Annotated in this window: 72 protein-coding genes (2 of these 72 cut by a window edge); 34 read left to right on the plus strand and 38 right to left on the minus strand. The window is 72.3% G+C overall.

Features of this window, described 5'->3' with window-relative positions:
- The 3 genes from CF165_RS35585 to CF165_RS35595 all read right to left on the minus strand — a co-directional run.
- A protein-coding gene (locus CF165_RS35585) for a hypothetical protein (RefSeq protein ID WP_093951976.1) crosses the window boundary here: on the minus strand, positions 1–42 show its 5' end (the start). The gene continues 573 nt to the left of window position 1, outside the view; 42 of the gene's 615 nt are visible here — the first part of the coding sequence; it begins with the start codon at positions 40–42; its stop codon lies beyond the left edge, outside the window.
- A 6-nt stretch (positions 43–48) separates the two neighbouring features.
- Positions 49–1,014 (minus strand): hypothetical protein, encoded by a 966-nt coding sequence (locus tag CF165_RS35590; protein WP_205661055.1) that lies wholly within the window; start codon positions 1,012–1,014, stop codon positions 49–51.
- Positions 1,015–1,492: 478 nt separating this feature from the next.
- The gene (locus CF165_RS35595; protein WP_093951977.1) at positions 1,493–2,200 is read right to left on the minus strand and encodes a Crp/Fnr family transcriptional regulator; all 708 of its coding nucleotides are present in this window, start codon (positions 2,198–2,200) and stop codon (positions 1,493–1,495) included.
- 75 nt (positions 2,201–2,275) lie between these two features.
- Here CF165_RS35595 and rnhA point away from each other — a divergent pair, with 75 nt between their 5' ends.
- From rnhA to CF165_RS35620, 5 genes are all read left to right on the plus strand, one after another.
- A complete protein-coding gene (gene rnhA / locus CF165_RS35600) occupies positions 2,276–2,737 on the plus strand; it encodes a ribonuclease HI (RefSeq protein WP_093951978.1) in 462 nt (153 codons plus the stop codon).
- A gap of 63 nt (positions 2,738–2,800) precedes the next feature.
- Positions 2,801–3,181, plus strand: a complete 381-nt coding sequence (locus CF165_RS35605; protein ID WP_093951979.1) for a YchJ family protein — start codon at positions 2,801–2,803, stop codon at positions 3,179–3,181.
- Positions 3,181–3,603, plus strand: coding sequence for a hypothetical protein (locus CF165_RS35610; RefSeq protein ID WP_093951980.1), 423 nt, complete (start codon positions 3,181–3,183; stop codon positions 3,601–3,603). Before CF165_RS35605 ends, CF165_RS35610 begins: the two co-directional genes overlap by 1 nt.
- A 45-nt stretch (positions 3,604–3,648) precedes the next feature.
- Positions 3,649–4,881, plus strand: coding sequence for a hypothetical protein (locus CF165_RS35615; protein ID WP_093951981.1), 1,233 nt, complete (start codon positions 3,649–3,651; stop codon positions 4,879–4,881).
- A gap of 118 nt (positions 4,882–4,999) precedes the next feature.
- Positions 5,000–8,071 (plus strand): glycosyl hydrolase 2 galactose-binding domain-containing protein, encoded by a 3,072-nt coding sequence (locus tag CF165_RS35620; protein WP_205661056.1) that lies wholly within the window; start codon positions 5,000–5,002, stop codon positions 8,069–8,071.
- Between the two features lie 33 nt (positions 8,072–8,104).
- Here CF165_RS35620 and CF165_RS35625 read toward each other — a convergent pair whose 3' ends face one another.
- The gene (locus CF165_RS35625) at positions 8,105–9,490 is read right to left on the minus strand and encodes a carboxylesterase/lipase family protein (RefSeq protein ID WP_093951983.1); all 1,386 of its coding nucleotides are present in this window, start codon (positions 9,488–9,490) and stop codon (positions 8,105–8,107) included.
- A gap of 125 nt (positions 9,491–9,615) precedes the next feature.
- Between CF165_RS35625 and CF165_RS35630 the strand changes: the two genes are divergently transcribed.
- Together CF165_RS35630 and CF165_RS35635 are read left to right on the plus strand one after the other, a co-directional pair.
- Positions 9,616–11,478, plus strand: a complete 1,863-nt coding sequence (locus CF165_RS35630; RefSeq protein WP_093951984.1) for a Na+/H+ antiporter — start codon at positions 9,616–9,618, stop codon at positions 11,476–11,478.
- Between the two features lie 10 nt (positions 11,479–11,488).
- Complete coding sequence (locus CF165_RS35635) at positions 11,489–12,175, plus strand: histidine phosphatase family protein (RefSeq protein ID WP_093951985.1); 687 nt, start codon at positions 11,489–11,491, stop codon at positions 12,173–12,175.
- Here the strand turns inward: CF165_RS35635 and CF165_RS35640 are convergent.
- Positions 12,159–12,905 carry an ABC transporter permease gene (locus tag CF165_RS35640; protein WP_093951986.1) on the minus strand — a complete coding sequence of 249 codons (747 nt, stop codon included), beginning with the start codon at positions 12,903–12,905 and terminating at the stop codon, positions 12,159–12,161. The genes CF165_RS35635 and CF165_RS35640 overlap by 17 nt on opposite strands.
- Before the next feature lie 35 nt (positions 12,906–12,940).
- Entirely contained in the window at positions 12,941–13,414 is a 474-nt protein-coding gene (locus tag CF165_RS35645) for an MmpS family transport accessory protein (RefSeq protein WP_240521940.1), read from the minus strand.
- Between the two features lie 174 nt (positions 13,415–13,588).
- Between CF165_RS35645 and CF165_RS35650 the strand changes: the two genes are divergently transcribed.
- The 4 genes from CF165_RS35650 to CF165_RS35665 all read left to right on the plus strand — a co-directional run bounded on the left by CF165_RS35650 (position 13,589) and on the right by CF165_RS35665 (position 17,225).
- The gene (locus CF165_RS35650; protein ID WP_240521941.1) at positions 13,589–14,458 is read left to right on the plus strand and encodes a helix-turn-helix domain-containing protein; all 870 of its coding nucleotides are present in this window, start codon (positions 13,589–13,591) and stop codon (positions 14,456–14,458) included.
- Between the two features lie 116 nt (positions 14,459–14,574).
- Positions 14,575–15,552 (plus strand): LacI family DNA-binding transcriptional regulator, encoded by a 978-nt coding sequence (locus CF165_RS35655; protein ID WP_093951988.1) that lies wholly within the window; start codon positions 14,575–14,577, stop codon positions 15,550–15,552.
- A 383-nt stretch (positions 15,553–15,935) separates the two neighbouring features.
- On the plus strand, positions 15,936–16,517 hold the full coding sequence (locus CF165_RS35660; protein WP_093951989.1) for a MerR family transcriptional regulator: 582 nt from the start codon (positions 15,936–15,938) through the stop codon (positions 16,515–16,517).
- A 51-nt stretch (positions 16,518–16,568) separates the two neighbouring features.
- Positions 16,569–17,225 carry an RES family NAD+ phosphorylase gene (locus tag CF165_RS35665; RefSeq protein ID WP_093951990.1) on the plus strand — a complete coding sequence of 219 codons (657 nt, stop codon included), beginning with the start codon at positions 16,569–16,571 and terminating at the stop codon, positions 17,223–17,225.
- Here CF165_RS35665 and CF165_RS35670 read toward each other — a convergent pair.
- From CF165_RS35670 to CF165_RS35680, 3 genes are read right to left on the minus strand one after another with little or no spacing between them, the layout of a single operon-like run.
- Positions 17,207–17,854, minus strand: a complete 648-nt coding sequence (locus CF165_RS35670; protein ID WP_205661057.1) for an HAD family hydrolase — start codon at positions 17,852–17,854, stop codon at positions 17,207–17,209. The genes CF165_RS35665 and CF165_RS35670 overlap by 19 nt on opposite strands.
- Positions 17,851–19,794 carry a S9 family peptidase gene (locus tag CF165_RS35675; RefSeq protein WP_093951991.1) on the minus strand — a complete coding sequence of 648 codons (1,944 nt, stop codon included), beginning with the start codon at positions 19,792–19,794 and terminating at the stop codon, positions 17,851–17,853. The genes CF165_RS35670 and CF165_RS35675 overlap by 4 nt, the downstream gene beginning before the upstream one ends.
- 40 nt (positions 19,795–19,834) lie before the next feature.
- Positions 19,835–20,797, minus strand: a complete 963-nt coding sequence (locus CF165_RS35680; protein ID WP_093951992.1) for a TerC family protein — start codon at positions 20,795–20,797, stop codon at positions 19,835–19,837.
- Between the two features lie 325 nt (positions 20,798–21,122).
- Here CF165_RS35680 and CF165_RS35685 point away from each other — a divergent pair, with 325 nt between their 5' ends.
- The 5 genes from CF165_RS35685 to CF165_RS35705 all read left to right on the plus strand — a co-directional run bounded on the left by CF165_RS35685 (position 21,123) and on the right by CF165_RS35705 (position 27,940).
- Positions 21,123–23,993, plus strand: coding sequence for an alpha/beta fold hydrolase (locus tag CF165_RS35685; RefSeq protein ID WP_093951993.1), 2,871 nt, complete (start codon positions 21,123–21,125; stop codon positions 23,991–23,993).
- The gene (locus CF165_RS35690) at positions 23,990–24,916 is read left to right on the plus strand and encodes an ABC transporter permease (RefSeq protein WP_093951994.1); all 927 of its coding nucleotides are present in this window, start codon (positions 23,990–23,992) and stop codon (positions 24,914–24,916) included. Before CF165_RS35685 ends, CF165_RS35690 begins: the two co-directional genes overlap by 4 nt.
- Before the next feature lie 233 nt (positions 24,917–25,149).
- Positions 25,150–25,890: an enoyl-CoA hydratase/isomerase family protein gene (locus tag CF165_RS35695; protein ID WP_093952101.1), complete on the plus strand. Its 741-nt coding sequence runs from the start codon at positions 25,150–25,152 to the stop codon at positions 25,888–25,890.
- 167 nt (positions 25,891–26,057) lie between these two features.
- Positions 26,058–27,449, plus strand: a complete 1,392-nt coding sequence (locus CF165_RS35700; protein WP_093951995.1) for a S28 family serine protease — start codon at positions 26,058–26,060, stop codon at positions 27,447–27,449.
- Between the two features lie 101 nt (positions 27,450–27,550).
- On the plus strand, positions 27,551–27,940 hold the full coding sequence (locus tag CF165_RS35705) for a VOC family protein (RefSeq protein WP_093951996.1): 390 nt from the start codon (positions 27,551–27,553) through the stop codon (positions 27,938–27,940).
- A gap of 1 nt (position 27,941) precedes the next feature.
- On the opposite strand, the gene uvrB is transcribed toward CF165_RS35705, so the two are convergent.
- Genes uvrB through CF165_RS35720 form a run of 3 tightly spaced genes read right to left on the minus strand, consistent with a single transcriptional unit; the run spans position 27,942 to position 32,187 of the window.
- The gene (gene uvrB / locus CF165_RS35710; RefSeq protein ID WP_167441658.1) at positions 27,942–30,098 is read right to left on the minus strand and encodes an excinuclease ABC subunit UvrB; all 2,157 of its coding nucleotides are present in this window, start codon (positions 30,096–30,098) and stop codon (positions 27,942–27,944) included.
- Between the two features lie 46 nt (positions 30,099–30,144).
- Entirely contained in the window at positions 30,145–30,756 is a 612-nt protein-coding gene (locus tag CF165_RS35715) for a carboxymuconolactone decarboxylase family protein (RefSeq protein WP_093951998.1), read from the minus strand.
- A 12-nt stretch (positions 30,757–30,768) separates the two neighbouring features.
- Positions 30,769–32,187 (minus strand): DUF5685 family protein, encoded by a 1,419-nt coding sequence (locus tag CF165_RS35720; protein WP_093951999.1) that lies wholly within the window; start codon positions 32,185–32,187, stop codon positions 30,769–30,771.
- Positions 32,188–32,305: 118 nt separating this feature from the next.
- Between CF165_RS35720 and CF165_RS35725 the strand changes: the two genes are divergently transcribed.
- On the plus strand, positions 32,306–32,824 hold the full coding sequence (locus CF165_RS35725) for a DUF402 domain-containing protein (RefSeq protein ID WP_093952000.1): 519 nt from the start codon (positions 32,306–32,308) through the stop codon (positions 32,822–32,824).
- On the opposite strand, the gene CF165_RS35730 is transcribed toward CF165_RS35725, so the two are convergent.
- The 8 genes from CF165_RS35730 to CF165_RS35765 form a co-directional block, all read right to left on the minus strand.
- Positions 32,821–33,633 (minus strand): DUF222 domain-containing protein, encoded by an 813-nt coding sequence (locus CF165_RS35730; RefSeq protein ID WP_240521942.1) that lies wholly within the window; start codon positions 33,631–33,633, stop codon positions 32,821–32,823. The genes CF165_RS35725 and CF165_RS35730 overlap by 4 nt on opposite strands.
- 299 nt (positions 33,634–33,932) lie before the next feature.
- Positions 33,933–35,141 (minus strand): cytochrome P450, encoded by a 1,209-nt coding sequence (locus CF165_RS35735; RefSeq protein ID WP_093952001.1) that lies wholly within the window; start codon positions 35,139–35,141, stop codon positions 33,933–33,935.
- Positions 35,138–36,385 (minus strand): MFS transporter, encoded by a 1,248-nt coding sequence (locus CF165_RS35740; protein ID WP_093952002.1) that lies wholly within the window; start codon positions 36,383–36,385, stop codon positions 35,138–35,140. The genes CF165_RS35735 and CF165_RS35740 overlap by 4 nt, the downstream gene beginning before the upstream one ends.
- A complete protein-coding gene (locus tag CF165_RS35745; protein ID WP_093952003.1) occupies positions 36,382–56,109 on the minus strand; it encodes a non-ribosomal peptide synthetase in 19,728 nt (6,575 codons plus the stop codon). Before CF165_RS35745 ends, CF165_RS35740 begins: the two co-directional genes overlap by 4 nt.
- A gap of 117 nt (positions 56,110–56,226) precedes the next feature.
- Positions 56,227–57,576: a serine hydrolase domain-containing protein gene (locus CF165_RS35750; protein WP_093952004.1), complete on the minus strand. Its 1,350-nt coding sequence runs from the start codon at positions 57,574–57,576 to the stop codon at positions 56,227–56,229.
- Between the two features lie 50 nt (positions 57,577–57,626).
- The gene (locus CF165_RS35755; protein ID WP_093952005.1) at positions 57,627–57,827 is read right to left on the minus strand and encodes an MbtH family protein; all 201 of its coding nucleotides are present in this window, start codon (positions 57,825–57,827) and stop codon (positions 57,627–57,629) included.
- Positions 57,828–57,855: 28 nt separating this feature from the next.
- On the minus strand, positions 57,856–75,531 hold the full coding sequence (locus tag CF165_RS35760) for a non-ribosomal peptide synthase/polyketide synthase (RefSeq protein ID WP_093952006.1): 17,676 nt from the start codon (positions 75,529–75,531) through the stop codon (positions 57,856–57,858).
- Between the two features lie 773 nt (positions 75,532–76,304).
- Positions 76,305–76,886, minus strand: a complete 582-nt coding sequence (locus CF165_RS35765) for a TetR/AcrR family transcriptional regulator (RefSeq protein WP_093952007.1) — start codon at positions 76,884–76,886, stop codon at positions 76,305–76,307.
- Between the two features lie 83 nt (positions 76,887–76,969).
- Here CF165_RS35765 and CF165_RS35770 point away from each other — a divergent pair, with 83 nt between their 5' ends.
- From CF165_RS35770 to CF165_RS35785, 4 genes are all read left to right on the plus strand, one after another.
- Positions 76,970–77,854, plus strand: coding sequence for an aldo/keto reductase (locus CF165_RS35770; protein WP_093952008.1), 885 nt, complete (start codon positions 76,970–76,972; stop codon positions 77,852–77,854).
- Positions 77,855–77,936: 82 nt separating this feature from the next.
- Positions 77,937–78,929: an ArsR/SmtB family transcription factor gene (locus tag CF165_RS35775; protein WP_093952009.1), complete on the plus strand. Its 993-nt coding sequence runs from the start codon at positions 77,937–77,939 to the stop codon at positions 78,927–78,929.
- Positions 78,930–79,069: 140 nt separating this feature from the next.
- A complete protein-coding gene (locus tag CF165_RS35780; protein WP_093952010.1) occupies positions 79,070–79,537 on the plus strand; it encodes a MarR family winged helix-turn-helix transcriptional regulator in 468 nt (155 codons plus the stop codon).
- On the plus strand, positions 79,534–80,718 hold the full coding sequence (locus CF165_RS35785) for a cytochrome P450 (RefSeq protein WP_093952011.1): 1,185 nt from the start codon (positions 79,534–79,536) through the stop codon (positions 80,716–80,718). Before CF165_RS35780 ends, CF165_RS35785 begins: the two co-directional genes overlap by 4 nt.
- Positions 80,719–80,731: 13 nt before the next feature.
- Here the strand turns inward: CF165_RS35785 and CF165_RS35790 are convergent, their stop codons facing one another.
- From CF165_RS35790 to CF165_RS35800, 3 genes are all read right to left on the minus strand, one after another.
- A complete protein-coding gene (locus CF165_RS35790; protein ID WP_093952012.1) occupies positions 80,732–81,616 on the minus strand; it encodes a substrate-binding domain-containing protein in 885 nt (294 codons plus the stop codon).
- 232 nt (positions 81,617–81,848) lie between these two features.
- The gene (locus CF165_RS35795; protein ID WP_093952013.1) at positions 81,849–83,177 is read right to left on the minus strand and encodes a jacalin-like lectin; all 1,329 of its coding nucleotides are present in this window, start codon (positions 83,175–83,177) and stop codon (positions 81,849–81,851) included.
- Positions 83,174–85,012, minus strand: a complete 1,839-nt coding sequence (locus tag CF165_RS35800; RefSeq protein ID WP_240521943.1) for a phosphatase PAP2 family protein — start codon at positions 85,010–85,012, stop codon at positions 83,174–83,176. The genes CF165_RS35795 and CF165_RS35800 overlap by 4 nt, the downstream gene beginning before the upstream one ends.
- A 687-nt stretch (positions 85,013–85,699) precedes the next feature.
- Here CF165_RS35800 and CF165_RS35805 point away from each other — a divergent pair.
- Positions 85,700–86,110: a histone-like nucleoid-structuring protein Lsr2 gene (locus CF165_RS35805; protein WP_093952014.1), complete on the plus strand. Its 411-nt coding sequence runs from the start codon at positions 85,700–85,702 to the stop codon at positions 86,108–86,110.
- A gap of 629 nt (positions 86,111–86,739) precedes the next feature.
- The gene (locus CF165_RS35810; RefSeq protein WP_093952015.1) at positions 86,740–87,645 is read left to right on the plus strand and encodes an aminoglycoside phosphotransferase family protein; all 906 of its coding nucleotides are present in this window, start codon (positions 86,740–86,742) and stop codon (positions 87,643–87,645) included.
- A 3-nt stretch (positions 87,646–87,648) separates the two neighbouring features.
- Here CF165_RS35810 and CF165_RS35815 read toward each other — a convergent pair whose 3' ends face one another.
- The gene (locus tag CF165_RS35815) at positions 87,649–87,894 is read right to left on the minus strand and encodes a hypothetical protein (protein ID WP_093952016.1); all 246 of its coding nucleotides are present in this window, start codon (positions 87,892–87,894) and stop codon (positions 87,649–87,651) included.
- 105 nt (positions 87,895–87,999) lie between these two features.
- Here CF165_RS35815 and CF165_RS35820 point away from each other — a divergent pair, with 105 nt between their 5' ends.
- A complete protein-coding gene (locus tag CF165_RS35820) occupies positions 88,000–88,629 on the plus strand; it encodes a TetR/AcrR family transcriptional regulator (RefSeq protein ID WP_093952017.1) in 630 nt (209 codons plus the stop codon).
- A gap of 67 nt (positions 88,630–88,696) precedes the next feature.
- Positions 88,697–89,782 (plus strand): winged helix DNA-binding domain-containing protein, encoded by a 1,086-nt coding sequence (locus CF165_RS35825; RefSeq protein ID WP_093952103.1) that lies wholly within the window; start codon positions 88,697–88,699, stop codon positions 89,780–89,782.
- Here CF165_RS35825 and CF165_RS35830 read toward each other — a convergent pair.
- On the minus strand, positions 89,779–90,735 hold the full coding sequence (locus CF165_RS35830; RefSeq protein WP_167441659.1) for a helix-turn-helix transcriptional regulator: 957 nt from the start codon (positions 90,733–90,735) through the stop codon (positions 89,779–89,781). The two genes, CF165_RS35825 and CF165_RS35830, sit on opposite strands and share 4 nt — an antisense overlap.
- A 110-nt stretch (positions 90,736–90,845) precedes the next feature.
- Between CF165_RS35830 and CF165_RS35840 the strand changes: the two genes are divergently transcribed.
- Both CF165_RS35840 and CF165_RS35845 read left to right on the plus strand, forming a co-directional pair.
- The gene (locus tag CF165_RS35840; RefSeq protein ID WP_093952019.1) at positions 90,846–91,304 is read left to right on the plus strand and encodes a nucleoside deaminase; all 459 of its coding nucleotides are present in this window, start codon (positions 90,846–90,848) and stop codon (positions 91,302–91,304) included.
- A 26-nt stretch (positions 91,305–91,330) separates the two neighbouring features.
- The gene (locus tag CF165_RS35845; RefSeq protein ID WP_093952020.1) at positions 91,331–92,293 is read left to right on the plus strand and encodes an isopenicillin N synthase family dioxygenase; all 963 of its coding nucleotides are present in this window, start codon (positions 91,331–91,333) and stop codon (positions 92,291–92,293) included.
- A gap of 4 nt (positions 92,294–92,297) precedes the next feature.
- Here CF165_RS35845 and CF165_RS35850 read toward each other — a convergent pair whose 3' ends face one another.
- A complete protein-coding gene (locus CF165_RS35850; protein ID WP_093952021.1) occupies positions 92,298–93,572 on the minus strand; it encodes a GGDEF domain-containing protein in 1,275 nt (424 codons plus the stop codon).
- Between the two features lie 219 nt (positions 93,573–93,791).
- Between CF165_RS35850 and CF165_RS35855 the strand changes: the two genes are divergently transcribed.
- A complete protein-coding gene (locus tag CF165_RS35855; RefSeq protein WP_205661058.1) occupies positions 93,792–94,751 on the plus strand; it encodes a chitinase in 960 nt (319 codons plus the stop codon).
- A gap of 112 nt (positions 94,752–94,863) precedes the next feature.
- Here the strand turns inward: CF165_RS35855 and CF165_RS35860 are convergent, their stop codons facing one another.
- The 10 genes from CF165_RS35860 to CF165_RS35905 all read right to left on the minus strand — a co-directional run bounded on the left by CF165_RS35860 (position 94,864) and on the right by CF165_RS35905 (position 106,769).
- Positions 94,864–95,376, minus strand: coding sequence for a hypothetical protein (locus CF165_RS35860; protein ID WP_240521944.1), 513 nt, complete (start codon positions 95,374–95,376; stop codon positions 94,864–94,866).
- 130 nt (positions 95,377–95,506) lie between these two features.
- A complete protein-coding gene (murJ, locus tag CF165_RS35865; RefSeq protein ID WP_240521945.1) occupies positions 95,507–97,285 on the minus strand; it encodes a murein biosynthesis integral membrane protein MurJ in 1,779 nt (592 codons plus the stop codon).
- Positions 97,286–97,374: 89 nt separating this feature from the next.
- Entirely contained in the window at positions 97,375–97,632 is a 258-nt protein-coding gene (locus CF165_RS35870; RefSeq protein ID WP_093952024.1) for a hypothetical protein, read from the minus strand.
- A 190-nt stretch (positions 97,633–97,822) separates the two neighbouring features.
- Positions 97,823–98,422 (minus strand): TetR/AcrR family transcriptional regulator, encoded by a 600-nt coding sequence (locus CF165_RS35875; RefSeq protein WP_093952025.1) that lies wholly within the window; start codon positions 98,420–98,422, stop codon positions 97,823–97,825.
- Positions 98,423–98,432: 10 nt separating this feature from the next.
- Complete coding sequence (locus CF165_RS35880) at positions 98,433–99,599, minus strand: acyl-CoA dehydrogenase family protein (RefSeq protein WP_093952026.1); 1,167 nt, start codon at positions 99,597–99,599, stop codon at positions 98,433–98,435.
- Positions 99,596–101,545: an acetyl/propionyl/methylcrotonyl-CoA carboxylase subunit alpha gene (locus CF165_RS35885; RefSeq protein WP_093952027.1), complete on the minus strand. Its 1,950-nt coding sequence runs from the start codon at positions 101,543–101,545 to the stop codon at positions 99,596–99,598. Before CF165_RS35885 ends, CF165_RS35880 begins: the two co-directional genes overlap by 4 nt.
- 7 nt (positions 101,546–101,552) lie before the next feature.
- Complete coding sequence (locus tag CF165_RS35890; RefSeq protein ID WP_205661059.1) at positions 101,553–103,151, minus strand: acyl-CoA carboxylase subunit beta; 1,599 nt, start codon at positions 103,149–103,151, stop codon at positions 101,553–101,555.
- Positions 103,148–104,296 carry an acyl-CoA dehydrogenase family protein gene (locus tag CF165_RS35895; protein WP_093952029.1) on the minus strand — a complete coding sequence of 383 codons (1,149 nt, stop codon included), beginning with the start codon at positions 104,294–104,296 and terminating at the stop codon, positions 103,148–103,150. The genes CF165_RS35890 and CF165_RS35895 overlap by 4 nt, the downstream gene beginning before the upstream one ends.
- Positions 104,293–105,981, minus strand: coding sequence for an acyclic terpene utilization AtuA family protein (locus CF165_RS35900; RefSeq protein WP_093952030.1), 1,689 nt, complete (start codon positions 105,979–105,981; stop codon positions 104,293–104,295). The genes CF165_RS35895 and CF165_RS35900 overlap by 4 nt, the downstream gene beginning before the upstream one ends.
- On the minus strand, positions 105,978–106,769 hold the full coding sequence (locus tag CF165_RS35905; RefSeq protein WP_093952031.1) for a TIGR03084 family metal-binding protein: 792 nt from the start codon (positions 106,767–106,769) through the stop codon (positions 105,978–105,980). Before CF165_RS35905 ends, CF165_RS35900 begins: the two co-directional genes overlap by 4 nt.
- A gap of 140 nt (positions 106,770–106,909) precedes the next feature.
- Here CF165_RS35905 and CF165_RS35910 point away from each other — a divergent pair, with 140 nt between their 5' ends.
- The 4 genes from CF165_RS35910 (at position 106,910) to CF165_RS35925 (ending at position 112,549) form a co-directional block, all read left to right on the plus strand.
- Positions 106,910–107,749: an enoyl-CoA hydratase-related protein gene (locus CF165_RS35910; RefSeq protein ID WP_093952032.1), complete on the plus strand. Its 840-nt coding sequence runs from the start codon at positions 106,910–106,912 to the stop codon at positions 107,747–107,749.
- Positions 107,746–108,330: an acetoacetate decarboxylase family protein gene (locus CF165_RS35915; RefSeq protein WP_093952033.1), complete on the plus strand. Its 585-nt coding sequence runs from the start codon at positions 107,746–107,748 to the stop codon at positions 108,328–108,330. Before CF165_RS35910 ends, CF165_RS35915 begins: the two co-directional genes overlap by 4 nt.
- 225 nt (positions 108,331–108,555) lie before the next feature.
- Positions 108,556–111,459, plus strand: coding sequence for a ribonucleoside-diphosphate reductase subunit alpha (locus CF165_RS35920; RefSeq protein WP_093952034.1), 2,904 nt, complete (start codon positions 108,556–108,558; stop codon positions 111,457–111,459).
- Positions 111,356–112,549 carry a ribonucleotide-diphosphate reductase subunit beta gene (locus tag CF165_RS35925; RefSeq protein WP_276209751.1) on the plus strand — a complete coding sequence of 398 codons (1,194 nt, stop codon included), beginning with the start codon at positions 111,356–111,358 and terminating at the stop codon, positions 112,547–112,549. Before CF165_RS35920 ends, CF165_RS35925 begins: the two co-directional genes overlap by 104 nt.
- 48 nt (positions 112,550–112,597) lie before the next feature.
- Here the strand turns inward: CF165_RS35925 and CF165_RS35930 are convergent, their stop codons facing one another.
- Positions 112,598–113,053, minus strand: coding sequence for an NUDIX hydrolase (locus CF165_RS35930; RefSeq protein WP_093952036.1), 456 nt, complete (start codon positions 113,051–113,053; stop codon positions 112,598–112,600).
- 18 nt (positions 113,054–113,071) lie between these two features.
- Positions 113,072–113,476, minus strand: a complete 405-nt coding sequence (locus CF165_RS35935; protein WP_093952104.1) for a pyridoxamine 5'-phosphate oxidase family protein — start codon at positions 113,474–113,476, stop codon at positions 113,072–113,074.
- An 81-nt stretch (positions 113,477–113,557) separates the two neighbouring features.
- Here CF165_RS35935 and CF165_RS35940 point away from each other — a divergent pair, with 81 nt between their 5' ends.
- Together CF165_RS35940 and CF165_RS35945 are read left to right on the plus strand one after the other, a co-directional pair.
- Entirely contained in the window at positions 113,558–114,526 is a 969-nt protein-coding gene (locus CF165_RS35940; RefSeq protein ID WP_093952037.1) for an AraC family transcriptional regulator, read from the plus strand.
- A 17-nt stretch (positions 114,527–114,543) separates the two neighbouring features.
- A protein-coding gene (locus tag CF165_RS35945) for a cytochrome P450 (RefSeq protein WP_093952038.1) crosses the window boundary here: on the plus strand, positions 114,544–115,343 show its 5' portion. 661 nt of this gene lie beyond the right edge of the window; 800 of the gene's 1,461 nt are visible here — the first part of the coding sequence; its start codon is at positions 114,544–114,546; the stop codon falls past the right edge of the window.

Consider the following 115,343-nt stretch of genomic DNA (forward strand, 5'->3'; position numbering starts at 1 on the left):
CCCGATCCGGACGACGGTCGCGGCCACCGGGACGGTGCGCACGGCGCCTCACTCCTCCCGGGAGCCGAACGACCACTGGAGGCCGTAGCCGAGTCCCTGGTGCAGGTCGTGGAACTCGAGCCCCACCTCGCCGACCCGGTTGACGGTCAGCGCGTCGCCCGAGTCGACGCCGTCGTCGATCACCCGTCCGGGGACGCCGTTGAGCCGCCACACCCGCGACGGCGGGTCGGCGCGGTCGAACCGGACCCGTACCGAGAACTCCTCGCAGCGGCGCAGCGGCGTCATCACGTAGTAGGGCCGCAGTGCCGTGCGCCGCGGCGTGAACCGGATGCCGTACTCGTGGCGCTGGCCGAGCCGCAACGGGTTCGGCAGCCGCATGACGAACTGCGCGTGGCTCGCCGAGACCTGGCGCGCTTCGACGATTTCACCACCGAAGAGCACGTCCGCGGTGATGTCCGGCACCGGGTCGCTGCCCGGCTCGGCCGGCACGCTGAAGGACAGGACGAGCTCGTCGAGCTCGTCGACCTCCGCGACGATCCGGCGTTCCTCCTGCAGCTCCGGCGGCTCGCGGTCGAGCCGGAGCATGGCCTTCATCGACTCGACGTACCAGCCGGCCAGCGGGTGCTTGTCCCGGCTGGGCACCGGCGCCCCGAGCAGCTCGTCGAGCCGCCGGAACGCCAGGTCGATCCGGCGGCGCGCGGTGCGCGGGTCGCGGTCCAGGACGCTGGCCAGCCACGAGATCCGCCGGTCGAGGAACTCCCCCGCGGCCTCTTCGTGCAGGCCGAGCGCGGCCAGCGCGGCCAGCCGCAGGTCGGCGGGCAGCCGTCCGCACAGCTCGGTGAGCCGCAGCACGAGCTTCTGCCGGGCGGCGGTGGGCTGGTCGGTGTCTTCGATTCCGCACGCTTCCCGCAGGCAGGGACCGATCCGCTGGTGCAGGTCGGCCGCGTCGAGACCGCGGCCGCGGCGCAGTTCGTTCAGTTCGCGCACGAACGGGAACGACATCTCCCGCGTCATCCCACCCCTTCCCGATCGTGTCGGCGGAAAGAGCTGCTCACATTACCAGTGGCAGTTCCGCCGGAGGGTGACAGATGCGGGACACCCGCATTCGCGGAATGCCCGGCCGGCCGACCCCCCACGAGCCGGTCGGCCGGGTCTCACCACAGGTCAGTTGACCCCGAAGATCAGGGCCCAGATCGAGTGGCTCTCCATCCCACACACCTCCTCATCGCTGCACCCGGGAGCGGTGCGGGGCCGTGAACGCCGGCACGACAGGCTCCGCCCGCGTTTCCGGTGACCGCGAGGAATCCCGCCTGCGGCAACCGGTCACGAACGCGGCGAAGACCGAATTCACCGGGGTGGAAATGAGGCAATGACGTCCACGGCAAGCACTTCCCGTCCTCGCTGGAAAATGAAATCCGGCCGGAGGCATCTGGCGTGAATTCCGGCCGTGCTCCAGAATCGCCGCGTGGCGGCGTCCGTCAGATGCCCGTTGTCACGGCTCTTGTGTGCCGTTTGGCTCAGAACGGGCGAAGGCCCGCAGGACGCGCAGCCGGCGGATCAGGATCCGGCGACGGCCGGTCTCGACGATCCCCCGCTGCCGCAGCATGGCCAGCGCCCGCGCGACGGTACGCCGGGCGGCGCCGATCTGCGCGGCGATGTCGGCCTGCGACAGCGCGGCCTCGATGACCACGCCCTCCGGCGTGGTCCGGCCGTGTTCCTCCGCCAGCCGCAGCAGGTGCACCGCGACCCGGCGGCTGACGTCGAACGCGGCCGAGTCGACCCGAGCGGACTCGGCGGCGCGGAGCCGGACGGCGACGGTCTTGAGCGTCGCGATGGCGATTTCGGGCCGGGCCCGCAGGACGGCGAGGAACTGGGCGCCGGTCAGCTGGAAGACGACGCAGGGTTCGATCGCGCGGCACGACGCCGTCCGCGCCCAGCCGTTGATCGCCGCGAGGTCGCCCAGCACCTCGCCGGGGCCGCGCAGCCCGAAGAGCACCTCGCGGCCGTCTTCGACGACCGTGGAGACGCGCACCCAGCCGGAGACGAGCACGTGGACGTGATCGGACGGGTCGCCCTCCATGAGCACGAAGTCGTTCGCCCGGAACCGGCGGCGTACGCCTTGGGCGAGCAGGTACTCGCGATCGTCTTCGGAGAGGTAGGCCAGGAGCGCCCCCTCCGCCGCCTCGTCGTGCCCGTTCATGGCTCCCCCTCCGGATCACCACGGTAACCCGGTGTGGCGGCCAGGAGCGAGGATCGCGACCGGTAGGGTCGCCGCGTGGACGTGGAGATCTACACCGACGGCGCGTGCAGCGGGAACCCCGGACCGGGCGGCTGGGGCGCGGTGCTGCGCTACGGACGGCACGAGCGCGAGCTGTACGGCGGCGAAGCCACCCCGACGACGAACAACCGGATGGAGCTGACCGCGCCGATCCGGGCCCTGGAGAGCCTGACCCGGCCGTCACAGGTCCGCGTCTACACGGACAGCACGTACGTCCGCAACGGGATCACGCAGTGGCTGCCCCGCTGGAAGAACAACGGCTGGCAGACGGCGGCGCGCGAGCCGGTCAAGAACGCGGACCTGTGGCAGCGCCTCGACGCGGCGGTCGGCGAGCACCAGGTCGAATGGCTGTGGGTGAAGGGTCACGCGGGACTGCCGGACAACGAGCGCGCCGACCGGCTCGCGGTGCGCGGGGCGCAGGAGGCGCGGGAAACCGGGAAGCCGGTCAACGCCGGTTAGTCCGGAATGGACGGACAGCGCGCCTTTTCTGCCCCCGCCGGGGCTTCGTGGCACAATTCCCCGATGCCTCCCGCCCCGTGCCCGTGCGGCCTCGCCGAGTCCTACGCCGCCTGCTGCGGCCGGTTCCACGACGGCGGGCTCACCGCTCCCACCGCCGAGCTGCTGATGCGTTCGCGGTTCAGCGCCTTCGCCGTCGGGGACACCGGATACCTGCTGCGCACCTGGCACCCGGACACCCGGCCGCGGCGGCTGGCGCTCGACGCCGGCCAGGAGTGGACGCGGCTGGAGATCCTCGGCCGCACCGGGGGCGGCCTGCTGCACAGCGAGGGCACCGTCGAGTTCCGGGCGCACTACCGCCACCGCGGCCGGGACGGCTTCCTCGAGGAGAACAGCCGCTTCCGCCGTGAGGACGGCCACTGGGTCTACCTGGACGCGGAAGCCTGATGGGCACCGCGATCGTCGGCGTGGCGGGCGCGCTCCTCGGCGTCCTGGCCGGCGGTTTCCTCCAGCTGCTGCAGGCGGCGCGCAACCGCCGATGGCAGCGGGAGGACGCGCTCGGCAAGCTGAAGCAGGCCGTCTACGCCGAGTACCTGCGTGCGATCAGCGCGAGCTACGGGCAGGCGATGGCCGGCGACCGGAGCCGCAGCGAGGACGCGCGTCTCCACGCCGCCACGGCCGAGATCGACGTCCTGGCCGGCCGGGAGGTGGCCGGCCCGGCGCGGGAGCTGGCGGGCACCGTGATCGAGGTGCACACGAAGATCGCCGCGGCCGGCGGGGTCGAGCAGGCCGTCGTCGACACGGTCGACCGGCGGCGGCTCGCAGTGATCGAACTCTTCAAGGCCGACCTCGGGATCGAAAAGGAGTAGAAACCCGCCCCGCGCCCCGCCTTCGTCGTGATAAACAGTGCGGCGATGGGAAAACTGACGCGCCGCGCCCGGGCGAAGGCGGACTACCTCGGCTTCCTCGGCGCCCGGGAGTGGCCGCTCGCCGCGTCGGGGCTGGGGGTCGTGCTCGGCGTCGTCACCATCCTGCCGAGCGCGGTCGGCGTCGTGCTCTCCGTCGTCGCGCTCGCGCTGGGCGTGGCCACCTTCACCCGTGACGTCCGGCTGCTGCGCCGGCGGTGGGCCGGGTTCGAGTTCACCACCATCGCCGCGCCCTTCCCGACCGCGGAGCTTCCGCCGCCCGCGGCCTACCCGGAATCGGCCTACCTCGCCGTGCCCGCCCGCGGGACGGCGCTGGTCAGCGCCGCGATCGACCGCGACCTGTGGGAAGAGCGGCACACCATCGACGTCGCCGAGGAGCCGTACCGGCTGCCGCCGGCGCTGAAGGCGACCGCGCCGCACGTGCTGCCGCTGCGGGCCCGTGGCCGCCTGCTGTTCAACGGCCCGATCGTCGGCATGCGCGGCGACCCGCTGCCCGCCGCCGGGGCCCGGCCCGCGCCGATCCGGCTGCACCGGGCCCGGTTCTTCGACGCCGTCTGCTCGAACGAACTGGGCACGCTGCGCATCACGCGCACCGACACGGGCGAAGAGTACGACCTGCGCAAGGCCGAGCTCACCGACACCGCCGGTGCCCTCCGGGAGCTGAGCGGCAGCACGCTGGCCGACCTCGTCGGCGTCTCCACGGTCGCGTTCACCACCGACGGCAAGCTGGTCACCGTCCGGCAGTCGTCGCTCAACGCCGTGAGCGGGCTGCTGCTGGCGCCTTCGGGCAGCGGCTCGCTCGAACCCCGCGACCTGCGCACCCCCGACGACAGCCCGCGCCGGTTCCTCCACACCGCGGTCTGCGCGGGGATGGAACGCGAGCTGTGCGAGGAGAGCGGCCTCACTCCCCGGGACGTCCGTTCGACGCGGCTGGTCGGGTTCGCGCGCTGGATGGAGCGCGGCGCCAAGCCGGAGTTCTTCGGGCTGACCGAGCTGGGGGTCGACAGCGCCGAGGTCGCCCGGCGCCGTCCGGTCAGCGGCGAGCGCCTCTACAGCTCGGGGCTGACGCTCTTCGACGTCGATCTCTCTGGCATCGGGGCGGCACTGGCCGGCGGTGTCCCGCTGAGCGAAGCACTTCCTCAACGCCTGTGGGAGGACGGTTCCCTCCCGCTGCTCCTGGCGTTGCGCGCCGCGGCGGCGTGGCAAGCGGCCCGGGTCTGACCGAAACGCCCCTGTTCTCCGGGTGACCGGGCCGCTACGATCGTCCGCAATTGTTAGGAAAGTTCCCTAACGATTATCCGCTGTCCCCACGCCGCCGTGGTGCCTAGGAGGCGCGCTAGTGAGCTATCGGCAGAGAAGAACCCGGACACTCCTGGCGGCGGCGGTGCTCGCCGTCGCCGTGAGCGGGGCGACCGTTCCGGCGGCCACCGGGCAGGAACCGGCGAGAGCGGTGGTCACCGCCGCGAGCCCGGCCACCGCGGTGCCCGGCTTCCTGATCCAGACGTCGGCGCAGGTCAGCGACGACTCCGCGGTTTCCAAGCCCGGCTACGACACGTCCGGCTGGTACCCGGTCGGCCCGCGGTCGACCGTCTACGCCGGCCTGCTGGCCAACGGCAAGTACGCCGACCCGTTCTACTCGACGAACATGAAGAACGTGCCGACCGCGGACTTCAAGGTCCCGTGGTGGTACCGCACCGACCTGACCGTCACCGACACCACCCAGCGCACGTACCTCGACTTCAGTGGCGTGCTGTCGAAGGCCGACGTCTGGGTCAACGGGACGCGGATCGCCGACAAGACCCAGGTCACCGGCGCCTACACCCGCCACGACCTGGACATCACCGCGCAGGTGAAGGCGGGCACGAACAGCGTCGCGTTCAAGATCTACCCGAACGACCCGAACAAGGACCTGTCGATGGGCTGGATCGACTGGGCGCAGACCCCGCCGGACCAGAACATGGGCATCGTGCGGGACGTCCTCGTCCGGCGCAGCGGCCCGGTGGCGCTGCGCGGCGGCCACGTCGTCACGAAGCTGACCGGGCTGAGCCACGCCGACCTGACGGTGAAGGCCGACGTCCGCAACGACAGCGCGGCCGCGGTGTCGGCGACGGTGTCGGGCACGGTCGCCGGACGCGCGATCAGCCAGCCGGTTTCGCTGGCGGCCAAGGAGAAGAAGACCGTCACCTTCCCGGCGGTCGGGATCGACAACCCGCAGATCTGGTGGCCGGCCGGGATGGGCGGGCAACCGCTCTACGACCTCGACCTGACCGCGAGCGCCGGCGGCACGGCGTCGGACTCCTCGCACTCGAGCTTCGGCGTCCGCCAGGTGACGGCGAACAAGAACTCGGGCGGCGGCCGCGCGTACACGATCAACGGGCGTCCGCTGCTGATCAAGGGCGGCGGCTACTCGCCGGACCTGTTCCTGCGCTGGAACGAGCAGTACGCGGCGGACAAGCTCGCCTACGTCAAGGACCTCGGGCTCAACACCGTGCGCCTGGAAGGGCACATCGAACCGGACGAGTTCTTCGACCTCGCCGACCGGATGGGCGTGCTGACGCTGCCCGGCTGGGAGTGCTGCGACAAGTGGGAGGGCCAGGTCAACGGCAGCGAACCGGGTGACTCGTGGACGTCCGCGGACTACCCGGTGGCGAAGGCGTCGATGACCGCGGAAGCCGAGCGGCTGCGCGACCACCCGAGCGTCATCTCGTTCCTCATCGGCAGCGACTTCGCGCCCGACGCGACGATCGAGAAGAACTACCTCGACGCGCTGAGCGCCGCGGACTGGCCGACGCCGGTGGTGCCGGCCGCGTCGGCGAAGTCCTCGCCGCAGCTGGGGTCGTCCGGGATGAAGATGAACGGCCCGTACGACTACGTCCCGCCGAACTACTGGTACGACAAGGCGCACAGCGACCTCGGCGGTGCGTGGGGCTTCAACTCCGAGACCAGCGCCGGGCCGGACATCCCGACGATGGACACGCTCAAGCGGATGATGTCGTCCGGCGAGCTGGACACGCTGTGGAAGAACCCGTCGGCCGCGCAGTACCACCGGTCCTCGTCGTCGACGTTCGCCAACCTGAAGCTGTTCGGTGACGCGCTGACCGGCCGCTACGGCAAGCCGGCGAGTCTCGACGACTTCGTCCGGAAGGCGCAGCTGGCGCAGTACGAGAACATCCGCGCCGAGTTCGAGTCGCACTCGCGCAACTTCAGCGACGGCTCGAACCCGGCCACCGGGATCATCTACTGGATGCTCAACAGCGGCTGGACGTCGCTGCACTGGCAGCTGTTCGACGCCTACCTCGACCAGAACGGCTCCTACTTCGGGGCCAAGAAGGCGAACGAGCCGCTGCACATCCAGTACTCGTACGACACCAAGTCGGTCGTGGTGGTCAACCACAACCACGACGCGGCCTCGGGGTTGACCGCCCGCGTGCAGCTGTTCAACTTGGACGGCACCTCGAAGTTCGACCAGACGAAGAGCGTTTCGGTGGGCGGTGACGGCGCGAAGACGACCGCGCTGACCATCGGCTCGGTGAGCGGGCTGTCGACGACGTACCTGGCGAAGCTGGTCCTGACCGATTCGTCGGGCAAGGAGGTCAGCCGGAACGTGTACTGGCTGTCCACCAAGGCCGACACGCTGGATTGGGGCAACAGCGACTGGTACTACACGCCGACGACGTCGTACGCCGACCTGTCCGGGCTGAACGGCCTGGCGCAGGTGGCGGTGGACACGACCGCGTCGACGACGACGAACGGTGACGGCACCACGACGACCAAGGTGACGCTGAAGAACGGCTCGTCCGGCAAGGTGCCGGCGTTCTTCGTCGACGCGCACGTGGTCGGCGCGGCGGGTGCGCCGGTGCTGCCGGTGCGGTGGACGGACAACCAGGTCAGCCTCTGGCCGGGCGAGTCCACCACGCTGACGGCGACCTACCGGACCGCGGACCTCAAGGGCGCCAAGCCGTCCGTGCGGGTCGCGGGCTGGAACACCGGGACGAAGACGATCCCGGCGGACGGCTCGGTCGACCCGGGTACCCCGGCCGACTACCAGGCCGAGGACGCGACGATCACCAGCGGCGTCGTGGAGTCGAACCACACCGGCTACACCGGCGGCGGGTTCGTCAACTACGACAACGCGGTCGGCAGCGCGGTGGAGTTCTCCGTGACCGCGGCCGCGGCGGGACCCGCGAACGTCGTCCTGCGGTTCGCCAACGGCACCACGGCGAACCGGCCGATGGACATCACGGTGAACGGTACGAAGGTGGCGTCCGGGGTGGCGTTCGGCGGCACCGGGAACTGGGACACGTGGCAGACGGTCACGATTCCGGCAACGCTGACCGCCGGGACGAACAAGATCAAGGCGACCGCGACGACCGCCAACGGCGGCCCGAACGTCGACAAGATCACCGTCTAGGTCCGGGCCGGGGCGGTTTCGCGCCGCCCCGGCTCAGTCCCAGAGGAGGCGCTGCTCGCGGTCCGGGTCGGAGACCGTCGTGGAGACGTCGTCGAAGAGGCGCGTCACCCGGTCAGCGGGGGTGTAGCGCGGCCAGCCCGGGTCGCCGGTGGCGGCAAAACGGACCCAGGCGTCAAACATCTCCGTCGCCACCGCCTGCATCCGTTCCGCCGGGAACGGCCGCCCGGCGAAGAGGAACCGCCAGTTGCGGTTGCGGATGTCGTCGAACATCAGCGGCAGGTCGAGCCCGTGTACCGCACCCAGACCGCGGCCGCGTGGCGCGATCCGCCAGTCCAGGCGGTACATCCAGGCGTCCGGCTGTGCCTCGGCGAAGCGGATCGCCGGGATCCACCAGTCCCCCGCTGTCAGCGCGCGGTTGCGGACCTGGTCGGCCGGCCAATCGAGCAGCTCGGTGTAGGCCGCGACGGCCTTCTCGATCTCTTCGGCGTCCAGCATCGTCGAGCCGGCGCCCAGGAGCTTCGCGCCACCGGATTGCAGCCAGCTGAACAGGTCCTCTTCGTCGGCCGTGGTCCCGATCAGCAGCGGGACTTCGCGCACGCCGTCCAGCGGGCGTTCGGGAAGCAGCTCGTCGCCGACGACCACCCGGTAGGTCACCTTGGTGCCCGACACCGCCGAAACCCGTTGCTGTGCCTCGAGAATCCGGGTCACCGGCAGGGTCGCGAGGTCGTCCGGCGAGGCGTCCAGTTCCTCGAGGACCGCTTCGGCCACGGCCGCGCCTTCGGCCGGGGTATGGACGACCGAGCCGACGCCGGTGCCGCTCTGCACGATCGCCCGGTGCACGAGCCCGCGCGTGGCCGGCACGGCCAGCAGCGTCCCGACCGTGCGGCCGCCGTTGGACTGCCCGGCCAGCGTGACGCGGCCCGGGTCGCCCCCGAACGCGCCGATGTTGTCCCGCACCCACTCCAGCGCGGCGACCTGGTCACGCAGCGACAGGTTCGAATCGGCGACGCCGGGCAGGTGCACCATCCCGAGCACGCCGAGCCGGTAGGCGACGGTCACGACGACCACGCCCCGCCGCGCGTACGCGGACGCGTCGAACTGGTGCGGTGCACCGATCACGCCGCCTCCGCCGTGGATCCACACCAGCACCGGGTACGAGCCGGGCGCGGCGGGCGCGTAGACGTTCAGGTACAGGCAGTCCTCGTCGCCGGTGAAGCCGCGGCCGGTCAGCTCGGGCTGCGGCGCGCGGGGCGCCCACCGGGTGGCCTTTCGGACACCCGGCCACGGCGGCACCGGGCGCGGCGCGCGGAACCGCAGCTCCCCCACCGGCGGCTCGGCGTACGGCACGCCGAGGAACGTCCTGACCCCGTCCCGTCCGGACCCGCGCAGGGCGCCGGCCGCGATCTCCACTGTCGTCACGTGTCCAGCCTAGGGACTTGCCCTGGAGCACGCTCCAGCGTCTCGGGCCGCTCGGCGAGCTGGCCAGGTGACACCTGCCGCGGGCGGCGGGTAATGATTACCCCGTGCACATCGCGGCAGAGATAGTGGCGCTGGTCGTGACCGTCCTGGTCGTCAGCGCGGTGGCGCGGCGGCTGGACTGGTCCGCCCCGCTGTGCCTGATCGTCGTCGGCGTCGCCGGCTCGTACGTCCCCGGCGTGCCCGAAGTCCACCTCGACCCCGAGGTCGTGCTGGTCGGCCTGCTGCCGCCGCTGCTGTATTCGGCGGCCATCCAGACGTCGCTGGTCGACTTCCGGAAGAACCGCGGCGCGATCGGGCTGATGTCGGTCGGGCTGGTGGTGTTCACCGCGCTCGGCGTCGGCTTGGTCGCCTGGGCGGTGATCCCCGGGCTGCCGCTGGCCGGCGGCATCGCGCTGGGCGCGGTGGTGGCGCCGCCGGACGCCGTCGCGGCGAGCGTCGTCGCCCGCCGGGTCGGCATGCCCCGCAAGCTGATCCGGCTGCTGGAAGGCGAGAGCCTGTTCAACGACGCCGCCGCGCTGGTCGCCCTCCGCACGGCCATCGCCGCGCTGGCCGGGTCGGTCAGCCTGTGGCAGGTCGGCGCGGACTTCTTCCGCGCGGCCATCGGCGGGGCCGTGGTCGGGCTCGTCGTCGGGTTCGCGGCCGCCTTCGTCCGCGCCCGGATGGACGAGCCGGTGCTCGACACCGCGCTGTCGTTCGCCGTGCCGTTCATCGCCTACATCCCGGCCGAGGCGATCCACGGCTCCGGCGTGCTCGCGGTGGTGATCGCCGGGCTCATCCTCGGGCACAAGGCCCCGCAGATCCTCTCCGGCTCGACCCGGCTGGCGTCCCGGCTGAACTGGCAGACCATCCAGTTCCTGCTGGAGAACATGGTCTTCCTGCTGATCGGCCTGCAGCTGCGGCGGATCCTCGCCGAGGTCGGCCGGAGCGGGCTGTCACTGGTGACGCTCACCTGGATCTGCGTCGCCGTGCTCGGTGCGACCATCCTCACCCGCGTGCTGTACCTGATCGGCATCGGCACGGTGAAACGCGTCAAACGGCGTCTCCTGCCGGGGAAGGTCAAGGCGAAGATCTGGCCGTGGCGCTACTCGGCCGTCATCGCGTGGGCGGGCATGCGCGGGGTGGTCACGCTCGCGGCCGCGTTCGTGCTGCCCGCGGACACCCCGCAGCGGGCCGTGCTGGTGCTCGCGGCGTTCGTCGTCGTGGCCGGCACGCTGGCCGTGCAGGGCATGACGCTGCCGCCGCTGATCCGGCGGCTGCGGCTGCCCCGGCCCGACCCCGCGGAGGACGCGCTGCAGGAGGCGGCCGTCCTGCACGACATGACCCGGGCGGCGCTGGCCAAGCTGGAGGAGATCCGGCAGCCCGACGACCCGCCGGAGATCATCCAGCGGCTGCGCGACCGCCTGCAGCACCGGGCCGACTCGGCGTGGGAGCAGCTCGGCCGGCAGAGCGCGCTGGCCGAAACGCCGAGCGACGCCTACCGCCGCCTGCGGCTGGAGCTCCTGGAGGTGGAGCGCAACCAGTTCCTCAAGGCCCGGGCCAGCGGCAGCGCCGACGACGACGTCCTGCGGAAGGTCCTGGAACGGCTGGACATCGAGGAGTCCATGCTCGACCGCGACGAGGCCGAGCCCGACATCGAGGGCCGCGAACTGCGCACCCCGGCCGCGACGGCCGGTTCGTGCAAGCACCTGGCCCACGAGTGGGTGGACAAGGACCCCAGCTCGGCCGACAGCTGCGCCGCCTGCCTCGCCGAGGGCACGACGTGGGTGCACCTGCGGATGTGCCTGAAGTGCGGCAACGTCGCGTGCTGCGACTCCTCGCCGCGCCGCCACGCCACGCGGCACTTCCACGAATCCCGCCATCCGGTCATGCGCAGCTTCGAACCGGGCGAGACGTGGCGATGGTGTTTCGTGGACAAGCAACTCGGCTAGGGTCGAGGCCATGAGCACGCCCGAGCAGGAGATCGAATACCGCCAGCACCGGTTCAGCCCGCCCCCGGGCGCGACGGAGATCTTCCTGGTCCGGCACGGCGAATCGGCTCCGGCCCGCGGCGACGCCCCGTTCGACCTGGTCGACGGCCAGGCCGACCCGGACCTCGCGCCGGAAGGCCGTGACCACGCCCAGCGCGTCGGCGTCCGGCTCGCCGGGGAGCGGATCGACGCGATCTACGTGACGACGCTGCGCCGCACGGTGCAGACCGCCGCGCCGCTGGCGGAAAAGCTGGGGCTGACCCCGGTCGTCGAGCCGGACCTGCGCGAGATCCACCTGGGCGACTGGGAGAACGGGCTGTTCCGGAAGTACACCACCGAAGGCCACCCGATCGTCGAACGGCTGTGGACCGAGCAGCGCTGGGACGTCATCCCCGGCGCGGAGTCCGACGAGCGGTTCGGTGCCCGGCTGCGCGGCGCCCTCACCCGCATCGCGGCCGCGCACCCCGATCAGCGCGTCGCGGTGTTCACCCACGGCGGCGTGATCGGCGAGGTGTTCGCCCAGGCCAGCCGCTCGGTCGAGCGGTTCGCGTTCCTCGGCGCCGACAACGGCTCGATTTCGCACCTGGTGCTGCACGGCGACCACTGGATCGTGCGGCGCTTCAACGACACGGCCCACCTGGCTACTCCGCTCGGCTGAGCTTCCCGGCCGCGACGAACTGCACGGCCACCAGGATCGAGACGGCTTCCGCGGCCAGCAGCCCGATCAGCACGAGCACCTGCGTCATCCCGGCCTGGACCGGGCCGGCGCCACCGAGCAGGACGCCGACGTAGGCGCCCGGCAGCGTCACCAGGCCGACCGTGCGGGTCTGGTCCAGCGCCGGGATCAGCGCGTGCCCGGCCGACGGGCGGCAGATCTCCAGCGCGGCCGGCCGCGGCAGGAACCCCAGCGCCAGCGCGGCTTCGTACTCACCGTGGCGGGACTTGAGCTCGTCGAGGGCGCGCCGCGCGGCCTGCGACGTCGCGGTCATCGCCCCGCCGATCACGATGCCCGCGATCGGCACGACGGCGATCGGCCGCGGCGGGACCACGCGCGCGCCGAGGACCAGCGCCAGCACCGGCACCACGCCGGCGGCGATGGCCAGCGCCGTCCACGGCACGTTCGCCCAGGTGCCGACTCGGCGCGCCGACGTCACCGCGGCGATGCCGAACATCAGCAGCACGAACAGGCCGGTCAGCGGCGCCGAGCGCAGGACGGCGGTGATCACCAGCGACACGACGGCCAGCTGGGCGACCGCGCGGACGGCGGCGATCAGCACGGCTCGTCCCGGCCCGAGCCCACCCGCCTGGACGACGGCGGCACCGGTGAGGGCCAGCAGGACCAGCACCGCCACCAAGGCGGGCCCGAAGGTGATCGCGGCGTCGTTCACGCCGCCGATCCTCCCGCACGACCCTGCCGCACTACTCAGACGGCGCAGCTCACGAAGGCCTGCTCCGGCTCTTGCACGGCCTTTTCGACCACGACGGCCCCGTCGACGACGATCCGGCAGCGCAGCTCGCCGGGGCCGGGGTTCCGGGCGGCGATGCTGCGGAACGGCGTGCGGCCGGCCGGGACGGACTCGGTGAACGACACCGACCACGGCGTCGTCACCTCGGAGCGCTGGGTCAGGGCCGAGCCGGCGGCGGTGTAGGTGACGTTGCGGGCGCCGTGCGCGCCCAGCAGCTCGTAGACGACGGTGTGACTGACCGCGCGGACCGCGGCCGGGACGACCGGCGCGGCCACCGGCGGTTCCTTGGCCGGTCCGCGCGCGGACCTGGGCACGATGGACGACGTCACCGCGAAAGCCGCGGCGAGCACGCCCAGGACGACGACGACGCTTCCGGCCGACCGCGCCCGGGCGGCGCAGTCGCGCCGGTCCTTCACAGCAGGCCTGATCACGGTGGGAACACCCATGGAGAGGTCTTCTCTCGTCGCGCGCACTTCCGCCGAGTGCGTCGACCTATATCTCGCCGTGACCTAACTCCGCGTTAGCCGGTCTTCGCAAGAAGTCGCACATTCACCCAAACGGGCGTCCCGGCCGGTTTTGTCGGACCCCCGGGGCATGATCGGGGTGTGTACGAGGAGGCGGCGCCACCAGGACCGTTGCACGGCGTGGCGCGGTGCGTGTGGCGCTCGGCTTCGGCGGGACCGAAGCGGATCGTCCCCGACGGCTGCGTGGACCTGGTCGCCGGGAACGGCGAGGTGTTCGTGGCGGGCCCGGACACGTCGGCGTGGTCGTCGGCGACCCGCCCGGGGGCGGTGCTGACCGGGGTGCGGTTCGTCCCGGGGCGCGCGGCGGCGGTGCTCGGCGTGGCCGCCGACGAGCTGCGCGACCGCCGGGTGCCCTTGGGCGAGCTGTGGGGGGAGCAGGTCGTCGAGCGGCTGCTGGCGGGTGAACTGTCGCCCGCGCAAGCGGTTGCGGCGCGGCTGCCGGAGGTTCCGCCGCCCGACCCGGCGGTGGCGGCGTTGATCGGCCGGTTGGACGCGGGGGCGGCCCGGGTGGCCGAAGCGGCCGCGGAGCTGGCTCGGGCCGGAGCGACCGGCGAGCAGGCTGCCGCTGCGGCGGCGGCTGCCCACCTCGGCCCGGCCACTGCGGCCGCCGCACTCGCTCAGCACGCCGAGCGCCGGGCGGACACCACAGCCGCCCGGGTCGAGGACCCCGCGGCGTCCCACGCGGTCGGCGAACGGCGGCTGCGGCGGCGGTTCGTCCAGGCGGTCGGCTACGGCCCGGCCACCTACCTCCGGGTCAGCCGGTTCCAGCGCGCCGTCGCGCTGGCTCCGCACGTCGCCGGGCTGGCCGCGCTGGCCGCCGCCGCGGGGTACGCCGACCAGGCGCACCTCAGCCGGGACTGCCGGGCCCTGACCGGCCTGGCACCCCGCGCGTACTTCCGCGGACCCTCCACTGTGGACGCGACAGCGCGTGATCAGCTCCGTTCGGCGTAACCCGTGCAGGCAACCGGAAGTGGGTCTTCGGCCAATAAGGTAAGCGGAAGGTAAAACACTACCAAGAGCGCTATTCTCCCCCTCGACGAGTGATCAGGGCTCCCCCAGGAGGGCGTGTGGCCACCATCAGCGACGTCGCGGCGAGAGCCGGCGTCTCCACGGCGACCGTGTCGCGCGCACTCAACGGCAAGTCCACTGTGGACCCCGCATTGGCCGCGCGCGTCCAGGAAGCGGCCGCCGAGCTCGGGTACCACCCGAACGGGCTGGCCCGGAACCTGCGCCGGCAGGAGACGGCGGTGCTCGCGCTCATCATCTCCGACGTCGAGAACCCCTTTTTCACCGCCATCGCGCGCGGCGTCGAAGACCTCGCGCAGCGGTCCGGGTACTCGGTGGTGCTCTGCAACTCCGACGAGAACGAGGACAAGGAGCGGCGCTACATCGAGGTCGCGCTACAGGAGCGGGTCGCCGGGGTGGTGCTGTCGCCCACCGGCCGGTCGACGAACGTCGAAGGCCTGCGCCGCCAAGGAACTCCCCTGGTCGCGGTCGACCGGCCGCTGCCCGCCGCGGCGGGCGACCAGGTGCTGGTCGACACGCGGCACGCGGCCGCGGAGGCCACGCGGCACCTGCTCGCCGGCGGTTACCGGCGCGTCGGCTGCCTGACCGGGCCCGCCGGCGTCCGTACCGCCGACGACCGCCTGGCCGGTTACGCCGACGTCGTCGGCGAAGGGAACGTCGTGTCGCGGCGGGCGGAGTACCGCGCCGAAGGGGCCCGGCTGGCCGCGCTGGAACTGCTCGACGAGCCGTCGCCGCCGGACGCCCTGCTGGTCGCGAACAGCACGATGGCGATCGGGGTGCTGGAGGCGCTGTCGGCGCGTGGTCTGCGTCCCGGGCGGGACGTCGGCATCGTCTCGTTCGACGACGCGCCGTGGACGACGCTGATCGACCCGCCGCTCACCGTGGTGGCGCAGCCGGCGTACGAGGTCGGGCGTGTGGCGGCGCAGCTCCTGCTGGCCCGGATCACCGACAGCAGCCGCGACGCGACCACCACGACCCTCGAAGCCCGGCTGATCGAGCGGAAAAGCTCCCGCCGCTGAACCTGGAGGGTCGGCTCGCGTGCCCAGAGGGCCGGCTCGCGTACCTGAAGGGTCGGGAGCGACGTGCCCGGGGGGCCGGCTCGTGCCAGGCCCCCCAGGCACGCCCCACCCCCTGTGTCCCCCATGACCGGCGCGTGGCCGGATCCTGTGAGCACGGAGCGGAAATCGTTTTCTCCCCGGAACGTAGGTGGGCCCGGTCGCGGTGTCAAGCCACGGAGGGTCTGGACAACCTCGGCCGATCCGGGGAAACTGACCGGAAGTTGCCTACTCAACGTGTTGATTGATGTGCCCAAAGTGTCGATCTCTGGTGAATTCACGCACAGACAGGGCAAGAAAACGCACGAACCCGCACAGGCGCGCTGTTTCGGGTTAACCTGAGCCACATGTCTGTAGCGCTGGAGAACATCCTCGCCAAGGCGGGCTTGAAGGTGGATGCCGACGAGTTCCTCACGCTCGTCGAAGACGCGGCGCGCAGGCTGTCCCCACCGAATCCCGATCCCTCGCACTACTTCTCCGCCGACCAGCGGGCCGCGCTCGCCGACGTCGGCCTGGACCTGTCGCCGCGCCGCGAGGACGAACCCGACTTCAGGGCCCGCACGGTGGCCGCCCACGCGGTGCTCGCCGAAGGCGCGCTCAGCGTCAACGAGGCGGCCAAGACCCTCGGCGTCGACGACAGCCGGATCCGGCACCGCCTCAAGGAAGGCAGGCTGACCGGCTGGAAGGACGGCGGCTGGCGGCTCCCGGCGTGGCAGTTCGCCGGCTCGGGCGTGCTCCCCGGCCTCGAGGTCGTGCTCAAGGCGTTGCCCGAAGACCAGCCCGCGCTCGTCGTCGCCGCCTTCATGAGCACCCCGCAGGACGATCTGGTGATCAACGACCACCCGGCGACCCCTCGCCAATGGCTCCTCTCCGGTGGTGATCCGGACCACGTGGCCCGCCTCATCGCCACGCTCGGCACGCCGCTCTAGGCTGGACTCTCCCGAGCAAGATCACCGACAAGGACGGACCACCCCCGACCCATGGCCCGGCTCCCCCTGCCGCCCGCCCGATCCGTCCTGGTCCGGCAGCTGAACCGCGCCGACGACGTCGTGCCGGTCCAGCCCACGACCAGGCTCGTCCGGATCTTCACCGCGCACGGCAACCACCCCCAGCAGTGGAACTCGTTCCGCTACACCGGCCCGCTCCCCCACGGCCGGTTCGACCAGCAGTCGCCCGGCCGCGGCGGCGTGCCGGTCACCGACCCCGCGAACGGGGTGCTCTACTTCGGCCTCACGGTGCGCACCTCGGTCGCCGAGGTCTTCCAGACCAGCTCGACGGTCGACCGCCGCACGCGCGGTCCCCGGCTGGTCGTCGTCCGCCCGACGCGCACGCTGCGCCTGCTCGACCTGACCGGCCTGTGGCCGACGCGGGTGGGGGCGTCGCAGGAAATCTCCAGCGGTCCCAAGAAGCTCGCGCAGGCGTGGGCCCGCGCGATCCGCGGCGCGTTCAGCGACCTCGACGGCCTCTGGTACCGCTCCTCGATGGACTCCGGCGACCCGGCGATCTGCCTGTGGGACCCGCCGGCGGGCGCGGCGCTGCCGATCGCGCCGGACGTGCTGCTGCCGCTGGACCACCCGGGCCTGGACGTCCCGCTGGGCCGCGTCTGCGAAGAGCTGAACTACACGCTGCTCAACTGAGCGTCGAGGATCGGGACGATCGCCCGCAGGTCGTCGCCGTCGACGACGTGGGTGGCGACGGCGCGGGCCGCCGGGGTGGCGTTGAACCCGATGCTGGTCCCCACCGCGGCGAAGAGCGGCAGGTCCGACCGGCTGTCCCCGACCGCGACGCACGCCTCCGGCGCGACGCCGGACTGACGGGCCTGCGCCAGCGCGAAGTCGCGCTTGCCGTACTCGTCCAGGTGCTCGGCGACGCGGCCGGTGTAGCGCCCGGCTTCGGCCTCGGGCACCGGGCCGCAGAAGGCGGCGAAGCCGAACCGGCCGGCGAGCAGCCGGCCGACCGGCGTCCACGCCAGCGTGGTGAGGATCGGGCGGAGACCGTGGTCGTGGCACCACGCCACCGTCTCGGCGATCCCGCCGACCAGCGGCAGCGTCTCCAGCCGGGCCGCGATCTCGGCCTCGGTGTGCCCCGCCCAGCCGCGGGCGTCGATGATCGACGCCTCCTGGTTGGTCATCCGGCCCGCGACGTCGGCCGCTTCGGCCGCGACGAGCTCCGCCTCGTGACCCAGCGCGGCGGCCACCCACGCGCACGAACTCGTGCCGGGCACGAGCGTGCCGTCGACGTCGAAGCAGACCAAGCCGCGCCTCACAGGTGCCGCGACCACCAGTCCAGGACCGCTTCGAAGCGCTGCACGCGGTGCCGCGGGCGCCCCGAGCGGGTCAGCTCGTGGCCTTCGCCCGGGAACAGCAGGAACTCCGCGTCCGCTCCCGCGCGGCGCAGGGCCACGAACATCCGCTGCGCCTGCTCCAGCGGGCAGCGCCAGTCCTGCTCCGAATGCACCACCGCGAACGGGATGCGGATCTGCGCGGCGTACGTGAGCGGGCTGCGCTCGCGCAGCACCTCGGGGTCGGTGCCGATGTAGGCGTCGACGAACATGTAGCCGATGTCGGAGCTGCCCAGCATCGAGTCCCACGCGTTGACCGCGCGCTCGCTCCACGCCGCCTTGAAGCGCTCGCCGTGGTGGGCCGCCAGCCAGCTCGTCATGAAGCCGCCGTACGAGCCGCCCATGATGCCGACGCGGGAGGCGTCCAGGTCCGGGCGTTCGAGGGCCTTGTCCAGCAGCGCCAGGACGTCGTCGACGTCGACCGTGCCGAAGCCGTGCGTGATCGCGTGGCCGTGCTCGCGCCCGTAGCCCGCCGCACCACGCGGGTTGCCGAGCACCACCGCGTACCCCGCCGACGCGTACACCTGCGCCTCGTCGAACACCGCCCATTCCTGCTGGGTGAACGGGCCGCCGTGCACCACGCGCAGCACCGGGTGCGGGCCGTCGCCCTCGGGCAGCACCAGCCAGCCGTGCACCGGGTAGCCGTCCGGCGCCGTGGTCTCCAGCTCGAGCATGGGCCGGATACCCTTGTCCCGCAACGGCTTCGAGTAGTCGGTCAGCACCACCGGGTCGCCGTCGCCGAGCAGCACGACCTCCCCCGAAGACTCGGGAGAAGCGACCACCGCCGCGATCACCGCGCCGTCGAGGGCGAACGACCGCAGCGCGGTCCGGTCCGCGTACACGGCGGGCAGGTCGGCCAGCGGGGCGTCCGCGGCGGCGACGGGGACCGCGCGCAGCTCCACCGCGCCGCGGTTGCGGACGGCCACGAGCACGTCGCCGTCGCGCGGGGCCGGCGGACCCGCGGCCCCCTCGCAGTCCACCGTTTCGACGTCGGTCAGCCGCCGGGGCTTCACCGGGCCGGCGCCGAACTCGGGCACCGCCGCGTACAGCCCGGTCGGCGCGGCTTCGTGGTGGTCCTCGAAGGACTGTCCGAAGTAGAACAACGTGCCGTCGGGGCCGAACACCGGCCGCTCCGCGTAGCCCTCGCACCGCACGATGACCTCCGGGTCGCCGCCATCGGCGGAGACCGCGCAGATGTCGCGGTAGTCGCTTTCGGCCGCGCCCCAGTCCGGGGGCGCGGTGAAGACCACGCGGCTGCCGTCCGGTGTCCACGCCGGGTGGGCCGCGTCGAACCCTTCTCCGGTCAGCGGTTCGGGCTCGTGCGGCTCGTCTTCGAGTGCGTCGAGGACGAACAGCCGCTGCGCCCGGTCCCGCACGAACCCGACGTCGTCGATCCGGTAGTCCAGCCGCGTGATCCGGCGCGGGGCCTCGGCGGCCGGCTCCGGCGTCTCGCCGCCGGCGTCTTCAGTGCCGTAGCGGCCCGCCTCCGGCACGCGCGCGGTGAAGGCGATCCGCCGCGAGTCCGGCGCCCACACCGGTTCCCCGGCGCCGAGGTGCAGTGAGGTGAGCCGGCGCGCTTCGCCGCCGCCGGACGGCATGACGTGCAGCTGCGGGCTGCCGTCCGCGCCCTTGCCCTCCCCCGCGCGGAGGAACGCCACCCAGCGCCCGTCCGGGGAGATCGACGGCGCCGAGTCGCGAGGACCGTGGGTCCACGCGGTCTCGCCGCCGTCGAGCGACACACGCCGCAGCGCGCTGTGCGCGGCGTCGGTCTTGAGATCGGGCCGCTTCAGCGCGGTGAGCAGCAGGTTCCCGCGCAGGGCGGGACGGCCGGGGACGACGAGGTCTTCGATGTCGGCAGGACGCACGTCCCCGACCGTACCGGAATTCCTTAGCGCTGCGAACGACTTACGCGGGGACTTGCTTCCGCTCGTCGCGCCGGGCCTTGGCCAGGCTGGCCACCGTCGTCACGGTGAGCACGACGACGATCACGCCGAGCGAGATCCAGTTGTTGATGTCCAGCCAGTCCGGCACGACGTGGTACTCGTGCAGCGCGTGCAGGAACAGCTTCGCCCCGATGAAGGCGAGGATCGTCGCGAGGCCGTAGGTCAGGTAGACCAGCTTCGTCACCAGCCCGCCGAGCAGGAAGTACAGCTGCCGCAGGCCCATCAGCGCGAACGCGTTGGCGGTGAAGACGAGGAACGCCTCCTGTGTGATGCCGAAGATCGCCGGGATCGAGTCGACGGCGAAGAGCAGGTCCGCCGAGCCGATGGCCACGATGACCAGCAGCATCGGCGTGATCATCCGCTTGCCGTCGATCTTCACCGTGTAGTGGTGGCCGTGGTAGTCGTCGGTCACCGGGGCGATCTTGCGGACCTGCCGGGTGACGGCGTTCTCGTGGTACTCCTCTTCTTCGCCCTTGCTCCGCAGCATGCTGACCGCCGTCCAGACCAGCACCGCGCCGAAGAGGAAGAAGACCCAGACGAACTGCTCGATCAGCGCCGCGCCGATGGCGATGAAGACGCTCCGCATGCCGAGCGCGAGCAGGATGCCGACCAGCAGCACGCGGTGCTGGTGGATCGCGGGCACCTTGAACGACGCCATGATGATCATGAAGATGAACAGGTTGTCGACGCTCAGCGAGTACTCGGTGATGTACCCGGTGAAGAACTCGACGCCCGGGTCGTGCCCGGCGAAGATCCACACGCCGATGCCGAAGAGGATCGCGCAGGAGATGTAGAAGATCACCCAGCGGGCGGCTTCCCCCGTGGTCACTTCGTGCGGCTTGCGATCGACGATGACCAGGTCCAGCGCGATCAGCGCGAGCAGGCCACCGATCGTGGCGATCCACAGCCACAGGGGGACAGTCATGGAACTCGAACCTCCGGATAGTGCGCATGAGCAACTAACCGGAGGTCTCTTCCGCCGGTCAAGACACCGGCCGACGGTGCCGGGGGCGAAGGGCCCCGTGCTGACGACACCGCCGCGAAGGAATACTCCCCTCACAGCCCGTCCAGTTTGCCGGTTCCCCCCGCCCGAGCGCCAGCCGGGATCGCGCACGTCACCAGGTTGGTCCTGTAATTCTGGTCACCTTGGTCCACCAGGTGGCCCGGACCGGGTGATCGAGGTGTGATCGGCGTGTGATCGACGTGAGCCGGTGAGGACACTCTCAGCAAGACTCAAATACGGTCACGTCGTGCCCCGACTTCCGCTCCCGCGCACCCGCGGAGCCCGCCTCACCGCGCTCGCCGCCGTCGTCGTGGTCCTGGCCGCCGGCGCGGTCTTCTGGATCACGCGCCCGGCGGCGGCCCCGCCGGTGCCCGCGCAGGACGCGTTGATCGACATGCCCGCCGGGCCCGGCTCGGCCGGGCAGGTCAAGATCGACACGACGACCTACCTCCCGGCGACCGTGCCCGCGCCCGCGGTGCTGCTGGCGCACGGCTTCGGCGGGGACAAGAACAGCGTTGCCGACGACGCCCGCGAACTCGCGCGGAAGGGCTTCGTCGTGATGACGTGGTCCGCGCGCGGCTTCGGCAGGAGCACCGGCAAGATCGGGCTCAACGACCCGGACGGCGAAGTCGCCGACGCGAGCCGCCTGATCGACCGGCTCGTCGCGCAGCGCCAGGTGACGCTCGACGCGAAGGGCGACCCCGAGGTCGCCGTCACCGGGGCCTCCTACGGCGGCGCGCTCGCCCTGCTGCTGGCCGGCACGGACAAGCGCGTCGACGCGGTCGCCCCGGTGATCACCTACAACGACCTCGCGCAGGGCCTGATCCCGAACGCGGCGGCCCCCGCGCCACCGGCGTCGGGAACCCCGGCGGCCGGCGCGTTCGCGCCCGGCGGCGTGTTCAAGAAGAGCTGGGCAGGCATCTTCTTCTCGGCCGGTTCCGGGGCCGCGGCGAGCGGTTCGCCGTCCGCCGAAGCGCCGGAGGCCGGGCAGGAGACCGACACCGGATCCACCGGCGCGACCGGGGCCGGCGCGGCGGCCGCCCTCCCGGCGGCTCCGCCCGGCGGGGGCGGCCCGCGCGGTGGTCCGGCGGACCCGTGCGGCCGGTTCACCGCCGCGGTCTGCCGCGCCTACACCGAGCTGGGCACCACCGGACAGGCGAGCCAGGCGAGCATCGACCTGCTCCACCGCGTCTCCCCCGCGTCCGTGACGAGCAAGATCACCGTGCCCACGCTGCTGGTGCAGGGCGAAAGCGACACGCTGTTCGGCCTCGACCAGTCCGATGCGACCGCCCGCCAGATCACCGCGGCGGGCGGCAAGGTGCGGACGATCTGGTACACCGGCGGCCACGACGGCGGAAAGCCGGGACCGCAGCTGCGGGCGAAGATCGCCGACTTCCTGTGGACCGCCGTCGGCGGCGGCGATCCCGGCACCGGGTTCAGCTACGACGTCCAAGGCACCCTGCGCGCCAACGGAACCCCGTCGGTCCGCACGGTCAACGCCCCGGCCTATCCCGGGCTGACCGGCCCGGCCACCGAACGGCGGCTGCTGGCGCTGACCGGTCCCGCGCAGCCCGTGGTGCGCCCGGCGGGGGCGAACCCCTCGGCGGTGAGCGGCATCCCCGGGCTCAACGGCGTCGCGAGCAGCACGTCACGGCTGGGCGCGCTGTTCAGCAACGACCCGCCCGGCCAGGCCGCGCAGTTCACCACCGCGCCGGTGGACAGCCAGATCGTCGTCAGCGGCTCGTCGACCGTGCGGCTCCAGGTCGCCGCGGACCCGGCGCACCCGCAACCGGACGCGGTGCTGTTCGCGAAGCTCTACGACGTCGGGCAGGACGGCTCGCGGGTGCTGCCGGCCAACGCGATCGCCCCGTTCCGGGTGAGCGGGCTGCCCACCGACGGCACGCCGGTCGACGTCACGGTGACGCTGCCCGGCATCGTCCGGCCGATCGAGGGCGGGCACTCGCTGCGCCTGGTCGTCGGCACCACCGACCAGGCGTTCGCCGCCCCGGCCGCGCCCGCGGTGTTCCGGATCGGGCTGGCCGACGGCACCGCGCTGGCGGTGCCGATCGTGCCCGGCGCGTCCGTCGGCTCCCCGGCCCCGGCCGGGCAGCTGGTCGGCATCGCCGTGACGCTGGCGGCCGGTGTGGCCGTGGCGCTCTTCGCGGCGCTGCGCCGCCGCCGCGCCACCGACGCCGACCCGGAGCTCGCCACCACCCCGCTGGTCATCGAAGGGCTGCGCAAGCAGTACGCGGGCGGGTTCGTCGCGGTGAAGGACCTCTCCTTCCGCGTCGAGCCGGGCCAGGTCCTCGGCCTGCTCGGGCCGAACGGCGCGGGCAAGACGACCACGCTGCGGATGCTGATGGGCCTGATCACGCCGACCGAAGGCAGCATCCGCGTGTTCGGGCACAAGATCACCCCGGGCGCCCCCGTGCTGTCGCGGATCGGCTCGTTCGTCGAAGGGTCCGGCTTCCTGCCGCACCTGTCCGGCCGGGCGAACCTCGAGCTGTACTGGGCTTCGACCGGGCGTCCGGCCGAGAAGGCGCACTTCGCGGAGGCGCTGGAGATCGCCGGGCTCGGTACCGCGATCGAGCGCCGGGTGCGGACCTACAGCCAGGGCATGCGGCAGCGGCTGGCGATCGCGCAGGCCATGCTCGGCCTGCCGGAGCTGATGGTGCTCGACGAACCGACCAACGGGCTCGACCCGCCCCAGATCCACCAGATGCGCGAGGTGCTGAAGCGGTACGCCGCGACCGGCCGCACCGTGGTGGTGTCCAGCCACCTGCTGGCCGAGGTCGAGCAGACCTGCACGCACGTCGTGGTCATGCACCGCGGTTCGCTGGTGGCCTCGGGTGAGGTCGGCGAGCTGGCCGCGGCCGGCGGCGAAGCGACGTTCCGGGTCGGCGACGGCGACGTGGACACAGCCGCGGCGGCGCTGAAGGCGGTCGGCGGGGTCACCTCGGTCAACGTCGAGGGCGACCTCGTGCACGCCGATCTCGACGGGCTGCCGCGCGCCGAGGCCGTGGCGGTGCTGGTCCGCGCCGGCGTGGCGGTGGAGCAGGCCGGGCCGAGGCGCCGGCTGGAAGACGCGTTCCTGCAACTGGTCGGAGATGAGTCGTGAGTGATTCCGGTGTGCACACCGACCCGCACGCGCTCGACGAGCTGAGCGACATCGCATCGCAGGAGCACGCGGGCGTCGGACCGGACGGCGCGGTCGAGGGCTACTCGGCGCGCCGGACGCTGCGGCTCGGCGTCGAGCTGCGGCGTCAGCTCAAGCGGCGGCGCACGCAGTTCCTGCTCGGGTTCGTCGCCGTCCTGCCGTTCATCCTGGTGATCGCGTTCCAGCTCGGGCAGTCGAGCCCGAACCGGCGCAGCGGCGGGTTCGTCGACCTGGCCACGGCGTCCGCGCCGAACTTCGTCGTGCTGGCGCTGTTCGTGTCCGGGACGTTCCTGCTGCCGATGATCGTCGCGCTGTTCTTCGGCGACACCATCGCGAGCGAGGCGTCGTGGTCGAGCCTGAAGTACCTGCTGGCCGTCCCGGTGCCGCGGCAGCGGGTGCTGCGGCAGAAGGCGATCGTGTCCGGGCTGCTGTCGGCGTTCGCGCTCGTCCTGCTGCCCTTGGTGTCACTCGGCGTCGGGGTGCTCTGGTACGGCGCGGGCGCCGCGATCAGCCCGACCGGCGACGCGGTGTCCTTCGGCGACAGCCTGCTCGCCATCGCACTGTCCACTGTGTACATCATCCTGCAGCTGGCCTGGGTGGCCGGGCTGGCGCTGGCGTTGAGCGTGTCGACCGACGCCCCGCTCGGCGCGGTCGGCGGCGCGGTGCTGGTGGCGATCCTGTCCCAGATCCTCGACCAGATCACGGCGCTGGAAGGCCTGCGCAACTACCTGCCGACGCACTACGCGTTCTCGTGGATGGACCTGATTTCCACCGACGTCGACTGGACGAACCTGGCGAGCGGCATGCTCTCGGCGGTGATCTACGGGACGGTGTTCTTCCTCTACGCCGGGCGGCGGTTCGCTCGAAAAGACATCACCAGCTGAGGCCTGCGCCGCTGGTGAAGACGCTCAACGTGGTGCTGCGCAGGGTCCTGCCCAGCCCGCTCGGCCGCCGGGTCGGCGAGTTCATGCTCCTCCCCTTCACCGAGGACGAGACGGTGGTCGCGCGGACCCTGCAGGACCGCATCGCCGAGCTGGCGCGACCGGGAGCACTTCGGCGTCGTCCGGTTGAGCGTCAAGAACTGACCGGCCCGCGGGCGTCGCGGTACGGTCGGCTCGTGCCGATCATCCTGGAGAGCCACCACGACGTCGCCGTGCTGCGGATCGACCACGGCAAGGGCAACACCCTCGACACGGATTCCTGCCGCGAGCTGGTGCTCCGGCTGGAAGACGCCGAGCAGGCCCGCGCGGTGGTGCTCACCGGCACCGGCGGCATCTTCTCCGCGGGCGTGGACCTCAAGCGGCTCGACGAAGGCGGCGCGCCGTACGTCTCGGAGTTCCTGCCGCTGCTGTCGGACGCGCTGCTGGCCGTGTTCGGCTGCCCGCGTCCGGTGGTCGCCGCGCTGAACGGGCACGCCGTGGCCGGGGGCGCGGTGCTCGCCGCGGCCTGCGACCACCGGGTGCTCGGCCCGGGCACCATCGGAGTGACCGAGCTGCTCGTCGGCGTGCCGTTCCCGCTGGCCGCGCTGGAGATCCTGCGCTGCGCGTACGGGACGGCGCCGCTGCCTCGGCTCACCTACTCGGGTGAAGTCTTCGGCGGCGAGGACGCGCTCGCCCGCGGGCTGGCCGACGAGCTGGCGGCCCCGGAGGAAGTCCTCGAGCGCGCCCTCGGCGTCGCGGCCCGGCTCGGCGAGCTGCCCGCCGAGCCGTTCGCCCACACCAAGGCCCAGATCCGGCAGCCGTTCCACGAACGGATCGCCGAGTACCGGCACTCCGACGACCCGGAGGTCGAGCGGCTGTGGCGGTCGCCCGAGACGCTCGCCGCCGTCAAGTCCTATGTGGACAGGATGCTGCGCTAGGCGCGCCATGGCTCGTGCCCGGTCGAGACCGTCTTCCACGCCCCCGGATGCCGCGCCACCCGCCAAAAGTCGGTTCCCGACCGATTCTGCGCCCGGACAGCCGATTGCCGACCGCCGCCGGTTCTGTGAGGGTCCCACGGAGGGTTCATGAGCCGGGAGGGTGCTCGATGCGCAGACTGTTCACCGCAGGCGCGGTCCTGCTCGCGATGGCCGGCCTGGCCCCGGCGGCCGCGGCGGCCCCCGACATCAAGGCCGAGCTGCAGAAGATTCCCGGGCTGACGATCGTGTCGGAGGACGCGGCGCCGGCCGGGTACCGGTTCTTCAAGCTGACCTTCACCCAGCCCGCCGACCACCGGCACCCCGGCGCGGGCACGTTCCAGCAGCGGTTCACCCTGCTGCACCGCGACTTCGCCGCCCCGACGGTGGCCTTCACGAGCGGCTACAACGTCAGCGGGTCGCCGAACCGGTCCGAGCCGACGCAGATCGTCGACGGCAACCAGCTGTCGATGGAATACCGCTACTTCACGCCTTCGCGGCCGGAGCCGGAGAACTGGGCGAAGCAGCTGACGATCTGGCAGGCCGCCGCCGACGAGCACCGCGCGGTGCAGGCGTTCAAGGCGATCTACCCGGGCAAGTGGCTGGCCACGGGCGGCAGCAAGGGCGGCATGACCGCGACGTACTTCCGGCGGTTCTTCCCCGACGACGTCGACGCGACCATCCCGTACGTCGCGCCCAACGACGTCATCGACCCGGTCGACGTCTACAACCGGTTCCTGTCCCGGGTCGGCGACGACCCGGGGTGCCGTGCCGCGCTCAAGGCCATCCAGCGCGACGCGCTGAAGCGGCGTGACGAGCTGGGTGCGATCGCGGCGGCGGACGCGGCCCGGCGGGGCCTGACGTTCTCGATCGTCGGGTCGGCCGACAAGTCGCTCGAGATCTCGGTGATCGACTCGTACTTCGCCTTCTGGCAGTACCAGAAGCAGTCCGACTGCGCGACGGTGCCCGCTGCGGGGGCACCGGCGGCCGACGTCTACGCCTGGTACGAGAAGGTGGAAAGCCTCAACACCTACTCCGACCAGGACCTGGCGCCCTACATCCCGTACTACTACCAGGCCGCGGCCCAGCTCGGCTCGCCCGAGGCGTACGACGGCTACCTCCGCGACCTGCTGCGCTACCCCGGCGCCGACCAGCCGAAGACGTTCGTGCCGAGCTCGGTCCGGATCCCGCGCTTCGACTACCTGGCGATGCCCGACATCGACTTCTGGGTGAAGTCCCGCGGCACGCGGCTGCTGTTCGTGTACGGCTCGAACGACCCGTGGGGCGCCGAGCCGTTCGAACTCGGCTTCGGCAGCCGCGACTCGTACCGCTACTACGTGCCGGGCGGCAACCACGGGTCGAAGATCGCGCAGCTGCCCGCGGCCGACGCGGCCGCGGCCACGGCGACGGTCCGGCGCTGGGCCGGCCTGCCACCTGCCTCGACGTTCGCCGCGCGCACGGCTCCGGCCGGGTTCCCGGACTTCGACGCCGACCTCACCCTTTCGGCGCGACCGCCGCTTTGACACGCGCTTTGACACGCGCTTTGACACGTTTGTGACCTCCCGGAACCGGGCTGTCAGGCGTAGTCTCGCCACACCTGACGGCCCGGCCCGAGGAGGCCTGCATGCCTCGTCCCGTCCACTTCGAGATCCACGCTGGTGACCCCGAACGCGCGGCCGCCTTCTACACGAACGTGTTCGGCTGGAAGCTCGAACGCTGGGGAGACGTCCCCTACTGGGTGATCAAGACCGGCGAAGGCGATGGCATCGACGGCGGGCTCGTCCCCCGCCAGGGCCCGGCCCCCGAGGCGTCCGCCCCGATCCACGGCTTCGTCAACACGATCGACGTCGCCGACCTCGACCACGCCCTCGGCGAGGTCAACCGCGCCGGCGGGACGCTGGCCCTGCCGAAGAGCCCGGTGCCGGGCGTCGGGTGGCTGGCGTACTGCAAGGACACCGAAGGCAACATCTTCGGCATGCTGCAGCCGGACGAGAACGCGCCGGCCCCGGGGTAGGTCACTTGATGCCGGCGGCGTCCATCCCCCTCAGCTCCTTCTTCAGGTCCGAGATCTCGTCGCGCAGCCGGGCCGCCAGTTCGAACTGCAGGTCGCGGGCCGCCTGCATCATCTGGTCCGTCATCTGCTGGATCAGGTCCGCCAGCTGGGCCCGCGGCATGGCCGAGACGTCCTTGTCGACCAGCATGCCGGAGCTGCGCACCCGGTCGCCCTGCTCGGGCTTCTTGCCCCGGGACGAGTTCCGGCCCGAGCCGCCCACCGAGACCTGCTCGGTGTCTTCGGCCTCGCTGTAGACGCGGTCGAGGATGTCGGCGATCTTCTTCCGCAGCGGCTGCGGGTCGACGCCGCGTTCCTTGTTGTACGCGACCTGCTTTTCGCGACGCCGGTCCGTCTCGTCGATCGCGTGCTGCATCGAATCGGTGATCTTGTCCGCGTACATGTGGACTTCGCCGGAGACGTTTCGCGCCGCGCGGCCGATCGTCTGGATCAGCGACGTCCCGCTCCGGAGGAAGCCCTCCTTGTCCGCGTCGAGGATCGCCACCAGCGACACCTCCGGCAGGTCGAGGCCCTCGCGCAGCAGGTTGATGCCGACCAGCACGTCGAAGTCGCCCGCCCGCAGCTGCCGCAGCAGCTCGACCCGGCGCAGCGTGTCGACCTCCGAGTGCAGGTAGCGCACCCGGATGCCCAGCTCCAGCAGGTAGTCGGTCAGGTCCTCGGACATCTTCTTCGTCAGCGTGGTGACCAGGACCCGCTCGTCCTTGGCCGCCCGCTCCCGGATCTCGTGCACCAGGTCGTCGATCTGGCCTTCGGTCGGCTTCACGACCACCTTCGGGTCGACCAGGCCGGTCGGCCGGATCACCTGCTCGACGAACTCGCCGCCCGCCTGGCCCATCTCGTACGGCCCCGGCGTCGCCGACAGGTACACCGTCTGCCCGATCCGGTCCGAGAACTCTTCCCAGGTCAGCGGCCGGTTGTCCACCGCGCTCGGAAGGCGGAAGCCGTACTCCACCAGGTTCCGCTTCCGCGACATGTCGCCTTCGTACATGCCGCCGATCTGCGGGACCGTCTGGTGCGACTCGTCGATCACCAGCAGGAAGTCGTCCGGGAAGTAGTCGATCAGGGTCGCCGGCGCCGTGCCGGCGCCGCGGCCGTCGATGTGCCGCGAGTAGTTCTCGATGCCGGAGCAGAAGCCGACCTGGCGCATCATCTCGATGTCGTAGGCCGTGCGCATCCGCAGCCGCTGCGCTTCCAGGAGCTTGCCCTGCTTCTCCAGCTCGGCCAGCCGGTCTTCGAGCTCCTTCTCGATCCCCTGGATCGCCTTTTCCATCCGCTCCGGGCCGGCGACGTAGTGCGTCGCCGGGAAGATCCGGACCTCGTCGACCTCCTTGACGATGTCCCCGGTCAGCGGGTGCAGGTAGTAGAGCTTCTCGACCTCGTCGCCGAAGAACTCGACGCGGATGGCCAGCTCCTCGTAGGCCGGGATGATCTCCACCGTGTCGCCCCGGGCGCGGAACGTGCCGCGCGCGAAGGCGATGTCGTTGCGCGTGTACTGGACGTCGACGAGCGCGCGGAGGAAGACGTCGCGGTCCAGCTGCATGCCGACCGCCAGCTTCGACGACCGGTCGAGGTAGGACTGCGGCGTGCCCAGGCCGTAGATGCACGAGACACTGGCGACGACGATGACGTCCCGCCGCGAGAGCAGGTTCATCGTCGCGGAGTGCCGCAGCCGCTCGACGTCGTCGTTGATCGACGAGTCCTTCTCGATGTAGGTGTCCGTCTGCGCGATGTACGCCTCGGGCTGGTAGTAGTCGTAGTAGCTGACGAAGTATTCGACCGCGTTGTGCGGGAACAGCTCACGCAGCTCGTTGGCCAGCTGCGCGGCCAGTGTCTTGTTCGGCGCCATCACCAGCGTCGGCCGCTGGACGCGCTCGATCAGCCACGCCGTCGTCGCCGACTTGCCGGTACCGGTGGCGCCCAGCAGCACGACGTCCTTCTCGCCCGCCCTGATCCGGCGTTCGAGCTCGTCGATGGCCGCCGGCTGGTCGCCGGCGGGCTGGTAGTCACTGACCACCTCGAAGCGACCGCCGGTCCGGGGGATCTCCGAGACCGGGCGGAAGTCGGACTGGGCGAGCACGGGGTGTTCGGTTGCGAAAGCCACGGGGACCAGAGTAGGCCGACCCACCGACAATTTCCGTCGGCCCTGGTCAGCGGGGTCGGAACACCGTGACGGAAGCGACTTCGCCGCCGTCGACCGAGCAGTGGAGGACCGCCCCGGGCGTGGGGTCGTCACCGAAGCACGAGACCAGCACCCGGTCGGGTCCGGTCGCCTGCACCTCGGTGCGCGGGAACTCCGCGAGGACGTCGGCCACCTCGTCCGTGGGCGCCGCGAGGTGGGCCAGGACGACCTCGCGCGGGGACGGCGGGGGCGGGATCGGCAGGCCGTGGCCTTCGAAGAGGCGGTTCAGCTGGTCCGCCGCCGAAACCGCGCGGGGGAAGCCCGCGAACGCGGCCGTCTGCACCACGACTTCGCAGACCTCCGCCGGCGACAGCCCCGCGGCGAGCCCGGTCCGGAGGTGGACGCTCAGCGGCGGCCCCACCATGCCCGCGGCGACGATCGCCGCGAGCGTGGCCGCCTCCCGGGTCCGGGCGTCCAGCGCCGGACGTTCGTGCAGGTGGCCGTACACCGTGCCGACCGCCAGCTCCCCCAGCGCCGGGATGGTGGCGAACAGCGCGTCGAGCCGCTTCGCGCCGTCCTCGACCAGGTCGGCGAAGTTTTCGCGGCCCTGTCGGTGCAGCTCCGCCATCGGGTCGGTCATCGCGCTCCCCTCTCAGCAGTTGCAGTCGCAGCAGGAGCAACAGTCGCAGCAGTCGCCACAACCGTCACAGCCGCTGCAGCAGTCACAGCCGTCACAGGTGCCCACCGGTTTTCCGCTCCACGGCCCAGGATAGGGATCGCGGCAGCAGAACTGGCACGTGCAGCACATGTAGGGCGTGAGGGCGCAGCCGAGGAAGAAGTTGCGTTTCTTCGGCGGGACGGCGAATTTCGGGTACCAAAGGCCACCGCCCTTGCCGTCGAGCGGCTCGGGTCCGGTGGAATCGCCGGGGCCGTCCGGCCCACCCGGGCCGCCGGGACCTCCTGGGCCTCCCGGGCCTCCCGGACCGCGGCCACCGGGGCCGCCGGGGCCTGGAGCGCCGGGCGGCGGAACCGGGCCCGGCGGCGGAAATCCGTGCGGCTGCGGTGATCCGCCCCAGCCCGGCGGAACCTGGTGCGGGTGCTGCTGCGGCGCCGGGCCGGGCCCGATCCACCCCGGCGGCGGCTGCTGCGGCGCCGGGCCGGGGCCGATCCACCCGGGTGGCGGCTGCTGCGCGGACGGCACGCCGTGCCCGGGTGCCGAGCCGTGGCCGAAGGCGCGGTGCACCGCCTGCCGCAGCTCGTGGACCAGCAGGGCGTGCACCAGGGCCGGGTTGCCGAACTCGGCTTCGCGCAACGCCAGCTCGACGCCCAGCACGGCGTCGTCGCACAGGCGTCTCGCCTCGGCCCATCCCGTTCCGGTGGCCAGGAGCGGGTTCCAGGCGCCGGTGGCCGCGTCGGTGACGTGGTCCTCGACCGCGTCCAGCAGGTGTGCCACCCGCCCGAACAGGCGGCCGGCCTCGGCGAGCGGCGCGGCGTTGCCCGGTCGTCCGGCCAGCTCGGCCGTCCGGGCGAAGGCCGCCGCCGTGGCCAGTTCGGCGGGCTCGGTCGCGAGCAGGGCCGAGTCCCCGGGACGGATCGCGCGCTCCAGTTCGCCCTGCCGGTCGACGGCCTCGGTGAGCACCGCCGTGTCGAACCCGACCCGGGACCCGGTGCGGCTGCCCTGCGCCGCCCAGCGGGCCGCGACGCGGCGCGCGGCCACGGCCACAGGACGCCTGCCGAAGGCGCCGTCGCGGTCCTCGACGTGGTCGTCCACCTTCGCGGCGGCCAGCACCAGCGACACCGCGGCGGCGAGCTGGGCGCCCTCGCCGCGCGCGACCGACGCCGTCCGCATGCCCCGCAGCGGGCACGGGCCCGCGTCCCGCCGCCGGTCCGCCCGCGGCGTCTGCGCCTCGACCAGCACGGAGATGATCAGCCCGTCGTAGTTGGTGACGACGCGGGCGAGCTGGCCGTGTTCGTCGCGCAGCGTGAGACAGAGCCCGCACAGGTGAGCCAGCCAGTCGGCGTGCAGGCCGGCGGACAGCCGGTGACGGCACGGCCTGATGATCCCGAACATCCCCAGTCCCCTCGGCTCCCTGGACGGTCGGCGCACCTTAGCCCGAACGTGTCGCGCGCGCGGCGGGTGTGTGCGATTCGTGACCGGTTCCGCCGCCGGTCCCGGCAGGATGGGCGGCATGGCCGCACTGCACCCGCCGAAGGTCGAGATCTTCGACCCCGCCGCGCGCGCGAACATCGATCCGAAGGGCATCCGGCGGGAGGTCGAGGAGTACCGCGAGGAGCCGTTCGGCCTGTACGTCGCCCGCCCGACGCCGGGCCGCGCGCAGTTCCACTACCTCGAGTCGTGGCTGGTGCCCGGGCTGGGCCTCCGCTTCACCGACTTCTGGTTCGCCCCCGGCCACGAGCGCGACCAGGACTTCTACCTCGACGTGGTCCGGGTCCGCCGCGACGGGCCACGCTGGATCGCCACCGACCTGTACGTCGACCTGGTGCTCAAGGACAAGCTGTCCCTGCGGGTCATCGACACCGACGAGCTGCTGGAAGCCCTCGCCGCGGGCCTGCTCACCGCGGAAGACGCGGAGTACGCGCTGAAGACGACGTACGCCGCGGTGGAGGGTCTGGCCGCCCACGGTTACGACCTCGCGGCCTGGCTGTCCACAAGGGACATCACGCTGACCTGGCGACGGCATCCCTAGTCCGATTCGGCCGGTGACTGACATCGTGGGTGTGGGCCCGTAGCCGTGTGGCTGCGGGCCTGTCCCCATGCTGTGGTTATGCCGCGAACGGCAAGGGTTGGTGCAGGTTGTTGCGCCTCGGTTTTCGCTGTTTGTCCAAGAACACCGGCGGTAAGAACTCCGGGAGACCGTCGGTGGCGATGCGGACTTGCCATCCTGAGCGGTGCAGCAGCCGGTGGTGGTGCGCCGGTCTCGTCATCCAGCTTGCCGTTGATCTCCCAGATCCCGGTCCGTTTCCGTCGCAGGGAGAGTTCCCGGGTCGGGGTGGCGGGTTCGGTGTCATCAGGTTCCGCACCATCGGGGTCGAGGTGCGCCAGGATCCGGGCGCCGAGCGCGGCGACCTGCCGATGCCCCGCCTCGGCGGCGAAGTCGAGCAGATGCCGCTCAGCCCCCTCCCGGTGCTCGGGCGGAACGTCCTGCAGGACCCCGGCAATCACGTCGATCATCGGGTTGCTCAGCTGTCCCGACCGGGCCACCACCCCCGTGGCGGCCGCCACCGCCGGAATCGGGGTGCCATCCAGGCTCAGGCCGGGGTTGACCGCCCGTGCCCGCTTCACCATCCGCTCGGCCGAAGATTTCGGGACATCCGCGAGATGCTCCAGCAACCGGGGAACCGACCGGTAGCCGAACAGCTCCAGCACACCCCGCTGCTCAACCTCGACCAGCAGCGCACCCAGTTCGGCTTCGGCGGACCGGATGCACGCGAACAGGGAGCCGATACGGTCGGCCAGGGCCACCGCATCAGACTGCCAGAGCGCGTGTTCGGTCATAACTCAAGATTACCGGCAATCGAACACCTGTCATCACACGAACAGGTAGCAACAAAGCAGAACTGTCACAGCGACGGAACACCCCTCGAAAGAGGCGGCAGAGGGACTCGATGCGTGGGGAATCGGCGCTGGCGACCACAAGGACAAGCAACCACGGCAAGCGCCGATTTCCCACGCCACGGCGAAGCCGTGCTTGAAACTCAACCAAACGACAGCAGCCGCACACCCGCCGAAACCGACGGGTGCACGGCCGTCCGACCGGACCAAGAATCGGCCGGAACCCTGAAGCGAGAAGGAAATCAGGCCGGTGTCACGTCAAGGGGAAGGTGCCGGACACTGACGATCACCTGAGGATTCTGAAACTCGACCTGGTCATAGCCGGCAACGGCAATGTCCCGGTACCGGTCGAAGAGCACCTCGAAAGCGATCCGTCCCTCCAACCGCGCCAGCGGAGCGCCGAAACAGAAGTGAATGCCGTGCCCGAACGTCAGGTGCGGGTTAGGGTTCCTCGCCACGTGGAACTCATTGGGACGGTCGAAGAAAGCCGGATCGCGGTTGGCCGCGGCCAGATCGGCCATCACGATCGAGTTCTCCGGAATGGTGTGGCCGCCCAGCTCGACCGGCTTCGTCGTGCGGCGGCCCAGTTCGGGGAACGGCGGCAGCATCCGCAGTACCTCCTCCAGCGCCGCCGGCAACCCCGCGGGCGAGGATCGCAACGCGGCCGCCGCACCAGGGTTCCGGTCGAACGTCACCACGGCGTTGCCGAGCAACGCGGTCGTCGTGATGTGCCCGGCGATCAGCAGCAGCGCCACGAACCCGACGATCTCCTGGTCCTCGAGCCGTTCGCCGTTGAACTCCGCCTCCACCAGCCTGCTGGTCAGCCCGGGCCCGGGGTGGGCGCGGTGGTGGCGGATGTGGTCGAGGATGTAGGCGTTCATCTCGCGGATGGTCGGGGCGATGGCGTCCAGCGCCCGCTGGATGTCTTCCATGTCGGCCGACTCGCCCAGCTGGTCGCCGCTGAAGAGCACCTGCGCCCAGCGGGTGAACAGCGGGCGGTCCGCGACCGGGACGCCGAGCAGTTCCGCGATCACGATGATCGGCAGCGGGTAGGCGAGCGCGTCGACGATGTCGACCCGGGAGGTGCCGTCGACCTCGTCGAGCAGCTCGCCGGCGATGGCCCGGATCCGGGGTTCGAGCCCGGCGACCACGCGCGGGGTGAACGCCTGGCTGACCAGGGTGCGCAGCTTGCGGTGGTCCGGCGGGTCCATCCCGACGAAGTTGCCCTTGCGGAAGGTTTCGAAGTCCTCCTGGACCGGGGTGAGCCCGCTGAAGTCCGAGGAGAACGTGGCCGGGTCGGACAGGACCCGCGAGACGGCCGGGTGGTCGAGCACCCGCCAGCTCCCCGCCTCCTCGTCGTGGTGCACCGGCCCGCCGCGCTCGCGCAGCTCGGCCGAACGCGCGAGCAGGTCTTCGAAGGCGAACGCGACGCCGGTTTCCTGCGTGGTCATGACTTGGTCTCCTCGGTGCTCGTTTCGGCGGGGGTCAGGGTGTCGCTGCGCGGGAACCTGCGCAGGGTGGGGCTGAAGGTGACGACGAGGGTGATCAGCGCGATGCCCGCGGCGCACAGCAGGACGGCGTCCGTGCCGGGGAAGGCCTGCACCACCAGACCGCCGAAGGCGGGCCCGGTCGCGGCGGACACTCCGCCGATCACGGCCATCACGCTGGTCAGCCGTCCGCGCAGCCGGTCGGGGGTGAGCAGCAGCTGGTAGGTCCCGATCGTCGTGTTGGCGGTCGGCGGGAGCAGGGCCATGGCGACGAACAGCGCCCCCAGCAGGTAGCCGTCGTGGATGACGGCGGCGACCGGGGTCAGCAGCGTCAGCACCCAGAACACGCTCATGATCGACACGTAGGGGCTGAGCCGCCGCTGCAGGTACGGCGCGATGAGTGAGCCCACCACCCCGCCGACGCCGAGCATCGCGGCCATCACGCCGATCTCGCCCGAGGTGACGCCCCGCTCCTTGGCCAGGACGATGATGACGATGTAGTAGGCGCTGAAGAAGAAGTTCAGGCTCACCGCGCACGCCACGGTGACGCGCACGTGCCGTTCGCTCCACACCCAGCGCAGGCCTTCGGCCATCTCCCGGCCGAGGTGCCCGCCCTCCGTGGCCGCGGCCTCGCGCCGCGGCGCCCGGACGAAACACAGGGCCACCAGCGAAACCAGGTGGGCGAGCGCGTCGAACGCGAACGGGACCGCCCGGCCGAGACCGTAGAGGAACCCGCCGACCGCGGTGCCCGACAGCTGGCCGAGCGCGCCGCGCGCGGAGTTCATCGCCACCGCGGTGGGCAGCTGGGCCGCCGGCACGACCCCGGCCAGCATCGCGCCTTCGGCCGGGCCGAACAGCGACCGGCAGCAGCCCATGACCGCGGCGACCGCGATCAGGTGGGCGATGCTCACGACGTCCCACCAGATCGCCGCCACCAGGCTCGCCACCGCCAGCGCGTACACCGCTTCGCAGGCGAGAAGGATCTTCTTGCGGTCCCAGCGGTCCGCCAGCGCGCCGGCGGGCAGCCCGGCGACCAGCTGGGCCATCGCGTCGACGCCGAGCACCAGCCCGGACAGCGCCGGTGAGCCGGTCACCGCCAGCACCAGCAGCGGCAACGCGATCATCGACGCGCTGAACCCGGCTTCCGACAGTGCCTGGCTGCCCCAGAGCAGCTGGTAGTTCCGGTTCCGGGAAAGCCGCGTGGTCACCGCCGCTCCTTCCGGGTGTCGGCGGCGATCCGCCTGAGCGCGGCGGCGAAGTCGCCCGCCACGGCTTCGACGGTCGCCCGGTCGTGGCGATCGGGTTGGTGGATCAGGGAAAACACCAGCTCGCCGTCTTGGACCGCGCCGACCAGATCGAGCAGGTACGGGCGGTGCTCGGCCGGGTCGTGGTCGAGACCGAGCGAACCGTGGGCCGCCGCGTAGAGGCTTTCGGACGTCGCCGCCGCCCCGGAATCGTCCCACTGGCCGAGGTAGTTGAACGAGATCTGCGGCTGCGGCCCGGTTTCGGCGAGCTTCGCCCGGACGTCCGGGCTGCCGAGGTGGCGGAGCGCGCCGTAGCCGAACCCGTTGCCCGGCACCGCTCGCAGCTGCTTGCGGACCGACTTGACCAGCGTCCGCCAGTCCGGGTCGTCCGCGCCGTCTGTGCCGTCGATCGAGAGCGCCACCGGGTAGAGGGTGGTGAACCAGCCGACGGTCCGGTTGAGGTCGACGCCGTCGAGGACGTCTTCCCGGCCGTGGCCTTCCAGCGCGATCGACACGTCCGGCCGTCCGGTCCACCGGGCCAGCGCCCACGCCAGTGCGGCGAGCAGGACGTCGTTGACGCGCGTCCGGTACGCCGACGGCGCCGAGCGCAGCAGGGCGTTGGTCTCGTGGGCGTCGAGCACCACGGTCACCTCCGCCGTGCCGCCGTCGGTGCCGGTGTCGTGGTCCACCGGCAGTTCGCCCGAGGCGGGCAGACCGGTCCAGTAGGCCACTTCGTCGTCGAACCCGCCGTCGCGGACGTGGTCGCGGAGGCGGTGTGCCCAGTCCCGGAACGACGTCGTCCGCGGACCGAGGTCGATCTGCGCCTGCCGCGCGGCCTGCCGGTAGGCGGTGTCGAGGTCGTCGAGCAGGATGCGCCAGGAGACGGCGTCGACCACGACGTGGTGCGCGGCCAGGAACAGCCGTGGCCGCCACTGGGGTTCCGCGGTGACCAGGACGGCGGCCAGCAGCGGGCCCCGGGTGAGGTCGAACCCGGCGTGGACGTCGTCGGCGATCCGCTCCAGCGCCGCCGGCCGGTCGGCCTCGGGCACGGCGGTCAGGTCTTCGTGACGCAGCCCGGGCACCGGCTCGACATCGGCGTTGTGCTGGCGCCAGCCCTCGTCGGTGCGGGTGAACCGCATCCGCAGGGCGTCGTGGTGGGTCCACACCGCGGCCAGTGCCCGCCTGAGCGCGTCGGCGTCGAAGCCGTCGGCGAGTTCGAGGAGCATCGACTGGTTGAAGTGGTGCGGGTTCACGGTGTGGATCCCGAAGAACCAGTCCTGGATCGGGGTCAGCGGCACCGGCCCGACCACCGGCCCGTCCGCCTCGGCCGCTTCGGCCACCGCGCCGGCCTGGGGAGCGAGGAGGGCGATGGTCTGGTGCAGGAAGATGTCCTTTGTGGACAGCTGCAGCCCGGCCTGCCGGGCCCGGGAAACCACCTGCATGCTCAGGATCGAATCGCCGCCCAGCTCGAAGAAGTTGTCCTCGGTGCCGACCCGGTCCAGGCCGAGGACCTGGGCCCAGATTTCGCAGAGCACCCGTTCGGCCGGGGTGACCGGCTCGACGTGGCGGGTGGCCGGTTCGGCCGTGGCGGCGACCGCGGGCAGGGCGCGGCGGTCGACCTTGCCGCTCGGGCCGAGCGGGAGCGCGGGCAGTTCCAGGAACGCCGAGGGCACCAGGTGCCCTGGCAGCGACCGGCCCAGGAACTCGCGCAGGTCCGCGGCACCGACGGGGTCGGCCCCCGGCTCGGTGACGAAGCAGGCGACCAGGCGTTTGTACCCCGCGTCGTCCTGCTGGACGGCGGCGACCGCGGCGGCCACCCCGGGGTGCCGGGTCAGCGCCGCCTCCACCTCCCCCAGCTCGATCCGGAAGCCGCGCACCTTCACCTGGTCGTCGGCCCGGCCGGTGAACTCCAGCTGCCCGGCCGCCGTCCAGCGGACGACGTCGCCGGTGCGGTACATCCGTTCCCCGGGCGCGCCGAAGGGGTTGGCGGTGAACCGGTCCGCGGTCAGGCCCGGGCGGTCGAAGTAGCCGCGGGCCAGGCTCGGCCCGGCGACGTAGAGCTCGCCCGCGACGCCGACCGGCACCGGCGCGAGCGCGGCGTCGAGCACGTAGACGCGCGTGTTCGGGATCGGACGGCCGATGGGGGGCGGCGTTCCCGGGACGAGTGGCTCGCTCCAGGTCGCGACGACCGTCGATTCTGTGGGGCCGTAGGCGTTGATCATCCGGCGGCCGGGTGCCCAGCGGTCCACCAGCTCCGGCGGGCAGGCGTCCCCGCCGACGACGAGCGTGCGCAGGTCGGGCAGCTCGGTCGCCGGGACGGTGGTCAGCGCGGCCGGCGGGATCAGGGTGTGGGTGATCCGGTGGGCGGCGAGGAACTCGGCGAGGGGCTCGCCCAGCAGCGGTTCCGGCGGGACCACGACGAGTGCGGCGCCGGAGGGCAGGGCCAGGCACAGTTCCAGCACGGCCGCGTCGAAGCTCGGCGAGGAGTAGGCCAGGACGCGGTCGCCTTCGGTGACGCGGAGATGCTCGGCTTCGGCCGCGGCGAAACCGGCCAGACCGGCGTGGGTGACGACCACGCCCTTGGGGCGGCCGGTCGAGCCGGAGGTGTAGATGACGTAGGCGGGGTGCTCCGGGCGGACCGGGACCGGGGCGGCGGGCTCGGATGGCTCGGTGTCGAACAATCCCGGGTCGTCCAGCGAGAGCACCGGCACTCCCTCGGGTACCGGGGGCGCCAGGCCGTCCAGAGTCAGGACCAGCGCCGGGCGGGCGTCGGCGAGCATGAACGTGATGCGCTCGATCGGGTAAGTCGGGTCGACCGGCAGGAACGCTCCGCCCGCCTTCCACACCGCCAGCTGCGCGACGATGATCTCCACCGACCGCGGCAGGGCGAGCGCCACGATCCGTTCCGGGCCGATGCCGTGCCCGGCCAGCACCCGGGCCAGCCGGGCCGCGCGGGCGTCGAGCTCGGCGTACGTGAGGGACTCGTCCGCGACAAGAGCCACAGCGTCCGGCGTCCGGCGCGCCTGGGCCGAGACCAGCGAAGGCAAAGTACGCGACTCCACCGGGCGGGCCGTGTCGTTCCACGTACTCAAGACCAGGTCGCGTTCGGCCGCCCCGATCAGGGGCAGCCGGGACAGGGGCCGGTCCGGGTTCTCCGCGACTCCCGCCAGCAGCACACCCAGATGCGCGGCCAGGCGGTCGATCGTGGCGGCGTCGAACAGGTCCGTGTTGTACGTCAGCGCCGCGCGCAGCTCGCCCCCGTCCGGCTGGAACTCGAGCGTCAGGTCGAAGTTCGCCGCGGTCGCGGGCTGCGCGATCTCCTCCGTCTCGACGCCGGGCAGCCGGGTCGCTTCCCGCGGGGTGTTCTGCAGCACCACCATCACCTGGAACAGCGGGGTGCGGCTGGGGTCGCGGCCCGGCTGCACCGCGTCGACGACCCGGTCGAACGGCAGGTCCTGGTGGTCGAACGCCTCGCGGACGCCCGCGGCGACGTCGTCGAGGAACGCCGTGAACACCTGGTCCGGACGAACCTGCGAGCGCAGCACCAGGGTGTTGACGAAGAACCCGACGAGTCCCTCCAGCTCGGGCCGCTCCCGGCCGGAGGTGACCGTGCCGACCGCGACGTCGTCCTGGCCGGCCCAGCGGCCGAGCAGCACCTGGCAGGCGGCGACGAGGGTGGTGAACAGCGTCGTCTCCCGCTGGCGGCTCACCTTTTCGAGCCGGGCGGTCACCGCCGCCGGGACGACGATCTCGCACGTCGCGCCGCGCGTCGTGCGCACCGGCGGGCGGGGCCGGTCGGTGGGCAGCTGCAGCGGGGTGAGGTCGCGCAGGCGCTCGGTCCAGTAGGCGACCTGCCCGGACAGGACCCGCTCGGCGAGCCGGCCGCGTTGCCAGGCCGCGAAGTCCGCGTACTGCACCGGTAGCGGCGGCAGGTCGGCCTTCTCGCCGTGCAAAGCGGCCGCGTAGAGCACGCCGACCTCCTCGGCGATGAGCCCGTTCGACCACCCGTCGGTGACGATGTGGTGCACGGCGACGATCAGCACGTGCTCCCGCGGCGCGAGCCGGATCAGCTTCGCCCGCAACAGCGGCCCTTCGCTCAGGTCGAAGGGCTGTTCGCCTTCGGCACGCAGGATGTCCGCGAGGTCCTCCTCCCGGGCGTCGGTGACCGGCAGCGGGACCGGCGACGGCGGGTGCACGATCTGGACGCCGTGGCCGTCGGCCGAGCCGAACGTCGTGCGCAGCGGCTCGTGCCGGGCGACCAGGGCGGTGAACGCCCCGGCGAGCGCGTCGACATCCAGTTCGCCGCGCAGGCGCACCGCGGAACTCGTGACGTACTCGGTGCCGCCGGGCTCGAACTCGTCGAGGAACCACAGCCGCTGCTGAGCGAAGGACTGCGGCAGCTCGCCGTCGCGGGGGACGGCGGGGATCGGGTCCTTGGCGGTGGCCCCGACGGTTTCGATCGCGGCGGCGAGCCGGGAGACCGTCGGGTGGGCGAAAACCGCGCGCGGCGAAAGCGAGACACCGCATTCGGCCAGCAGCCGGGAAACGAGCCGGATGCTGAGGATCGAATCGCCGCCCAGCTCGAAGAAGTTGTCCTTCGCGCCGACCCGCTCGACCCCGAGCAGCCGCTGCCAGATCCCGGCGACGGCGCGCTGGGTCGCGGTGGCCGGCTCGACGTAGGGCCTGGACGTCAGCGGGCCGTCCGGGGCGGGCAGGGCGCGGCGGTCGACCTTTCCGTTGCGGTTCAACGGCAACGCGGCCAGCACCATGACGACGGCCGGGACCATGTACTCGGGCAGCGCCGCGGCGACGTGCGCGCGCAGCTCGTCGGGATCCGCGGCCCGCTCGAGGACGACGTGGGCGATCAGCCGCTTGATGCCGGAGGAGTCCGGGTGGACGGTCGCGACCGCCTGGGCGACCGCGGGATGGGCGGCCAGCACGGCTTCGACCTCGGCGAGTTCGATGCGGAAGCCGCGCAGCTTGACCTGGTCGTCGGAGCGGCCGAGGAACACCAGCTCGCCGCCGGGCCCGCGCCGGACGACGTCACCGGTGCGGTACATCCGCTCCCCCGGCGCGCCGAACGGGTCGGGGACGAACCGCTCGGCCGTCAGGCCGGGACGACCGAGGTAGCCGCGCGCCAGGCCGGCTCCGGCCAGGCACAGTTCGCCCGGTGCTCCCGTGGGCAGCGGGCGCAGCTCGGCGTCCAGCACGTACGCGCGCATGCCGTCGAGCGGACGGCCGATCGGGACGGGCTCGGGGACGCCCGTCTCGCCGGTCAGCCGGAACGAGGTCGCGAAGGTGGTCGTTTCGGTCGGGCCGTAGCCGTCGACGACGACCAGGCCGGGGCACGCGGCCTGGACCGTCCGCACCATGGCGGGCGGGACGACGTCGCCACCGGTCCACACCTCGCGCAAGCCGCGCAGGCAGTCCGGGTCGTCCTGGGCGAGCAGCCGGAAGAGCCCGGCGGTCAGCCACGCCGACGTCACGTCGTGCTCGGACACCGCGCGGCGCAACGACGCGGGCGTCAGGTCGGGCCCGTCGGGCAGGACCGTCGCGCCGCCGGTGAGCAGCGGGACCCACAGCTCGTAGGTGGAGGCGTCGAAGGCCAGCGGCGAGTGGGCGAGCACCCGGGTGTGGGCGTCGCCGGTGAACCGGCTGTCCTGGGCGAGCGCGGTGATGTCGCGGTGGCGCACCGCGACGCCCTTGGGGACGCCCGTGCTCCCGGACGTGTACATCACGTAGGCGAGGTTGTCCGGAACCGCGCGGCAGTCCGGCGCGGTCCGGGACCGCTGTTCGCCGACGGTCAGCGACGGTCCACTGTGGACGGATTCGGCGACCGTCAGCCAGGTGTCGCCGGCCACCACGACCGACACCCCGGCCTCCGCGAGCACGGCGCGCAGCCGTTCGTGCGGCGCCCGGGTGTCCAGCGGCACGTAAGCCGCGCCGGCCTTGAGCACGGCGAGTTCGGCGACGACGTGCTCGACCGACGGTTCGAGCAGCAGCCCGACCCGGTCCTCCACGGCGACGCCGAGCCCGGCCAGCCGCTGCGCCAGGTGGTTTGCCCGCTCGTCGAGCTCGAGACAGGTCAGGGTGCGGTCGCCGGCGAGCACGGCGGGGGCGTCCGGACGGCGCCGCACCTGGTCGGCGAACAGGGCCGGCACCGTGGACGGCGTCCCGGCGGCATCGGGGCCGTGGGCGTCGGCGAGCACCTGGGCGCGTTCGGCGGCGCCGACCCACGGCACCCGTGCCAGGGGACGGCCGGCGTCCGCGGTGACGCCGTCGAGCAGCGCGACCAGGCGGTCGGTCAGCGCGGTGACGGTGCCGGCGTCGAACAGCGCCGGGTCGTAGGCGAGGTCGAGGGCGAGGCCTTCGTCCAGGGACGCCCGCAGGCACAGCGGGAAGTTCGTGGCGTCGGCCGAGGCGACCTCGACGACCCGGGGCGCGCCCGCGGTGGCGGGTTCGCTGATCGGGTAGTTCTCGAAGACCACCATGCTGTCGAACAGGTTCTGCCCGGCGGGGACGTCGCTGAGCGGGCGGAGCCGGGCCAGTGACACGAAGTCGTGGTCGCGGGCCTCGCTCTGGGCCGCCTGCAGCTGTCCGAGCCACCGCGCCACCGGCTGGGTGCCGTCGACGCGGACGCGGGTGGGGATGGTGTTGATGAACAGGCCGATCATCGATTCGACGCCGGCCAGGTCGCCCGGGCGCCCGGAAACCGTGGTGCCGAAGAGGACGTCACGGTCGCCGGAGACCATCGCCAGCAGCAGTGCCCAGACGCCCTGCACGACGGTGTTGACGGTCAGGCCGTGGGTCCTGGCGAACTCCCGCAGCCGCAGCGTCGCCGCCGCCGGCAGCTCGGTCCGGACCGCATCGGTGGAACGGGACTGGTGCGCCTCGGCCGGCGGGCGGTCGTACGGCAACGCGGTCGGGGCGTCGAAGCCGGCCAGGGTGGTCCGCCAGAACTCGTCGGCCGCGGCCTGGTCGCGATCCGCCAGCCAGCCGAGGTAGTCCCGGTAGGGGCGGCGGGCGACGAGGGCGGGCCGGACGCCGGCGGTCGCGGCGGCGTAGTGCTCGCACGCCTCGGCGAAGATCTGCGCGGCACTCCAGCCGTCGAACAGGACGTGGTGGGAGGTCCACACGAGGTCGACTTCGTCGCCAGGGAGGGCGGCGATCGTCAGCCGGGTCAGCGGGGCGCGGGTCAGGTCGAACGGAACCGCGCGGTCGGCTTCCAGGGCTTCCCGCAGGGCGGTTTCGCGCTCCGCCGGGCCGAGGTCGCGCCAGTCGTGGTGGGTGACCGGCAGGGTCGCGGCGCGGTCCACCACCTGGACGGGCTCTTCGACACCCGTCCAGACGAGCCGGGTCCGCAGCACCGGGGTGCGGTCGACGACCCGCTGCCAGGCGGCGGCGAGCCCCGCGGGGTCGGCGACGCCGGCGAGCCGGATGCGGACCTGTTCGAAGTAGGCCGGGGAGCCGTCGTCGAGCAGGGTGTGGAACACCATCCCGGCCTGCAGCGGGGTGAGCGGGTAGACGTCCTCGACCGCGCGGCCGTCGCCGGCCACGGTGTCCAGTTCGGCCGCGCTCAACCCGGCCAGGGGGAAGTCCGACGGCGTGCGGCCGCCGGCGCCGGGGACGGCGCAGTGCGCGACGATTTCCCGGAGCGCCGTGACGACCTGCTCGGCGAGCCCGCGCACGGTGTCCTCGCGGTGGACCTCGGGCGCGTAGGTCCACGCCAGTTCGAGGCGGCCGCCGTCGACGATGCCGACGACGTCGAGCAGCGCGGTGCGCGGCCGCCCGGGGTCGATGTCGTCGCCGACGTCGCCCCAGCCCCGGTACAGCCCGTCGTCGTCGCCGGCGGTCCATTGCCCGTGGTAGTTCAGGGAAATCTGCGGCACCGGGCCGTCGCGCAGGGGCGAGTCCGGGGTCAGCCACCGCAGCGCGCCGTAGCCGAGGCCCTTGCCGGGCACGGCCCGCAGCTGTTCCTTGACCGCCTTCAGCGTCGGTCCCCAGTCGTCGGCCGCCGGGAGGGTGAGCGCGACCGGGAACTCGGCGGTGAACCAGCCGACCGTGCGGGACAGGTCGAGATCGTCGAAGATCTCTTCTCGGCCGTGTCCTTCCAGGGAGACCAGGACGCGCTCGCGGCCGGTCCAGCGGGCCAGCACCCGGCCGAGCGCGCTGAGCAGGACGTCGTTGATCTGGGTGCGGTAGACCTCGGGGACCTGGTGCAGCAGGGCGTCGGTCGTGCCGGTGTCCAGGCGGACGGTGACCGTGCGGGCGCGGCCGGCGGTGTTCTCCCCCGCCGCGTCGACGGGCAGGTCCGGGATGACGCCGTCGAGCGCTTCCGTCCAGTACGGCAGTTCGGCGTCGAACGCGTGCCCGGCGAGGCGGTCCGCCCAGCGGAGGGAGCTGACCGGTGCCGGGCCCAGGTCGACCGGCCGGCCGGAAACCACCTGGCGGTAGGCGGTTTCCAGGTCGTCGAACAGGATCCGCCACGACACGCCGTCGATCACCAGGTGGTGGACGACCAGCAGCAGCCGCGGCGGCCGCCCGGGAGAAGTGATCAGCACGGCCGCGGCGAGCGGCCCGTGCTCGACCCGCAGGGTGGCGCGGGCTTCGGCCGCGACCGCACGGGTGTCCACATCGGACACCTCGAGGTGCCGGACCGCCGGGATTTCCGCGTCGGCCCGGAACTCCTGCCGCCACCCGTCGCCGGTGCGGGTGAACCGGGTGCGCAGGGCGTCGTGGCGGGCCAGCACCGCGTGCAGCGCGGTTTCGAGCGCGGGAAGCTCCACGTCCGGGTCGAGTTCGGCGAGCGTGGACATCGTGAAGTGGTCGTGGTGGCCGGTTTCGAAGAACCACCGCTGGATCGGGGTCAGGGGCGCCGAGCCGGTGAAGCCCGAGTCGGGCTCGGCGGTCTCCTCGGCGCCGGCGACCAGGGCCAGTTCGGCGATGCTCTGGTGGCGGAAGACGTCCCGGGAGGTCAGGCGCAGGCCGTGCCGCCGGGCCCGGGAGACGACCTGGATGCTGAGGATCGAATCCCCGCCGAGGGCGAAGAAGTTGTCGTCCACGCCTGGTTCTCCGGCGCCGAGGACGTCGGCCCAGATCTCCGCGAGCAGCCGTTCGGTGTCCGTGCGCGGCGCGGTCCGGCCTTCGACCGGGGCCGTCTGGACGGCGGGCGCGGGCAGCGCGCGGCGGTCGACCTTGCCGCTGGTCGCCAGCGGGAGCCGCTCGAGCGGGACGAACACCGACGGCACGAGGTGGTCGGGCAGGGTCTCCTTCAGCGCCGTCCGCAGCCGCGCCGGGTCCGCCGTCGAGCCGTCGGCCGGGACGACGTAGGCGACCAGCCGGGCGTGGCCGTCGTCGCGGCGGGCGACGACCACCGCGTCGGCGACCTCGGGCAGCGCACGCAGCGCCGCCTCGACCTCGCCGGGCTCGATGCGGAAGCCGCGGATCTTGACCTGGTCGTCGACGCGGCCGAGGTACTCCAGATACCCCTCGGCGGTCCAGCGGACGCGGTCGCCGGTGGCGTACATCCGGCTGCCCGGCGGTCCGAAGGGGTTGGCGCGGAACCGATCCGCCGTCAGCCCGGGCCGGTTCAGGTAGCCGCGGGCGAGCTGGACGCCGGCCAGGTGCAGTTCGCCGGGCACGCCGATCGGGGCCGGGCGCAGCCGGTCGTCGAGGACGTAGGTGCGCACGTTCCCGATGGGGCGGCCGATCACTTCGCGCGCGGTCTCCCCGATCCGGCAGAGGGTCGCGTCGACCGTGCACTCGGTCGGGCCGTAGAGGTTGAACGCGGTCACGCCGTCGACGTCGCTCAGGTCGCGCCACAGCGCTTCGCCGACGGCCTCCCCGCCGATCAGCAGCACGGACGGCCAGTGCTCCCCGAACCCCGCGTCCAGCAGGTGCCGGACGAACGACGGCGTCGAGTTGACCAGATCGATCTCGTGCTCGGCGACATACCTGGCGAGCAGGGCCGGGTCGAGCCGGGTGTCGCCGTCGATCACGTGCAGCTGGTGCCCGGCCGTGAGCATCAGCAGCACGGCTTCCCAGGACGCGTCGAAGGAGAACGCGGCGGTCAGCGCCACCCGCAGCCGGTCCTTCCCGGCCGCGGCGGTGAACTGGCCCGCGTGGTCGACGGCGAAGTTGGCCAGCGAGCGGTGGCCGACGAGCACGCCCTTCGGGGTTCCGGTGGAGCCGGAGGTGTAGATGGCGTAGGCCGTGTGGTCCGGGGTGAGCGGCGCGAGCCGGTCGGCGTCGGTGAGGTTCGTGTCCTCTCCTTCCGCGTCAACCGGCTCGGTGAGGACCAGTACCGGCCGCGCGTCCGCCAACAACGCTTCACGCCGTCGGGCGGGCAGCTCGGGATCCAGGGGCAGGTGGGCCGCACCGGCCTTGAGGACGGCCAGGATCGTGACCACGAGTTCCGCGGACCGGGGCAGCGCGACGGCGACGAGCCGCTCGGGCCCGGCACCGCGGGCGACGAGGGCGCGCGCGATCCCGTTGGCCCGGGTGTTCAGCTCGGCGAAGGTCAACGTCGTGTCGCCGCAGACCAGCGCGGTCGCGTTCGGGGTCCGGGCGGCCTGGGCCTCGAACAGCTCGACGACTCCTGCGTCCGGCACCGGGCGGTCGGTCGCGTTCCACGTCTCGACGACGAGGTCGTGCTCGGCCGTCGGCAGCAGCGGCAGCGTGTCGACCGGCCGGTCCGGGTCGGCCGTGACGGCGGTGAGCAGGACCGTGAGGTGCTCGGCGAACCGCCGCATGGTCGCCGCGTCGAACAGGTCGGTGTTGTAGTTGAGCAGGCCGCGCAAGCCGTCCGCGCGCTCCTCGAACTCGACGCTCAGGTCGAACCCGGCGGTGGTCATCGGCAGGGTCAGCTCACTCGCCGTGAGCCCGGTGAGGGCGGGCAGGCGGTTCCCGGCGTTCTGCAGGGTCACCAGCACCTCGAACAGGGGGGTGCGGCTGGGGTCGCGGTCGGGGCTCAGCTCGTCGACGATCCGCTCGAACGGCACCTCCTGGTGCGCGAAGGCGTCGAGGACCGTGCGGCGGACAGCGCCGAGCAGCTCGCCGAAGCCCCGCTGTCCGTCCACATGGGACCGCAGCACGACGGTGTTGACGAAGAGGCCGACCAGATCCTGGACTTCCGCGTGGTCGCGGCCGGAGGTCACCGTGCCGACGGCGACGTCGTCCTGGCCGGCCCAGCGCCGCAGTACCAGCTGGCAGGCCGCGACCAGCGCCGTGAACAACGTCGTGTCGCGCTCCCGGCTCAGCCGCCGCAGGCCGTCGAGGGCGTCGGCGCCGAGGGAGAACTCGTGTTCGGCGCCGTTCGACGTCCGGGTGGCCGGGCGCGGGCGGTCGGCCGGCAGATCGAGGGGACGCAGGCCGTCGAGTTCCCGCCGCCAGAAGCCGAGCTGTTCGGCCAGGAAGTCGCCGGTGAGACGCTCGCGCTGCCAGGCGGCGAAGTCCGCGTACTGGATCGGCAGTGCGGGCAGTTCGGCTCGCTCGTCACCGTAGAGGGTGGCCAGCTCGCCGGCGAGGACACCCATCGACCAGCCGTCGGTGATGATGTGGTGCAGGGACAGGACGAGCGCGTGGTCGTCCGCGGCCAGGCGGACGAGCCGGGCCCGCAGCAGCGGGCCGCGTGCCAGGTCGAACGGCCGGGCGAGGTCTTCGGCCAGCAGCCGCTGCAGGTCCTTCGGGCCGGTGACGTCGGTGACCGGCAGCGCGAGCTGCCACGGCTCCCCCACGACCTGGCGGGGCCGTCCGTCGGCGGCCGGGAACGTGGTGCGCAGCGACTCGTGCCGGGCGATCAGCGTGGTGAGCGCCCGGGAGAGGGCGTCGAGCCGCAGGTCTCCGCGCAGCCGCACGCCGAAGACCGTGACGTGGTCGGTGCTGCCGGGGGCGAAGTCGTCGAGGAACCACAGGCGCTGCTGGGCGAAGGACAGCGGCAGCTCGCCGTCGCGCGCGACCGGCGTGATCGCCGCGGTGAGCGGGATGGCGGACGCGGCGGGCAGCGCGGCCGCCAGGCCCGCCACCGTCGGGTGGTCGAACACCGTCCGCGGCGACACTTCGACGCCGAAGGCCTCGCGCAGCGCGGAGGTGAACCGGATGCTGAGGATGGAATCCCCGCCCAGCTCGAAGAAGTGCCCCTCGGCCCCGACCCGCTCCAGGCCGAGCGTGGCGGCCAGGACCGCCGCGACCGTGCGTTCGGTTTCGGTGCGGGGTTCGACGAACTCCGCACCCGCCGGCGCGGCCGCGGCAGGCGCGGGCAACGCCCGCTGGTCGAGCTTTCCGTTGCGCGTCAACGGCATTTCGTCGATGGCGACGAACGCCGACGGCACCATGTACTCCGGCAGCGACCGGCCCAGGTGCTCACGCAGCCGGGCCGCGCTCGGCGGCGCGTCCGGGGTCGCGGCGACGACGTAGGCGACCAGCCGCTTGCGGCCGGGTTCGTCCTCACGGGCCAGCACGGCCGCCGAACGGACCTCCGGCAGGGCGAGCAGGGTGGCCTCGATCTCGCCCGGTTCGATGCGGAAGCCCCGGATCTTCACCTGGTGGTCGGCACGGCCGTGGTAGCGCAGGGCGCCGCCGGCGGTGCGGGAGACCCGGTCGCCGGACCGGTACATGCGGGAGCCGGGCGCACCGAAGGGGTCGGCGACGAACCGGGCCGCGGTCAGCCCGGGGCGGCCGAGGTAGCCGCGGGCCAGCCCGTCACCGGCCACGTACAGCTCGCCGGGCACCCCGGCCGGGACCGGGTTCAGGTCGGCGTCGAGGACGTACCCGCGCAGGTCGGGCAGAACCGAGCCGATGATCCCCGGGGTGTCCACATCGGACACGAGGTCGTGGTGGGTGACGTGCACGGTGGTTTCGGTGATGCCGTACATGTTCACCAGCCGCGGGGCGCGGTCGCCGTGGCGGGCGAACCAGCCGGTCAGCCTGCGCGTATCCAGGGCCTCGCCGCCGAAGATCACGTACCTCAGCGAAAGCCGGATGCCGGGATCGTCCTCGTCGGCCCGGACCAGCTGGTAGAACGCCGACGGCGTCTGGTTGAGCACGGTGACGCGCTCGTCGGCCAGCAGGCGCAGGAACTCCCGCGGCGACCGGGACACCGCGTGCGGCACGACGACGAGCCGGCCGCCGTGCAGCAGCGGCCCCCAGATCTCCCAGACGGAGAAGTCGAACGCGTAGGAGTGGAACAACGTCCAGACGTCGTCGCGGCCGAACTCGAACCGGCCGGCGGTCGCGGCGAACAGGCGGGTGACGTTGCGGTGCGGGATCACCACGCCCTTGGGCAGCCCGGTCGAGCCGGAGGTGTAGATGACGTAGGCGGGGTGGTCCGGGGTACAACGCAGCGGCGGGTCGGTTTCGGGACCGGTTTCGACGTCGACGTCTTCGGGGGCGAGGACGGCGACGGGATCGGTGTCGGCGAATATCCGGTCGACGCGTTCGGCCGGCGTGGCCGGGTCGATCGGCAGGTAGGCGGCCCCGGCCTTGAGCACGGCGAGGATCGCGACGACCTGCTCCGGCGAGCGCGGCAGGCGCAGCGCGACGAACCGCTCGGGCCCGGCGCCGAGGGCGATCAGCCGGTGCGCCAGCCGGTTGACCCGCGCGTTGAGCTCGGCGTAGGTAAGCGAGGTGCCGTCGCCGGTGAGCGCGACCGCGTCCGGGTGCGCCGCGACCCGAGCGGCGAACAGCTCGGTGATGGTCGGCGCGGGCAGCGACACGGCTTGGTCCACCACCAGCCGGGCGCGGTCGTCGGCCGACAGCCAGGGCAGCCGGGCGATCGGGCGGTCCGGGTTCTCGGCGATCCCGAGCAGCAGGGTCTCCAGCCGCGCGGCCAGCGCGGCGGCGGTGCTGTCGTCGAACAGGTCCGGGTCGGTGCCCAGCTCGAAGCCCAGGCGCCGGTCGACGTAGGCGCGCAGGGTGACCGGGAACGTCGTGGCGTCGAGCGCGGTGACTTCCCGCAGGGTGACGCCCGCCTGCGCAGCGGCGTTCTCGTCGAACGGGTAGTTCTCGAACGCGACCATGCTGTCGAACAGGTTCCCGCCCGACGGGACGTCGCTGAGGGCACGCAGCTTCCCGAGCGCGAGGAAGTCGTACCGCCGCGCCTGGTTCTGCTCGTCCTGCAGCCGCCGCAGCCACGCCAGCACGGCCTCGCCGCTGTCGATCCGCGTCCGCGTCGGGACGGTGTTGATGAACATCCCGATCATGTTCTCGACGCCCGGCAGGTCGTCGGGACGGCCGGAGACGGTGGTGCCGAACACGACGTCGGACTCGCCGCTCGAGTGGGCCAGCAGCAGCGCCCACGCGCCCTGGACGAGCGTGTTGACGGTCAGGCTGTGCCGCCGGGCCACCTCCCGCAGCCGGTCTGTGTCCTCCGTGGACAGCGAGACCCGGACAGACCGGGAGGACCGCGTCCGGTGCGCCTGGGCCGGTGACCGGTCCCACGGCAGCGGGGTCGGGGCGGCGAACCCGGACAGCACCGCGCGCCAGTGGTCTTCGGCCGTGGTGACGTCCTGCGCGGCCAGCCAGCCGAGGTAGTCGCGGAACGGCCGGTGGGCCGGCACCCGCGGGACCCGGTGCTCGGTGATCGCGGCGTACTGCTCGCACACCTCGGTGAAGATCTGCGCCAGGCTCCAGCCGTCGAGCACGACGTGGTGGGACGTCCACATCAGCAGCACGCGGTCGTGGGTCAGCGCGATGATCGCGAGCCGCATCAGCGGGGCGGTGGTCAGGTCCATCCCGGCAGCGGCGTCCTCGGCCGAAAGCCGCTCCAGCTGGGCGGTCTGCTCGGCCTCGGACAGCCCGCGCCAGTCGTGGCGGGTGATCGGCACGACCGCCCGGTGCCGCACGACCTGCAGCGGTTCCTCGACGCCGTCCCAGACCAGCTGGGTTCGCAGGACCGGTGTCCGGTCGGCGACCTGCTGCCAGGCCTGCGCGAAGGCGTCGGTGTCGCGGACGCCGTCGAGCAGCATCCGGGCCTGGTCGACGTAGGCGTCGGCCGTCGGATCGAGGAGGCTGTGGAACAGCATGCCCGCCTGCAGCGGGGTCAGTGGGTAGATGTCGTCGACCTCGCGGCCGTCGCCGACGATCCGGTCTACAGTGGACTGGTCGAGGCGGGCCAGCGGGAAGTCCGACGGCGTGCGGCCGCCGCTGCCGGGCCGCGCGCAGTGCGCGACGATCTCCCGCAGCCCGGTCACCATCGCCTCGGCCAGCTCCCGGACCGTTTCGGCGTCGTAGACCTGGTCCGAATAGGACCACGTCACCGAAAGCTCGCCGGACTCGACGACGCCGGTGACGTCCAGCTGGTAGGTGCTCGCCTCATCCGGGGCGATGTCCGGGCCCGGGCTGTCGTGGCGGCCGCGGAACAGGCCGTCGGCACCGGCCTGGGCGTCCCAGCGGCCGTGGTAGTTGAAGCAGATCTGCGGCAGCGGGAACGCCTGCAGGGCGTGCCCCGCCGCGCCGGGCTCGCCGAGGTACCGCAGTGCCTCGTAGCTCAGGCCCCGGCGCGGGACGGCCCGCAGCTGTTCCTTGACCGCCTTGAGGGTCGCGCCCCACTCCCCCGACGGCGGCAGGTCGAGCGCCACCGGGAACTGCGTGGTGAACCAGCCGACCGTCCGGGAGAGGTCCACGCCGTCGAGGACGTCCTCCCGGCCGTGTCCCTCCAAGGCGATCAGGACGCCGTCCTGCCGCGTCCGGTCCGCCAGTGCCCGCCCGAGCGCGCTGAGCAGCACGTCGTTGACCTGGGTCCGGTAGGTCGCGGGCACCTTGTGCAGCAGCGCGTCGGTGTCTTCGGCGCCGAGGCTCACGGTCAGCGTGCGGGTCGAGCCGGTGGTCCCGGCGCCCGCGTGGTCGGCCGCCAGCGCCGGCGGGACCCGGCGGGCGACGCGCGTCCAGTGCTCGAGGTCGTCGTCGAACCCCCCGGAACGGACGTGCTCCTCCAGCAGGTGCGCCCACTGGGTGAACGGCGTGGCCGTGCCCGCGAGCCGGACCGGCGCGCCGGCGACGACCTGCTGGTAAGCGGTTTCGAGGTCGCCGAGCAGCAGCCGCAGCGAAACGCCGTCGGCCACGAGGTGGTGCACGGCCAGGAACAGCAGCGGCGGCCGCGTGCCGCGCAGGAGCAAAGCCGCACCGGCGAGCGCGCCGGTGGTCACGTCGAGCCCGGCGCGCACCTGCGCGGCCGCGGCCTCGATGCCGGCGCGCTGCCCGGCGTCGCCGAACGAGGACAGGTCCCGGATCCGCAGGATCCCGGACGACGGCGCCGGCGTGACCTCCTGCCGCCACCGGCCGTCGACGGTGAAGAACCGGGTCCGCAGGGCGTCGTGGTGGGCGACCACCGCGTCGAGTGCGGTCCGCAGTGCCCGCTGGTCGACGTCGGCCGGCAGTTCCAGCAGCTGCGACATCGTGAAGTGGTCCAACGGCCCGTGGGTGGCGAAGAACCAGTGCTGGATCGGGGTGAGCGGCGCCGGGCCGGCGATCGGTCCCGCGGCCGGGGCGTGGACGGCGGCGGTCTGCACCGCGGTCGCGAGCCCGGCGATGGTCTGGTGCAGGAAGATGTCCCGCGAGGTGAGCCGCAGGCCGGCCTGGCGGGCCTGCGCGACCACCTGGATGCTGAGGATCGAGTCGCCGCCGAGGCCGAAGAAGTTGTCCTCGACGCCGACGCGGTCGTTGCCGAGCACCTCGGACCAGATCGCCACCAGCTGGTGCTCGACGGCGGTCCGCGCGGGCATGTAGGCCTGGCCGCCGTCCGGCGGCGCGTCGGGTGCCGGGAGCGCCCGGCGGTCGACTTTGCCTTGCGGTGTCAGCGGAACGGCGTCGATCGGGACGAACGCCGAGGGCACCAGGTAGTCGGGCAGCGTGGTCCGGAGGGCGGCGCGCAGCTCGTCGGCCGTGGGCAGCACCGGTCCGGCGCCGACGACGTACGCGACCAGCCGGGCGTGCCCGCCGTCCGGGCGGTTGGCGACCACGACGGCCGCGCTCACCGCGGGCAGGCGGACCAGCGCGGCCTCGACCTCGCCCGGCTCGACGCGGAACCCGCGGATCTTCACCTGGTCGTCGAGGCGGCCCAGGTACTCCAGCTGCCCGTCGGCCGTCCAGCGGACCCGGTCGCCGGTGCGGTACATCCGCGTCCCCGGCTCGCCGAAGGGGTCGGCGACGAAGCTGCCGGCGGTCCGGCCCGGCCGGCCGAGGTAGCCGCGGGCGAGCTGCGCCCCGGCGAGGCACAGCTCGCCGGGCACGCCGGGCGGCACCGGCCGCAGGTCCTGGTCGAGGACGTAGGCGCGGGTGTTGGCCAGTGGACGGCCCAGCACCGGACGCGTCGTTTCGCCGACCCGGCACGAGACGGCGTCCACGGTGTACTCGGTCGGGCCGTAGAAGTTGTGCGCCACGGTCACTTCGGCGTCGGCGAGTTCGCGCCAGAGCTTTTCGTCGAGGGCTTCGCCGCCGAGCATGAGGATCTTCGGCCGGTGGCGCGGGTCGGTCAGCAGCCCGGCGGGGATCAGCCGGCGCAGGTAGGTCGGGGTGAGGTCGAGGAAGTCGATTCTTCGCTCGGCGATGTGGTCGACGAGGGCGTGGGCGTCGAGCCGGACGTCTTCGCCGATCAGGTGCAGCTCGTGGCCGTCGGCCATGAGCAGCGGGCCCTCCAGGGACGTGTCGAACGACAAGGTCGCCGTCAGCGCCACCCGCAGCCGCCGGCCGGGGGCGGCGAAGTCGTTGCGGTGGTTGAAGAGCAGGTTGGTGAGGTTGCGGTGCGGGACCGCGACGCCCTTCGGCCGGCCGGTCGACCCGGACGTGTAGATGACGTAAGCCGCGTTGTCCGGCCGTAGCGGCGCAAGCCGATCGGCGTCGGTGAGGTCCGCGGCGGAGTACTCCTGCTGCGCGGCGGCGATCTCCGCTGTTCCGAGGACCAGGCTCGCACCGGCGTCCTGCCGCAGCAGCTCTTTCCGGTCGGCGGGCAGCGCCGGATCGATCGGCAGGTACACCGCACCCGCCTTCAGCACCGCCAGGAAGGCCACGATCGCCTCCGCAGTGCGCGGCAGCTCGAGCGCGACGACCCGCTCGGGACCCGCGCCCAGCGAAACGAGGTGACGGGCCAGGCGGTTGGCGAGCGCGTTCAGCTCGGCGAAGCTCAGCGCGATCTCCCCGGCGACGAGCGCGGTCTCGTCCGGGCTGCGCTGGGCTTGGGACTCGAACAGCTCGGTGAGGGTCGTCGCGGGCACGTCCAGCTCGGGACCGTGCCCGCCGGTGAGCAGCCGGTGCCGCTCGTCCCCGGTCAGCAGCGGCAGCTCGCCGATCGGGCGGTGCGCGTCGGCGGCGATCGCGGTGAGCAGCACCGTGAGGTGCTCGCCCAGCGCGACGGCGGTCCGCTCGTCGAACAGGTCGGTGTTGTACTCGAGCGATCCTTCGAGCGCGTCGGCGGACGGCTGGAACTCCACGGTCAGGTCGAAGTTGGCGGCGCGGCGGGCCACCTCGACCGGCTCGGCCGTGAGACCGGCGAAGTCCGGTTGGCCGCCCGGACTCCCGTGCAGCAGCACCATCGTGTCGAACAGCGGGGTGCGGCTGGGATCCCGCTCGAGCCGCAGTGCTTCGACGAGCTTCTCGAACGGCGCTTCGGCGTGCTCGAAGGACTCCAGCACCGTCGTGCGGACGGCGTCGAGGAACGTCCCGAACGGCGCGGTACGGTCCACAGTGGACCTGATGACGACGGTGTCGACGAAGAAGCCGACCGTTCGCTCCAGCTCGGGCCGGTTCCGGCCGGAAACCACGGTGCCCACGGCGATGTCGGTCCGGCCGGTGTAGCGGGCGAACAGCACCTGGCAGGCCGCGACCAGCACGGTGTAGAGCGTGGTGTCGTGGACGCGGGCCAGCTCGGCCAGCCCGGACGCGACGTCGGCCGGGACGCTGAAGCGGTGCACCGCACCCGCCGTCGTGCGCACGGCTGGCCGCGGCCGGTCGGACGGCAGATCGAGGGGTTCGACGCCGGCCAGCTGGGTGGTCCAGTAGGCGAGGTGCCGGTCGAGGGCGGGCCCGGCGAGCCGGTTCCGCTGCCACACGGCGAAGTCGGCGTACTGGACCGCCGGCTCGGGCAGTTCCGCGGGCTCGCCGCGGACGGTGGCCGCATACAGCGTGCCGAGCTCGCCGACCAGGATGCCCATGCTCTCGCCGTCGGTGACGACGTGGTGGGCGGTGATCAGCAGGACGTGGTCCTCCTCGGCGACCCGCACCAGCAGCAGCCGCACCAGCGGGCCGCGGCGGAGGTCGAACGACCGGCCGTACTCCGTTTCCAGGACTTCGTCCAGGTCGGCGGGCCGCAGCGCGGGGTCGGTGGTCAGGTCGACCGTCCGCACCGGGATCTCCGGGGCGGCGTGGACGACCTGCACGGGCGTGCCGCCGGTGTCGTCGATCGTCGTGCGCAGGGCCTCGTGGCGCGCCACCAGCTGCGCCAGCGCGCCGGTGAGCGCCCCGGTGTCGAGCGGGCCGGTCAGCCGCAGCCCCACGGCACTGTTGTACTCCGCGTCCCCCGGCCGGAACTCGTCGAGGAACCACAGGCGCTGCTGGGCGAACGACAGCGGCAGGGCGTTCTCGCGCGGCGCCCGGCCGATGACGTCGGTCCGCTCCGCCCGCCCGGCCAGCCGGCGCTTGAGCGTCTCCCGCAGTTCCGCGGGCAGCGCGTCGATGCGGCTCTTCCTCGAGGTGGTCATCGCTTTCGTTTCCTCACAACGCGAGTCGGGGTGGTCCGGGGGCGTCGTGAGTGAGAAACAGTGTTAGAACACTGTTTCTCACTCACGACCGACGGCGGGACTGGTCGGGGGCGGCGGTCAGGAGGCCCGGCGGCGCCGCCGGGCGACGCGGCCCCCGGCCTGCATGGCGCTGACGGCCCCGGTGGCTGGGTCGGTCAGGAAGCGGCCGCCGATGATCCGGCGGCCGGTGCCGGGTTCGCGCACCGAGAACGACCCGTCGCGCAGCATCGCCAGCTCGGGGTAGACCTCGCCGTCGACGACGAGGACCGCGCCGCCGTCCGCGCGGACGTCCACCTGGTACTCGAGGTCGCCGTTGGTGTAGCGGCCCGTCAGGTCGGCGGCCGGCCCGGTGGCCCGGTCGAGGCCGCTGGGCAGCTCGTAGTCGCCGACCGGCAGGCCGTCGGCGCGCAGGGCGGCGACCAGGTCCGTCCACAGCGCCGAGCCGGTGCTCGCGTTGGTGGTGAGCGCGACGACCCGGCCGTGCTCGGCGTCCACCCGCAGGTGGCACGAGGTGCCGTCGGCGGTGCCGTCGTGGCCGGCCCAGTCGGCGTCGGCACCCCGGTAGACCGCCAGGCCGAGGCCCCAGCCGTCGGCCAGGCCGAACGGTTCCGCCCCCGCCACCGGACGGCGCATCAGCTCCAGCAGGTCCGCCGGCAGCGGGCCGTCCTCGCCGCAGAACATGAGCCCGAACGCGGCGAGGTCTTCGGCGCTCAAGGCGAGCGCGCCGGCCGCGGCCTCGACGGTGGTGAGCGTCTGCGCGACGGGCCGGGCGCGGCCGGTGGCGGCGTGCACGGCGTGCCCGCTGAGGTGGGCGTCCGCCCGGCGCCGGGTGCCCGGCTCGACGACGAACGCCGCGGCGATCCCGAGCTCGTCGAGCAGCAGCGTGTCGATGGCCTCCCACCAGCTCATCCCGGTGATGGCCTCGACCAGGTAGCCGGCCAGCACGTAACCGACGTTGGAGTAGGAGAAGCCCTGTCCGGGCGGCTGGACGAGCCCGGCGTCCCGGCACGCCCGCAGGTACCGGCGGGCCGACCCGGTCCCGTCGGCGGCGGCCCCGAGCGCGGCGGGCAGCCCGCCGGTGTGGCTCAGGACCTGTTCGACGGTGGGTCTGCCGACCTGCGGCCCGAGGCCGTCCAGGTGCTCGGCGAGCGGGTCGTCCGGGCTCAGGTCGCCGTCGGCGACGAGCAGCATCGCCAGCGCCGCGGTGAACGCCTTGGTGATGGAGCCGACCGGGAACTTCGCCGTGGCGTCCGCCCCGACGGCCACCGCGGCGGGACGGCTGCCGTCGTGGACGACCAGCTGGGCGGCGGGCACGCCGTGCTTGTGGCAGAGGCCGGCGAGCAGCCGCCGCAGCCGCTCGTCGGACGTGGACCGCGGGTCCCCGGCCGGAACCCGGAGCGTCTGGGAAAACGTCGAAGGAGAGGGCATGAACGGGGACCTTCCGCGTCGGTTCGGTGGGGGCGGGCGGCGGCGACGGCTCAGCCGTCGGCCGCCATCTGCCGCTGCAGGCTCAGCGGCCGCATGTCGGTCCAGACCTCGTCGACGTGGTCCATGCACTCCTGGCGGCCGCCGCGGAACCCGTCGGCACGCCAGCCCGCGGGGATCTCGGTCGCCACCGGCCACAGCGAGTACTGACCTTCGTCGTTGACCAGTACCTGGAACTCGGCGTCTTCCTGCATGTGCTTTCACCTTTCCTGTAAGGGTTTCTCAGTGGTCCTGTCCGGCGGCGAGCCGCTCGAGGTCCTGCAGGACCCGTTCTTCGACGAGCTCCGCCAGCGCGAGCACGGTGCCGGCGGTGAGCACGTCCTTGGGCGTGATTTCGACGTCGAAGGCGGACTTCGTCATCGAGGTGATGCGCAGGCTGCGCAGCGAATCGCCGCCGAGGGCGTAGAAGTTGTCCTCGACGCCGACCCGGTCGAGCCCGAGTGCCTCGGCCCAGATCGCGGCGAGGACCTCTTCGGTCTCGGTCTCCGGCGCCGCGTACCCGGCGCTCTCCTCCGGCGCGGCCGGCGCGGGCAGCGCCCGCCGGTCCAGCTTTCCGCTGGCGGTCAGGGGAAGCGCGGCCAGCCGGACGAACGCGGCGGGCACGAAGTGGGCCGGCAGGGCCGCGGCGACGTGCTCCCGCAGCCCGGTGCCCGGATCGCCCACGACGTAGGCGATCAGCCGCTGGTCGGCCGCGATGACGGCGGCGTCGCGGACGTCCGGGTGCGCGCGCAGGACCGCTTCGATCTCGCCGGGCTCGATCCGGAAGCCGCGGATCTTGACCTGGTCGTCGGCCCGGCCGAGGAACTCCAGCGTGCCGTCGTCCCGCCAGCGCACCAGGTCGCCGGTGCGGTACATCCGTGTGCCCGGCGCCCCGAACGGATCGGCGAGGAACCGCGACGCGGTGAGCCCCGGCCGGTCGAGGTAGCCGCGGGCAAGGCCGGCCCCGGAGACGTACAGCTCCCCCGCGGCGCCCATCGGCACCGGGCGCAGGGCGGCGTCGAGGACGCGGACGCGGGTGTTGCGGATCGGGCGGCCGATCGGCGGGGTGGTCCCGGGGGCGAGGGGGTCGCTCCAGGTCGCCACCACCGTCGTTTCGGTGGGCCCGTAGGCGTTGATCATCCGGCGGCCGGGCGCCCAGCGGGCCACCAGGTCGGCCGGGCACGCCTCGCCGCCGACCACCAGGGTGCGGAACGCGGGCAGGTCGACGTCGGGCACGCTCGCCATGGCCACCGGCGGGATCAGCGCGTGGGTGACGCCTTCGTCGCGCAGCACGGCGGCCAGGTGGTCGCCGAGCAGCGGTCCGGGCGGCGGCACGACCAGCGCGGCGCCCGCCGGGAGCGCCATGCACAGCTCCAGCACCGAGGCGTCGAAACTCGGCGAAGAGAACTGCAGCACGCGGTCGCCGGGCCGGACGTCGAAGTGGGCGATCTCGGCACCGGAGAAGCTCGCCAGTCCGGCGTGGGTGACGACGACGCCCTTCGGGGTGCCGGTCGAGCCGGAGGTGTAGATGACGTACGCGGGCGCGGTCAGCGGCACCGACCGGGCGAGCGGGGTGGCCGGGCCGTGGGCCTCCGAGCCGTCGAGGACGAGCACGTCGTCGACCGGCAACAGCGTTCCCGGCTTGGTCACCACGACGACCGGTTTCGCGTCGGCGAGCATGAACGCGATCCGCTCGGCGGGGTAGTCCGGGTCGACCGGCAGGTACGCGGCGCCGGTCTTCAGCACGGCCAGCTGCGCGACGACGATCTCCACCGAGCGTGGCAGGGCGAGCGCGACGATCCGCTCCGGGCCCGCGCCGCGGGCGGCCAGCAGCCTGGCCAGCCGGGCGGCCCGCGTGTCGAGTTCGGCGAAGGTGAGCCGTTCGTCGCGCGAAACCACCGCGACGGCGTCGGGGGTGCGGGCCACCTGGGCCTCGATCAGGTCGGTCAGGGTGACCGGCGGGACCTCGTGGCCGGTGTCGTTGAACGCGACGAGGACCTGGTCGCGTTCGTCGGCGGTGAGGACGTCGAGTTCCCGCAGCGGCCGGGCCGGGTCCTCGGCCAGCGTTTCGAGGAGGTGCTCGAGCTGCCCGGCGAGCCGTTGGGCGGTCGCCTCGTCGAACAGGGCGGGGTCGTAGCCGACGCCGAGGGACAGGCGCGGGCCCGGGGCGGCGACAATGCTGAGCGGGTAGTTGGTCGCTTCCATGGCCTGCAGCTCCCGCAGCCGCACGCCGTGCGCGGCGACATCGTCCGCGGTGACCGGGTAGTTCTCGAAGACCACGAGGCTGTCGAACAGGTTCCGGCCGCCCTCGACACCGCTCCAGCCCTGCACGGCGGTCAGCGGGACGTGCTCGAACCGGCGCGACTCGGCCTGGGTCTTCTGCAGGGTGCGCAGCCACTCGGCGACCGGGGCCGCCGGGTCGGCGGTCACCCGCACGGGCAGGGTGTTGATGAAGATGCCGGTGATGTCGTCGACCCCGGCCAGCCCGGCCGGGCGGCCGGACACGGTGGCGCCGAAGCAGACGTCGTCCTCGCCGCTGTGCCGGGACAGCAGGAGCGCCCAGGCGCCCTGCACGACGGCGTTCACGGTGAGCCGCTCGCGCCGGGCGAACGCCGCCAAGCGGCCGGTCGCCTGCTCGTCGAGGTCGCGGCTGACCCAGGTCGACGAACTCGATTCGTGCGCGGCCGCCGGGACCCGGTCGTACGGCAGCGGCGTCGGCTCGGTGACGTCGCCGAGTTCGCGGCTCCAGTACTCTTCGGCGCCCTCGGCGTTCTGGCCGCTCAGCCACGAGACGTAGTCCCCGAACGGACGGCGGTGCGGCAGGGCGGGCGGTTGGCCGTCGCGCAGGGCCGCATACGCGGTGCAGACGTCGGAGAGCACCTGGAAGACGCTCCAGCCGTCCAGCAGGACGTGGTGGAAGGTCCAGACGAGCTGGACGGCGTCGTCCGGCAGCCGGGCCAGGGTGACCCGCAGCAGCGGCGCGGTCGCCAGGTCGAACGGCTTGGCCCGGTCATCGGCGAGCAGCTCGCGCAGGGCTTCCTCGCGGTCGCGGTCCCGCCAGTCCAGCTCGGTGACCGGGACGCGCGCTTCGCGGTGGACCACGAGCAGCGGGTCGGGGACGTCCTCCCAGACGACGCTGCCGCGCAGGACCGGCGTCCGGTCGACCACGTGCTGCCAGGCTTCGGCCAGCACCCGCGGCTCGGCGACGCCGTCGAGGACGGCGGTGACCTGTTCGAAGTAGACGCCTTGGGCCTCTTGGGAAAGCCCGTGGAAGACCATGCCGGCCTGCATCGGCGTCAACGGGTGGAGGTCGGCCACGCCGCGGCCGTCGCCGGCGATCCGGTCGACCTGCCGCTGGTCCAGCCGGGCGAGCGGGAAGTCCGACGGCGTGCGGCCGCCCGTCCCGGGCTCGGCGCAGTGCGCGACGATTTCGCCCAGCGCGGCCACCAGATCGGCGGCCAGCTTCTCGACCGTGGCGGGATTGTGCGTGTCCCGCCAGTAGGACCAGGTCAGTTCCAGGGTTTCCCGGTCCACCCGGCCGACGACGTCGAGCACGTGTCCCCGGCCCGTGCCCTCGCCGGTCGAAGAGTCCAGGCTGCCGGCCGCGCCGTCGAGGCGGCCCAGGTAGTTGAAGCTGATCTCGGGCTCGAGCGCGGGCGCGGTTCCGGTCAGGTACCGCAGCGCGCCGAAGCCCACGCCGCGGCGGGGCACGGCCCGCAGCTGCTCCTTCACGGACTTGAGCAGGGCGGCCCAGTCGTCGTCGATCCGCAGCGCGACCGGGTACAGCGAGGTGAACCAGCCGACCGTGCGGGACAGGTCGACGTCCTCGAACAGGTCCTCGCGGCCGTGCCCCTCGAGGTCGACCAGCACGCCGTCGCGCCCGGTCCAGCGGGCCAGGACGCGGCCCAGCGCGGCCAGCAGCACGTCGTTGACCTGGGTCCGGTAGACGCCCGGGACGTCCTGCAGCAGCGCCCGGGTCAGCTCGGCGTCCAGGCGCGTGGTGACCGTGCCGGTGCCCTCGGCCGCCGCGTCGGCGTCGACCGGCAAAGCAGGGTCGACGGCGAGAGCGTCGCGCCAGTACGGCAGTTCGTCGTCGAAGCCACCGGCCTCGGCGTGGGTGGCGAGCCGGTTGGCCCAGTCGCGGAACGACGTCGTCTTCGGCGGCAGCGGCTCGCCGCGGTAGGCGGTTTCCAGGTCCTCCAGGAGGATCCGCCACGAGACGCCGTCGACGACGAGGTGGTTGACCGTCAGCCGCAGGACCGCGGGCTCCAGGAGTTCGGCGGTGAGCAGCGGCCCGCGGGCCACGTCGATTTCGGCGCCGAGGATCTCGATCGGGTCCGCCGGGGCGTTCTCCTGGCGGCCATCGCTGAACCGCATCCGCAGCGCGTCGTGGTGCTCGGCCAGCGCCGCCAGGGCCGCGCGGAGGGTGTCGACGTCGAACGGCTCGGCGCGCTCGATGCGGACCGACTGGGTGAACTCGTCGGGGTTTCCGAAGTCCCCGGCGAAGAACCAGTGCTGGATCGGGGTCAGCGCGGCGGCGCCGCTGACCGGCCCCTGCTCGGCCACGGTCACCGCGGCCGAGCCCGCCGCGACGGCCAGCGCGGCGACGGTCTGGTGAGCGAACAGGTCACGCGGGGTCAGCGCGAGGCCGTGGCGCCGGGCACGGGAGACGACCTGGATGCTGAGGATCGAGTCACCGCCGAGTTCGAAGAAGTTGTCCTCGACGCCGACCCCGGGCACGCCGAGCACGTCGGCCCAGACCTCGGCGAGCACGCGTTCGGTGTCCGTGCGCGGTGGCACGTATCCGGTCGCCGGCTGCCCGGCCGGGGCGGGCAGGGCGTTCCGGTCGACCTTTCCGTTGGCGCTCAAGGGCAGTGCGTCGAGCGTCACGAAGGCCGAGGGCACCATGTAGTCGGGCAGGTCCCGGTGCAGCCAGGCCCGCAGGTCCGGCTTTGCGGTCGTGACGACGTAGGCGACGAGCCGCCGGTCCCGCGTGACGACCACCGCCTCGGTGACATCCGAGTGGGCGGCCAGGGCCGTCTCGATCTCGCCCAGCTCGATCCGGAAGCCGCGGATCTTCACCTGGTCGTCGGCGCGGCCGACGAACTCCAGGACGCCGCCGGCGGACCAGCGGACCACGTCGCCGGTGCGGTACATCCGCTCCCCCGGCGCCCCGAACGGGTTGGCCACGAACCGTTCCGCGGTCAGGCCTGGCCGGCCGAGGTAGCCGCGGGACACGCCGGTGCCGGCGATGAACAGTTCGCCCGTCACGCCCGGCGGGACCGGCCGCAAGCTGTCGTCGAGGACGTAGGCGGCCATGTTGTCCAGGGGCCGTCCGATCGGCATCGCGTCCGGCACCCCGTCCTCGGGCGCCAGGACGAACCTGCTGGCGAAAGTGGTCGTCTCGGTCGGACCGTAACCGTCCACGACGGTCAGCCCGGGGCAGGCGTCCCGCACCTGGCGGACCGCGGCGGCGGGCACGACGTCACCGCCGGTCCACACCTCGCCGACACCCCGCAGGCACCCGGGATCCTCCTGCGCCAGCAGGCGGAACAGCCCCGCGGTCAGCCAGAGCGCACGCACTCCCTGCCGGGTGACGACGTCACGCAGGACGTCGGCATCCACGTCGCCCGGCGGCGCGACGACGACGCGGCCGCCGTTCAGCAGCGGCACCCACACCTCGTACGTCGAGGCGTCGAACGCCTGCGGCGAGTGCAGCAGCACGGTTCGGTGTGCCTCGCTCGCGAACGAGCGGTCCGAGGCCAGACCCACGATGTCGCGGTGGGTCACCGCCACACCCTTCGGCTTGCCCGTCGACCCGGACGTGTACATCACGTACGCCAGGTTTCCGGGCCGCACCACCACATCGGGCGCACCCGCGGAGCCGGTTTCGCCCACCCGGGCTACCGGTCCACTGTGGATGTCCGAACAGGACCGGTCGGCGATGACCACGGAGACGCCCGCTTCGGCCAGGACCAGGCGCATCCGGGCGGCCGGGGCCCGCAGGTCGACCGGGACGTACGCGGCACCGGCCTTGAGCACCGCCAGCTCGGCCACGACGACGTCCGCCGAGCGCTCCAGCAGCAGCCCGACCCGATCTTCCACCCCGGCGCCCAGCTCGACGAGCCGGCGCGCGAGCCCGTCGGCGCGGGCGTCCAGCTCGGCGTAGGTCAAGTCCCCGACCGCCTGAGCGTCCGGGGTCCGGCGGACCTGCTCGGCGAACCGGCTCACCACCGTGGCCTCGGCCACCGGGTGCGCGGTCGTGTTGAACGTCCGCAGCACGCGCTCGCGGTCGTCGTCGGTCAGCAGGTCGAGTTCGCCGACCCGCTGCCCGGGACGCGCGGCGATGCGCTCGAGGACGAGCAGCAGCTGCGCGGCCAGCCGGTCGATCGTGGCCCGGTCGAACAGGTCCGGGTCGTGGTCGAACGACACCGACAGCCGCTCGCCCGGCGTGACGACCACGCTGAGCGGGTAGTTGGTCGGCTGCAGCTCGCCTTCCTCGTGCAGGCCGATCCCGTGCTCGGCCACGGCCTCGGTGTCGAACGGGTAGTTCTCGAAGACCAGGATGCTGTCGAACAGCGTGGTGCCCGCCCAGCTCTGCAGCTGGGCCAAGGACACGTAGTCGAACCGGCGCGACCGCGCTTGAGCCGTCTGCAGGTCCCGCAGCCAGTCCGAAACAGACAGTCCATCACGGACGCTCACCGTGGCGGGCAGCGTGTTGATGAACAGCCCGATCATCGACTCGACGCCCGGCAGGTCGGCGGGCCGCCCGGACACGGTGGTGCCGAAGACGACGTCGGATTCCCCGCTGTAGCGGGAAAGCACCAGCCCCCACGCCCCCTGCAGGATCGTGTTGAGCGTCAGGCCGGCGCGCCGTGCCAGCTCCCGCAGCCCCTCGGCCGGCGCCGACACCCGGACCGACGCGGCGGACCGCGTGCGGTGGGCCTCCACCGGGCGGCGGTCGTAGGGCAGCGGCGTCGGCGTCCGCAGCCCGGAAAGCTGCTCGCGCCAGTGCTGTTCGGCAGCCGCGGTGTCCTGCTCGCCGAGCCGGCGCAGGTATTCGCGGAACGGCGGGCGGCGGCCCGGCCCGGCGGCGCCCGCGTACCGGGCGCACACCTCACCGAACGCCTGCGCGGCGCTCCAGCCGTCGAGCAGCACGTGGTGGAACGTCCACACCAGCAGCACGTCACCGCCGGGCAGCCGCGCGAACGCCAGGCGCATCAGCGGGGCGGCCGTCAGGTCGAATCCGAGCGCGCGGTCGGCTTCGAGGAACCGCTCCTGTTCGCGGGCGCGCTCCTGCTCGTCCAGGGCCGTCCAGTCGAGGTGGACGACCGGGACGCTGACGGACCGCTCGACGACCTGCACGGGTTCGTCGAGGCCGTCCCAGACGACGCGGCTGCGCAGCACCGGCGTGTCCGCCACGACCCGTTGCCACGCCCTGGCGAGGCGTTCGGGGTCGGTGACGCCGGTCAGCCGCAGCCGCACCTGGTTGAGGTAGGTCCCGGCCGCGCCGTCGACGAGGCTGTGGAAGACCATGCCCGACTGCATCGGGGTGAGCGGGTAGATGTCCTCGACCGTCCGGCCGGTGCCGGCGAGGCGGTCCACCGCGGCCTGGTCGAGCCGCGCCAGGGGGAAGTCCGACGGCGTGCGGCCGCCCGCGTCCGGCCGGGCGCAGTGGCCGACGATCCCCGTGAGGGCTGCGAGGAGGGCCTCGGCCAGCCCGCGCACGGTGGTCTCGGTGTGGACGCCCGTGGAGTAGTGCCAGGTCAGTTCGAGCTCGTCACCGACGACCGCGCCGACGACGTCGAGCTGGTGCGCGCGGGTCTGCTCGGGGTGCGCGGCACCGCCCAGGCCACCGCCGTGGTCGAAGCGGCCCAGGTAGTTGAAGCTGATCCGCGGTTCGACGCGCGGGGCGGTGCCGGCGAGGTAGCGCAGGGCGCCGTAGCCGATCCCGCGGCGCGGAATCGCGCGGAGCCGTTCCTTCGTCGCCTTCAGGGCGTCGCCCCAGTCCTCGCCGGACGAGGTCAGCTCGACCGGGAAGATGGAGGTGAACCAGCCGACGGTCCGGGACAGGTCGATCCCGGGGAACAGGTCCTCCCGCCCGTGGCCTTCGAGGTCGACGAGGACCCGGTCGCGGCCCGTCCAGTCCCGCAGGACGCGGCCGAGCGCGGTCAGCAGGACGTCGTTGACCTGCGTCCGGTACGCCCCCGGCACGTCGTGCAGCACCGCACGGGTCTCCTCCGCGGGCAGCCGCACGACCACCGAGCGGGCCGAGCCGTAGGTGTTTTCGCCCCCCGCGTCGACCGGCAGGGCCGGGTCGGCGTCGATCGCCGCCCAGTGGCCGAGTTCGTCGTCGAAGAAGCCTTCGGCCGCGCGGCGGGTCAGGGTGCGGGCCCAGTCGCGGAAGGACGTCGTCCGCGCGGGAAGCTCGCCGCCGGCCAGCAAGGTCTCCAGGTCCTCCATGAGGATCCGCCACGAGACGCCGTCGACGACCAGGTGGTGCGCGGCGAGCGTCAGCGTCGAGCCGGACAGCTCGGCGCGCAGCAGCGGCCCCTTCTCGAGGTCGATGGTGGCGTCGAGGACGTCCACGGCGTCGGCCGCGTGGTGCTGGCCGTCGGGGGTGAACCGCAGCCGCAGGACGTCGTGGTGCAGCTGGAGGTCGCGCAGCGCGCGGCGCAGCACGGCCGGGTCCGGCGGGGCGGGCAGTTCCACCGAGACGGACTGGACGAACTGTTCCGCGTGCACCGGCCGCGGGTCGAGGTACCAGTGCTGCACCGGCGTCAGCGGCACCTCCCCGGTCACCGGCTCCGCGTCGGCGACGGCCGCGACGGGAGCGGCCGGGGTCGCGGCGAGGGCGAGCGCGGCGACGGTCGGGTGGTCGAAGACCTGGCCCGGCATCAGGTCGAGACCCGCGCGGCGGGCCCGGGAAACCACCTGGATGCTGAGGATCGAGTCGCCGCCGAGTTCGAAGAAGTTGTCGTCGGCGCCGACGCGGTCCACCCGCAGCACCTCGGCCCAGATGCCGGTGAGCAGCCGTTCGGCGTCCGTCGCCGGTTCGCGGTAGCCCGGCCCGGAGCCGCCCGTCCAGTCCGGGGCGGGCAGCGCCCGCCGGTCCACCTTGCCGTTTTCGTTGAGCGGCAAGGCTTCGAGCGGGACGAACGCCGCCGGCACGAGGTAGTCCGGCAGGGAGCGCGAGAGAAATCCGCGGAGGTCCGGCGTCCCGGTCGCGACGACGTAGGCGACGAGCCGCTTGGTCCCGCCGGACTCCGCCGCGACGACGACGGCCTCGGTGACGTCCGGGTGGGCGGTCAGCGCGGTCTCGATCTCCCCCAGTTCGACGCGGAAGCCGCGGATCTTCACCTGGTCGTCGGCGCGGCCGACGAACTCCAGCACCTGCCCGCCGGTCCACCGGACGAGGTCGCCGGTGCGGTACATCCGCTCGCCCGGCTCGCCGAACGGGTTGGCCGGGAACCGTTCCGCCGTCAGCCCCGGCTGCCCGAGGTAGCCGCGGGCCAGCCCGGTGCCGGCCAGGTACAGCTCGCCGACGGCACCCGGCGCGGCCGGGCGCAGCCCGTGGTCGAGGACGTAGGCCGCCATGTCGTCCAGCGGCCGCCCGATCGGCAGCACGTCCGGCACCGGCTCCCCCGGTGTCAGGGGGAACCGGGTGGCGAAGGTCGTCGCCTCGGTGGGCCCGTAGACGTCCACCACGGTGAGGCCCGGGCACGCGTCCGACACCTGGTGCACCGCCGCGGGGCGGACGACCTCGCCGCCGGTCCACACCTCGCGGACGCCGCGCAGGCAGCCGGGATCCTCCTGCGCCAGCACGCGGAACAGCCCCGCGGTCATGAACAGCCCGGTCACCCCGTACGTGGTGATCACGCGGCGCAGCACGTCGGCGTCGACGTCCCCCGGCGGGGCGACGACGACCCGGCCGCCGCTGAGCAACGGCACCCACAGCTCGTACGTCGAGGCGTCGAACGCGAGCGCGGAGTGCATGAGCACGACCCGGTGGGCGGGGCCGGCGAAGGACCGCTCCCGGGCCAGGCCGACGATGTCCCGGTGGGTGATCGCCACGCCCTTCGGGGTGCCCGTCGAGCCCGAGGTGTACATGACGTACGCGAGGTTTTCGGGACGCAGCACCACATCCGGCGACTCAACCGGCCCATCGCCGATCTCGCGGACCGACATCACGGGTCCACTGTGGACATCATGCGCGAGCTGGAGACCGGCGTCGTCGGTCACCAGCACGCGCACGCCGTCGAGCAACCTCGTCAGCCGGCTGCGGGGCGCGCGGGCGTCCAGCGGCAGGTACGCGCCACCGGCCTTGAGCACCGCCAGTTCGGCGACGACGACGTCGGCCGAGCGGCCGAGCAGCAACCCGACCAGGTCGTCCCGCCGGGTTCCGAGGTCGAGCAGCCGGTGGGCCAGCCGGTTCGCCCGGGCGTCCAGCTCCGCGTACGTCAGGGTTTCCTCGCCGGTGACGGCGACCGCGTCCGGGGTGCGCCGCACCTGCTCGGCGAACAGTTCCGGCACGGTCGCTTCCGGGAGGTCCTGCGTGGCGCCGGTCCCCTGGGCCAGGACGTCGTGCTGGTCGGCGTCGGTGAGCATGCGCAGCCGGGCGAGCGGCTCGTTCGGCCGCGTCGCGAGTTCGGAGAGCAGGGTCTCCAGGTTCCCGGCGAACCCGGCGATCGTTTCGGGCTCGAAGAGGTCCGGGTCGTAGCCGAAGAGCAGTTCCAGGCGCTCCTCGCCGGGGTAGGCGACGACGCTGAGCGGATAGTTGGTCGTCTCCACGCCCCGCAGGTCGCGCAACCCCAGCTCCGCCGTGACCGGGTAGTTCTCGAAGACCAGGAGCGTGTCGAACTCCCCGCCCCAGCTCTGCAGACGCGCCAGGGACAGGTGGTCGAAACGCCGTGCCTCGGCTTGGGCCTCCTGGAGGCCGCGCAGCCAGTCGACGGCACCGGCCCGCTCGTCGACGTCGGCGACGACCGGCAGCGTCGTGATGAACATGCCGGTGATCTCGTCGGCACCGGGCAGTTGGGCGGGCCGTCCGGCGACCGTGGTGCCGAAGCAGACCTCCGGCCGTCCGGTGTGGCGGGCCAGCAGCACCGCCCAGGCGCCCTGGACGAGGGTGTTGAGGGTGACCCCGTGGCGTTGCGCGGCCGTGCGCAGCGGAGCCGAGGGCAGCTCGATCCGCAGTGCGGCCGTCGACTCGACCGGGTGCCCGTCGGCGGTGTGGTCGGTACGCAGCCGGACCGGCTCGGGCCGTCCCGAAAGCTGCTCGCGCCAGAACCGTTCCGCCGCGGGCTGGTCCTGTTCGGACAGCCACCGGACGTGGTCGCGGAACGGGCGGCGAGTGGGCAGGGGCCGCCCGGCGTGCGCGGCCGAGACGTCGGAGAGGACCCGGAAGAGGCTCCAGCCGTCGAGCAGGAGGTGGTGGAACGTCCAGACCACCCGGACTTCGGTCGCCGAGACGCGGGCGAGCAGCAGCCGCATCAGCGGCACGGTGCCCAGGTCCAGGCCGGCGTCGCGGTCGGCCGCCAGGACGGCGTCGAGATCTTCGGGTTCGGTGGTCCAGTCCCGGAGGTCGACGGGCAGGGCGACCTGCCGGTGAACCACCTGCATGGGCGCGTCGAGGCCGTCCCAGACCACCTGGGTGCGCAGCACCGGCGTCCGGTCCACGACCCGCTGCCAGGCGCGGGCCAGTGCGGCCGGGTCGGGGACGTCGCTCATCACGAACGTGACCTGCTGGAGGTAGGCCTGGCGGCCACCGCCGGTGAGCCGGTGGAACAGCATCCCGGCCTGGGCGGGGGTGAGCGGGTAGATGTCCTCGACGTCGCGGCCGTTCCCGACCAAGCGGTCCACTCCTGCCTGGTCGAGGGCGGCCAGGGGGAAGTCCGACGGCGTGCGGCCGCCGACACCCGGTTCGGTGCAGTGCGTGACGATCTCGGTCAGGCCGTGGACGAGGTCGTCGGCGACCGTGCGGATCGCGGCTTCCTCGTGGAGCTGTTCCGAGTAGAACCAGGTGATTTCCAGGCGGCCGTCGGTGACTCGCGCGACGACATCGACGGCGTGCGCGCGGACGTCCTCGGGGTTCTGTGCGAGTTCCAATTCCCGCTCGAGCCCGCGGTAAAGCTCGCCCTCGACTTCGAACCGGCCGAGGTAGTTGAAGCTGAGCCGGGGTTCCACGGCGGGCGCGGTCCCGGCGAGGTGCCGCAGCACGCCGTAGGACAGGCCGCGGGCCGGGATCGCGCGCAGCTGCTCCTTGACGGACTTGAGCAGGGTCGCGAGGCCGTCGTCCGGCACGTCGAGCGCGACGGGGAACATCGACGTGAACCAGCCGACCGTGCGGGACAGGTCGACGTCGTCGAACAGGTCTTCCCGCCCGTGGCCTTCGAGGTCGACCAGCACGCGATCGGCGCCGCTCCAGCGGCGCAGGGCCCCGCCGAGCGCGGCGAGGAGGACGTCGTTGACCTGGGTCCGGTAGACGCCCGGGACGTCCTGCAGCAGCGCCCGGGTGAGCTCGGCGTCGAGCCGGGTGGTGACCGTGCGGGTGCTCGCCACGGTGTTGGCGCCGTCGGCGTCCAGGGGGATCTGGATGCCGTCGACCGCCTGCCAGTACGGGAGGTCGCCGGTGAAGTCGTGCTCGGCGAGCCGGTTCGCCCAGTCCTGGAACGACGTCGTCCGGGCACTCAGGTCGCGCCCGTGGTAGGCGTGGTCGAGGTCCTCGAGGAGGATCCGCCACGAGACGCCGTCCACGACGAGGTGGTGCACGGCCAGGCGCAGCGTCGTGCCGGTCAGCTCCGCGCTCACCAGCGGACCGTGCTCGATGTCGATCTTCGCGCCGAAGACGTCCACGTCGCCGGGCTCGGCGTGCTCCTGCGCCCAGCCCGCGGCGGTGCGGCGGAACCGCAGCCGCAGCGCGTCGTGGTGGGCGACGACGGTGTTCACCGCGGTCCGCAGCCGGTCTTCGTCGACGTCGTCGGCGAGCCGGACGCTCAGCTGCTGGGCGAAGTGGTCCGGGTCGGCCGGGTCGGTGTCGAGGTACCAGTGCTGGATCGGCGTGACGACGACCGCTCCGGTCGCGGGCGGCCGCTCGGCCACGGGCGCGGCCACCCCGGCCGCCACGGCGAGCGCGGCGATCGTCTGGTGCCGGAAGACGTCCCTGGTGGTGATCCGCAAGCCGGCCTTCGCGGCCTCGGACACGAGCCGGATGCCGAGGATCGAGTCGCCGCCGAGTTCGAAGAAGTTGTCCTCGACGCCGACCTCGGGCAGCCCGAGGGCGTCGGCCCAGATCTTCGCGAGCAGCCGTTCGGTCTCGGTGCGCGGCGCGACGCGGGTGGAGCCGCCCGTCCAGTCGGGGGCGGGCAGGGCACGGCGGTCGAGCTTGCCGCTGGGGTTGAGCGGCAGCCGGTCGAGGGGCACGAACGCCGACGGCACGAGGTGGGCGGGCAGCGACGCGCCGAGGAACTCGCGCAGGTCGGCGGGCGCCTCGGGCACGACGTAGGCGACCAGCCGCTGGTGCCCGGCGTCGGCGCGCGCGACGACCACCGCCTCGGTCACGTCCGGGTGCTGCCGCAGCGCGGCCTCGACCTCGCCGGGCTCGATCCGGAAGCCGCGGATCTTGACCTGGTCGTCGGCGCGGCCCAGGTACTCCAGCTCGCCGCGGGTGGTCCAGCGGACGACGTCACCGGTGCGGTACATCCGGGCACCCGGCTCGCCGAAGGGGTCGGCCACGAACCGGCCGGCGGTCAGGCCCGGCCGGCCGAGGTAGCCGCGGGCCACGCCGGCGCCGCCGAGGTGCAGCTCGCCGGGCACGCCGACGGGCACCGGCCGCATCCCGCGGTCGAGCACGTACGCGCGGATGCCGGCGATCGGTCGGCCGATCGGCGGGGTGCGGTCCGTGTCGTGGTACCACGCGGTGGCGTACACAGTGGACTCGGTGGGGCCGTAGATGTTGGCGATCCGGCTGTCCGGCAAGGCTTTCCGGATGTCGTGCAGCGCGTGCAGCGTCAGCGCTTCACCGGCCAAGACCACAGTGGACGGCCGTACTGATACCGCGCCCTGGGCGAGCAGCTGAGCGAACGCCGAGGGCACGCCGCTGACCAGGCCGACCGGCCGGCCGTCGTGCTCGCCTTCGCCGAGGGCCAGCACGTCCCGCACGATTTCGACGGTGGCGCCGGTCATCAGCGGCGCGAAGATCTCGAACACCGAGACGTCGAAGTTCAGCGACGTCGAAGCGACCACTGTGGACCCGGGACGGAAGACGTCCCGGAAGTCGGTTCCGGCCCACGCCATCAGGTTCGCGGCGCTGCGGTGGGCGATCACCACGCCCTTGGGGCGGCCGGTCGAGCCGGACGTGTGGATCACGTAGGCCGGGTGGTCCGGATTCGTGGCGTGACCGAGCGGTTCCGCGGACCGGCCGTCGAGCAGGCCGGGGTCGTCGAACGCGAGGGCGGGCACCGATCCGGGGCCCCGGCCGTCCGGGGTGAGCAGCAGGGCCGGGCCGGCGTCGTCGAGGATCAGTTCCTTGCGGTCGGCCGGGTAGGCGGGGTCGACCGGGAGGTAGGCGGCGCCGGACTTGAGCACGCCGAGCAGCGCCACGAGGATCCGTTCCGTGCGCGGCAGGGAGACGGCGACGAACCGCTCGGGCCCGGCGCCCCGCTCGATCAGGACCCGGGCCAGCCGGTTGGCCTGCTCGTCGAGCTCCCGGTAGGTGAGCGAGCGGTCTTCGCAGACGACGGCCACCGCGTCCGGCGTGCGGGCCGCCTGGGCCTCGAACAGCTGCGGCAGCGTGGTTTCCGGCACCTCGAGCACCGGTCCGCGGGACAGGTCGTCCAGGTGGGCCCGCTCGGCGCCGTCCATGAGCGGCAGCTCGGCCACCGGCCGGCGCGGGTCGGCGACCACCGCCTCCGCGAGCACCCGCAGGTGCCCGGCCAAGCGGTCGATCGTCTCGGCGTCGAAGAGCGCGGTGTCGTATTCGATCGCCACGCTCCGGCCCTGCGGCTGGAACTCCAGCACGAGGTCGAACCGGGCCCGGGGGCGGGGCAGATCGTGCTCGCCCAGGCGGAGGGCGCCCGCCTCCCGGGGCCGGACGAGGTCCTGCTGGAGCACCAGCAGCACCTGCACCAGCGGGGTCCGGCTCGGGTCACGGGCCGGCCGCAGGTCGTCGACGACCTGGTCGAACGGCACTTCACCGGCGGCGAAGGCCGCCAGCGTCGTCTCCTTGACCCGGCCGAGGAACTCGTCGAACGGCCGGCCCGGATCGACCGCCGACCGCAGGACGAGGGTGTTGACGAAGAACCCGGCGAGCCGTTCGAGCTGGTCGTGGTCGCGGCCGGACACCGCGGTGCCGACGGCGACGTCGTCCTGCCCGGTGTAGCGGGCCAGCAGCAGCTGGACGACCGCGGTCAGCGTCGTGAAGAGCGTCGCGCCGGAGTCGGCGGCCAGCTCGGCGAGGCCGGTCGGCAGCTCGTACCGGCGGATCGCGCCTTCGGTGGCACGGACAGGCGGCCGGGGCCGGTCGGTCGGCAGGTCGAGGGGTTCGAGGCCGGCGAGCTGCTCGCGCCAGTACGCCAGCTGCCGCTCGCGCAGCGGCCCGGCCAGCCGGTCGCGGTGCCACCGGGAGTAGTCGCGGTAGCCGATGTCGAGGGGGGCGAGCTTCTCCCCCGCGTAGAGCGCGGCCAGCTCGTCGACGAGCAGGCCGACCGACCAGCCGTCGGTGACGATGTGGTGCTGGCACAGCAGAAGCAGGTGGTCGTCCTCGCCGCGCCGGATCAGCGTGGCCCGGGTGAGCGGGCCGGTGGTCAGGTCGAAAGGGCGGTCCAGTTCGGCCGCGAGCTGCGCGTCGAGGTCGGCCTCGGCGCCGGCTTCCCGCAGCGGGATGGTCCCCGTGCCGGCGACGACCTGGACGCCTTCGCCGTCGACGGTCCGGAACGTCGTCCGCAGCGACTCGTGCCGCGCGGCCAGCGCGTCCAGTGCGTCGCGCAGGGCCTCGCGGTCCAGCGGGCCGGACAGGGTGAGGCCGACGCCGGCGTTGTATTCGGTGCTGCCCGGGTTCTGCTGGTCGAGCACCCACAGGCGGCGCTGGACCGGCGACAACGGCTCCACGGCGTCGTGCGCCACGGGTTCGATCCGGCCGGCCGGGGCGCCGCCGTCGGGCAGCAGTTCGGCGAGTTTCGCGATGGTGCGGGCGTCGAACACCACCCGCGGGGACAGGTCGGCCCCGAACCGGGCGCGGACCCGGGCGAGCGCCCGTGCCCCGAGGATCGAGTCCCCGCCGAGTTCGAAGAAGTCGGCGTCCACGCCGACCTCGGGCACGCCGAGCACGTCGGCCCAGATGTCGGCGAGCGCCCGCTCGGCCGGGGTCCGTGGCGGGGTGTGGGTGGCGCGGACCTGGGCCTGCCAGTCGGGTTCGGGCAGCGCGTCGCGGTCGAGCTTGCCGTGGTGGGTCAGCGGCATCGCCTCGAGCGGGACGAAAGCGGCCGGGACCATGTACGGCGGCAGCCGGTCGGCCGCGGCCGACCGCAGGGCCGCGGGATCGGCGTCGCCGGCGAAGTAGGCGACCAGGCGTTTGTCGCCGGGCTGGTCCTCTCGGGCGACGACGACCGCTTCCCGGACGTCCTGGCGGCTCAGCAGCAGCGCTTCGATCTCGCCGGGTTCGATCCGGAAGCCGCGGATCTTGACCTGGTGGTCGGTCCGCCCGACGAACTCCAGCTCACCGGCCGCGGTGCGCCGGACGACGTCGCCGGTCCGGTACATCCGGGCACCGGGACCGCCGAAGGGGTCGGCCACGAACCGGCTCGCGGTCAGCCCCGGCCGGTCCAGGTACCCACGGGCCAGTTTCGGGCCGGCGAGGTAGAGCTCCCCGGTGGCGGCCGGGCGCAGTGCCTCGTCGAGCACGTACGCGGTGGCGTCCGGCAGCGGACGGCCGATCGGGGGCGTCCCGCCGGGGACGAGGGGATCGCTCCAGGTCGCCACGACGGTGAACTCGGTGGGGCCGTAGGAGTTGATCATGCGGCGCCCGGGCGCCCAGGTCCGGACCAGTTCGGGCGGGCAGGCGTCCCCGCCGACGATCACCGTCCGGAAGTCCGGCAGCGCGGCGGCGTGCGCCGCCGACAACGTGGCCAGCGCGACCGGCGGGATCAGCGCGTGGGTCACCTTCTCCCCGGCCAGGACCTCGGCGAGCCGGTCACCCAGCAGCGGACCCGGCGGGGGCACGACCAGCGCCGCGCCCGTCGGCAACGCCATGCACAGTTCCAGGATCGACGCGTCGAAGCTGGGGGAAGCGAACTCGAGGACGCGGTCGCCGGGCCGCACGTCGTACCGCTCCCGCATCGCGGCGGCGAAGCCGGCCAGGCCGCGGTGGGTGACGAGCACGCCCTTGGGGACGCCGGTCGAGCCGGACGTGTAGATGAGGTAGGCCGGGTTGCCGACGTGCAACGGCCGCGTTTGGCCGGGGTCGTCGCCGGGTAGGCCGTCGAGCAGCCCGGGCTCGTCGAGGTGGAGGGTGGTGGTCGTCGGCTCGGTGCCGGCCCGGTCCGCGGACGAGCGCGTCACGACAAGCACCGGCCGTGCGTCGGCGAGCATGAAGGCGATCCGCTCGGCGGGCTGGTCCGGGTCGACGGGCAGGAAAGCGGCGCCGGCCTTGGCCACCGCCAGCTGCGCGACGATCAGGTCCGCCGACCTCGGCAGGACCAGCGCGACGACGCGTTCCGGCCCGGCCCCGTGACGCAGCAGCAATCGCGACAACCGGTTCGCCCGCGCGGTCAACTCCGCATAGGTCATCGTGCCGTCGGCACCGGTCAAAGCAAGCGCTTCCGGGGTACGGGAGGTTTGCTCCTCGACCAGTTCGGCGAGAGTCGGACTGTCGTCGTCTCCCGGCACAAGGGCGGCAGGAATCGAGACGTCGTATCGCGGCATTGCTGGAACCTTTCGAGCACGTGGGGGCGTCAGAGCGGGATCGACGACACTTCTTGCCACTCGTTCAACAAATCGTCCCGGCACTTCGGGCGCCAGGTGAACGCGAAGGAACGAGCGCGTGACACAGTGATCCTTTCCGCCGTGAAGCCGCGCAGCGAAGCCCGGAAACAGTTCCGTTTTCGACGCCCGTCACCGCGGCGCCGATTCGGCCCCAGCGGCAGTCGAGCCCTCGCGACAACCGGTGTTCTTGTGCGACAGGTCAGTCATCCGGCGGTCGAGAGGCCCCCCAAGACCAGCCGGATTGGCCTCACGCTACCCAGTGGACGCCATGCTCGTACCGCCGAACGGAGCATTAAGTGAAATGCCGAAAAAACGCGGATGACTACTCAAACGGGGAGTAGTACACCGTCGATTATTGTTCACTCTTCTGCCGGAAAATGTTACCTCGATTGGGAGGTTTGACTTTGCGACAACGTGCCTACCTGCGAAAACTCGACGTCACCGGGTGCCCTGAGTCGCCACTGGAGAACGGATGGATACCTGCCAGTATGCAAGCGTCGAAAGTCTCGGGGCCATCGGCTATCACCCGAATGGCGCGTAACGAGTGCCGCAGGGACACTTCGGAGAAGCGACTTCTCGCCCGGATCACCGAAGGCCCGCCAATCGGGAGCAATCGGGACGGTGAAGTCATCGAATGGCGCGCTCACCGGGACGTCGCGATCATGACGGGCCGGATGATTCCCAAGATCGGCTTATGCGCGGAACCCGCCCGATCATTCCGCAAGTTTCGGGCGGACGGCGTCGACGACGAGATCGAGCAGCCGCCCGATCCGCTCGGCGTCCCGATCCGCGGTGGCGAGGAAAACCCCGAGAACCATCAGGACGACGTCCTCGGCGTCGACGTCGGCCCGCAGCGTGCCGGCCTGCGCCCCGCGCTCCAGAATCGACCCGATCGCCGCCGTGAGACGCCGGCGCGTCGCCGGGGTCGCGATGCGCCCCGAAGCCACGCTCGCGCGGAGCAGGTCGCCCATTCCCCGTTTCGTCTCGACGAAAGCCGCATAGCGATCCATCCACGCGCGCAACGCGACCTCGGGCGGGAATTCGGCCAGCAGCGCCGGCGCGCCGGCCGTGACGTCGTCGAGTTCCGCCGCGTACACCGATTCGACCAGCGCCTCGCGCGTCGGGAAGTGGCGGTAGAGCGTGCCGATCCCGACCCCTGCCTCGCGGGCGATCGCTTCGAGGGCGACGGTGCCGTCGGCGGCCGCGAAGGCGCGCCGCGCGACCGCGATGAGCTTCTCGCGGTTGCGGCGCGCGTCGGAGCGGGCCGGGCGCGCCGAGGATTCGGGCGAAGACAAAGCGGAGGCACCTCCGGTTGTGCTACCTTCCGGTTAGCGGAGGCTCCTCCGCTTCGTCATCATCGCACGAAAGCGGGACCACCATGTCTTCTCCCCTGGCCGGCCGCACCGTCTCCCGCGTCGGGTACGGCGCCATGCGGCTCGAACGCCTGCACAACGACCCCGGCGCGGCCGTCACACTCCTGCGCCGCGCCTTCGAGCTCGGCGTCGACCACGTCGACACCGCCCAGTTCTACGGAAACGGCTTCACCAACGAGGTGATCCGCAAGGCGCTCGGGCCGGGGGACGACGTCCTCGTCGCGACCAAGGTCGGCGCGGACCCCAACCCCGGCGGCCCGATCCCGCTGCGCCTCGCGCAACGGCCCGAAGAGCTGCGCGCGAGCGTCGAGGACAACCTCCGGGCGCTCGGCGTCGACCGGATCCCGCTGGTGAACCTGCGCCGCGCCGACCGGCGGCCGGGCGTGCTCGCCGAGGGCGACCAGCTCGTCGGCCTCGACGACCAGCTCGCGGTGATGACGGCCCTGCGCGACGAGGGCAAGATCGGCGCGATCGGCCTCAGCAGCGTCACCCTCGACGGCCTGCGCCGGGCTCTCCCGGCCGGCATCGCCTGCGTGCAGAACGCCTACAACCTCATCGGCCGCGACGACGAGGACATGCTGGCGCTCTGCGTCGCGGAGAACATCGCCTGGGTCCCGTTCTTCCCGCTGGGCGGCGCCTTCCCCGGCCTGCCGATGGTGACCGACGAGCCGGCGGTCCAGCGGGCCGCGCGGGCCCTCGGCCACACGCCCGCCCAGATCGGCCTGGCCTGGCTGCTGCACCACGCCCCGAACACCCACCTCATCCCGGGCACCGCGAGCGCGGAGCACCTCGAGGAGAACATCGCGGCCGGCGGCATCGTGCTCGACGCGGCCACGCTCGCCGCGCTCGACGCGGTCCCGGTCCGCTCGATGAGCGTTCCGCTCGGCTGAGCCGAGCCTCCTACCGGCGGTGTACGCGGGCGCCCGTGTGCGACACGTTGTCAGGGGCCACCGACTGCTCCGGGGAGACGACGTGCCGCGGTTGCGCATCCACTTCACCGACGCGGATCTCGCGCACACGCGGTTGAAACCGGACATCGACCTGATGTGGGAGATCACCAGCAGCGCCCAGATCCTGCAGCACGCGGACGGCGCGTTGTTCTTCGCCCGGTGGCGCCGGTTCGTGCGCGAACGCGCCGTCCACGACGCCCGGCTGCGGAGGGCGCTGCACACCGTGGTGACAGTGGCGCCGCACGCGGCCTACTTCCCGGATCTCCTGACCCCCGACGGGGACGTGACCGGCATCGACGAAGCCAGCGACGCGGTCCTGTCGACCTCGTCGCGCCGCCTGCGCGAGGAGATCGGCCGGATCCGTCCGGCGACCGGTCCGGCGGCGAGCTGGCTGCACGACCTCGCCGGGGGAAAGCCGGCCGCGCTCCGGCAGCTGCGGCGGGACCTGCGGGTCTACTTCCGGTCCGCGATCGAGCCGCACCTGCCGGCGATCGAGGAGGGGCGGTGCGCCGACGTGGCCGCCGGGATCCAGCAGTACCTGCACGGCGGCCCGGAAGGGCCGCTGCACGGGCTCGGCCGGGCCACGCGGTGGGAGCCGCCGGTGCTGTCCGTCGGCTACCCGCACGACCGGGACCTGTACCTCGACGGCCGGGGCCTGGTGCTGATCCCCTGCTATTTCGCCCTGCACCACCCGGTGGCCCTGGCCGATCCCGGACTGCGCCCGGTGCTGGCGTTCCCCATCCGGACCGAGGCCCGGCTCCTGGCCGGCGGGCACGCGGACGGCGACCACGTCACCGCGCTGCTGGGCGCCACCCGGGCGTCGATCCTGCGGTCGGTGATCGGCGGCAACACCACCACCCGGCTGGCCGGGGCGGTCGGCGTCGCGCCCGCCACGGTGAGCCACCACACCCGCGTCCTCCGCGAGGCGGGGCTGATCACCACCGAACGCCACGAAAACCTCGCCCGGCACCGCATCACGCCGTTGGGACTGCAGGTGCTCGGCGCGGACCGGTGAATGCCCGGCAACGACATCAGCGCCGCGGCGACGAGATCCTCCAAGGCCGCCACTAGTAATAAACTGTTGACTAATCAACTTCGAGATCCCCGTGTCTGCCACACTCGACGGTCTCGATAGTAATGAGTACAGTACTAACCATGGAAGACGATCTCGCCGCGGCCCGGGCGGTGCGCTCAGGCGTCCTGCGCCTGGCGCGGCGGCTGCGCGGAGCCCGCTCGGCGCACGCCTTGAGCCCGGCCAAGGTCGGCGTGCTGGGGTACCTGTTCCGGCACGGCACCGGCAGTCCCGGCGAAATCGCCGCCGCCGACGGGCAACGTCCTCAGGCGCTGACCAAGGTGTTCGCCGAACTCGAGGCCGAAGGGCTGATCACCCGGGCCCCCAACGAACACGACGGGCGCGGCGCGGTGCTCACCCTCACCGACCGGGGCACGGCGGCCCTGCATGACGACATGCGTGAGCGTGACGAATGGCTGGCCTCGGCGCTCGACGAGCTCAGCGGGACCGAGATCGGGCTCCTGCGGCTGGCCGCTCCTCTGCTCGAACGCCTCGCCGACCAGCCTGCCCCGCGCCCGCCGGAGCGCGAACACGCCGAGGAGGACGCATGACCGAACCGTTCCCGTTCCCCCGTGACTGCCCGTACGACCCGCCGCCGAAGCTCGCGCGGCTGCAGCGCGACGCGCCGATCAGCCGGGTCCGGATCTGGGACGGCAGCACCCCGTGGCTGCTCACCCGCTACGACGACGTCCGCGCCGTGCTCGCCGACCGGCGCTTCTCCGTCGACCCCACGCGTCCCGGCTACCCCGCGCGCGGCCCGGCCGGCCGCGCCCGGCGGCGTGGGGCGGGTTCGTTCATCAGCATGGGCGCCCCGGAGCACACCCGCCTGCGCCGCATGCTGATCACCGAGTTCACGCCGCGCCGCATCGCCGCACTGCGGCCCGCCGTGGAGCGCACCGCGGCCGAGCTGCTCGACCGGCTGACCGGCGGGTCCGGACCCGCCGATCTGGTCGGGGCCTACGCGCTGCCGCTGGCGTCGACCGTCATCGCCGATCTGCTCGGCGTGCCCTACGACGACCACGAGTTCTTCGAGGAACGCGCCCGCGTGATGGTCGACGATTCCGCGTCCGGAGAAGCCAACCGCGCCGCCACGGCCGACCTCGCCCGCTATCTGGGCGGCCTCCTCCAGCGCCGGCGCGCCCATCCCGCCGACGACCTGCTCGGCAGGCTGAGCGCCCAGCAGGTCGAACCCGGCAAGCTCGACCGGGCCGGGGCGGTGTCGATGGCCGTGCTGCTGCTCGTCGCCGGGCACGAGACCACCGCCAACCAGATCGCGCTGTCGGTGGCCTTCCTCCTCCGGAATCCCGGGCACGCCGAGACGTTCCGGCAGCCGGACGGCCCGCCCGCCACCGCCGTCGACGAGCTCCTGCGGCTGCTGACCATCACCCACACCGGACGGCGCCGGGTCGCGACGGCCGACGTGCCGGTCGGCGGGGTGACCGTCCGCGCGGGCGAGGGCGTCATCGCCGCGGCGGACATCGCCAACCGCGACTCCGGCCGGTTCCCCGGCCCCGCCGACCTCGGCCGCACCCCCAACCACCACCTGGCCTTCGGCCACGGCGAGCACCTCTGCCTCGGCCACCACCTGGCCCGGCTGGAACTCGAGACAGCGCTTACCGCGTTGCTGCGGCGGCTGCCCGCGCTCAGGCTCGCCGCCGCGGAGGAGGACCTGCCCTTCCGCCACGCCCACCCGATCTACGGCATCGATCGCCTGCCCGTGACGTGGAACTGACCACGGGCGCGACTCACCACGGCGGTGGGCCGGTGCTGCCGCGCACGACCAGCGTCACCGGCACCGGCTCGACGACCGCGGCCCGGATCCCCGTCGCGGTCTCGTCGAGCAACGTCCGGACCACCCGGCGGCCCAGCTCGGAGAACGACTGCCGGACGGTGGTCAGCGGCGGCCAGAAGCTCGCCGCTTCGGGCATGTCGTCGAAACCGGCCACGCTGACCTCTCCCGGCACCGAACGCCCGGCTTCGTGCAGCGCGCGCAGCAGGCCCAGTGCCATCTGGTCGTTCGCCGCGAACACCGCGGTCACGGCGGGGTCGTGGCACAGCATCCGCCCCAGCGTGTAACCGGATTCGGCCGACCAGTCCCCGACCACCGGCAGCGGGACCGGGCGGTCGAACCGGGTGAGCGTCGCGCGCCAGGCGTGTTCACGGCGCTCGGCCGCGAACGAATCCGTGGGACCCGCGACGTGCCAGACGGTTTCGTGGCCCAAGCGGAGGAGGTGTTCGGTCGCCAGCGTGGCCCCCTGCGCCTGATCGGTGTCGACGGCCGGGTAGCCGGCGCGGGGGTTCGAATCGACCACCACCACCGGCACGTCCGCCGGGAACTCGATGCCGGGCCAGTCCAGGTCGTATTCCTCCACGAGGACGACCATGCCCTCGACGGCCTGCTGCCCGAGCTGCCGGAACGCCCGCGTCACCGCGGACCGGGTCGGCTTGCCGAGCGACGTCAGCTTGACCGAGTACCCCTCGGCGGCGGCCGCTTGCGCGATGGCGTCGAGCGTCCGGCTGTTGCCCAGCGTGGCGAGCGTCGAGGTGAGCACGCCGATCGAGCGCGCCGGGTCCGGCAGCACCGCGCCGCGGACATCCGGCAGGGGATCCCCTGTCGTCCGCTCTCGCATTCCGCCTCACCCGCTCTCGGTCGACCACCGAGGTCACCACAGTGACGCCGATTGTTCACCTCGATGTCAACAACGCCACTAACCGGTAACAACCGGCGAAGAGTCGAAATGGCCTCGAAAGACCGACGCTGACCTGCGGAGGGATGGCGGCGTCACGGCTCGCCGGTGAACAACGTCACTGAGCGGCGGGCGGTGACGCACGAACGCCGTGCGCCACCGCCCGGGGAACCGGCTAGCGCTGGGTGTAGACGAACCCGGCCTTGTCGAGCTCGTCGCCGGAGCGGCCGTGGAAGCCCGCGATCTGCCAGCCGGCCGGGGCCGTGCGCGTCACGCAGTCCGAAGTCGCCGAGCCACCCGCGAGCACCCGCCCGAGGTTGGTGGTGAAGCGGGCCGAGAAGATCCGCGTGGTGTTGCTGTACTTGCCCTGGCACAACGTCGCCGTCGTGACGTACTCGCCGCTGCCCATCGTCAGCGACGACGCCGTCCCGCCGGACCCGCCGTGCGCGAGGATCGTGCCGTTCTCCAGCGTCACGCCGACCTGGTCGACCCGGTTCCCGGCGCGCAGGGACAGCGTCCGGACGCGCGCGCCGGCCGGCACGGCGTCGACGTCGGTGTAGTAGTCACCGTGCGGACCGCCGTACTGGTCGGACAGCCGCAGCGCCGGATTGCGCGTCCAGTCGAAGCGGACCGTGATCGGGTCGTGGTCCGACAGCATCCGGCCGGCGTCGTCGAGGAACTTCGCGTGTTCGTTGTTGTACACCGTCGCATTGAGCGAAAGGAGCTTGCTGCCACGGTAAAGGACCTTGTCGACGATCTCGCAGTCGTTCGTGACGTGCTGGTCGTCGCAGAGCAGCGCGGGGCTGCCGGGGGCGGGCGCCACCCCGCCGCGCGCGAGCTTCACCCAGGCGTCGGTGAGGCCGTTGTCCCCGGCGAACTGGGCGATCGTGTCGGCCGCGCGGGTGTAGCGCGTGTTGGTGTCGCCCATGACGATGACCGCGTTCCCGGCCGAGTGCGCCCGGATGAACTCCGTCAGCTGCGCCAGGTTCGACGCGCGGGACGCCTCGTCACCGTCGTTGGTCCCGGCGTTCGTGTGCAGGTTGTACACGTCGGTGTAGACGCCCTCGGCCAGCCGGAGCCGCATGAACGTGAAACCCTTGGGAGTCAGGCAGTCCCCCGAGTCGAGCTGGCAGGACTTCCAGCGCGCGCGCTCGAAGTCGTCGGTGTCGTAGGGCAGCGAAGAAAGCGTGTTCAGCCCGCTGCCGATGCCCGCGCCCCCGCTGGTGGGCGTGCGGTACGGGTGGTTGTCGGCGGCGTAGAGCGCGGCGTGGTAGTTGAAGTCCTCCTCGACGTGCACCAGGTCGTACGCGCCGATCCGCTGGCCGATCGCCGTCGTGGCCGGCGTCCGCGGCGTCGGCGCGCTGGAGATGCCCTCCGGCAGGCCGGCGACGTTGTAGCTCAGCACGGAGAAGCTGCCGCCGTCGGTGGCGTCGGCGTGCGCGACGGCCGGGGCCATCGTGCACGCCACGGCCACGGCGGCGAGGACGGCAAGGCGTTTCTTCACGAGAACTCCCGCAGGATTCGGAGGGACAAGCCGGTCGGGGTGTAGCGGGGAACCACCCGGAAGCCCGGGCGGTCGGCCTTGACGACGGCGAACCGTCCCTGGACGCGGCGGGCGCTCAGCACCGGGATCTCCCGCGCGGGGCACGAGCCGTCGAGCTGGATCTCCAGTGTGCTGCCCGGGTCCAGGGTGACCGTGCCGGAGACGGCCAGCGCCGGGCCCGCGCCCGGCCGCACGGACAGGGTGCCGCCGGCCTGGCGGTAGCCGCCCACGCGCAGGCCGGACAGCCGCAGGACACCGCCCGTCACCTCGACGGCTCCGGTGCCGAGCGCGCACGGCGACGCCGCGGCCAGCGTGCCCGCCGTCAGCCGTGTGCCGCCGCGGTAGCTGTTGTTCCCGTGCAGGGCCAGCGTCCCGCCGCCGGCCTTGACGAGGCCGCCGTCGCCGCCGATGTCGTTGCGCCAGCTGTCGTTCGCGTGGAAGCCGCCACGGGCCGCGTCCAGTTCGACGCGGACGTCGGCGGCGAAGGCCCCGTAGCCGTCGGCGGCCGCGAACAGGTTCAGCCGTCCCCACTGCTCCGGTCCGTCGAGCAGCGGGTGGCCTCCGGGGAACGCGGTCGTCCGCAGCACCTCGCGCCGCTGCGCGGCGGTCAGGTACGGGAGCCGGGTCTCCAGCAGCGCTTCCGCGCCCTTCGGCACCGCCATCGGGAGGTTCCGGCCGCGGCGCGGGAGCCCGTACGTCGCCCGCCGGGCGACCATCTCGGCGTTCGCGCACCGGTCGGCGTACTCGTCCGCGCCGCTGTGCGCGCGGGCGAAGAGCGTGTCGGCCGTCGTTCCGGTCTTCGCGGTGAAGTACGCGAGGGCCTGTTCGCGCGCGCTCGCCTTCAGGGTCGCGTTCTCGGGGTCGACGAGCGTGGCGGCGGCCAGGGCCGTGGCCAGGATCCGGCCGCCGATGACGTCGACCGGGGAGTGCATCCCGGCGACGATCCGGGTGTCGGACAGGTCGTACGCCCGCGCCACCAGCTCCTGGAACCGCTCGGGCACGGCGTAGGCGAGCGCGAGGCAGGCCAGGTGGAAGGCGTTGGTGTGGCCGCTCGGGTACCCGGCGTCGTCGACCGGGCTCGTGCTGCGCTGCCGCAGCAGCTGCGGGGCGACGACGACGTCGGAGGAGTAGACCGGGAAGCCCAGGGAGTCGACCCGGCCGGTGTCGACGACCCGGCTGTCCGCGGTCAGCCGCCACGGGCGCGGGTACTGGTAGGCGTACTTGCTGGGGTTGCCCGACGCGAACGTGCCCCGCACGGTGTCGACGAGCCGCGCCACCAGGCCGAGTTCGGAGTCGTAGGAGCCGGCGCCGAGCGCCGATCCCGCGGGCGCGTCCGCCGGGACGGCGTCGTCGATCTTGGTCGCGGGGGTTCCGTCCGGCGCACTGGTGATGCTCGTGACGGCCTTGGCGCCGCGGCGGTAGAGGTCGGAGAGGGGCCCGAGGCCGCCGATGGCGGCGTAGGACTGGTGCTGCCGGTCGTAGACGAAGGCCCGCTTCGCGTCGGCGGCGCTCCTGGCCCGGGTGACGGCGACGACGTGGCGGACGTTCGCCCGCAGCACCTCCGCGTCGAGCACGGTCCCGGTGTCCCACGACGGCCCGGTGCGCCACAGCCGCTGCATCCCGGACAGTGCCCGGACCGCGGCGTTGGTCTCCGGCGTCCGGTTGGCCGGGACGTTGGTCCGGTAGCTGTCGACGAACGCCGCTTCCTCCGCCCAGGCGGGGACGCCCAGCAACGCGGGCGCGGCGATGACGGCGGGGACCAGCGCGCTCCGGCGCAGGAAGCTCCGTCTGTCCAATGTGTCCGGTGTCAACTCGTTCTCCTGGGACGCCTGCACGGCGGATCGTCGAGGGGCGGCTCGCCCGTTCCCGCGCCGGAACGCCGGGCGGGCGGGCGAAAAGCCAGGTCGGCCGTCGGGAATGATCAGCGCCGTGATCACCCGCGTCAAGGGCCGTCGGCAGGAATTCGGCCAGGGGTAACCGGCTGTCCGCACGGGCGAAGGGTGAATTCGTCGAATTCGACTCTTTCGGCAGTCGCGCCCGGTCCGGTCGGCGTAACCGCGGTTGGGCCGGTTGCGCTCAGTCCACTGTGGACCGTTCCGCCGCCGTCGGCCGTCACCCGCCGGGGCACTCGAGAGGTCGGCACGCCGGGATCGCTCCCATTCTTCATCGCCAGTTTCGGTCACCGGGGAAATCCCGTGGCCGCCGGCGCCCCATGCCCGCCGCGTCCCTCTTCCCCGCACTACTCCGAACAGCCCACAAACCGGCCGCCCGGGTGCAACTTGCAGATGCGCGTTGCTCGCTGTCGCCATTTCCCGGCTTGAGGTGACTTCTCCTCCCGCAGATCTTTGATACACGCCAGTCGCGGCGGGGAAATTTCCCCGAAGGAGGAGATGTGTATAGACTCCACAGTGGAGCAGTGAATTCTCACCCTCGGTCACAATAACGTCACACTGGATGTGCCCCGCGTTCTTCAAGGAGCAGGAATGGCCCAGAAAGTCCTCGTCGAGACGCTCGACGACATCGACGGCACGCCCGCCGCCCGCACCATCCCGTTCGCCCTCGACGGCGTCACCTACGAGATCGACCTGTCCGAGGAAAACGCCGCCGCGCTGCGCGACGAACTGGCCCGGTACATCGGCGCCGCCCGTCGCACCGGCGGTCGCAAGGTCCGCGTCGCGACCGGCCAGCCGGCCACGACCGCGTCCGACCGCGAACGCAATCAGCAGATCCGGGCGTGGGCCAACGCGAACGGCTACGAGGTTTCCGAACGAGGACGCCTGGCTTCCGAAGTCATCGCCGCCTTCGAGCAGGCGCAGATCGCCGAAGCGGAAGAGCCGGTGAAGGCCGTGCGCAAGCGGGCTCCCCGCAAGAAGGCCGCCGCCGCGAAGAACTGACGACATCGGCCACGAACCAGCGAGGGCGACCCCTGTCGAAGGGGTCGCCTTTTCGCACGGTACCGGTGGATGATCATGCCTGGATCCAGGCTTCGCGCCCCGCGGCATCACCGATGGCTGTGTCGTGATCCTCGGCGTCCGGTACGACCGGGAGTGATGTCCCGGTCGAGGGCCGTTCGTCCCTGAAGACCTGGGTCTTCGGGATTCCGGTGAACGCCGCCGAACGGCGTAACGCGCCGGGCCCACCGTCGACCCGAGCCGTTTCCGCGGCGCCCGCGATCCGTACCCCGGAGATTGGTGAGCCTGTCCGGCCGCGTGGCCGCCCCCGGAACAGGAGGCAATGGCCGTCGAAATCAGGAATCAGGCCGCCTCGGCCGATCTCCACCGCGAATCGGCGCGTATTGCCGCACCGCTCACGAGCGGCCGTCCGAAAGCGGCTCGAAGACGGTTTTCGGCCGCATCCCCCGCCGAGGACCCGGACGCCCGCACGCCGGGGCGATGCCGGGAAGGGACGACGAGTAGCCTGGCCGAGTGCTCGACATGCGGAACATGGGGTGCCGGGAGCTGGGGGAACTCGTCTCGGCAACTACGTCGGCCAGTTCAAGCAGGCCATCGGCCAGGATGGCGCCTTGAGCGGCATCCCCGATCTCGGTCCCCCGCCCGAGCGCGTCACCGTCCACGTCGGACAGGTGCGCCGCCTGATCGGCGACCAGTTCCCGCGCTGGGCCGGTCTCCCGGTCCGGCCCGTGGCCCGGGGCGGGTGGGACAACTTCACCTTCCACCTCGGCGACACGATGGTGGCGCGGCTGCCCAGCGCGGCCGAGTACGCCTTGGCGGTCGGCAAGGAACAGCGGTGGCTTCCCGTGCTCGCTCCCCAGTTGCCGCTCCCCGTCCCCGTGCCGCTGGCCCAGGGGCATCCGGGCATGGACTATCCGTTCTCGTGGTCGGTCAACCCGTGGCTTCCCGGCGAACCCGCGAGCATCGAGCGGATTCCGGACCCCGTCCCCTTCGCCCTCGACCTGGCCGGGTTCGTGGCCGCCTTGCGAAGCGTCGACACCGACGGCGCTCCCCGGCCGGGTAAGCACAACTGGTTCCGCGGCGCCACCCTGCGCACCTACGAGGGGCAGGCCGGGCGCGCGCTCGCGGCACTGGACGGTCACCTCGACGTCGGCCTGGCCGACGGGATCTGGCAGGCCGCGCTGGCCGCGCTGTGGGACGGTGCGGACGTCTGGTTCCACGGCGACCTCGCCCCGGGCAACCTCCTGCTCGACGGCGGGAAGCTGGCGGCCGTCATCGACTTCGGGACCTGCGGGGTCGGCGACCCGTCGTGCGACCTGGCCATCGCGTGGACGCTCCTGACCGCCGACGGACGGCAGGCGTTCCGCGAGCGTTTGGCCATCGACGAGGCGGCCTGGGCGCGCGGACGCGGCTGGGCCCTGTGGAAGACGCTCGTCGCGTGCGCCCAGACCGTGGGCCGGACCGACGAGGAGGCCGCGAACGCGCGCCGCGTCCTCGGCGAGATCTTCTCCGGCTAACGGTCACCCACCGCCGTGCGTCTTCCGGCCCGGCGTCCCGGACACCGCACGAGCGGTTCTCCGGCTCCAGACCGCGGCGACGACCGCCGGCAGCAGGACCGCGGGCAGGCCGCCGAGGAGCCAAGCGTCGACCTTCGCCACCGAGACGTCCGAGGGATGACCCGACGTGCCGGTGTGGGCCAGCACCAGAACGTCGCGGGGCGCGGAGCTCCAGGTCCCGTCGCGGGATTCGTCCCCCGGACCGCCCACTTAGCGGCCGCTTACAATGGTCCCGGTCGGGGTCACAGTCGGGGTCACGATCGGGCAGGCCGTCGTGCCCGGCCCGCGGGCGATGCGATCTGGGAGGATCACCGGATGACGATGTCGCTGTCGGCCGAACTGTGGCCGGACGTGCAGCCCGAGACCGCGCGCCGTCTGATGCTGGCCGGGGTGGAAGCCTTCGCCAAGCGCGGCTACCACGCCACCACCACGCGGGACATCGCCGGCGCCGCGGGGATGTCCCCGGCCGCGCTCTACGTGCACTTCCCCTCCAAGGCCGCCCTGCTGTTCGCGATCAGCCGGTACGGCCACGAGCAGACCCTCGCGCTGGTCGAAAACGTCGTCGCCAAGGAAGCCGACCCCGTCGAGCGGATCCGGCTGATCGTCGAGGACTTCGTGGCCTGGCACGCGCGGCGCCACACCGTGGCCCGCGTCGTCCAGTACGAGCTGCAGGCACTGCCCGAGGAGGAGTTCGAAGTGGTCGCGCAGCTGCGGCGCCGGATCGAGCGGATCGTGCGCGAGGTGATCGCCGAGGGCGTCGCGGCCGGCGTGTTCGCGGTGTCCGACCCGCACATCTCGGCCCGGGCCGTGCTCTCCCTCGGCGTCGACGTCGCCCGCTGGTACAGCGACCGCGCGCGGCAGACGCCGACCGCGCTGGGCAAGGAATACGGCGGCCTGGTGCTGCGCATGCTCGGCGTCACACCTGAGACCCCCGTCACAGACTAAGCAGTCGTTCAAGTCCGCCCGCAGTAGCGGACAATCCCTGTCCGCTACTCGTGCCACAGTGGTCCCCGTGCCGAACCACACCGTCCTGAGCACGCGGGCGCTGAACCGCGCCACCCTCGCCCGGCAGCTGCTGCTCGACCGCGCCGGCCTCTCCGTGCACGACGCCGTCGCGCACCTGTGCGGCCTGCAGGCGCAGGAACCGCAGGAGCCGTTCACCGGACTGTGGTCGCGGTTGCGCTCGTTCGACCCGGCGGCGTTGTCGGACCTGCTGACCGGGCGGCGCGTGGTGCGGACCCACCTCATGCGCCGGACCGTCCACCTGCTCACCGCCGACGACGTCCTGGTGTGGCGCGCCCGGTTCGACACCATGCTGCGCCAGCGTGTCCTGGGCACCTACCGCCGTGAGCTCGACGGAGTGGATTTGGACGCGCTCGCGGCGGCGGGCCGGGCGGTGCTGGCCGACGGCGAGCCGCGCTCGATGGGCGAACTCGCGCGGGCGGTCGCCGGACGCTGGCCCGAGCCGGGGCCGCGGCCGCTCGGCGAGATGCTGATCGCCGCGCTGATCCCGACGGTCCAGCTGCCGCCGCGCGGGGTGTGGCGCACCAAAGCGGGGGTGCGCAACCTTCCCCTCGCCGCGTGGCTGGGCCGCGACGCCGACCCGCTCGACCCGGACGACCGGCCGCTCGTGCGGCGCTACCTGGCCGCGTTCGGTCCGGCGGCCTCGGCCGACCTCCGGGCGTGGTGCGGGCTGGCCGGGCTCCCGGCGGCGGTGAAGGCACTGCGCGACGAGCTGGCGGTCTTCCGCGACGAGCGCGGCCGCGAGCTCCTCGACCTGCCGGACGCGCCGCGGCCCGATCCGGACACCCCGGTGCCGGTGCGGTTCCTGCCGGCGTTCGACAACGCGATCCTCGGCTACGACGACCGCAGCCGCATCATCGACGACACCCACCGCGGGCTCTCGGTGGCGGGCGAACGGGTGGTGCTGGTGGACGGCTGCGTCTCCGCCACCTGGACGGTGGACGCCGGAACCGTGGCCGTCACACCGTTGCGACGCCTGTCGCGGACCGAACGGGCCGATGTCGCCGAGGAAGGCCAGGCGCTGGCGTCGTTCCTCTCCGACGGCGAAAGCGATCAGCTGCGCATCGCCGGCTAGCCGACCGCCCGGGCGAACCGGTCGGCGACCTCCCGCAGCCGCTCGACCAGCCCCGGCGGCGCTTCCTCGATCACGAAGTCGAAGCCCCACTGGGCCAGGTAGTACGGCACGGTGTCGAGGGTGTTCGCCCCGGTCCGCACCCGGCAGCTGTGTTCGTCGACGGCCTCGACCACCCCGCTGGTGGGCGGGATGCGCCGCGCCAGCACCTCCGCCGGCGCGGCCACCCGCAGCACGAACTGGTGCGGGTAGGGCGCCGTCGAGATCTGGCGCGAGACGTAGGCGGCGAGGTCCTCGGCAGGGGGCTCGCGCGGGGTGAACCGGAAGCTCGTCACCGGCACCTCCGCGATCCGGTCGACGCGGAAGGTGCGCCAGCCGGCGCGGTCGAGGTCGAAGGCGACCAGGTACCAGCGCCGGCCGGTGTGGACCAGTCGCAGCGGCTCGACCGAGCGCTGCGTCCGCGTGCCGTCGCGGTCGCCGTAGCCGAACCGCAGCCGCTCGTGGTCACGGCAGGCCGCGGCGATCGTGGTCAGCACCTCCGCGTCGACCGTCGGACCGGCGCCGGGCAGCGAGAGCGTCGCCGCGTGCAGTGCGCCGACCCGCGGCCGCAGCCGGGCGGGCAGTACCTGCTCCAGCTTCGCCAGCGCGCGCACCGACGTCTCCTCGATACCGCTGACCGTGCCGCTCGCCGCCGTGCGCAGGCCGACCGCGACCGCGACGGCCTCGTCGTCGTCGAGCAGCAGCGGCGGCAGCGCGGCGCCCGCGCCGAGGCGGTAGCCGCCGGCCACACCGGGGGTGGCGTGCACCGGGTAGCCGAGGGAGCGCAGGCGCTCGACGTCCCGGCGGATCGTGCGGACGTCGACCTCGAGCCGCGACGCGAGGTCGGCGCCCGGCCAGTCGCGCCGCGCCTGCAGCAGGGAGAGCAGCCTGAGCAGGCGTTCCGAAGTCCCGTACATGCCACGCAGTGTGCCAGACATCGAGGACAGTTCCGGTCCGCGATTCGCCGGATCGTGCCGCCGCGCGGGCGAACACTTGCCACGGACCTCGCCGGGCGAAAGAGTGACGCATGCCGTTCGATCCGCACACCCTGCTCGCCGTCGCTCGTGAAGAAGCCGAGCTGGGCAAGGCCGAGGGCGGCGTGCCGATCGGGGCCGCGCTGTTCGACACCACGGGCACGCTGCTGGGCCGTGGGCACAACCGGCGCGTGCAGGACGGCGACCCGTCGATGCACGCCGAGACCGCGGCGTTCCGCAACGCCGGCCGCCGCCCGCACTACCGCGACACGATCATGGTCACCACGCTCTCGCCGTGCTGGTACTGCTCCGGGCTCGTCCGTCAGTTCGGGATCGGGCGCGTCGTCATCGGCGAGGCGGAGACCTTCCACGGCGGGCACGACTGGCTCGCCGGGCTCGGCGTGGAGATCACCTTGCTCGACGATCCCGCCTGCACCGCGCTGATGACGGAGTTCATCGCCGCGCGCCCGGACCTGTGGTTCGAGGACATCGGGGTCGAAAAGTCCGAATAGGACACCTGTTTCGGGGAGGAACCTGCATGCCGTCATCCGTTCCGCTCGTGGACCTTTCGCCGTGGTTCGCGGGCACGTCCGAGGGCCGCGCCGAGGTCGCGGCCCGGATCGACGCCGCGCTGCGGGAGTCCGGCTTCCTGCTGGTCACCGGGCACGGCGTCCCGGACGACCTGCGCACCCGGACGCGTGAGCTGGCGCGGGAGTTCTTCGCGCTGCCCGAGGACGTCAAGCAGCGTTACGCCGTCACCGTCGGCGGCCGCGGCTGGCTGCCGCCGGGTGTGGAGGCCAACGGCTACGCCGAGGGCACCGAGACCCCGCCGGACCTGAAGGAGTCCTACTCCGCGGGCGCGGACACCCGCACCGGCGTCGCCGACGTCGACGGGTTCTGGTTCCAGCCCAACGTCTGGCCGGACGAGATACCCGGCTTCGGCGAGACGGCGACGGAGTACATGCGCCGCATGCGGGCGCTGTCGGACCACCTGCTGGAGATCTTCGCCGCGGCGCTGGGGCTCGCGGAAAGCCACTTCACGCGGCACACCGTGCACCCGACGTACACGTTCAACATCAACTGGTACCCGCCGATGAGCCGGGTCGGCGCCCCGGAGCCGGACCAGTTCCGCATCGGCCCGCACACCGACTTCGGCACGGTGACGGTGCTCGACCGCCAGGCGGGGGTCGGCGGCCTGCAGGTCTGCACGGCCGAGGGCGAGTGGCAGGACGCGCCGTTCCACCCGGAGGCCCTCACGGTGAACATCGGCGACCTGATGGCCCGCTGGACGGGCGACCGCTGGCGCTCGACGCGCCACCGCGTCCTCCCGCCTTCGACGACGGCCCCGGACGAGGACCTCGTGTCGCTGATCTTCTTCTACGAAACCGACCACGACGCCCGGATCACGTCACTGGCCCCGCCGCTCGGCAACCGCGTCTATCCCGAGGTGATCGCGGCGGACTACCTGCGGGAGAAGCTCAACGCGATCACGATGAGCTGACGCCTCACGACTCCGGTTCGGCGCACACCGTCCGGTTGCGGCCCGCCGCCTTCGCCCGCAGCAACGCCGTCTCCGCGGCCACCAGCGCGTCCGCGAGCAGCAGCCCATCCGCGCAGCCCGCGACGCCGATCGACACCGTCACGCCGACGAACTGGGGTCCGTCGCCCGAGGCCTTCAACGCCACCAGCGTCGAGGCGATCCGCAGGCGGATCCGCTCGGCGATCGCCATCGCGTCGAACGGGCCGGTGCCGGGCAGGAGCACCGCGAACTCTTCGCCGCCCGACCGGCCCACGAGATCCGCGGCCCGGACCTCGTCGCGCAGCGTGCCCGCGACAGCGCGCAGGACGGCGTCGCCGATGCGGGCGCCGTAGCGGTCGTTGAGCTGGCGGAAGTGGTCGAGGTCGAGGAGCAGCACAGCCGCGCCGGGGCCGTGCCTGCCGAGCCGGTCCAGCCGGGCCTCGGCGGCGCCACGCCACGACGCGGCGGTCAGCACGCCGGTGCCGGGGTCGAGGGTGACGTGGTCGCGGCGGCCGGCGCCGAGGCCGCCGCGGTGCAGCACGACGGTGGCGCCGCCCAGCAGCGGCACGAGCAGCGGCGCCGCTCCGGCGGCCCAGGCGAGCGGCAGGCCGAACGCGGTCATCGCGGCGTCGAAGGCGTATCCCGCCGCGGCCTCGCGCGGACGGCGGGGGCCGTCGGCGGCGGTCACCAGCGCGGCGTTCACCGCGAGGAACACCAGCCCGGCGACGGCGAGCAGGGCGACGGTGCGGGCGTCGAGGACTTCGCCGAGCGGCCGGACGCCGGTCGCGGTGAGGAAGGCTCCGGCGACGAGACCGGCCAGCGCCGTCGCCGCGGCCCCGAACACCTGCCGGTACACGGGTTTTCTGCGGACCCGGCACCACTGGTGCACCGCGGAGAGCACGACCAGCCCGACGGCGAGCCCGGGCCGGAGGACGAGCACGCCCGCGAAGATCCACGGGGTGTCGACGCCGGGGCCGAGGAGGGTGTCCTCGCGGTGGCGTTCCACCGGCCGCGCCAGCTCGGCCGACACCAGCATCCCGCCCAGGAGCAGCGCGAACGGCACCAGCATCGCGGCCAGCGGCGGGTACCGGAGGGCGGCGAGCACGACGGCGGAGACGGCGAGGACGTCGATCAGGAGGAGGTAGCAGACCTGGCCGCGGCGCGGCAGCCGCCACAGCGCCCAGCGGGCCAGGACGACGGCGGGCAGGAACCGGCCCGGGCGGCGTTCCCCGCCGGCGGCGACCGTGGAATCCCCCACCATTTCGGCAAAGTAGCCGGTATACGGGTTCCTGTCACTCCGCCTTCAGGGGAATTTCACATCGCGGCGAACCGGGGGCACCGTGGGTCATTTTCCGACCGAAGAAGGGTTGACACCCAATATTGGTCTAGTCCACTGTGTGGTGGCACACAGCACTCCTCCCGGGTTGATCCCGCCGCCTCAAACCGGAGGTGCTCCACCCTGCACGTCTGGAGGACCCCCATGAAATCAGTGCGCCGTCTGCTCACCCTCGCGGTCGCGGCTTCGGCCTCGATGGCGACGGCGATCGGTCTCGCCCCGCAGGCCATGGCCGCGGTGGACCCGGTGCTCGCGTCCCCGTACCTGTACCAGTGGGGCGGGCAGACCAGCCCGACCGCGGCGATGTCCGCGACCGGCGTGAAAGCGTTTACGTTGGCGTTCGTGCTGTCGGACGGCGGCTGCAACCCGAAGTGGGACGGCAGCCGTTCGCTGACCGGCTCGGACAAGACGATGATCCAGAACATCCGCAACGCGGGCGGGGACGTGATCCCGTCCTTCGGCGGCTGGTCCGGCACGAAGCTGGGCTCGAAGTGCACGTCGGCTTCGGCGCTGGCAGGTGCCTACCAGAAGGTGATCGACGCCTACGGCCTCAAGGCGATCGACCTCGACATCGAGAACACCGACGAGTTCGAAAACAACACGGTGCAGGACCGCATCCTCAACGCCGTCAAGCTCACCAAGCAGAAGAACCCGAACCTGCGCGTGGTGATCACCATCGGCACCGAGACCACCGGCCCGAACACCTGGGGCAAGCGGCTGATCAACCAGGCCAAGGCGATCGGCGCGAACGTCGACGTCTGGTCGGTCATGCCGTTCGACTTCTCCAGCGGCGGTGACATGGCCGCGCACACGAAGTCCGCGGTCGACGGGCTGAAGAACCAGCTCAAGACCACCTTCGGCTGGAGCGACGACACCGCCTACCGGCACAGCGGCCTCTCCTCGATGAACGGCAAGACCGACAACGCGGGCGAGACGGTCACCGTCGCGAACTTCACCACCATCCGCAGCTACGCGACGAGCCACCACCTGGCCCGGTTCACCTTCTGGGCCACGAACCGCGACTGCAGCGGCGGCGGCGAATGCAGCGGCATCAGCCAGAGCAAGTACGCGTTCACCAAGATCGTCGCCGGCTACACCGGCTGACACAGGCCCGTAGTGGGGCTGTCGGAGGCCCTCTCACCGGCATCGGGGTCGGTGAGAGGGCCTTCGCGGGGTTCACTCACCGGAAAGCGGTTCCGCTGACCGGGAAACACCGTCAGCGCACCGGCTGCCCGTAGGCGTACCCGGGGCAGCCGTACGGGGAGCACCCGTAATAGCCCGGGTAGGGCGGATAGGACGGGTACCGCGGCGGCGTGCTCTTCGGCGTCGTGTTCGGCGGAGGCGGCGGCAGCTCCACCGTCACCGTGGGCGTCGGGGTCGGCGTCTTGCGCGCGTGCATCACCACCGCGGACGGCGTCGTCGTCTCCGTGGGCGGCGCGGCGATCGCGGTCGACGACACGACGGCCGTGGCCGGTTGCAGCTGCGGGAACTGCGTCGACCCCGGCACCGGGTCCGCCCGCGTCGCCAGGATCACCACCAGCCCGCCCAGGACCACGATCACCGCCGACGCCAAGGCGAACCGGGCCGCCGACCCGCGCGGCTCGGGCTCGGGCCCGCGGCGAGCCGCCGCTTCGGCCGAGCGCGAGCCGGGTTTGCGCGGCCGCGCCCCCGCTTCGCGCAGCAGTTCGTCGACCGTGACCCGGTCCCGTCTACGCGCCTTGCGCGCCATGAACGACCTCCACCACCCCAGTGCTGATTCGGGTGGATATTAGGAACCGCAGCCGGAATTGTAAACGCGCTGATCGCAGCGGTCTTGTTATCGTTCCGAGACAACCGGATCGCGTTCTCGGCCGTAGTGGTCAACGAGCCGCGAACCGCCGGCGCAAGCCGGCCACCCGGCGGGTCACCGGCGTGAACTCCGGGAGCTTCAGCACCGCCAGCAACCCGAAGGGAACGGCCATCCCGAGCAGCCCCTGGACCGGCAGTTTCACCCAGGCGGCCGGGATCGTCCCGAGCGACGCTGGGACGGCGTACCCGGCGAGCACGGCGGCCACCACGCCGAGCCCGCTCACCGACAGGGTGATCAGGCCGACCCGCAGGGACCGCTTGCTGCGCAGGTGCCCGAGCCGGACCCACAGCCAGACCTGGCCGAGCACGGCGCCGACCACGAACCCGGCGCCGTTCACGAGCATCACGCCGTAGACGATGTGCTCGCCGTCGAGCAGCCCGCGGCAGAGCAGCAGCAGCGGGATCTTCACCGCGGTCATGACGACCATGATCAGCGTGGGCGTGCGGGCGTCCTTCATCGCGTAGAACACCCGCAGCTGCAACATGACCAGCGCGAACGGCAGCAGCCCGACAGCGGAGACGGCCAGGGTCTGGCCGAGCCGCTCGGCGTCGTCCAGGGTGCCGCGGCCCCAGGTGAAGATCGCGATGCCGACCGGCGTGCCGACCACGGCCAGCACCGCCGAGATGGGCACGAAGAGCACCGTCGACATGCGGGACGCGAGCGACAGGTCGCCGACCAGCGACACGGTGTCGCCGTCCGCGGCGGCGCGGCTCATCCGGGGCATCAGCGCGGTCAGCAGCGAGACGCCGAGGATGCCGTACGGCAGCTGGAAGAGCAGGGACGCGTAGCTGTAGGCCGTGACACCGCCGCTGGTGCCGCCGGTCAGCACGCGGGTGGTGATGACGAACCCGACGTGGCTCACCACGACGTAGCCGAGGATCCACGCGGCGAGCCCGCCGAACTCCTTGATCCGCGGGTCGAACCCCCAGCGCCAGCGGAACCGGAACCCGGTGCGCAGCAACGCCGGGATCAGCACGAGCGCCTGCGCGACGATGCCGAGCGTGGTGCCGAGGCCGAGCACGAGCAGTTTCGGGTCGCTCATCCGGGCCGGATCGAGGCTCAGCTCGCCCGGCACCACCGCGAACACGACCAGCGTGCCGGTGACGACGACGTTGTTGAGCACCGGCGCCCAGGCCGGCGGGCCGAAGACGTTCTGGGCGTTGAGGATCGCCGACAGCAGTGCGAACAGGCCGTAGAACAGGATCTGCGGCAGCAGCAGGTACGCCAGCGCCGTGGTCAGCCCGGGGTTGGCCGTCGGAGACGATTTGTCGACGTAGAGCGCGGTGAACACCGGGGCGATCGCCACCGCGACGATCGTGCCGACGACCAGCAGCACGAGTCCCATCGTGATGAGCCGCTGCGTGTAGGCGCGGCCGCCGTCCGGGTCGTCCTGGGAGCGGACCAGCAGCGGCACCACCACGCTGGCGAGGACGCCGCCGAAGAGCAGTTCGAACACGATGTTGGGCAGGGTGTTCGCGACGGTGAAGGAGTCGTTGACGACCCTGGTCCCGACCACCGCGGCCAGCAGCAGCTTCGCCACGAACCCGGTGACGCGGCTGACGGCCGAGGCGACCGCCATCCGGCCGCTGGAGCGCGCCAGCGACGAGCCGGCGCCCTCACCGCGTCCGGCGCTGACCGGCGAAGCGGGCGGCCGCGCGACGATCTGGGTGGCGAACTCGTCGTACGGCCGCCGGGAGACGTCGAGGTCACGGGTCGGCCAGTGCGGGCCGCGCAGCTCGCTGGGGAGGAAGACGGTCGCCTCGTCGTCCACTGGGGGGTGCTCCGCCATGAGGACAAGACTGCCAGCTCAGGGGCCCGCGCGGGACCTCTTTCGCGATCGAACGAGCGAGCGACGCCCGCGACGCTGCGTGACGCGCCTCAGGCGGCGGCGGTGACCGCGAGCGCGGCACGGCCCGCCTCGGTCAGCTCGGCGGGGACGCGCCCGGTGGCGTTTCCGGCGGCGGGCCGGAGGTAGCCGCCGCGGGCGAGGGCGTGCGCGGTCATCTGATCGCAGCAGGCGAATCCGTCGACGAAGAGGTCGGGCTCGCAGCTGCACGACATCTGCGCGCGACCGTCGGCCACCGCCCTCAGCATCGCCATCGCGCGGTGGGTGAGCTCGACTCCTGAACCGGACACCGGACTGCCTTCCTGTGCGAAACCACTACAACGAGTCATTCGCCCGTTGGGCCGATTGTGTTACTTACGGCACTATGACGTTTCGGCCGCACCGGAGGTTCCGTCGCGGCGGGCAGCAGTCTCCGGCGCGGCGGGCGCCGGTACTTTGGGGCCGAGGTCTGGGTTCGTCATCTGTGGAGCTGACCGGCTCCTACCCGGCCAGCCGGAGCTCCAGCGTCCGCGCCCATTCGCGGACGATCTGCCGCCGCCTGCGGGTGTCGTCCGTCAGGAGGTTGGCCAGGCCGAGGCCGCGGCCCAGGTCGAGGGTGGCCTGGACCAGCTCCCGCACCCCCGGCCGGGACTCGTCGACGCCGAGCAGCTCCACCGTCACCCGGTGCGCCTCGCGCCCGACCCGGGCTTCCAGGGGCACCAGCACGTCCCGCAGGGCGTCGTCGGTCGCCGCGAACGCCCACAGCTGCAGGGCGGCGCGGAACAGCGGTCCGGTGTAGAGGTTCAGCACCATCTCCACGACGCGCTCGATGCGGGACGCCCCGCTCGGCAGGTCGGCGGCCTGGGCCCGCAGCTCGTCGATCTGGGCCTGCCCGAGCAGGTCGACCGCGGCGACCACCAGGTCCTCCCGGGCCGGGAAGTGGTGCTGGGCCGCGCCGCGCGAGACGCCGGCGCGTTCGGCGATCCCGGCCACCGTGACGCTGTGCCAGCCGCGCTCACCGAAGCTGTCGAGCGCGGCCTCGATCAACCGCCGCCGGGTCGTGCGGCTGCGCTCCTGCTGGGGTTCGCGGACGCCGGTCAAGCGGACACTCCTAATAGGACTTGGGCAGGCCGAGGCTGTGCTGGCCGACGAAGTTGAGCACCATCTCGCGGCTGACCGGGGCGATCCGGCCGAGCCGGACCGCCGTCACCAGGGTGCCGAGGCCGTACTCGGTGGCCAGGCCGTTGCCGCCGTGGGTCTGCACGGCCTGGTCGGTCGCGCGGATCGCGACCTCGGCGGCCGCGTACTTGGCCATGTTGGCCGACTCCCCTGCCGCGAAGTCGTCGCCGGAGTCGTAGAGCGACGCCGCTTTCTGCGTCATCAGCTTCGCCAGCTCCAGCTCGATCTTGATCTCGGCGAGCGGGTGGGCGAGACCCTGGTGCGTGCCGATCGGGACACCCCAGACCTGCCGCTGGTTGGCGTAGCCGACGGCCTTGGCCAGCGCGTACCGCGCGATGCCGAGCGAGAACGACGCGCCCATGATGCGTTCCGGGTTGAGGCCGGCGAACAGCTGCGCGATCGCCGCGTCCTCCTCGCCGACCAGGGCTTCCGCGGGCAGGTGGACGTCGTCGAGGAACAGGGAGAACTGGTTTTCCGGCGCGACGACGTCCATCGGGATCTTCGTGTACTCGAAGCCAGGGGTGCCCGTCGGCAGGATGAACAGCGCGGGCTTGAGCTTGCCGGTCTTCGCGTCCTCGGTGCGGCCGACGACGAGCACGGCGTCCGCCTCGTCGACGCCGGAGATGTACACCTTGCGTCCGTTGAGGACCCAGCCGCCGGCGTCCCGGCGCGCGGTGGTCGTGATCCGGTGCGAGTTCGACCCGGCGTCCGGCTCGGTGATCGCGAAGACCATCCGCTTGCTGCCGTCGGCGATGCCGGGCAGCCACTGCTTCTTCTGCTCCTCCGTGCCGAACCGCGAGATCACCGTCCCGCAGATCGCCGGCGAGACGACCATCAGCAGCAACGGCGAGCCCGCGGCGGCCAGCTCTTCGAGCACCGCGGCCAGGTCGGCGATGCCCGCGCCCCCGCCGCCGTACTCCTCGGGGATGTTGACGCCGAGGTAGCCCAGCCGGCCGGCCTCGTCCCACAGCTCGTGGGTCTTCTCGTCCGCGCGGGCCTTGCGCGCGTAGTACTCGTGGCCGTACTTCGCACCCAGTTCGGCGACGGCCTTCCGGAGCGCGATCCGCTCTTCCGGCTCGATGAAGTTCATGGCGTTCATGCTTCGTCTCCCACCACAGCTAAGATCGTGCCCACTTCGACCTGTTGGCCCACGGTCACCGGCAGCTCGGTCACCACGCCGTCGGCAGGGGCGGCGATCCGGTGTTCCATCTTCATCGCTTCGAGCCACAGCAGCGGGTCACCGGCCTTCACGGTGTTCCCGGCTTGGACCGCGAGCCGGACGACGGTGCCCGGCATCGGCGCGACCAGCGACCCGGCGGCCAGCGCCGCGTCCGGGTCGGCGAACCGCGGCGCCGCCGTCAGCGCGACCGAACCGAGCGCGGAGTCCACATAGGACACACCATCGTGGCGCGCGACCTCGAAGGTGCGCCGCACCCCGGCGACTTCCAGCACCACCCGGCCCGGCTCGGCGGAGACCAGCTCGGCGCCGAACCCGTCGGCGCGAAGGCCGTCCCGGGTCAGCGAGTAGACCACTTCGTGCTCGCGGTCCGCGACCGTGAAGACCTTGCGCTGACCGGCCGAGCGCACGTTGCGCCAGCCGCTGGGCAGCCGTCCCTGCGTCGTCGCGGACGCCCGGTTGCCCGCCGCGTCCGCCAGCGCCGCGGCCAGGGCGGACAGCCGCTCGGTGTCTTCAGTGGCCAGTGGCGCGGCCAACGTGTCGAGACCGTGGCGGTCGAAGAAGGCCGTGTCCGTCTCACCCGCGAGGAAGGCTTCGTGGCGGAGGATGTTCACCAGGAGATCGCGGTTCGTGACGACGCCGTGGATCTTGGCGCCGGCCAGCGCCTTGGCGAGCCGCCGGGCGGCTTCGGCGCGGGTCGGGGCCCAGGTGATCACCTTGGCCAGCATCGGGTCGTAGTGGACGCCGACCACGGAGCCGCTCTCGAAGCCCGAGTCGAGCCGCAGGCCCGGGCCGTGCGTGAACGTACGGTCCACATCGGGCACTTCGAAGGTGTGGAGCGTGCCGCTCTGCGGCTGCCAGCCCGCCGCCGGGTCTTCGGCGTAGAGCCGGACCTCGATGGAGTGGCCGGCCGTGGGTGGCGGGCCGGCCGGGAGGCGCTCCCCCTCGGCGATCCGCAGCTGCAACGCGACCAGGTCGAGGCCGGTGACGTTCTCGGTGACCGGGTGCTCGACCTGCAGCCGGGTGTTCATCTCGAGGAAGTAGAACCGGCCGTCCGGTCCGGCGAGGAACTCGACCGTGCCCGCGCCGACGTAGTCGATCGCCTTGGCGGCCTTGCGCGCGGCCTCGAACAGTTCCTCGCGCATGGCCGCGTCGACGAACGGCGACGGCGCTTCCTCGACGACCTTCTGGTGGCGACGCTGGATCGAGCACTCCCGCTCGCCCACCGCCCACACCGTGCCGTGCCGATCGGCGAGCACCTGGACCTCGATGTGGCGTCCGGTCTCCAGGTAGCGCTCGCAGAAGACGGTCGGGTCGCCGAACGCGGACCCGGCCTCGGCACTGGCGCCTTCCACCGCTTCGGCCAGTTCGCCGAGGGACCGGACCACGCGCATCCCGCGGCCGCCACCGCCCGCGGAGGCCTTGACCAGCAAGGGCAGGTCGTCGGACGTCACCGAAGCGGGGTCCAGTTCGGACAGCACGGGGACACCCGCGGCGGCCATCAGCCGCTTGGACTCCACTTTGGAGCCCATGGTCTCGATGGCTTCCGGCGGTGGCCCGACCCAGGTGAGCCCGGCGTCGAGGACGGCCCGCGCGAACGCCGCGTTCTCGGACAGGAAGCCGTAGCCGGGGTGGACGGCGTCCGCGCCGGTCTCGGCCGCCGCCTTGACCAGCAGCTCGGCTCGCAGGTACGTCTCGGACGGCGCGTTGCCGGGCAGCCGCACGGCCGCGTCGGCTTCGACCGCGTGCGGGGCGGCGGCATCGGCGTCGGAGAACACCGCGACGGTGCCGATCCCGGCGTCGCGGCAGGTCCGGAAGACGCGGCGGGCGATCTCGCCGCGGTTGGCGACCAGCAGGTTCTGGATCACAGCGCCCTCACATCCGGAAGACGCCGAAGCCGTCGGCGCCCTTCACTGGTCCATTGTGGATCGCGGACAGGCTCAGCCCGAGCACCGTCCGGGTGTCGCGCGGGTCGATGATGCCGTCGTCGTAGAGCATGCCGGAGAGGAACATCGGCATCGACTCGGCTTCGATCTGGCCCTCCACCATGGCGCGCATGGCCTTGTCGTGCTCCTCGTTGTACTCCTGGCCGCGGCTCTCGGCGGCCGCGCGGGCCACGATGGACAGCACACCGGCCAGCTGGGCCGGGCCCATCACCGCGGACTTCGCACTGGGCCAGGCGAACAGGAAGCGCGGATCGAAGGCACGGCCGCACATCCCGTAGTGCCCGGCGCCGTAGGACGCTCCCATGAGGACGGACAGGTGCGGCACCTTCGAGTTCGACACGGCGTTGATCATCATCGCCCCGTGCTTGATGATGCCGCTCTGCTCGTACTCCTTGCCGACCATGTACCCGGTCGTGTTGTGCAGGAAGACGAGCGGGGTGTGGATCTGGTTGGCCAGCTGGATGAACTGCGCGGCCTTCTGCGATTCCTCGCCGAACAGCACGCCCTGGGCGTTGGCCAGGACACCGACCGGATAACCGTGGATGCTCGCCCAGCCCGTCACGAGCGAAGAGCCGTACAGCGGCTTGAACTCGTCGAAGTCTGAGCCGTCGACGACGCGGGCGATGACCTCGCGCGGGTCGAAGGGCACCTTGAGGTCGGCCGGGACGATGCCGAGCAGGTCCTCGGCGTCGTACAGCGGTTCGTCGTAGGCCGGCTTGGGCGATGGCCCCTGCTTGGTCCAGTTGAGCCGCTTGACGATGTTCCGGCCCAGCCGGATCGCGTCCTGCTCGTCGGCGGCCAGGTAGTCGGCCAGACCCGACGTGCGCGCGTGCATCTCGGCACCGCCGAGCGACTCGTCGTCGGACTCCTCGCCGGTGGCCATCTTGACCAGCGGCGGCCCGCCGAGGAACACCTTGGCGCGCTCCTTCACCATCACGACGTAGTCCGACATGCCCGGCAGGTACGCGCCACCGGCGGTCGAGTTGCCGAAGACCAGGGCGATCGTCGGGCAGCCCGCGGCCGACGCCCGCGTGATGTCACGGAAGATCCGGCCACCCGGGATGAAGATCTCCTTCTGCGTCGGCAGGTCCGCGCCGCCGGATTCGACGAGGTTGATCGTCGGCAGCCGGTTCTGCGCGGCGATGTCCGCCGCCCGGAAGCTTTTTTTCGTCGTCCACGGGTTGCTCGCGCCGCCCTTGACCGTCGGGTCGCTGGCCGAGATCAGGCACTCGACGCCTTCGACGACGCCGATGCCGGTCACCAGGCTCGCGCCGACGCGGTAGTCGGTGCCCCAGGCGGCCAGCGGCGACAGCTCCAGGAACGGCGAGTCCGGGTCGAGCAGCAGCTCGATCCGTTCCCGCGCGAGCAGCTTGCCGCGCTTGCGGTGGCGCTCGACGTACTTCTCGCCGCCGCCGGCGACGGCTTTGGCGTGCTCGGCGTCGATCTCGGCGAGCTTCTCCAGCATCGCCTCGCGGTTCGCGCCGAACCCGGCGTCCCGCGTGTCCACTGTGGACCTCAGAGCAGTCACGAGGTGTATCCCAATCGCTTCGCGGCCAGGCCGGTGAGGATCTCGGTGGTGCCGCCGCCGATGCCGAGGATCCGGACGTCGCGGTAGTGGCGTTCCACTTCGGACTCGCGCATGTAGCCGAGCCCGCCGTGCAGCTGGACGGCCTCGTTGACCACCCACTCGGCGGCTTCGACGGCGGTGTTCTTGGCGAAACAGGCTTCGGCGACGACTTCTTCGCCCGACACGTGCCGGATCGCGGTCTGCCGGGTGTAGGTGCGGGCCACGTCCACGCGGCGCGCCATCTCCGTCAGCTTGTGCTGGACGACCTGGCGCGAGATAAGCGGACGGCCGAACGTCTCGCGCAGCCGGCACCAGTCCAGTGTCAGATCCAGTGCCCGCTGCGCGTGCGCGTACGCCTGCACGGCCAGCGAAAGCCGTTCGGTGACGAACTGGGTGGCCACCTGGGCGAACCCGCTGTTCTCGGCGCCGACGAGGTTCTCCACCGGTACCCGGACGTCCACGTAGGACAGTTCGGCCGTGTCGGAGCAGAGCCAGCCCATCTTCTCCAGCTTGCGGGACACGGTGAAGCCCGGCGTCCCGCGCTCGACCACGATCAGCGACAGCCCCTGTGCGCCGTCACCGCCGGTGCGCACCACCGTCGTCACGAAGTCCGCGCGGCAGCCGGAGGTGATGAACGTCTTGGCGCCGTTGACAACGTACTCGTCGCCCTCGCGGACGGCGGTGGTCCGGATCCCGGCGACGTCCGAGCCGCCGTCCGGCTCGGTCACGGCCAGGGAGCCGATCTTGTCGCCGTTCAGCGTCGGGCGCACCCAGCGTTCGATCTGCACCGGGTCGCCCGCCTCGGCGATGTGCGGGACGGCGATGCCGCAGGTGAACAGCGACGCGAAGAGCCCGCCGGAGCCACCCGCGTAGTGCATCTCCTCGGCGACGACCAAAGCATCGAGGTAGTTGCCGTCTCCGCCGCCGATCTCCTCGGGGAAGGCGACGCCGAGCAGGCCCAGTTCGCCGGCCTTGCGGTGCAGCTCCCGGGGCAGCTCGCCGGCGCGCTCCCAGTCGTCGAGGTGCGGCAGGACCTCCTGCTCGACGAACTTCCGCACGGTCTCGCGCAGCTCGGTTCGCTCGGGCGTGCGGAAGGGATCGGTCACAGGAGAACCTCCGGGACGTCGATCTCCCGCGACCGCAGCCACTCGCCGAGCGCCTTGGCCTGCGGGTCGAACCGCGCCTGCGACGCGACGCCCTCGCCGAGGATGCCTTCGACGACGAAGTTCATCGCCCACAGGTTCGGCAGCAGGTAGCGCGTCACCGGCAGGGCGGCGGTCTCGGGCAGCAGCAGCTTGAATTCGGCGACGGTCAGCCGGTGGACCAGCCAGCGCCACGCCTCTTCCGACCGCACCCAGACGCCGAGATTGGCGTTGCCGCCCTTGTCGCCGCTGCGGGCCCCGGCGATCGTGCCCAGGGGCACCCGCCGCACCGAACCGTGGTCCAGGGGCTCGGGCAACGCCGGTTCGTCCACTTCGGACAATTCCCGAGTGGACAACGAAGGTGCTATTTCGACACGCATCCCGTCCGGCAGCACGGCCACGTGCGGGACCTGTCCGGCGTCCACAAAGGCCGCGGTGTAGACGCCGTACGGCGAGGCGTCCGACGGCGGCGCGGTGACGTGGAAGCCGGGGTAGCTGGCCAGCGCGAGTTCGACGGCCGCGCCGGTGAACGCCCGGCCCGCGACCTTGGGGTCGGCGTCCTTGACGGCGACGTGCAGCAGTGCGCTCGCGGTCTGCTCGGTCTCGGCGTCCGGGTGGTCGGTGCGGGCGAGGGTCCAGCGGACGTCGGCGGGTGGCCGGTCCCTCATGGACGCTTCGAGTTGTTCGCGCACCAGCGCGGCTTTCGCCTCGATGTCGAGTCCGGTGAGGACGAAGGTCGTCTCGTTGCGGAACCCGCCGAGGGTGTTCAGGGCGACCTTCAGCGTCGGCGGCGGGGCTTCGCCGCGGACACCGGAGATGCGGACGCGGTCCGGACCGTCTTCCGCCAGTGACAGCGTGTCGAACCGGGTCGTCACGTCCGGCCCGGCGTACCGCGCGCCGGTGATCTCGTACAGCAGCTGGGCGGTGACCGTGCCGGCGTTGACCACGCCGCCGGTGCCCGGGTGCTTGGTGATGACGCTCGAGCCGTCGGCCTCGATCTCGGCGATCGGGAAGCCCGGCACGCCCAGGGAATGCTCGGTGAAGAAGGCGTAGTTTCCGCCGGTGGCCTGGGCACCGCACTCGATGACGTGCCCCGCGGCGACCGCACCGGCCAAGGCGTCGAAGTCGTCACGGGCCCAGCCGTAGTGCACGGCGGCCGGGCCGACGATGACCGAGGCGTCGGTCACGCGCCCGGTGACGACGACGTCCGCCCCGGCGTTCAGGCACTCGGCGATTCCCCACGCGCCCAGATAAGCGTTGGCGGTCAAAGGTTTCCCGAGCTGCAGCTCCTCTGCGCGACCGACCAGGTCGTCACCCTCGACGTGCGCGATCTTGACGTCGAGACCGAGACGGTCGGCCAGCTCGCGGAGAGCGTCGGCGAGCCCGGCCGGGTTGAGGCCGCCCGCGTTGGTGACGATCTTGACGCCCTTTTCCCGTGCCAGGCCGAGGTTCTCCTCCATCTGCCGGAGGAACGTCTTGGCGTAGCCGCGGGTGGCGTCCTTCATCCGGTCGCGGCCGAGGATGAGCATGGTCAGCTCGGCGAGGTAGTCGCCGGTCAGGACGTCGAGAGGGCCGCCGGTGAGCATCTCGCGCACCGCGGAGAACCGGTCGCCGTAGAACCCGGACGCGTTGCCGATCCGGTAGGTCATGCGAACTGTCCCGGCTTCCGGCCGGTGCCAGGCGGCCCCGCGAACGCCTGCGCGATGCCGAGCCACTCCTCGACGTCGGCGCCGTGGGCGACGAGCCCGGTGTCCGCCGGGTGCCGCCGTTGCGTGACGACGAGGCAGAAGTCCAGCGCGCTGCCGGTCAGCTTCTGCTCGGCGTCCTCGGAGCCGAACGCCCAGGTGGAGCCGTCCGGCGCGGTCAGCTCGACGCGGAACTCCTCGGCAGGCGGGGCGAGCGAGTGGACCTTGTAGGCGAAGTCGCGGGTGCGGACGCCGAAGCGGGCGAGGTGCCACAGCCGCGCGGTCGGCTCGCGGGTCAGGCCGAGGGCGTCGAAGATGTCCTGGCCGTGGGCCCAGGTCTCCATCATCCGCGCGGTCGCCATCGAGGCCGCGCTCATCGGCGGCCCGTACCAGGGCAGCTTCTGCCCGTCCGGCACCGCGGCGAGCGCTTCGGCCAGCGCCGCACGCCCGGAACGCCAGTCTTCGAGGATCTCCCCCGGCGGCCGCTGCGCCCCGGCGGCGGCACCCTCGTCGACGTAGGTCTCCCCCGCCTTGAGCAGCTCCTCGACCTCGGCCTGCCAGTCTTCCGGGTGCGCCGCGGCGATCAGGGCCTTGCGGTCGGTCCAGGCCAGGTGCGCGATCTGGTGCGCGATCGTCCACCCCGCGGCCGGTGTCTCCCGCGCCCAGCCGGACGCCGGCAGGTCCGCCACCACGTCGTCGATCGTCCGTGTCTCCGCGTCGAGATCCCCGAGGATCACGCCGAGATCCGCCATCCGTCGCCTCCTTGCGTCCTGCTTCCCAGCGTCGCACCGGTCGGCAGAAAAATCAAGCACGCCTGATTGTTTTACTCCGGACGCTGCGGACCCACTATTGACATCTTGCCAGTAGTGCTCTCCTGCAATAACTTCGTCGCATGGCCGACTACGCCGAGATCACCTACGCCGTCGCGGACCGGATCGCCACGGTCACGCTGAACCGCCCCGAGGCGCGCAACGGCTACACGATCCGGATGGCCGACGAGCTCGGCGCGGCGATGGACCGCGCCGACCGCGACGAGGACGTCCGCGTGGTCGTCCTGACCGGCGCGGGCCGGGACTTCTGCGTCGGCGCCGACCTGTCGCAGGGCGGTTTCGACTTCGATCCCGCGACCGGCCCGGACGCGGCGTGGCAGGAACCCGCCGGCCGGTGCTCGAAGCGGATCTTCACGATGAACAAGCCGGTGATCGCCGCCCTGCACGGCGCGGCCGTCGGCGGCGGGGTCACCATCACGCTCTCCTGCGACTACCGGCTCGCCTCGGAAGACTCGCGCTTCGGCTTCGTCTTCACCCGCCGCGGCATCTACCCCGAAGGCGCGTCGGCCTGGTTCCTCCCCCGGCTCGTCGGCATGGGCACCGCACTCGACTGGATGATCAGCGGCCGCGTGTTCACCGCGGCCGAGGCCCTCGAAAAAGGCCTGGTGCACAAGGTGCTGCCCGCCGGGACCGTGCTGGACGCCGCGTACGAACTCGCCGGGGAGATCGTCGCGACGACCGCGCCGGTGTCCGTCGCGGTCACCCGGCAGCTGCTCTACCGGATGGCGAGCGCCGAGTCGCCGTTCCCGGTGCACGACCTCGACTCGAAGCTGATCGGCGGGCTCGGCGCGAACCCCGACGCCGTCGAAGGGGTCATGTCGTTCCTGCAGAAACGGCCGCCCGCGTTCGGCATGCGCGTCGACAAGGACCTGCCCGGCTACCTCCCCTGGCTGGAGAAATGACCTCGTACCCGCCACAGCCCTGGCACCTGACCGCCGACGCCCACCTGTCGATCTGGCGCGTGCCCGCCCGGGAGGTGCACCCGGGCGCCCTGTCCGTCGCCGGGCACACCACCGTGTTCACCGCCTGGATCGCCTACCGCGAGCCCGGGCAGCTCAGCTACCACGAGCTGCTCGCCGCCGTCCCGGTCCGCGGGAAGCGCACCACGTGCACGATCACGCGGATCTGGGTCGACTCCGAAGTCTCCCTCGCCGGCGGCCGCGAACTGTGGGCCATCCCGAAGGACCTCGCCGACCTTCGGTTCACCGATCGCACCTTCACCGCGGCGACCGGCGACGGCTGGATCGCGACCGCGGCCTTCACGCCGAGACCGGGCCCGCGGCTCGCGCTTCCCACCCGGTTCGACGTCCTCCAGGACCGCGGCGGCACCCCGGTCAGGACGCCCGTGCGCGCGAAGATCGGACCCCGGCTCGCCGCGGCCGACTGGACGATCAACGCCGCCGGTCCGCTCGGCTACCTGGCCGGCCGACGCCCGTTCGTGAGCCTCGCCCTGCCCGGCGCGGAGCTGGAATTCGGCGCCTGAGCAGCACCTCTGGGTGATCACGCAACCCCGCCAGAGTGAACTCGCGACACGCCATCTGGGGTCCCGCGCGCATCCCGACCCCAACATGTAGTCTCTGGGAACCGGCAGCCCCCAGCGACGGGGAGACCGCTGCAGAGGGCGGCCGGGCAGCTTTCAAGAAACCGCAGCGCACGGCCTCATGACGCCGTGTGGCGATCGAACGCGCCCGAAAACTTGGAGACACGCATGTCAGTCGAAACCGGTCAGCGGCCCTCCGCCGCCGACACCCCCACCGCGATCCGGGTCATCCGGCGGGACGGCAGCGTGTCGCCGTTCGACGCCGGCAAGATCTCGGTCGCGCTGACGAAGGCGTTCCTCGCGGTCGAGGGCGGCGACGCCGCCGCGTCCTCCCGCGTGCACCACGTCGTCGCCGAGCTGACCCAGCAGGTGGAGACCACCCTGCTGCGCCACGCCGGCCCCGAGACGGCCCTGCACATCGAGCAGATCCAGGACATCGTCGAACTCGCGCTCATGCGCGGCGAGCACCACAAGGTCGCGCGCGCCTACGTCCTCTACCGCGAGGAGCGCAGCAAGGCCCGCGAGGCCGCCAAGCCCGCCACCACCGAGGCCACCCTCAACGTCAAGGGCACCGACGGCGTCCTGCGCCCGCTCGACTGGGCCCGCGTGTCCCACGTCGTGGGCGAGGCCGTCGCCGGTCTCGACGACGTCACCGCCGAGCCGGTGCTGGCCGAGGCCAAGCGCAACCTCTACGACGGCATCAGCGCCGAGGAACTCGCCCTCGCCCAGGTCCTGGCCGCCCGCGTGCTGGTCGAGCAGGAGCCGAACTACTCGTACGTCTCCGCCCGCCTGCTGCTGGACAAGCTCCGCGGCGAAGCGCTGAGCTACCTCGCCGGCACCCCGCGCCTGGCCAGCCAGGACGAGATGGCCGGCGAGTACCCCGCGTACTTCCGCGCCTACCTGCGCCGCGCGATCGAGCTGGAACTGGTCGACGCCGAGCTGCAGCGCTTCGACCTGGACAAGATCACCGCGGCGATCCGGCCCGAGCGCGACCTCGACTTCGGCTTCCTCGGCCTGCAGACGCTCTACGACCGGTACTTCCAGCACCACGACGGCACCCGCTTCGAGCTGCCGCAGGCGTTCTTCATGCGCGTCGCCATGGGCCTGGCGATCCGCGAGGACGACCGCGAAGCCCGCGCCATCGAGTTCTACGAGCTGCTCTCGAGCTTCCACTTCATGGCGTCCACCCCGACGCTGTTCAACTCGGGCACCACGCGCCCGCAGCTGTCGTCCTGCTTCCTGACCACGGTGGACGACGACCTGGACTCGATCTTCCAGGCGTACAAGAACAACGCGCTGCTGGCGAAGTACTCGGGCGGCCTCGGCAACGACTGGACCCCGGTCCGCGGCCTCGGCGCGCACATCAAGGGCACCAACGGCCAGTCGCAGGGCGTCGTGCCGTTCCTCAAGATCGCCAACGACACCGCCGTCGCGGTCAACCAGGGCGGCAAGCGCAAGGGCGCGGCCTGCGCGTACCTCGAGACGTGGCACGTCGACATCGAGGAGTTCCTCGACCTGCGCAAGAACACCGGTGACGACCGCCGCCGCACCCACGACATGAACACCGCGAACTGGGTGCCGGACGAGTTCCTCCGCCGCGTCGAGGCCGACGCGCAGTGGACGCTGTTCTCGCCGAACGAGACCCCGGACCTGCACGACCTCTACGGCAACGAGTTCTCCGCCCGCTACCGCGAGTACGAGGCGATGGCCGACCGCGGCGAGATCAAGGTCTTCCGCCGGATTCGCGCCGTCGACCTGTGGCGCCGCATGCTGACCATGCTGTTCGAGACCGGTCACCCGTGGATCACCTTCAAGGACCCGTGCAACCTGCGCTCGCCGCAGCAGCACGTCGGCGTCGTGCACTCGTCCAACCTGTGCACCGAAATCACGCTGAACACCACCGTCGACGAGGTCGCGGTCTGCAACCTCGGCTCGGTGAACCTGCTCAAGCACGTCACCCCCGAGGGCCTGGACACGAAGCGCCTCGAGAAGACCGTGCGCACCGCCGTCCGCATGCTGGACAACGTGATCGACATCAACTTCTACACGATCCCGGAGGCGCGCCGCTCCAACCTGCGCCACCGCCCGGTCGGCCTGGGCATCATGGGCTTCCAGGACGCGCTGTTCGAAATCGGCGTCCCGTTCGCCTCCGAAGAGGCCGTGAAGTTCGCCGACGTCTCCATGGAGCACCTCTCCTACTACGCGATCTCGGCGTCGACCGACCTCGCCGAGGAGCGCGGGCAGTACCAGTCGTTCGAGGGCTCGCTGTGGAGCAAGGGCATCCTGCCGATCGACTCGATGCAGCTGCTCATCGACGCCCGCCAGGGTGACGGCCTTGACGTCGACACCTCGTCCACTTTGGACTGGGCGCCGCTGCGCGAGCGCGTGAAGACCGTCGGGATGCGCAACTCCAACGTGATGGCGATCGCGCCAACCGCGACGATCTCCAACATCTCCGGCGTCGGGCAGTCGATCGAGCCGCTGTTCCAGAACCTGTTCGTCAAGTCGAACATGTCCGGCGACTTCACCGTCGTCAACCCGCACCTGGTCAAGAGCCTCAAGGCCCGCGGCCTGTGGGACGAGGTCATGGTCAGCGATCTCAAGTACTTCGACGGCAGCCTCGGGCAGATCGACCGCGTCCCGGACGATCTGAAGGCGCTGTACGCGACGGCGTTCGAGATCGAGTCGAAGTGGATCGTCGACGCCGGTTCGGTGCGCCAGAAGTGGATCGACCAGGCGCAGTCGCTGAACCTGTACATCGCGGCGCCGAGCGGCCGCAAGCTCGACCAGCTCTACCGCTACGCGTGGCACAAGGGCCTCAAGACCACGTACTACCTGCGGGCGCAGTCCGCGACGCACGTGGAGAAGAGCACCCTGCGCGGCACCGACGGCAAGCTGAACGCCGTCTCGGCCACCCCGGCTCCCGCCGCGGCGGCTCCGGCTCCGGCCCCCACGCCGGCGCCTGCTCCTGCTCCCGCGCCTTCGCCGAAGCCGGAGCCGGACGTCGACTTCGTGGCCACCGAAGGCGCCGCCTGCCGCATCGACGACCCCGACTGCGAAGCCTGCCAGTAAAGGAACCCCTGCACAGATGACCAACGTGGAGACGACGGACGCGACCGGCCTCGGGGAGATCGAGGTCGGCGCCGCCCGGATCAACGTCGACGACAAGCGCATGATCAACGCGCGCGCCGACGTCAACCAGCTGCTGCCCATGAAGTACAAGTGGGCGTGGGAGAAGTACCTGGCCGGCTGCAACAACCACTGGATGCCGACCGAGGTCGCCATGCAGGCCGACATCGCGCTGTGGAAGTCCCCGGACGGCCTCACCGAGGACGAGCGGCAGATGCTCAAGCGCAACCTGGGCTTCTTCGCGACCGCGGAGTCTTTGGTGGCCAACAACATCGTGCTCGCGGTGTACCGGCAGATCACCAACCCCGAGTGCCGCCAGTACCTGCTGCGCCAGGCGTTCGAGGAGGCCGTGCACACGCACACCTTCCAGTACATCTGCGAGAGCCTCGGCCTGGTCGAGGGCGAGCTGTTCAACATGTACCGCGAGGTTCCGTCCATTTCGGACAAGGACGCGTGGGCGCTGAAGTACACGCAGAACCTGGAGAACCCGGACTTCGAGACCGGGACGCCGGAGGCCGACCAGGCGTTCCTGCGTGACCTCGTCGCGTTCTACGTGATCTTCGAGGGCATGTGGTTCTACACCGGCTTCGCGCAGATCCTGTCACTGGGCCGCCGGAACAAGATGGTCGGCATCGCCGAGCAGTACCAGTACATCCTGCGCGACGAGTCGATCCACCTGAACTTCGGCATCGACTGCATCAACCAGATCAAGATCGAGAACCCGCACCTGTGGACCGAAGAGTTCCAGGCCGAGGTGCGCGGGATGCTGAAGGAGGCGTGCGAGCTCGAGGTCAAGTACGCGCGCGACACGATGCCGCGCGGCATGCTCGGCCTGTCGGCGCAGCTGTGCGAGCAGTACATGCACTTCATCACCGACCGCCGCGCGCAGCAGATCGGCCTCCAGCCGATCTTCGGCGAGACCGAGAACCCGTTCCCGTGGATGTCCGAGGCGATGGACCTGAAGAAGGAGAAGAACTTCTTCGAGACCCGCGTCATCGAATACCAGTCGGGCGGCGCCCTCGACTGGGACTGACGTCCTTCGACGACGGCCCCGCCCCGGTTCGCCCGGGGCGGGGCCGTTTCACGTCGTCGCCCGCGCGGCGATCTCGGCGTCGAGCGGGCTCATGTCCGGGTCGACGGGCTCGCGCGGTGACCACCACCGGAAGCCGAGCCCTTCCTCGCTGAGCGTCAGCCGGGGCGCGGTGGCGAGCTCAGTCCGGTAGATGGCGAGTAGTTCCCGGCGCACCGGACGGGTCAGGTCGAACTCCGCGACGACGGCGAAGGTCAGCACCACGTCGTCGATGCCGGTCTCCTCGGCGAGTTCGCGGGCCGCGGTCTCGCGGGCGGTTTCCCCCGGTTCCCGTATCCCGCCGGGGAGTTCCCATTGCTCGCGGTGCCTGTCGAACATCATCAGGACGGCGCCGGCGTGGACGACCACGACCAGCGAGGCGGGCACCGGAGGCAGGTCGCTTTCGGCCACGCGGCGCACGGCCAGCAGCACATTGCCCGCCCGGTCACGCAAGGGAAGCTCGGCCATCCCCGCATTCTTCCGGGGTCAATAGGCGTAACGCCGCACGGTTTCCGGGTGAATCACCAGGCGCACCTGGTCCGTCTTCAGGATCGCCTCGAGATCGGCGGCGCGAGCCGGGTCGTCGAGGTCCCAGTACCGCGACGCCAAGCGCGACGCCAACTCATGGGCGCCGTCGGGTTCGAGCGAAACCCGGCCGGCGACCGACACCCAGCGTTCGCGCTCCCCCACCGGCGCCGCGACCACGATCGACGCCCGCGGGTCCCGGCGGACGCGGCGCACCTTGAGGGCGTCCGGTTCGGTGAACAGCTGGATCGTGCCGTCGCCGGCCGCCTCGAACCACACCGGGCGGGGCTCACCGGTGGACACGGTCAGGAAGCCGTGCAGGGGACGTCGGAGAAGCTCGAGATCTTCGGGAGTCACTGCGTTCATGTCCCGATTGAACCCGGCGGGCACGGACGATCCCATGGGTAAAACCCCGGGATCCCTGTCCATTCGTCTAACCTCGGGACTGTGGACGACCTCTTCCGCGGCGTGCGGGCCCACGGCTCGCTGTTCGGCAGTTCGGCCCTGTCCCCGCCGTTTTCCCTGCACTTCGTCGACGGCGCACCGCTGACGCTGTGCACCGCGCTCTCCGGCGGCGGCTGGATCGTCCCGGAACACGGCGAACCCGAGCCGCTGCGCGCCTATGACACCGTCGTCGTGCGCGGGCCGGGGACGTTCACCTTCGTCGACGAGATCGGCACCGGCGCCGAACCGGTCGCGTGCGGCGAGTACTGCGCCGCCCCCGAACTGGGCGGGACCCGGTACCGGCGCGGCTGGCACGACACCGGCGACGGCCCGACCACCCTGATCGTCGGCGCCTACCCCGTGCTCGGCGAGATCAGCCGCCCGCTGCTGGACGCCCTGCCCGCCGTGCTGCACGTCGACGGCGGCGGCACCGGGGACGCCGTCCTGGACCACCTCGCCGGCGAAGTCGCCGTGGACGCCCCGGGCCAGCAGGTGGTCCTCGACCGGCTCCTGGACTGGATGCTCGTCTGCACCCTGCGCGCTTGGTTCGACCGGCCCGGCGGCGAGCCACCGGCCTGGTGGACGGCCCAGCGCGACCCGGTGGCCGGGCCGGCCCTGCGCCTGCTGCACGACGAACCGGCGGCGCCCTGGACCGTCGCGGCGCTGGCCGCCCGCGTCGGCATCTCGCGGTCCACGCTGGCCAAGCGGTTCGCCGAGCTGGTCGGCGAACCGCCGCTGACCTACCTGACCCGCCGCCGCATGGCGCTCGCCGCGGACCTCCTGGCCGAACGGCCGGGCGCGACCGTCGCGGAGGTGGCCCGTGCCGTGGGGTACGCCGACCCGTTCGGCTTCAGCGCGGCGTTCAAGCGGGTCCGCGGCGTCACTCCGAGCGAGTTCCGGCGCAGACCACCCGAAAAGACGGCCCCGGAGGTGTTGTCACGGCGTCAACAAGGGTGCATCGTGGAGGGGTAAGCGATCTCGACGGGGAGATGGTCACTTTGCCGGGCACCGTGGGCCGAGCCGCCGAAGCACTGCGCGAACGCGTGCCGCCGCTGACCGCGCTCCCCCTGCCGCACAAAGTCGACGAGCGCTGGCTGCGGTCCCGCTGGCCCGTCAAGGAACTCGCGACGCCGCCCGCGGGCAGCGGCCTCAAACCGGTGCTCGGCGACGACGGACCGCCGTTGGTCGGGCACATGCTCGAAATGATGCGGTTCGGCCCCGCGTTCGGCCTCCGCCGGTACGAGCTCTACGGCCCGGTGTCGTGGACCGGCGGGTTCGGCCGCCGGATCGTCGCGCTGTCCGGGCCCGAAGCCACCCAGATCGCGCTCGTCAACAAGGACAAGGCGTTCTCCCAGGAGGGCTGGAAGTTCTTCATCGAGAAGTTCTTCGAGCGCGGCCTGATGCTGATGGACTTCGGCGAGCACCACCTGCACCGGCGGATCATGCAGGAGGCCTTCACCCGCCCGCGGCTGACCGGCTACGTCGGCGAGATGGGCCCCGCGCTGCGCGAAGGCGTCGCCGCATGGCGCGGCAGCGAACGGCCCCGGCTGTACTGGGCGCTCAAGCAGCTGACCCTCGACGTCGCGACCCGCGTGTTCATGGGCATGCCCAGCGGCGGCGACGCGGCCCGGATCAACCGCGCGTTCGTCAGCTCCGTGCGGGCCGGCACCGCCTTCGTGCGCTTCCCGGTGCCGGGTGGCCGCTGGTCGGCCGGGCTGCACGGCCGGAAGGTCCTCGAGCGCTACTTCGGCGAAACCCTGCCCGCCAAACGGCGTTCGGGCTCCGGCGA

The organism is Amycolatopsis vastitatis, from assembly GCF_002234595.1.
Taxonomy (GTDB): domain Bacteria; phylum Actinomycetota; class Actinomycetes; order Mycobacteriales; family Pseudonocardiaceae; genus Amycolatopsis; species Amycolatopsis vastitatis.

Excerpts from the sequence above, each read along its gene's own strand:
- CF165_RS35720 (WP_093951999.1), bottom strand. The coding sequence starts at position 32,187 with ATGTTCGGGATCATCAGGCCGTGCCGTCACCGGCTGTCCGCCGGCCTG.
- CF165_RS35665 (WP_093951990.1), top strand. The coding sequence starts at position 16,569 with ATGGCCCGGCTCCCCCTGCCGCCCGCCCGATCCGTCCTGGTCCGGCAG.
- CF165_RS35840 (WP_093952019.1), top strand. The coding sequence starts at position 90,846 with ATGCCGTTCGATCCGCACACCCTGCTCGCCGTCGCTCGTGAAGAAGCC.
- CF165_RS35615 (WP_093951981.1), top strand. The coding sequence starts at position 3,649 with ATGGGAAAACTGACGCGCCGCGCCCGGGCGAAGGCGGACTACCTCGGC.
- CF165_RS35635 (WP_093951985.1), top strand. The coding sequence starts at position 11,489 with ATGAGCACGCCCGAGCAGGAGATCGAATACCGCCAGCACCGGTTCAGC.
- CF165_RS35790 (WP_093952012.1), bottom strand. The coding sequence starts at position 81,616 with ATGCGAGAGCGGACGACAGGGGATCCCCTGCCGGATGTCCGCGGCGCG.
- CF165_RS35850 (WP_093952021.1), bottom strand. The coding sequence starts at position 93,572 with ATGGTGGGGGATTCCACGGTCGCCGCCGGCGGGGAACGCCGCCCGGGC.
- CF165_RS35595 (WP_093951977.1), bottom strand. The coding sequence starts at position 2,200 with ATGAACGGGCACGACGAGGCGGCGGAGGGGGCGCTCCTGGCCTACCTC.
- CF165_RS35915 (WP_093952033.1), top strand. The coding sequence starts at position 107,746 with ATGACCTCGTACCCGCCACAGCCCTGGCACCTGACCGCCGACGCCCAC.
- CF165_RS35750 (WP_093952004.1), bottom strand. The coding sequence starts at position 57,576 with ATGCCCTCTCCTTCGACGTTTTCCCAGACGCTCCGGGTTCCGGCCGGG.
- CF165_RS35725 (WP_093952000.1), top strand. The coding sequence starts at position 32,306 with ATGGCCGCACTGCACCCGCCGAAGGTCGAGATCTTCGACCCCGCCGCG.
- CF165_RS35880 (WP_093952026.1), bottom strand. The coding sequence starts at position 99,599 with ATGAACGCCATGAACTTCATCGAGCCGGAAGAGCGGATCGCGCTCCGG.
- CF165_RS35705 (WP_093951996.1), top strand. The coding sequence starts at position 27,551 with ATGCCTCGTCCCGTCCACTTCGAGATCCACGCTGGTGACCCCGAACGC.
- CF165_RS35715 (WP_093951998.1), bottom strand. The coding sequence starts at position 30,756 with ATGACCGACCCGATGGCGGAGCTGCACCGACAGGGCCGCGAAAACTTC.
- CF165_RS35760 (WP_093952006.1), bottom strand. The coding sequence starts at position 75,531 with ATGCCGCGATACGACGTCTCGATTCCTGCCGCCCTTGTGCCGGGAGAC.
- CF165_RS35780 (WP_093952010.1), top strand. The coding sequence starts at position 79,070 with ATGGAAGACGATCTCGCCGCGGCCCGGGCGGTGCGCTCAGGCGTCCTG.
- CF165_RS35845 (WP_093952020.1), top strand. The coding sequence starts at position 91,331 with ATGCCGTCATCCGTTCCGCTCGTGGACCTTTCGCCGTGGTTCGCGGGC.
- CF165_RS35805 (WP_093952014.1), top strand. The coding sequence starts at position 85,700 with ATGGCCCAGAAAGTCCTCGTCGAGACGCTCGACGACATCGACGGCACG.
- CF165_RS35900 (WP_093952030.1), bottom strand. The coding sequence starts at position 105,981 with ATGACCTACCGGATCGGCAACGCGTCCGGGTTCTACGGCGACCGGTTC.
- CF165_RS35735 (WP_093952001.1), bottom strand. The coding sequence starts at position 35,141 with ATGACCACGCAGGAAACCGGCGTCGCGTTCGCCTTCGAAGACCTGCTC.
- CF165_RS35830 (WP_167441659.1), bottom strand. The coding sequence starts at position 90,735 with ATGTACGGGACTTCGGAACGCCTGCTCAGGCTGCTCTCCCTGCTGCAG.
- CF165_RS35935 (WP_093952104.1), bottom strand. The coding sequence starts at position 113,476 with ATGAACGCAGTGACTCCCGAAGATCTCGAGCTTCTCCGACGTCCCCTG.
- CF165_RS35905 (WP_093952031.1), bottom strand. The coding sequence starts at position 106,769 with ATGGCGGATCTCGGCGTGATCCTCGGGGATCTCGACGCGGAGACACGG.
- CF165_RS35920 (WP_093952034.1), top strand. The coding sequence starts at position 108,556 with ATGTCAGTCGAAACCGGTCAGCGGCCCTCCGCCGCCGACACCCCCACC.
- murJ (WP_240521945.1), bottom strand. The coding sequence starts at position 97,285 with ATGGCGGAGCACCCCCCAGTGGACGACGAGGCGACCGTCTTCCTCCCC.
- CF165_RS35700 (WP_093951995.1), top strand. The coding sequence starts at position 26,058 with ATGCGCAGACTGTTCACCGCAGGCGCGGTCCTGCTCGCGATGGCCGGC.
- CF165_RS35770 (WP_093952008.1), top strand. The coding sequence starts at position 76,970 with ATGTCTTCTCCCCTGGCCGGCCGCACCGTCTCCCGCGTCGGGTACGGC.
- CF165_RS35610 (WP_093951980.1), top strand. The coding sequence starts at position 3,181 with ATGGGCACCGCGATCGTCGGCGTGGCGGGCGCGCTCCTCGGCGTCCTG.
- CF165_RS35910 (WP_093952032.1), top strand. The coding sequence starts at position 106,910 with ATGGCCGACTACGCCGAGATCACCTACGCCGTCGCGGACCGGATCGCC.
- CF165_RS35680 (WP_093951992.1), bottom strand. The coding sequence starts at position 20,797 with ATGACTGTCCCCCTGTGGCTGTGGATCGCCACGATCGGTGGCCTGCTC.
- CF165_RS35755 (WP_093952005.1), bottom strand. The coding sequence starts at position 57,827 with ATGCAGGAAGACGCCGAGTTCCAGGTACTGGTCAACGACGAAGGTCAG.
- CF165_RS35820 (WP_093952017.1), top strand. The coding sequence starts at position 88,000 with ATGACGATGTCGCTGTCGGCCGAACTGTGGCCGGACGTGCAGCCCGAG.
- CF165_RS35590 (WP_205661055.1), bottom strand. The coding sequence starts at position 1,014 with ATGACGCGGGAGATGTCGTTCCCGTTCGTGCGCGAACTGAACGAACTG.
- CF165_RS35605 (WP_093951979.1), top strand. The coding sequence starts at position 2,801 with ATGCCTCCCGCCCCGTGCCCGTGCGGCCTCGCCGAGTCCTACGCCGCC.
- CF165_RS35785 (WP_093952011.1), top strand. The coding sequence starts at position 79,534 with ATGACCGAACCGTTCCCGTTCCCCCGTGACTGCCCGTACGACCCGCCG.
- CF165_RS35860 (WP_240521944.1), bottom strand. The coding sequence starts at position 95,376 with ATGGCGCGCAAGGCGCGTAGACGGGACCGGGTCACGGTCGACGAACTG.
- CF165_RS35745 (WP_093952003.1), bottom strand. The coding sequence starts at position 56,109 with ATGACCACCTCGAGGAAGAGCCGCATCGACGCGCTGCCCGCGGAACTG.
- CF165_RS35930 (WP_093952036.1), bottom strand. The coding sequence starts at position 113,053 with ATGGCCGAGCTTCCCTTGCGTGACCGGGCGGGCAATGTGCTGCTGGCC.
- CF165_RS35660 (WP_093951989.1), top strand. The coding sequence starts at position 15,936 with ATGTCTGTAGCGCTGGAGAACATCCTCGCCAAGGCGGGCTTGAAGGTG.
- CF165_RS35855 (WP_205661058.1), top strand. The coding sequence starts at position 93,792 with ATGAAATCAGTGCGCCGTCTGCTCACCCTCGCGGTCGCGGCTTCGGCC.
- CF165_RS35730 (WP_240521942.1), bottom strand. The coding sequence starts at position 33,633 with ATGACCGAACACGCGCTCTGGCAGTCTGATGCGGTGGCCCTGGCCGAC.